The organism is Pantoea eucrina, from assembly GCF_002095385.1.
Classification (GTDB): Bacteria; Pseudomonadota; Gammaproteobacteria; order Enterobacterales; family Enterobacteriaceae; genus Pantoea; species Pantoea eucrina.
This window is the reverse complement of sequence record NZ_MIPP01000012.1, coordinates 1-84,077: the sequence shown is the minus strand read 5'-3', so window position 1 is coordinate 84,077 and position 84,077 is coordinate 1. Positions and strand designations below refer to the sequence as shown.

Genomic DNA, 84,077 nt, shown 5'->3' with positions numbered 1-84,077 from the left:
GCGTCCCCTGCGGTTAAAATTGTTGCCCCTGCATTTATCTACGCTGCTTTGCGACGCTTCATGCCGATCAGCGTCGGGAACAGGAACAGCGACTGACCCAGACCGCGGTTGGTCACTGACCAGACCGCGACTGAACAGAGCGAACAGATCCCGACGATGGCCAGCGGATAGAAACAGGCCCACAGCATGGAGAACCACTCCTGCTCAAACAGGTGATGGCGCTGGGCAAACAGAATCGCCGACATCCCGAAAAACTCAATAAAGATGCGGTGAATAACGTAGATTTGCAGCGTATTGCGCCCTACCCAGTTGAAAAAACGCATACTGAAATGCTGGTTAAGCCAGCGGCAGGCCGCCACGCTCACCAGCACGGCGATGACGCACATAAACAGGCTTTTATCCAGGCCCATAATCACGTGAAGTCCCGTCAGCGCGGCCAGTACCGCCCACGGCAGCAGGTTTTCACGGCGCAGCTCGCTCAGGCGCAGCATCACCGGGCTCCAGAATGCGCCCAGCAGGAAGAACAGGAAATATTGCGCGACGCTCTGCGGCCCCCAGTAGGGAATGATTTTTTCCACCGCCAGATAATTCAGTACCACCGCCACAACCAGCAGCGCGATTTTCTGCTGATGGAAAATTTTTGCACACAGGAAGTAGATCGCCAGACCATACAGATACCAGGAGGTACTCATCGCCATAAACGTCAGCTTGAGAAACTCCAGCAGTGAACCGGCATAGGCCGCATTAAGATTTTGCGAAATGCGTTGCCCGGTGATTTCTGTGGAAATCCCGACAATTGACCACCACTGAATAAAGCCCCACAAAATATAGAGATAGAACAGATTGGTAATACGGCTGGTAAATACCTGTTTCCATGAACGATTCAAAATGCCATTGGTCGCCAGCAGGCCGGAAACAAAAAAGAATGCCGGCATACGTAATGGCGACAGGACCGTATTAAACTGTACCCATATTTCCGCCGGAAACCATCCGGCACTCAAATATTTTATCGTTGTTTCAAATCCCGGTAATACGGTGTGATAGAGCACCACCAGCAAAATACAGGCACCTTTCAGTGTATTTATCCAGCCTATATCATTTTTCCCGTTATCTTTCATCAGGTTGACTCCTAAAGCTGTGTAGGTCTGTAAGAGGTAAACGCATTAATAATCAGTTCGTGAGTTATGGTTATTAAACGATTATTCAACAGCACTGCGGGGAGTGTATCTGGCGAAAGTCCTAAATTGTCTTTGCTGGCCCTGATGTAACAAGACTTTACGTTAATCAAAATGCATTTACATCTGCCTGAAGCGGCACAGAGAGTTATAAACTGTGATTCAGGAAAAATAATCAGTAAGAAAAGCTGCTGTTTAATTAAGAGCAATCTGCAAACAGAGAAGCCAGTTAATAATTTAGCAATAAGACAATTATATGACTATGCACCAAAAGGATAAGAGAAACGCGAAGGAATGTGATAGCAGCGAAATAAATAAGGGCCAGCGAACCGGCCCTGAATATTACTGATTAAGAAATTTATCCAGGAATTGTCGGGTACGAGCCTGCTGCGGATTACTGAACAGGGTTCTGGCCTCCCCCTGCTCCACAATGCGCCCCTGGTCCATGAAGATAGCGCGGTCAGCCACATCACGCGCAAAACTCATCTCATGCGTGACGATCACCATCGTCCGTTTCTCCTGCGCCAGGGCGCGAATGGTGTTCAGCACCTCGCCGACCAGCTCCGGGTCAAGCGCGGACGTCGGCTCATCAAACAGAATCACCTCCGGGCGCATTGCCAGCGCGCGGGCAATTGCCACCCGCTGCTGCTGCCCGCCGGAAAGCCGGCGCGGAAAGCTCGCCTCTTTACCCGTCAGCCCGACCTTCTCCAGCAGCTGACGTGCCCGCGCCTGCGCTTCTGCTTTCGGCTCACCTTTAACGATCACCGGCCCTTCAATAATGTTTTCCAGCACCGAACGATGCGGGAACAGATTGAAGTTCTGAAACACAAACCCGACCTGCTGGCGCAGCTGACGCACCTTCTCTTTCTGTTTGTTAAGACTCAGGCTGGCGTCAATGGTGATGCCGCCTACCGTCACGCTACCCTGATCCGGCACCTCCAGCAGATTGATACTGCGCAGCAGCGTGGTTTTTCCCGAGCCGCTGGGGCCGATAATCGCCACTACCTCTCCGGCAGCCACGTCGAGATCGATGCCGTGCAGCACCGTCTGCCCGTGAAATTTTTTCACCAGCTGGCGGACTTCAATTGCACTCATTTATCCTCCCGATCCTGACGATTAACGTGCGCTTCAAGACGGTTCTGCAGCGCGGAGAGCACGGTCGCCATGATCCAGTAGATCAGCGAGGCGGCCAGATACATGGTAAACACCTCAAGCGTGCGTGAGGTGATTAACTGCGCCTGACGAAACAGCTCCGGCACCTGGATAGTGGCCGCCAGCGAGGTATCCTTGACCAGGCTGATAAAGCTGTTACCGAGCGGCGGCAGCGCAGTCCGCGCCGCCTGCGGCAGGATCACCCGGCGCAGCGTCTGCCACGGGGTCATACCAATGCTGGCCGCCGCTTCCCACTGCCCGCGCTCGATAGAGGCGATAGCACCGCGCAGCGACTCTGACGCATAGGCCGCCGTGTTCAGCGACAGGCCAATCATCGCGGAGGGAATGGGATCGAGTTCAATGCCAAACTGCGGCAGGCCGTAGTAGATCATAAACAGCTGGGCGATCAGCGGCGTGCCGCGGAACACTGAGACATAGATGCGCGCCAGCCAGTTCACCGGCCAGAAGCGCGACAGGCGCATCAGGGCAAGAATAAAGCCCAGCAGCAGGCCAAAGAACATCCCGCCGATGCTGAGCTGCAGCGTAAACAGTGCCCCTTTAAGTAAAAAAGGTGCTGAATCCAGCACCAGATGTACGCTCTCCAGCATTATTTCGTCACGTCCGTGCCAAACCATTTATCGGAGAGTTTTTTCAGCGAGCCATCTTTCTGCATCTCTGCCATCGCCTGATCGATCGCTTTCAGCAGATCGTCGTTACCCTTACGCACCGCCACGCCAGCCTCCAGGCGCGAGAACGCCGGGCCCGCTACGGCCATGGTGTCACCGGTTTTCTTCACCAGATCGAGCGCGGCCAGGCGATCGACCAGAATGGCGTTCAGGCGGCCGGAGCGCAGATCCTGATATTTTGTCGGGTCATCATCATAGGTGCGGATATCGACGCCTTTGACGTTATCACGCAGCCACTGCTCATAGTTGGAGCCGAGGCCCACGCCCACTTTTTTCCCTGCCAGGTCCTCAGGTTTGGTGATGGTGCCGGCGTTTTTCTTCAGCGTCAGCGCCTGCACGCCCGAGATGGTGTACGGCGTGGAGAAGTCATACTTCTTTTTACGCTCATCGGAGATAGTGACCTGATTTATCACCACGTCGATACGTTTTGAATCCAGAGACGCCAGCATACCGTCCCATTTGGTCGGCTTCAGCGCCGCTTTTACGCCGAGATGCTGTGCCAGCTCCTGCGCAAACTCCACCTCAAAGCCGGTCAGTTTGCCGCGCTCATCCTGGAAACTGAACGGCGGATAGGTGCCTTCAAGGCCCACGCGCAGCTCGCCTTTATTTTTAATCTGTGCCAGCAAATCTTCAGCGGCAAAGGATTTTGCGTTGATGCCTGCGAGCAGCGCCACCGCCATCATTCCCATCGCCAGCGGGCGACGAATCAGAGAGAAAGCCATGTTTACCCCGTTATTATCTGTTGTGTGTGTCAGTGCAGGTGCGTCGCGTGACGCACCCTGTAACAGATAGCGTAGTCTTATTATGAACGCCACAGAAATTGCATCTCCGTGGTGACGTTACGCCTGTCTGTGGCAGCGATTATAGAGCGTTTCGTCAGCCTGTCTCATACCGAAGGATGATAAGCAAATAACGCCGGTGCGCCGCCGGTATGTACAAACAGCAGCGGCCCTTCGCGCCGGAAGCGCTTCTGGCTGATACCGTCAATCAGACCGGCCATCGCTTTGCCGGTATAGACCGGATCCAGCATGATACCTTCCAGCCGTGCCAGCAGGCGCACTGCCTCCATGCCCTCTTCACTGGGTTCGCCATAGCGCGGCGCGTAGTACTCATCCCAGAGCGTGATCGCCGCCTGCGGCTTCAGCTCAAGCTGCTCTGCCAGCGCGCTGCGCAGCCGCTCTACCACCGGCAGCTGCGCGGCCACGCTACGTGACACTGTCACGCCAACCAGCTCGCTTTCCGGCAGCAGCTGCTCCAGCCCTACCGCCAGACCGGCATGGGTACCGGCGCTGCCGGATGCCACCACCACCGCCGCGAAATCCACCACGCCCTCGCTCTGATGGGCGATCTCCTGGGCGCACTCTACGTATCCCAGCGCGCCCAGCGCATTCGAGCCGCCGACCGGCACGATATAGGGGCGATATCCCTGCGCTTCGAGACGCTCTGCATAGTCGCTGAGCTGCTGCGGCGGATTATCCAGCGCCGCCACCATCTCCGTCTCCACGTCCATCAGATCAAGCAGCAGGCGGTTGCCGTTGGAGAGATAATTTTCTGCCGTGGTGCCAATCGGGTTTTCCAGCAGCGCCACGCACTTCAGGCCGAGTCGCGCCGCCACTGCGGCCGTCTGGCGTACGTGATTGGACTGGATCGCGCCGGCGGTCAGCAGCACATCCGCGCCCTGGCGGAGCGCGTCCGCGGCCAGAAACTCCAGCTTGCGCAGCTTATTGCCGCCCAGCGCGACCGGCGTAACGTCATCACGTTTAATAAAAATATCGCGGCCAAGGTAATCGGACAGACGCGGCAGATGCTCCAGCGGCGTAGGTGCGCCAAGCAGCTCAAGACGCGGGAACTGGTGCAGAAGATGTAGGGACAATGCAGGCCTCCAGGGCAGTGTGAAGATATCCCTGTAGTGTTGCAGAAGATGCGCTGAGGCGCATCCGGAATTGCGGGGTAGCAGCAGCCCGCTGCGGCACAGATCGCCGCAGCGGACATGGATCATTGATCAGCCGCGCTGCCAGCCGAGGAACTGATCGTATTTACGCAGCGCAATACGGTAGTTGTTATTACCGGCATCGGGCAGATCGTGCTGCAGACACTCATGCCAGCTGTTGCCGGATAGATTTTCTGCCGGGAAATTTCTCGCTTTCAGCATGTCATCAAGTCGACGCAGGCGCACCACATACTCCCGAATCGTACTGTGGTTCATCTCGGTCTGTTCAAACAGATATTGTTTAAACGCCATGATGTCGAAGTAGTTCGGATGGGTATTACAAAAAATATCGCTGCAGAAACGGCATAGCGCGGTCAGTTCGGGCTGCAGCTTCGTCCAGACCTGATCGTCAATCATCTGGTCCATGCGGGCTATCGCCTCTTTATTGATGATCTGGCCACGAAACACCAGCGCCATACGATCTAATACTTTGCCACAGTGTGAACAGTTGCTTTGGCTATGTTTATAGTCTTTAAGATAACGACTTAATGGCCTGACTTTAATTTTGGCTCCCATCGCTGAGTCCCCGGTTTTTTTATTTTTGTTTCCCCAGGACTGAGTCTGTCAGCGCGCTCCCGCTAACCGGGCACGCAGGCGTTTAATCGCCTGACTGTGCAGCTGACTGACGCGGGATTCCCCCACCTCCAGCACCGCGCCAATCTCTTTCAGGTTCAGTTCTTCCTGGTAGTACAGTGTGAGCACGAGCTTTTCGCGTTCGGGCAGCGCCTCGATTGCGTCAATCACGCGTTCACGCAGATTCCCTTCCATCAGCTGATGCAGCGGATTCGCCTCTTCATGGCCCTCTGTCACCAGCTCTGCGCTGTCACCGTGCTCTTCCCGATACTCGTCATAGGAGAAGAGCTGGCTATTGTTGGTATCCAGCAGGATCTGCCGGTACTCCTCCAGCGACACGTTCAGCTGCTGCGCCACCTCCTGCTCCGAGGCTGAGCGGCCGAGCGCCTGCTCCACCTGGTGCATGGCACCGGCTACTTCGCGCGCGTTGCGCCGCACGCTGCGCGGTGCCCAGTCGCGGCTGCGCAGTTCGTCCAGCATGCGCCGCGAATACGCTGCACGGCGTAGGTGGTAAAGGCGGTGCCCTGCAGCGCGTCATAGCGCTCCACGGCATTCAGCAGTCCGATGCCCCCAGCCTGCAGCAGATCGTCAAGCTCCACGCTGGCCGGCAGGCGCACCTGCAGACGCAGCGCTTCATGCCGCACGAGGGGAACGTAGCGCTGCCAGAGCGAATGTTTATCCATCACGCCGCCGGCGGTATAGAGATCGTTCACGTTGACTACCCTGCGTTAATTAAGTTATCGGCATGATTATCCAATTCTGTAGCGGTTTCGATTGGCAGAATAGGCGGGCAAAAGCGAGGTTATTTCAAATTAGTGATGGATGGCGGTGGCGGGCACCGCCGTTGCGGACGCTATCTGTTGCGCTGCTGCAACCGCTGCCTTGTGGCAGGCGGCACCGCGGGCCACAGCGCGCAGATTTTGCCCGCCAGCGGCTGATAAGCGAAACCGTCTGCCGCTTCACTCTCCAGCGCCGCGCTGAGCATCACCTGCCCGGTTTCACCATCAATGCTAATCAGTTTATTGCGGAACAGGCGCTGCAGATCGCTGCGTAAAAACAGGCCGTTATCGACGCTGTTATCCGCCAGCAGCCCCGCATCGCTCTCGTCGGTGTTGATATGGCACGCCTCCACCCACGGCCAGCCGTGTGGTTCAGTGAGCGGCGTGCCGGTGATGACGCAGGCGCCGTAGCGCGCTTTCACCGCCGCCAGAAACGCCGCCTGGCTGGCGTGCTGCAGCACGCGGGTTTTCACCCGCCGCCCGACTTCGGTGCCGGGTATCACGGCGGCGGGTGCCGGCTGCTGCGGCGTGCTCAGCACCACGATAAACTGCACCGCGCGCGACAGCGGGAAACAGGGGTGCGCCTGCGCGTCAAACAGCTGCCAGTACGCCTCCTCCTCCTGCTGACGCATCAGCACCAGCCGGTAGCCCCGGCTGGTGAGCAGGTTCTGCGCCGCCGCCGAGTGCGGATCGAGCATCGCATAGACCCGGCTCTCGCCCATCACTTTCCAGCGCCCGCTGGCTCACGTCATCGCTGCGGCGAAAATAGAGAAACGCCTGCTGCGTTTTCAGGTAGTGCTCAAAGCGGCGCAGATAATTTTTGTGCTCGTTGTCATCGCTGATAAACAGCAGTTCCTCAAGCGGGCTGTTCAGCGCCTGCTGCGCAAACAGCGCGCGGATCGTCAGCTGCCGATAGCTCACCGGGGGACTCAGCAGGCCGCGTGCGGTAAGCGCCTTCTCGCCGGGATGCTGCTGCGCATAACGCAGCGCGATCTCCTCAAACGAGAGCAGCTCACCCGGTAACAGATCGTAGTTGAAGCGCATCGCCCCTCCCTGAGTGGAAAACGTGACCTATAGCGGAATGGTTCTGTAACAGATTATCGGCCGCGCGGCGGCAGGCTGTAGCAGACAGCTGCGGTTTTATACGCAAAAAAAACCCCGCCGGAGCGGGGTTTTGATGCTTACGCGGAGAGCGATTAGCCCTGCAGCAGAGAGAGAACCTGCTGTGGAACCTGGTTCGCTTTCGCCAGCACGGAGTTACCCGCCTGCTGAACGATCTGCGCTTTAGACATGTTTGACACTTCAGTTGCGTAGTCCGCATCCTGGATACGAGACTGAGCAGCCGTCAGGTTAGTGGTGGTGTTGTTCAGGTTAGTCACTGCTGAGTTCAGACTGTTCTGAATAGCACCCAGTGAAGAACGGAACTTATCAATCTGTGAAATAGCATCATCAAGCTTTGCAAGCGGGTCAGCAGTAGTCATAGCTTTAAGTTCAGATGAAGCAATTTCATCACCTTTTGTAGCTGCCGGAGATGCAGTGCCGGAGCCCGTTATATTTGCCTTATATACTTTATCGCCGTCACGGATAACTTGTTGTGCCGTGTTTTTTGAATCCATTGCATATTCAACATTTTTACCGTCAGCAGTTTTGATAACTGATGTATTACCTGTTGCGGTATCAACGTTTACAGCCAAAAAAGTGCCATCAGCATTTTTAGCTGCATACTGACCAGCAACGGCATTGCCATCTTTATCAAGCACCTGTTTTACATCCAGGTTTTTGCCATCGCTGTAAACAGACATTGGTGAATCGTTATAAGCAAGATTTTTGCCTGCTGTACCTGCTTTCAAATCCACTGATTTTGCATTGCCAGAACCATCATTCACGAATGCTGTTACACGGCCACCAAAGTTAGCAACCTGTACATCTTTGCCTTCTACCTGGACTTTCTCATATCCTGTTTCAGTTTGCTTCAATACATTGAATGCATTGCCAGCTGTATCGCCATCTTGAGCAACAAAGTATGTCTGACCTTCAACTTGAAGTTGGAAAACTTTTGTGTCGGCAGTGCCGGTTGCATTGGTTGTATCTTTAGTATCAACTGCACCAGAAAAATATGTTGCTACATCGTCAGTAGCATAAGTAGCACCAAAAGTTTTATCACCAGCAGAAGTTTCACCATCTGCAACTTTTACGTTTGTTAATGCCGGAGTAACTTCGCTTTTTAGCGCAGTAGAAGCTGAAGTTGATACTGTCGCTGGCGCTACACTAAATGTGTCCAGTTTTAATGTGCTTGAGTCAATTTTTTTCAAATCAATAGAAATGGTTTCGCCATCGTTGGCGCCAACCTGAATTTTCATGCTGCCATCTTTTGCCAGCACATTTACGCCGTTAAACGTGGTCTGGCCCGATACGCGGTCAATCTCATCCAGACGTGATTTGATTTCATCCTGGATTGAAGAAAGATCTGAGTCAGAGTTAGTGCCGTTCTGCGACTGTACGGTCAGCTCACGGATACGCTGTAAGTTGTTGTTGATTTCAGACAGCGCGCCTTCAGTGGTCTGCGCGGCTGAGATACCGTCGTTGGCGTTACGGGCTGCCTGAGTCAGGCCTTTGATGTTAGACGTGAAACGGTTAGCGATAGCCTGGCCTGCTGCGTCATCTTTCGCGCTGTTGATACGCAGACCCGATGACAGACGCTCCATTGAAGTAGAGAGAGCAGACTGGTTTTTGTTGATGTTGTTCTGAGTGATCAGCGAGAGGCTGTTAGTGTTAATGACCTGGGCCATGATAAAGTTTCCTGTTTAATCAAGTCTTTCGGTTAAGGTGTGGGCTTCAACCCGTCGGCTTCATCGCCGTCAAAGTTGTTATCGTCTGCCCCGGAACAACCTTTAGATTTTTTTTAGGACCGGGTGAATTTTTATCGCTTCACCCGCCATGCTTCTGGTTATCGCCACCCGCCTGCGCTTCTTTAGCCCCGCTTACCTTTTTTTTAGCGCCCGAATTACCTCCGTTACGCCCCTCTATTCCGTTTATTACTCACTGGTGATTAATTCTAAACTTTGCCGCGTTGACGCCGATAATTGCGCTATTCACTCTTTGCAGCGACAGGAAAAGGAAACTATATGGCCAGCATCTCTTCCCTCGGCGTCGGCTCAGGCCTGCAGCTTGGCGATATTCTCGATAGCTTAACCAATGCCGAAAAAGCGAACCTAAAGCCGATTACTACCCAGCAGAGCGCCTATACCGCGAAACTCAGCGCCTACGGCACGCTCTCAGGCGCGCTGACTGCGTTCCAGACCGCCAACAGCGCGCTCAACAGTGCCGATGTCTTTAGCGCCACCACCGCAACCAGCAGCAGCACGGCGTTCAGCGCCACCACCTCCGGTAATGTTGTGGCGGGGAAGTACAGTATTAACGTGACGCAGCTGGCGCAGGCGCAGACGCTGACCTCAGCGGCGCAGAGCAGCAACAGCAGCGCGCTCGGCGACAGCGCCGCCAGCCGCACCCTGACCATTAAGCTTGCCGACGGCAGCAGCAAAGATATTGCGCTCACCAGCGACCAGACCTCGCTCACCGGCATGCGCGATGCGATCAATAAAGCGAACGCCGGCGTCTCTGCCAGCATTATTAAGAGCAATGAGGGCGAGTACCGTCTGTCGCTGACCGCGACCAAAACCGGTGAGGCAAACGCCGTGTCGGCGGTCAGCGTCAGCGGCGACGACGCGCTGCAGGCAGTGGTCGGCTTTGATGAAAATGATATCGCAGCGAACAACAAACTCAGCGTCAGCGTCGCGGCGCAGAACGCAGAGCTCACCGTAAACAATATTCCGATCGTCAATAGCAGCAACAGCATCAGTGACGCGCTGGAAGGGATTTCATTAAATCTGACCGCGACCACCAGCGGCAACCAGACGCTGACCGTGGCGCAGGACACGTCAAGGGCCACCACTGCGGTGACCAACTTTGTTAACGCCTATAACACGCTGCTCGATCAGTTCAGTACGCTGACCAAATTTACCGCGGTGGAAAAAGGCGCTGACGCCCAGGATGCCAGCAACGGCGCGCTGGTCGGCGACAGCACCCTGCGCAGCATTCAGACGCAGATCAAGGGGCTGCTGACCAACTCCGCCAGCTCCTCCGCCTATAAAACGCTGGCGCAGATTGGTATTACCTCCGATCCCACCTCCGGCGCGCTGACGCTGGACGCAAACAAACTAAAAACCGAGCTGGCGAAAGATCCGGACGGCATCAAAGAGATGGTCGTCGGCGACGGGAAAAAAACCGGTATTACCACGCGCCTGGCGGAAAACCTCACCAGCTGGCTCGCCACCAAAGGTCCGATCCAGACCGCCAAAGATGGCGTCAGCAAAACGCTGAATGAGCTGACGCAGAAGTACAACGATATGAACACGCGCATCAACGACCTGATTGCGCGCTACAAAACCCAGTTTACCCAGCTGGATCTCGCCGTCAGCAAGCTCAACAGCACCAGCGACTACCTGACGCAGCAGTTTGACAGCATGACCAGCAGCTCGAAAAAATAAGGAGTGACCATGTACGGGGCAAATGGCACGCAGGCCTATGCAAAAATTGGCGTTGAGAGCGCCGTAATGAGCGCCACCTCACCGCAGCTGATGACGCTGCTGTTTGATGGCGCCATCAGCGCCGTGGTGCGCGCGCGTCTGTTTATGCAGGATGGCAACATCCCGGGCAAAGGCAACGCCATCTCGAAAGCGATCAATATTATCGAAGCGGGCCTGAAACAGGGCCTGGACGAAGCCTCAGGCGATGAGCTGACGCTGAACCTTATCGGCCTCTACTCCTATATGGTCCGCCGTCTGGTTGAGGCAAACATCCGCAACGACGTGCCAGCGCTGGAAGAGGTTGAAACGCTGCTGCGCAATATCGCTGATGCCTGGAAAGAAGTCGCTTAATCTTAATTCTTAGGACGCTATGTTATGAATACTGCACCGCACCTGATGCTGGCTTATCAGCAGATCCTCACCCTCAGCCACGGCATGCTGCGCCACGCCAGCCGCGGCGAGTGGGACGATTTAATTACTCACGAAATGGATTACGTCAGTGCGGTGGAGCGTCTGGCGCAGAGTACGGAAACCACGCCGCCCTCAGGCCAGCTGCAGGAGCAGCTGCGTCCGGTCCTGCGTCATATTCTGGATAATGAGAGCGAAGTTAAACGCCTGCTGCAGGCGCGCATGGATGAGCTGACGCGGCTGGTCAGCCAGTCCTCAGTACAGAAGTCGGTGATGCGCGCTTACGGTCAGCAGGGTGACGTCTGGCTGCCGCACGGCTGAATGCCTGCCCTCTCCCGCCGGGAGAGGGTCTCTTACTGCATTACTGCGCGGTGTGCGCCGCAACCGGTTTCATCAGCTCTGGCTCAATATCCTGAATCACCGCCTCATCGGGCCGCTTCGCTACCTCTTCCAGCGCCTGCTGGCACTCCACGGTTGGCTGTTCCACTTTACGCAGGCGCAGACCATCATACTGCAACTCACCGTTTTCCAGCACCAGCGGCATCACGCGCGACTGGCGATTGACGTTGACCCAGTTGTCGCTCAGACGGGTCAGCTTGCCCGGTTTGGCAATCACCCGCTGCCACTGGCGGCAATCCAGCGTGTCGCCGTCGGCGGTGATAATCAGGCTGCCCAGCGCCTGGCCGCTGATCAGCTTGCTCTGCGGCCCGGCGGTCTGCCAGTTGCCCTGCAGCGCGGCCGGCGCCGGGGTTTTTACCGCATCACTGTAGCTGTTAATCTGCGCGCACCCACTGAGTGCGACGGCGGCCAGCACGATCCACTTTTTCATTTTGATTCCCTGTCCTCGCGTTAATGGCGGCTACGGTATAATTTTTCTCAGGCGTAAGGCAAGCGATCTGCAGCAAAACCCGGCGCGCCTGACAACGCGGCAGGTTGCAGTTACACTATGCGCCGAGTTAACGACCCGGAACCGAGCATGAAAACCCCTGAAGAGTACTATAGCCTGGCGCGCAGCCTGTTTTTCACCGCCCACCCCACCTTTCAGGCCGCGCTGGATGAGCTGAGCGAAAGCGACGCCCGCGCGGCAAATATGTCACTGCGTGAACTGCGCGACTGGCATGCCGAACGGATTTACGCGGCCTTTATCCGGCAGAAAAAACTGGATGGTATTCTGTTCTCTATTCAGCTCGCCGAGCCGGATAAAGCGGTTGCCGCAGAGGCGATTGAAGCCTATCTGAAGACGCACGCTGAGGCGCTGGGTATGACGTGGGAAGAGTTTTGTATAAAGAACGAGCTTTAGTACTGCACGGCAGCGCGCAAAGTTGTACAACAGAAAAAATATAGTTGTACAAAGGAATATTTTTGTATAAGTTACGCAGCATGACAACCGTCAAGGATTGTCCCTTAACGAATGGTGCGTATGCGCCACCTCTGGAAGTGGTGCTGGTTTTCCACTTCCAGAGGTTCATTTTTTCCCCGGCTTTTTCCAGCGCTTTTCCTCACTCCGCTGATGCGTACACTTTTTTCCGCCTGCACCGCCCGCACCCCTTGCTACTGTTTTTATTTACAGTAATATGATGCCCTGACCTTATTTGATGGATGGTTCTGATGTTTGTAGAGCTGATTTATGACAAGCGTAACGTCGCTGGCCTGCCCGGCGCGCGCGAGATGATTCAGGCTGAGCTCGAAAAGCGGGTACAGCGCGTGTTTCCGGAAGCTGAAGTGCGGGTAAAACCGATGGAGCGCAACGGAATCGATACCGATTTAAGCAAAAACGATAAAGCGACCGTTGCGCGCATTGTCGAAGAGATGTTTGATGAGGCGGATATGTGGCTGGTGGCCGACTAGGCCACCCTGCCGTGTGCGGTTAGCTCTCCTGCTCAATATGGTTAACCGCAATCTCTAAATCCTGAATAGTCTGGTCAATATTCTCCAGCAGTTTACTCTGCTCATTGATCAGCTGCTCAAATCGCCCTGCATACTCTTTATCTTTGTACTCGCCCGCATCAAACGCCAGCCAGTGTGCAGAGAGCGTTTCAGTGTTGGTCTGCGCGTAGTGACGCATCTCTTTAAGCTGTGAGGTAACATCGCGCAGGTACTCAGGTTTGGTTTTAATCGCTTCTGAATCGCTCATGCTATTTTCCTTTTTGCTTGTTTTGCCCGTTAAAATAACGTCTGAGTGATTAAAGATAGTCGATAATAGCGAAGCCGCATTAAGAATAGTCGGAAGTGGGTTTCTGGCCGGGGCTGACATCCCTGTCAGTACAGATAGCTGCGCATCAGAGGTATTTGCGTGCCAGCGTCATCAGTTCCGCTTTGGCTGCCTCCCCCAGCTGGCTCACGCCATGTTCAACAAACGTAAACGCCTGGACAAAATCTTTCACCCCGGCATCCAGTGCCGCCGCGGCCGGTGACGCACTCTCTGTCTGAGCAGGTGCTGCCACCTCTGCCGGCGCAGCATCAGCGCTGACGGATGCCGTCGTCAGGGGATCGTCTGCCACAGGCTGTGCCGTCGCGTCAGCCGGTACGCTCTCCTCTGTTGTCGCGTCAGCCGGTACGCTCTCCTCTGTTGTCGCGTCAGCCGGTACGCTCTCCTCTGTTGTCGCGGCCGCCTCTGCGCTCGTCGCCACCTCTTCCGTTACCGCCGCGCTGGCCGGTGCCGTCTCGTTAGCAAAGTTCTCCAGCGGAGAAACATCGTGTGGATCCGCTGCTGCTGCCGGGTTAATGCTCTGTTGTTCGCTCATGGTACTCTCCTTCTTTTGGGTTAACGATCGCCGCTGCCGTAGCCATACCGCGATCTGACGGGTAATACTCATCACTGCCTCCCTGCCGCTAGCTGCTGCGTTTAGCCGGTCTGACCTTTTCGCGCACCAGTATGCCGTCGAGTTTCAGCTGCAGCTCTGCCAGCTGTTCTGTCAGTTCGGCCACCCGCGCTTCGCGGCGGTCAGAGATTTGCCGGTACTCTTCCCGGATATTTTCGACGCGCTGGTTGGCTTCATTGCTGACGTAGATAAACATCGCGGTCATGGCAATGCATATGAGCGATAACAGCAGCATCATTCCCCCCAGCAGCAGCTGACGCCGGTGATTTCTGATCGTGAATTCACTGTTTATCTGCACCATCACGGTTCTCCTCGAGCGTGGTAATCAGTTGATTGATCTGACTGCGAAATTTATCGCTGTGATCGGTTTCAGTCGTTGCCAGCAAAATGCCCAGCGCATTTTTTATCAGACGCAGATCGGTCTCCAGCGAAGAGATGCGGCGCAAATTGCGATCGTGACGAATGCGCAACTCATCATTCTCCTGTCGCATCAGCGCATGACTCTCCTTCAGTAACATCACCTGCTCTTTGTAACTGGTGATAATCTCCCCGCCTGCACGATTGCTGGTTACGATGGTGGCAATGCCGGCCAGTAATGGTTTCCAGAACACTGCTGCTGCACCACCGCCGAGAAGCAGTGCGCCAACGCTGGTGATGAGACTACTCTCCATGCCTTACCTCTCAGTACTGGCAAGGGCTCCGCCCGGAATACACTGACCTCCCCTTGCCAGTCATACGATCAGTGTATTTTAAGTTTACTTTAATCATTTAATTTAAGTATACTTAAGTAAACCTTTCAGGAGTTGTCAAGATGAAAAATCAGGAAACGCCAGGCCAGCGCATTCGCGAACGCCGTAAAATGCTGAAACTGACCCAGCAGCAGCTGGCGGCAGACGTCGGCGTCTCGCACGTGGCTATTTCACAATGGGAAAAAAATGAGACGCTGCCGCGTGGCGAGCATCTGCTCCGGCTGGCAGAGCTGCTGCAGTGCCCGGCGGCATGGCTGTTTGATGGTGAGGGGGAACCCTTTGCGGTTGTCAGCAGCCACAGCAGCGTGCGGGCTGTGCCGCTGCTGACGCTGCAGCGGGTTACCGGCTGGCTGGATGAAACCCGCCTGCAGCTGCAGCGGGAAGCCGATCGCTTTCTCTACTGTGACAGTGCGGTAAGCGACAGCGCCGTCGCCGTTCAGCTGGACGATCGTTCCATGCAGCCAGCTTTTCTGCCCGGCGATCTGCTGATATTTGAACCACAACGCTCTGCAGCGCCCGGTGAGGTGGTGCTGGCGCTGTATGCCGGGCAGGCGCTGGTCAGAACGCTGCGCGTGCGTTCCCCTTCACAGAATGAAGAGCATTTTTTATTGCGCCCGGTGAATGAAGATTATCCCGTACTCAGTACGGACAAACATGAGGTGCAGATTATCGGTGTACTGGCTGAAATGCGCCGGCACTATCACGCTGGCGGCCAGTAAAACCCCGCACCGGCCCGCTACAGCGTATCGGTCAGGCGATCGATAACGATGCGGCCGGATGCATCCATCTGGGTAATACGGTAGTTCACGTTCCATGAGCGGCGGGTGTTGAATTTGTCGCTCAGCACGACGCTCCCTTTTGCCCTGCCCTGGCTGTCTGTGATCTGCCAGCGGGTAATGGCTTCCCGATCGTTCCGGGCTGTCTGTTTATCCTGCTCAACAAGACGATCTTCTGATTCCAGTTTCAGGTAATCACGTAACATTTTATTCCTCCGGCTAAAGCGGCTTAAGATACGCTTTTTATTAATCAATTCAATCGAAAATATTTATCGTTGATGCAGATTCATTTCGACCGATTGATAAATTGAATTGACCCCTGTTTTGCCGCTACGTTTATCAGATAAATCGGTAAATATTATGCTGATTTATCCTCTGTGCGCTGGACATCCCGGCCCGTTCGACGGTTAATGTAAAAGCTTAAATAACGTTCCGGCAGGACAATTGCATGCTGACCACTATTCTTTACCGCAGCCATCTCGATGAACACGTTCCCGTCAGAGTTCTTGAAGATATCGTGGCCCGCGCAAACACCAAAAATGCGCTGTCGGACATCACCGGCATTCTGTTATTTGACGGCCGGCATTTCTTTCAGCTTCTGGAAGGACCCGATCGCGCTGTCAGGCATATCTACGATCGTATTCGCCAGGATGCCCGTCATCATAATCTGGTCGAGCTGATGCATGATTTCGCGCCGCGCGCCGCTTTGGTAATACCGGTATGGAGCTGTTCGATCTGCGTCAGCATGAGAGAAGCCGCGTGCTGCAGGCCGTACTCGATAAAGGCACCTCGCGTCACCAGCTGACCTACGACGATCGTGCGCTGCAGTTTTTACGCACCTTTGTTGAGGCGCGTGAAAAAGAGAACTATTTTGAAATTCCACCGGCGAACACGTGGGAGTTTGTCGCGGATGAGTCGACGCTGTGTGAGCTGAACGATTTTCAGCACTCGATTCAGGATTGCCGCTTTGCTTTCCAGCCTATTGTTGATCCCTTTTCACGCCGTATTGCTGCCTATGAAGCGCTGATCCGCACGCCTACCGGCGGTGCGCCGGAAGAGTATTTTGCTGCTTTCGGCGGTGATGCTATTTACCGGGCAGATATTCAGTCAAAAAGCCTGGCCTTCAATCTCGCCAGCAAACTTGGCCTGGGGCAGCATACGCTCACCATCAATCTGCTGCCGATGTCGCTGGTCACCGTGCCTGATGCCGTAGATTTTCTGCTCGCAGAGATCCACGCCAGCGGCCTTATTCCTGAACAGATCGTGGTTGAAGTCACGGAGAATGAAATTATTTCGCGCGCTGATGCGTTCACGGCAGAAGTGCGGAAGTTAAAAGCGGCCGGTATCAGTCTGGCGCTGGATGATTTCGGTGCCGGCTTTGCCGGCCTCTCCCTGCTGGCAAAGTTTCAGCCTGATAAAATAAAAATCGATCGTGAAATTATCTGCGACGTCCATAAAAGCGGACCAAAACAGGCAATCGTCCACGCGATTATTAAATGCTGCGCCTCACTGGAAATTGCCGTGGTTGCCGAGGGCGTGGAAAAAGCGGAAGAGTGGATGTGGCTTGAGGCAGCCGGTATTAATCAGTTCCAGGGCTACCTGTTTGCGCGACCGGCGCTGAATGGATTCCCGTCAATTGCGTGGCCTGAAATCAGATAGCCTCAGTCTGAAGTGCATCTCTGGCAACAATTCACTGCGCCTGCAGCTGCTTTGCAGGCGCATCAAGCGGCTCGCTCAGAATGACATATTTCATCATTTCAAAGGTGCGCTGCGTCATCGGCACCGCGCTGCAGGGACGAAACCAGCCAAACTGCCGCTGATAGAACCATACCTCCGGATAGCGCTCGCCATCTTTCACCCAGTAATATCCATCTTTCATAAGCCTGCTCGCCTCTGTTGCAGAACTGACATTCACTGCCGCCGTTCGCGACATCGTTAAGTGTAGCAGCTGTCACTCCGGACGGGATATATTGATACTCTGCTCGTCGTCCTGCCAGCTATCTGCAAAATAGATTTAATTTTAAAGCGCAGAGGATAATCTGCTGCGGTAATAGGCTGTTATAAATTACCTTCAACCCTGCAACGTTTTATTCCTGCAGTTCTTCGTAAATTATTACGCTGTTAATTATTTATCTTCATCGCTTATTTACTGGTTCAGCGCCCTGCTCAGGCTGAGCCCGCACGATAACAAGGCGTCTGAGATAGCGTCACGCCTGACCTTTAACTTATACAGTCATTTTCTATCTGTATAAGTTATATTTTGACATTTCATGTGGTCGGATGAGACCCTGTATTTTTATTTTAAACCCATCTGTTTTCAAAAAGCCCGAATTTGTTCTGCCCGTCATGAGCTTACTCTGCGCAGAGCATTCTCTTTTGTATAAAAATAAGACGAAAGGCAATACATTTTTGCTGAGAGAAGCAGGATGCCAGACGCTTCTATACAGCCAACGCAAACCTGTACAACTTTGAAAAACTGTACAACTTAGCCTGACTTTGTGTAAAGTGTGAAATCGATTTCGGCCGCTAAATTCAGGTCTGCCAGATAACGTTCGCGCTGTTCTGGTGCTGCGTTGCCGTTAATCGGGCAGCCTATGCAGAGTGGCCGTAAAAGCCGGATGACAGGTTTCTGCTGTGCCGTGCCTGATAAATGAAATTCAGATTCATAATGAACAGGAGCCCGGTTTCGATTAATGCAGATACGTATGTTGCGCAGAGGCAGAGGATATTCGGCACCTCAAAAGGTAAGTTGTAAAATAAGCGAAGCGGTAAACAAGATTGATTATCGACTTTACCTGATACATCATTTTGCGGAAATTTAAGAAGGCGTGCCTTCATTCATTTCTGGAGAGCACTAATGGAAACGGGTTTTTACTGGGTGGGTAGCAGAACAACTGAGCCAGAAGTCTGGTTCTGGGATGCGGGGCGCGGCTTTTACCGGCCGATGGAGCCGATACCTCTCTCTCTGGCGCGCTTTAAATCCGCGGGCTTTGTTCTTCTCAGCGAGAAACTGACGCCTCCTGAAGAGCGCTGACGGCACATTTTTCTGTGCAGAACGGCGCGCAATGCTTTTAAGCGCAGCGCAGCTGGACTATATTCCTCGCAGGAGGATAAGACGATGCAGGAAGGCTATTACTGGGTGGAGTCAGCCACAACGGAACCGGAAGTGTGGTATTACGCGGGAGAGCATAAACGGCAATGGTTTGGGCCAGGCAAAAATGAGCCGCTCGATGCTGATGCCTTTGCCAGTTCAGGTTATCGGGTTATCAGTAACCGGCTCTCGCTGACCTGAACGCTCTGAGCATAACCAGACGGCTGCTCAGCGCCATAAAAAAGCCAGCACCCGGTCTGGCTTTTTTATGGCCGCGCAAAAGCAGCCCTATAACGCTTCCCCCTCTGCTGTATACCTTTTGTTCTGCTGCTCTATTAATTTCACTGCGCCCCTGCTCCCTGGCGAAACCTGTGCCAGGCTTAACGGGTCGATTGACTTCAAGGAGAGTGACATGAACAAAACTACATGGGCTGCTGTAATGCTGTGTCTGAGCTTTGGCGCTTACGCTGAAAAAGGGGGATTTGAAGCGGGTGAAACGCCACCGCCGCAGCATAAAGAAGATGCAGGCTATAAAGGATCGGAAGATACCGGTCAGACGCGCGTGTCGCTGATCCGCGATTTCCGTCAGGGCGGGTATGTAACGCTTGAAGGTTACATTATCAAAAAAGTGGGCGATCACAGCTATCAGTTCCGCGACAGCTCAGGCACCGTACGTATCGATGCTCCTGCTGAAACCTTCAAAGGTAAAACCTATGACGCCACGGACAAAATCCGCGTCAGCGGTAAAGTTTATGGCAAAGGCGACAGCGCGCACCTGAAAGTCGCCCGCATTGATGAACCCTGATACCAGGCTGAAAAGTAACTGCCGATCGTCGCGATCGGCAGTGTTTTATCAGGCGCTGATTTGCCGGTAATACTGTACTGCGGTGTTTTTTCTGCTCTTGACCCGGTAACGCGCGTGGTTGATAACCGTGATCCACGAAGGATGAGCCGTATTGCGGCTGCAGCTATCGAGGATCGTCAGCAGCTCACCCCACATTTCGATTTGCACCATTTTATCAACGGCCATCTCCTCTTTCATCGCCTGAATAACTGCATCGACCTGATGTTTTACGTCGCTAAGATCTTCCCCTGTCTGGTGAGCGGCAGCAAGTTTACGGATTGCCAAAGCGTACACGTTGATACTGACCTGTTGTGAGTGCATGCGCACCTCTGTTGATTATTGGTCTGAGCATTAAAAGTAGCCTGACTTGCAGATTTCGCGCTGCGTTTAGCAAAATAAAATGGGCGCATAATCGTTGCCTGCTCCTGCCTGGTGACCAGCTCGTAAAATTTTTCTTTCAGCCCGGCGCGCGTGAAGGCTGCGCGTTTTGCTTCGCCCCCGGCTAACCTGCTGCTTATAAAGGAAATGATCGTTCTAAAAAATAGCGCAACTGTTTTGATGCATATCATCTACACGTACGACCACACAAAAGAGCGGCGAGATAGTTGTACAACTACAGAAACCTTGTATAACTTTATTGCAACGCGGCGGTCATGCATGGCTGCCACTGTCAGACAATAACACAGGCGATTTCCCCTTTTTTGTGAGGCTTAATATGAAACAGCTTGCTACCCCGGAGTCTCAGCTCAGCGACTACTTTAAAACTACCGGTGAGCAGTATCTGAGTGAACGCGTCATCATCTCTGAAATCCGGCTTGAGCTGACCACGCGCAAAATCCGCGTGACTAACAAAGATATCATTCTGGCACTGATCATGCGGCTTGAGGCGGAACAGGATATTGTGAAGCAGGATATCTACCGCAACGCGCTGGAGATTGTGATCCAGCGTACGCCCGAAGATATGGGCAACTGAAAGCCAGCGCAGGATAGATGAACAGGGACGTTATTTCGCGACCGGCAGATCGCCATAGCGCGTCGTGTAAAACGGAGACAGCATTTCCCGCTTCATCGCCCAGGGTTTCGCGATCCCCTGCCCTGCAAACCACAGCTGCCCCCTGCCTTCCTGGTTTACCTTATCCATCACCTGCATCAGGGCTGCGCTATTTGCACGCGGCTGAAACTCATCAAACAGGTTGAGCTGCGCCACGCCCTGACTGAAAAAATCGCCCAGCATCACGCCCGCTTTCATATATCTCCGGCCATCCAGCCAGATACGATCCAGGGCGTCTGTCGCGACACGGATAATATCCCGGCTGTCGCTGGTCGGGATCGCCAGCCTGCCGAGCGCCTGATTGCCGTAAAATATCTCATCGCTGGCGTGCGGACTGGTACGGATAAACACCGCTATTTGCCGGCAGTACTGGCGCTCTGTTCTCAGCTTCTCTGCGGCCCGCACCGCAAAGTTGCAGATAGCCTCGCGCATATCGCGATAATCAGTGATGCGTGAGCCGAAAGAGCGCGAGCACACTATCTGTTGCTTGCCAGGCGCTAACGCTTCCAGCTCCAGACAAGATTCACCGCGCAGCTCCCTGACCGTACGCTCCAGCACCACGCTGAAGTGCCTGCGGATAACCCAGGGACTCTGGTCAGCCAGATCTTTAGCCGTCATCACGCCCATGGCGTTCAGCTTTTTACTGAGCCGGCCGCCTACGCCCCACACCTCCTCTACCGGCACCAGCGCCATAAGCTTGCGCTGTCGCTCTGCATCTGACAGATCCACCACCCCGCCGGTTTTGGTCCACTTTTTGGCCGCATAGTTAGCCAGTTTTGCCAGCGTTTTAGTCTGGGCAATACCCACCCCGGTCAGCAGATGCATTTCCCGGTATATCCGCTGCTGGATCTCTCTGCCATACGCTTCCAGCGGCTTATAACGTCCAAAACCGGTCAGGTCCATGAACGCTTCATCAATTGAGTAGATTTCAACAGCGGTTGCCATCTCCTCAAGCGTGGTCATGACCCGGTCACTCATATCGGCATAGAGCGCATAGTTCGAGCTGAACACCCGCACATTGTGCCGCGTCAGTTCATCTTTCATTTTAAAATAGGGCGCGCCCATTTTGATGCCCAGCTTTCTGGCCTCAGCCGACCGGGCGATCACGCAACCATCGTTGTTACTCAGCACCACAACCGGCTCGCCTTTCAAATCTGGCCGGAATATCTTTTCACACGACGCATAGAACGCGTTAACGTCCACCAACGCAAACATTTACGGGCCTATCGTCTTGATGGCGTGTCTGACCACACCAAAAATCTCAAACTGATCGGCGTCCTCAATCACAATGATCGCGTGCGCCGCATTCATGGGCCTGAGATGCAGGAACGGGCGCAGCATAAGCTGCTTAACCGTAAATTCACCACAGACCGAAGCGACTACCACATCACCGTGTCCGGCTTTGATTGAGCTGTCTACTACCAGCATATCGCCGTCGTTGATGCCCCCTTCAATCATTGAGTCACCGCTGACCTTAATGAAATATGTCGCGCTGGGATGCTGCACCAGCAGCCGGTTCAGGTCGATTCGCTGCTCAACGTAATCCTGAGCCGGTGAAGGAAAACCGCACGGAACGCGGCTGACGTAAAGCGGTAATTCAAGGATGGCGCGGATGTCCGCCGGGTGTAAAAGCTCCATATCCATGGTCTCAAAATGATTACTGTATATAAATACAGTAATAGCAGATCCCGTAAACGATCAAGCAAATACGCCTGATGTTTTTGTAAAGCCTGAGCGGATAAGACAAATTGAGTGAATTACAGGCGTTAATCGATGAATGTTCACGCAGCTGGCTATCTGGCGCGCAGGCAGAATCATAAAATAAGCGTAGTGCTGAAAAAATTATTAATGTATTCACAATTTGCATAATCGAATATTTTTTCCAGGCTTAACAGGTAACCCTGATGACTAAGGAGAAGATATGCCGGATCAATACAAACAGTGCATTGAAGCCTGCTACCTGTGTGCAGCCGCCTGCGATAACTGTGCCGCTTCATGCCTTGAAGAGGAAAATCTGGAGATGATGCGCGAGTGCATCCGCATGGATATGGAGTGCGCGAATATCTGTCGTCTCGCGGCACAATTTATGACGCTGAAGAGCGAATTTGCACCCGCGCTCTGCCAGCTTTGTGCAGAGATCTGCCAGAAATGCGGCGATGAGTGCGGCCAGCATCAGCACGATCACTGCCAGGCATGCGCGAAAGCCTGCCATCACTGTGCAGAACTGTGCCGTCAGATGGCTGCGTAATGGCAAAGCCTGAAAACCCGCTTACCGGCGGGTTTTAATCTACAGTGCATTGTGCTTTCCTGAAGAAACAGCGGTAACGTTAAGCTTTTTATTGTGTAATCAGAAAGAAAGTGTCTCTCAGCTTTAAAATCCATGTCCAGCACAGGCTATTGGCTTTAAGATGTGCAGACATTATTTTTTTAATTGTTCGCTATCCTGCTTTCCACAAAAGTCACATCACGCTGTTCTATATATCGAAAGAATAGACACTGTTTATCTTATATACGTATCATATCCCGCTGATTGTTTTCTCCAGTGCAACGGCCAGATTTAGTGGCGTACTCTCCTTCGCTTTCTGTTGTCAGGCTGCGATGATTCATGCTGCCCGGTTTAAGTAGCTGTTTCACCGTTCTGGATGCGAAGTGTCAGTTAACGCGCTTCAATGCTTCTGTGCAGCAGGCAGTAGCCACGGGGCAGGCCTGATGGTTCGCGCTTAGTGGTGCTGTTGTGATTACCCTGTTACCAAAGCTTTTTTTATGCGATTGTTCCTAAAGGGTTGCAGTCTGTTTCACGATGTATAAGATCGTGCAACTCTTAACTTAAGCTAAACGTTATGCTCAAACTATTTTCGCGCTATCTCAGTATCGGCGTACTGAACACCGCTATCCACTGGGCAGTCTTTTATCTGATCCTCTGCACCTCTGATGCTACTCAGTCGCTTGCTAACTTTGGCGCCTTTTGCGTGGCAGTAACGTTCTCATTTTTTGCGAATGCCCGCTGGACGTTCAACTCTGAGACAACAACCCTCCGCTACATGATTTATGTCGCCTTTATGGGCTCTCTGGCCTCTGCTGTCGGCTGGGCGGCTGATAAGTCGGGATTGTCGCCGCTGGTTACCTTGGTAGTTTTCTCCGCCATAAGCCTGTTCTGTGGCTTCATCTATTCACGATACATCGTTTTCAGGGAAGCAAAATGAAGATATCCCTTGTAGTCCCCGTTTTTAATGAAGAAGACGCGATACCCATTTTCTATCAGGAAGTACGCCGGGAACTCACCGCGCATGAGATAGAAATCGTGTTTATTAATGACGGGAGCAAAGACGGAACTGAGGCAATTATCAATGCCCTGGCGGTGTCAGATCCTCTGGTTAAAGCGCTGTCATTTACGCGTAATTTTGGCAAGGAACCAGCACTGTTCGCTGGCCTTGAGCATGCAACTGGTGATGCAGTTATCCCAATTGATGTTGATCTGCAGGATCCGATCAATGTCATACCACAGCTGATTGAGCGCTGGCAGGCAGGAGCTGATGTGGTACTGGCGAAGCGTGCAGATCGCAGTACAGACGGGCATATGAAGCGGAAAACAGCGGAGTGGTTCTATCGCCTGCATAACAAAATCAGCTCGCCAACGATTGAAGAGAATGTTGGTGACTTCCGCCTCATGTCGCGTGAAACGGTCGAGCACATCAAACTCCTTCCGGAGCGCAACCTGTTTATGAAAGGTATCCTGTCCTGGGTAGGCGGCCGTGTAGATGTGGTTGAATACACCCGGGCTGAGCGCGTGGCCGGCACATCAAAGTTTAATGGCTGGAAGCTGTGGAATCTGGCTCTGGAAGGCATTACAAGCTTTTCAACCTTTCCGCTGCGTATGTGGACTTATATCGGCTTATTTGTGGCAGCTGCATCATTTCTGTATGGCGCATGGATGATATTTGACACAGTAGTTTTTGGTAACCCGGTAAGGGGATATCCATCTATCCTGGTATCCATTCTGTTCCTTGGCGGCGTGCAGCTTATTGGGATAGGAGTTCTCGGTGAATATATCGGGCGAATTTATATAGAGACCAAGGCCAGACCTAAATACATTATGAAGGACAAGGCAATAAAATGAGTAAATTTATGAATGAGCATTTAAATACACGTCACTCATACATTGTTGCGTTAATTATATGCTTGTTATATGCGTCGCCATTTGTATTTTCATCAATCTATTATGTTGATGATACCTTTAGAAGCATGACCGGGAGGAATGGCTGGTCTCAGCTGGGAAGGCCGCTATCAGATTGGATATTCTATACGTTCTCTCAATCAACAAGCATGGTAGTAAATGCAGGAAGGCTTCCATTAATAATTTCTTGCTTATTTATGGCTCACTCAATTTTACATTTAAGTAAAACTACCTTTAAAAAAACAACATATATAACCTTAACAATTTGCTCACTATGTTATGTAACACCTTTTTTCGTGCAAAACATGGCATATACTTACGATAGTCTATCTATGATTATGTCGCTTTATTTTTGCATAATGGGAGCTTGCATTTGTTATCAGTCGCAAAAGAGGTGGTACATTTACTCTTTATTGATGACAATAGCCTCTTTATGTTTATATCAGACTAGCATAATGGCTTTCCCAACTATACTCGCATCTATTTATTTATATAAAAAAATGAAAGAAAATAGTGTTTGCGAATGGGTTCTTCTCAGAGGCTTTGCTATATTTATAGTGTCAATGGCATTATATATAACAATAATTACAAAGTTAACTATAAAAACAAATCGCGGGGAGAGTATTTTTTCAACAGGCGATCCAGCTTCTTCTCTATTAAAAAATCTTAACCTATATTTTGATTTATTTAACAAATCATATGGCAATCTTACTAACTTAATTTTTTTAGGTATACTAGTTGCTACACTGGTTTCATTAGCTACGTATTTCATAACCCATAAAGGGAAAGAAAAAGCATTTTTATTACGAGTCACAATAACTATCCTATTAGTCACAATATTTGTGGTGTCACCATTAATTCCAAACGTTTTATTAGCTGAGTCATTGATTCTCCCTAGAGTTTTGACTGCATTTGGCTGCTCTATTTTTGCACTTTCTTTGATAATATATGCAAGATTTAAAAGCAGTTACATTATGGCTTTTATCATGATAATGATATCTGTAACAACGTCTTTTGTTGTGGCTAGCACAATAAAAATGCAAAACGAAAGGGATGAAAAAATAGCAGACTTGATATATTTAGAGATAAGTAAAGATCCAATACTGCAATTATCCGATACAACATTTATTGGAGCCATGGCTGATAGCAGATCAACTATTGTAAATATCAAATCTTATCCAATTATAAGATACATATCGAATAAAATGTACGACTGGACAACTTCTATGTATTTGGCAAATATTGGCCTTGATAAAGTAAACTTCTCCTTTGCTCGAGCAAGTGATATTAAAATGGCGAAAAAATCAAGTGAAGACAGCAATGCAACCATTATTAAAAGAAAGGAGTTCTGCATAATAAATAGCTCAATGCAAAATTACGTTATACTTCATTCCAATCTATCAATTTGCGATGACTAAGATTTAAAAAACCAAAAACATGGCGTTACTTACGCCATGTTTTTTTAAAATCTACAGGTTGATATTAATAGATAGTCACCTGTTGATAGAGCTAATTGATAACCCTCCAGGCAGAGAATAAAAACCAATGATAGCTGCTTTGTTATAGCGCGATACAATTATAGCAAGCGCCATACCTGCCTATTTAGCACTTGTACTATTAACAGCTGAACGAGTGATGTATCTTTTAAATGAAATGGATTTTTCAAATTGGCACCCACGAAATCAAAAGGGTTATTATCTGGAATTGCAACCATCCTTTAGTTAATAACTATTTTTGACACGATTAGGGAACATATCGTCAAGTCAATAAAAGCACCAATGAAGATAAGAATTTTCTTTGCCGTTTTAATTACTTTTAAGAAATTTCACACCCGCCTTTAAAATTTATTAAAAAATATATTGAACCAGACAATAAATTAAGGGTGCCAGAAATTAAAATATTAGTTACTTCCACTCTTACTATAAAAAAGGCGGCATCCGCTGGGATATCAACCATAGATTGCCAACTACATGGTTTAACTCAATAGCTTCGCAAGCAAAGTAACTTTTGCCAGATGTTCTAGCTTCATAAATGACAGTTATGCTGCTAATGGCTTTTATATTTCCCGATGTATAGAATCTATTTTTGTATTGATCCGGCTAAATCTACACTTTGTTGCTAGATATCAGACGTCTGGATAACAATACCCACCTGAATAATGTCGTCCTCAAATACTTTGGTATTCATTTGGGCGCGGCAGTACATCAGGCACTTTGTCTCACGCAGCGCGCGCTCACGTGCCTAAAACTCATTGCGGAACCCGACAATTTCCATCTTGTTCGGCTTCTCTGACCTCTGCTGTGTGATAGCGCCGTTAGAATGCGGTAATTGATACATGTTTTGTTGTTCGTGGTGGGATGCACATAGGAGACCTGCACACCGTCAATCCGCCAGGAAGCGTTTCTTCATTTACTAAATTGTTGGCTGGTATGAATATTTATTTGCTGCAGCCGACGTGAATGATTACTGTTTAGATGTCCATCCCGTAGTCTGCTCAGATCGGCGCGGTACAGGATTGCCCCGTTGCAGAGCTTTTGCCAAAATTAATTCTTAGTCATGATAGATGCACGGCTGTGTTTCTGGGCTAAGAGACTCATATAACTATCATCCCGTACCTTGCAAGCATGCCGCTCTCACTCAAGCCGCCGGGAAAATATCTTTGCAGCCTTATTGGCTTCTTCATTTAAATCGCTAATTTTTGATCAAAGCACAACGCTATAAGATATGGAGACACAGTCTCTGCGTACGAGCTAAAGGAAAAAAATCAATGTTTGCCACGAAAAGTAGTTTGTACATTGCCTTGTAACCTTGAGGCATCACAGTGCCGGTATAACACACTTAGCCAGCAGTAATGTTTTCACTAAATACTCCTTAGACAGCTATTGCCATATATTTCACTTTGTATAAGATCGGGTAAGTTCATAACTTAAGCTGGACCTTATGCTCAAATTTTTTTCTCGCTCACCTACCCCTGAAGAGAATGCTGTCAGATTTCTGCTAATGTCTCTTGAACAGTTGAGCACATCAAGTTCCTTCTGGAACGAAACCTGTTCATGAAAAACATCCTGTCATTGGTAGACGGTCACGTGGATGTAATTGAATACTCACGTGCTGCGCCCATGGCCGGAACATCAAACTTTAATGACTTGAAGCTGTGTAATCTAGCATCAGAAGGTATTATCAGCTCCTTTACCTCCCCCTTGTGCATGTGGACATGCATTTCCTGTTTGGATAACAATGATGAATGAAATAAAAAATGATCGGTGGCCTATTGTCATAGCGTTAGCAATAGCAATGGCATTTGTTATGCCGTTTTCCATCCACAATATAGATTTTGTAGATGACTGGATTCGGGTTGACACTGGAAACACCGGGTGGGAGGGAAATGGAAGACCCGTCTCATCAATTGTAATGGCCCTTCTTTCCCTGTCTTTAAGCAACTTTTTTGGTGATGGCGTTCTAAAAGATACTTTCCCATTCAACCTATATTTATCGTCAATTTTAATGGTTTCTTCAGGTTACATAATCTGCAAAATGCTTAAAATCAGAAGCAAAGGAATTATGACATTGATGATGATATGTCCTGTTGTAAATCCTTACTGGATAGGAAATATATCTTTCAGGTTCGACTCTCTTGTTATGTCTATGGCATTTATTTTTGCTGTAATGTCAGTAATACTTGTCAATTATAATACCAAACGAATTTTTTTTCTTGCAGTAACCTCAGCTATTATAATGCTGTGCCTATATCAAGCTGCAATTAATGTAATAATTGCATTAGCAACAGTTATTTCTTTGTCTAAAGCTCTTCAAAATGGAACTTTTAGATTAAAAGATACTATCATTTTTCCTTCTATGGCTGTCGTAGTAATCTCCTACGCAATATATAGCATATTAATATACAAATACCTTGAAATATCAGATTACACGAAACTTTCTGGGGAAGTGGTTGGTTTAGGCGCAAATGTATTTAAATCCATATTTTCAAATATATATGAATTATCTAAAGCGATATTCACCATTACTGGTAGCCTTATAGCCTTATCAGTATACGCAATTATTTTTTCATCAATTTATTGTTCGTTTAGACTTCCCACAGAAAATTTCTCAGTGAAAGCTGCATTTTTTATAGGCATTGTACTTGTATTTTTATTTAGCTTTGGCTTTCTATCTTTTTTGAAGCATCCAACCCTATCCTCTAGAGTTTTTCTTTCTTTCTGTTTTGTTCCTTTACTATTATTATTTATATCAGACAGGTGCAACTGCAAGTCGTATTTGATAGTCATACCTTTATTAGTTGCTTCATTTTCTCTTTCCTCAATAGTATCTAACGCAATGGGTGATGTCCAAAGGTACGACAGATTTGTTGCTGAGAGAATAGCAAACAAATTATATGACTATGGCTATAAGAGTGGTGATAACCTGTTCATATCAGGAAAGCCCGGCACTCCACTCATGGTTTCAAGAAACTTTGATTCTCTCCCAATCGTTAGCGAAATGTCGGTTTCTGCTTATGCAAACACAAGGTTTAAGTACAGCTTAATGAGGCAGTACAATATAAATTCGCCTACACCAAACCTTGACATAGCAATAAGAGAAACAAATAATTGCTCAGCTGATAATTTCGTCTTCCATGATAACTTAATATCCATATGCAAGTCATACAAAGGATTTTCTGTTTTGATTGGAGAGATATAACCTATCTGTTTAAAGTAATGAGCGTGTTAATTACAGTTGGAGGGGTATTAATGATACCCTGCCACTTATAGAGCAGAGCTATATAATCAACTGCTTATTACTTCTCAATGTAACAATCGGAATAGATAGCGTCGATGGCTTTGATGGCATAAACACCGCTGAATCAAAAGCTGCTTGTGTGACATGGCAGTTAAATGAAACCCTAGTATTAGTGGTTCCTACCGACACAAAGGCCGTTACCGTTGTCAGTAGATACACCTGATACTGATTGCACAGATATTATTGTATCAGCTATAATACTGCTTTTAACATTATTCCCTGGCACTTAGTCATGAAACGCTATCTCATACACTGGGGAGCTACCAAGTTTTTGTTCCTACCTCAGCATTTTATATTATTTTTTTGATATATCCCCACCCTCAGATATACCTGAGATACGAACATTATAAAAATAATATTTTAACATGCAGCCATATTATTATGCCGATTATTTTTCGTACTTGGTGAGCCTTTGGTATTATACATGCACCCTGTAATATTAACTTTGAATATATTATTTATATCTCCCGTTCCATAAAGCACGGAATGGTAAACACCACGCCTGCCTTTATGCTCCTTTGATGATATTTATATGCCTGCAATAAACTGCAGATTTTTAATTATGCTATCAACCACACCTTGCAGTAAAAACATATCCACCCGCATCCAAAGATGTGTAAAACCACATTTTCTCGGCTTTAATTCTGTTTATAACAGCCCTGTTTTCCCCTGTAAGTTCAATATTATCAGTGTAGCTGCTTAGGGAAACCCCATTTGCCATTAAAATCTTTCGATGTTGGGCTTATCGCAAAAGCTGCTGGCGTATTAGAAAGAACAGAGCCATCAGCAGTTATTTGGCTGACTGTTACGCCCTCAGCAGCCAAGGCCCTGACTGCTGTAATGGGGAAATATGTATTGATCTTGCTCACGGTGATTGTTGCGCCATTGCTGGTAGTTAACGCGCTAACTGGCACAGAGCTATTTATGGTGCCATCGTTTTGAACAATCACGTTCTGGAGCACATTTGCCTTGCAGTAAGCGATTTACCCCTTTCATCCACGTGCTGCACCCATCCTTGCTAATGCCGCCAAACTTGCAGCCAGAGCTGAGTCTGCATTTTTTGTATAGAATTCTTCAGAAATGTGGTAGAAAGAGTTTTCAACACTCCTCTCGCCGTAATCGATAATTCCTGCACCATCAGAGCCTGAAAACATTCCTAGCAGAACATCCGAGTCTTATTTCGGCATGTTATCCAAATAGACTTTAACGCGCCATAGGCATCATAAATCGCCATGCTGAAGTTGCCTTCAGTGGTAGGCTTGAGAATTGGTTGCCCTGCGTAAACGGCATGACCCCCGGCATTTGCCGAGGCTGAATTTGTTTTCTACTCAGGACTCATCTGTCCGTCATAGGCATTTAATAAGGCTCAATTGATAGTTGGCACAGACTGGAGACATTTATGAAAGAAAACCTCATTTCAATAATCAAAGCAGTAATCTTTTGTGCGATGATGCTTCTGCTTGGCCATTTCACGAGCGATGGAACCGATGGTGGTATGAGGGGAATAGTGTTTCTATGCGCAGCGATAATATGCATCATTGTATGGACTGAAATTCTAAAACTGACCAAAAGTTATAAGAAGCCCTGATTTACCCCCTTAGTCCATTTATTGAGATTTTCCCCCGCTTAAGGTTGCTACTACACCGGCAGACATTAGGCGGTTAAAATCCTCAATACCTACTGCGTCCTTGGTTGCTGCCACTGCTTTCCTGTCTGCCAGGAGGCGCCGTTCTGCAGCTTCTCTTGCCGCCTGGCCATATCCGGACCGTGCCGCTTTGGTAGTTTCATTAATTGCCTTTTTGATCGCATACCGCCGCTTCTTATGAAGGATATCTTTGCCACCGCGCTCTTAAGGCCTGCGACAGCAACAGCGCCTGCCATTGTGCCCAAAACCTCGCCACCTGCGCCGTCAACCACTGTGCCTACTGTTGAGTTGGCTACCGCATTTAAAGCGTTTTGCGTTATGCCGGAGGTTCCTGAATCAAAGTCTTTCAGGACGTTTGCTGATCTGCCAGTACGTTCAACATACTGCTGTAGCCTGACGGCAGCATCTATCCAACCATTGAAGCCTGCGAGCAGATAAAGGTCCGGCTGCATGGGCGCCGGCCACTGGTGCAATTAGAGTGCATCAAGATGTACCGGTAAGCGTGCAGGCCTTCGCCACCGTAAGCCATATCAGTCCAGACACACATACGCCTGCTGGTCACTTTATGCAGGGGCAAATCCCAACTTTATCGCTAGTCAGATGGGACACGCTAACGCACAGATGGTTTATCAGGTGTACGGTTCCTGAATAAAAGAAAATGATGAGGCCCAAAGGAGTCTTCTGAACGAAAAACTGAATGGTTTTGTCCCATCACTGTCCCACATTAAAGCCATCTGACCAATAACTATATTTTCATCATATAGTTAACCTGACTAAACCTGCATATTCATAATATCGCTGTACGCACTCACCAGCTTGTTGCGTACCTGGATGCCCATCTGCATAGAGATAGAGGACTTCTGCAGATCGACCATGACGTCGTTGAGCTGCACGCCAGGTTTACCGAGCTCAAAATCCTGCGCCTGCGCGCGGGCGGTGGTCTGGGTTTCACTGATCTTATCGAGTGCCGCTTTCATGGTGGCACCAAAATCGAGCTGGCTGGAGGAGTGAGTATCCTTGCCAGCCGCCTGCAGTGAGGTCATCTGTAGCTGCTGCAGTACGCCATCTATAGCCTGAATTGACATTTTTATACCTCGCAGAGAAAAGGAAGATTTTTTTTCGACTGCAAAGTTAGCACAGTGTCAATAGGACAAAGGCGCTAAATAGCCCCTAAAACCCCGGCTTATTCAGCCATCGAAGTGATGCGATTCATCAATAATGCCTGCCATAAGATTGGAATTTCATTTTTACCCTAAAGTTTTTGCGCCGCGGTCCGAAGGGGAACGCCCGTGCGGGGAGCTCACTCCGTCAGCTACCGCCGGCACTCTGCAGGCCAGCAGCGCAAATACCGGGTAGACGTATCAGGGAGTCTGTTTTGTTACCACAACTTACCCGGTCAATTATGTCAGGCAGGAATCGGTCATGAATGCGAGTGCAGCCGCTACACAGGAATCAGCAAAGAAAGGCATGTCAGACCTTTTCGCCCGCCTGCGCGCTAATCCGCGAATTCCCTTAATCATCGCCGCGGCCGCAGCCATTGCGGTTGTGCTGGCGCTGGTGCTCTGGGCCAAAGCGCCCGACTACCGCGTGCTCTATAACAACCTCTCTGATGAAGATGGTGGCGCCATTGTCACCCAGCTGACGCAGATGAACATCCCCTACCAGTTCGCCGAAAACGGCGGTGCCCTGATGGTGCCGGCTGATAAAGTGCATGAACTGCGCCTGCGCCTCGCGCAGCAGGGTCTGCCGAAAGGCGGCTCGGTAGGTTTTGAGCTGATGGATAAAGAGAAGTTTGGTATCAGCCAGTTCAGCGAGCAGATCAACTACCAGCGTGCGCTGGAAGGTGAGCTGGCACGCACTATCGAAACGCTGGGTCCGGTCAAGGGCGTGCGCGTGCATCTGGCGATGCCGAAACCTACCCTCTTCGTCCGCGAACAGAAAGCGCCGTCGGCTTCAGTGACGCTGACGCTGCAGCCTGGCCGGGCACTGGATGAAGGTCAGATCCAGGCGATTCAGCATATGGTCTCCAGCAGCGTCGCGGGCCTGCCGCCAGGCAACGTCACCGTGGTCGATCAGACCGGTCGCCTGCTGACCCGCTCCGACAGCGAAGGACGCGATCTCAACGACGCCCAGCTGAAATATGCCGCTGAAGTTGAAGCGCGTTATCAGCAGCGTATTGAAGCGATCCTGAACCCGATTGTTGGCCAGGGTAACGTGCATGCACAGGTTACCGCGCAGATTAACTTCGACCGCAGCGAACAGACGGATGAGAAGTATCAGCCAAACGCCAATCCAGACAACTCGGCGGTGCGCTCGCGTCAGACCAGCACCAGCGATCAGAACGGCAGCGCCTATCCGGGTGGCGTGCCTGGTGCACTCTCTAATCAGCCGGCGCCCGCTAACAACGCACCGGTGACGAATCCGCCGCAGCAGAATGCGGCTAATGCCCAGAACAATGCGGCGCAGAATGCCGGTACCACTACCAGCACCGCTGGCCAGAGCAGTGGCCCGAGCAGCTCCAGCCGTAATGATACGGTGAACTATGAGCTCGATCGCTCAATCCGCCACACCAAACTCAACGTTGGCGACGTGCAGCGTCTGTCAGTCGCCGTGGTCGTGAACTACCGCGATGACGGTAAAGGCAAAGCGGTCGCGCTGAACGATCAGCAGATCAAACAGATTGAAGATTTAACCCGTGAAGCGATGGGCTATTCCCAGACGCGCGGCGACAGCATCAATGTGGTGAACTCGGTCTTCAATACCACCGAGCCTGCGGGTGGCGATCTGCCGTTCTGGCAGCAGCAGTCGTTCTTCGATCAGCTAATGAGTGCCGGTCGCTGGCTGCTGGTGGCACTGGTCGCATTCATCCTCTACCGCAAGCTGGTGCGTCCGCAGCTGCTGCGCAAACGCGAAGCGGAACAGGCCGCTGCAGAAGCCGTTGCCGCCCGCGCCGCTGCGCAGGAAGAGCAAGCCGCTTACAGCGTGCAGATTAATAAAGATGAGCTGGATCAGGAGCGGAAGTCTTCTAACCGCATGAGTGCCGAAGTGATGAGCCAGCGCATCCGCGATATGTCTGAAAACGATCCGCGCGTCGTGGCGCTGGTTATCCGTGAATGGATGAGTAACGAACTATGAGTCTGACCGGTACAGAAAAAAGCGCCATCCTGATGATGACTATCGGTGAAGAGCGCGCAGCTGAAGTGTTCAAACACCTGAACCAGCGCGAAGTGCAGCACCTCAGCGCGGCGATGGCCAATATGAAGCAGATATCGCACAAGCAGCTGACGGAAGTCCTGCGCGAATTCGAGGCCGACGCTGAGCAGTTTGCGGCGCTGAGCCTGAACTCCAACGATTACCTGCGCTCGGTACTGGTCAAAGCGCTGGGCGAGGAGCGTGCCTCCAGCCTGCTGGAAGATATTCTGGAAACGCGCGAAACCACCAGCGGTATGGAGACGCTCAACTTTATGGAGCCGCAGGCGGCCGCCGATCTTATCCGCGACGAACATCCGCAGATTATCGCCACTATCCTGGTGCACCTGAAGCGTGGTCAGGCGGCCGATATTCTGGCGCTGTTTGATGAACGCCTGCGTCACGATGTGATGCTGCGTATCGCCACCTTTGGCGGCGTTCAGCCAGCGGCGCTGGCGGAGCTGACCGAAGTGCTGAACAGCCTGCTGGATGGCACCAACCTCAAGCGCGCGAAGATGGGCGGCGTGAGAACCGCGGCCGAGATTATCAACCTGATGAAAACGCAGCAGGAAGAGGCGGTCATCGAAGCCGTACGCGACTTCGACGGCGAGCTGGCGCAGAAAATCATCGACGAGATGTTCCTGTTCGAGAACCTGGTGGAAGTGGACGACCGCAGCATCCAGCGTCTGCTGCAGGAAGTGGAGTCCGAGCAGCTGCTGATTGCGCTGAAAGGTTCCGAGCAGCCGCTGCGCGAGAAGTTCCTCAAGAACATGTCTGCGCGTGCAGCCGATATTCTGCGCGACGACCTGGCCAACCGCGGTCCGGTACGTATGTCTGCGGTAGAGAACGAACAGAAAGCGATTCTGCTGGTCGTGCGCCGTCTGGCAGAAGCGGGCGAAATGGTCATCGGTGCCGGCGAGGAAACCTATGTCTGATGCATTTTCTGCCCGCCCGTGGCAGCGCTGGCTGCCTGACGATCTGGCTGCGCCGCTGAGCGCCGTGCCCGATCTGCCGCCTGCAGAACATGACGCTGACGCCGTGGCGTTCAGCGAAGAGGATGAGCAGCGGCAGCAGCTGGAGCGGATGCAGCAGCAGATGCGCAAAGATGCGCAGACGCAGGGCTACAGCGAAGGCTATCAGAAAGGATTTGCGGAGGCGCAGCAGAATGGCTACGACGCCGGCTTTCAGCAGGGTCTGGCTGACGCACAGCAGCAGCAGGCGCCGCTGCAGGCGCGCATGCAGCAGCTGGTGACGGAGTTCCACCATACGCTGGAAGCGCTGGATAGCGTCATCGCCTCACGGCTGATGCAGCTGGCGCTGGAGGCCGCCCGTACCGTTATCGGTCAGGCGACGCAGGTGGATGGCAGCGCCCTGCTGCGGCAAATCCAGCAGCTGATCCAGCAGGAGCCGATGTTCAGCGGCAAACCGCAGCTGCGCGTGCATCCGGACGATCTGCAGCGCGTGGAGCAGACGCTCGGCCCCACGCTGGATCTGCATGGCTGGCGGCTGCTGGCTGACAGCACGCTGCACCCCGGCGGCTGCAAGCTCAGCGCTGAGGATGGCGATCTCGACGCCAGCGTGGCCACCCGCTGGCAGGAGCTGTGCCGCCTGGCGGCACCGGGAGCACTCTGATGACGTCTCGCCTGTCGCGCTGGCTTGGCGCACTCGACTCTTTTGAACAGCGTATCAGCCAGGTGCAGTCCGTACGGCGCTATGGGCGCCTGACGCGGGCCACCGGCCTGGTGCTGGAAGCGACCGGGCTGCAGCTGCCGCTGGGCGCAACCTGCATTATCGAACGCCATGATAATGGCCATATCACTGAAGTAGAGAGTGAAGTGGTGGGTTTTAACGGACAAAAGCTGTTTCTGATGCCGCTGGAAGAAGTTGACGGCATTTTACCCGGCGCTCGCGTCTATGCGCGAATGAACGGCGATCACAGCGGCAAACAGCTGCTGCTGGGACCGGAGCTGCTGGGTCGCGTGCTGGACGGCAGCGGCAAGCCGCTGGATGGACTGCCCGCACCGGAAACCGGCTATCGCGCACCGCTGATCACCCCGCACTTTAACCCGCTGCAGCGCACGCCTATTCATGACGTGCTCGACACCGGGGTGCGTGCCATTAACGCCCTGCTGACGGTGGGACGCGGTCAGCGTATGGGCCTGTTTGCCGGTTCCGGCGTGGGCAAATCGGTGCTGCTCGGCATGATGGCGCGCTATACCAAAGCTGATGTGATCGTGGTCGGCCTGATTGGCGAGCGCGGTCGCGAAGTTAAAGAGTTTATCGAAAATATTCTGGGGGCCGAAGGCCGCGCCCGCTCGGTGGTGATCGCCGCGCCGGCCGATGTCTCTCCGCTGCTGCGCATGCAGGGTGCCGCCTACGCCACGCGCATTGCGGAGGATTTCCGCGATCGCGGCCAGCACGTGCTGCTGATCATGGACTCGCTGACGCGCTATGCGATGGCGCAGCGTGAAATTGCGCTGGCCATTGGTGAGCCACCGGCAACCAAAGGTTATCCCCCTTCCGTATTCGCCAAGCTGCCGGCGCTGGTGGAACGGGCGGGTAACGGCATCGACGGCGGCGGTTCAATCACGGCGTTTTACACCGTACTGACCGAGGGTGACGACCAGCAGGATCCGATCGCTGACTCCGCGCGCGCCATTCTGGACGGCCACATCGTTCTGTCGCGCCGGCTGGCGGAAGCGGGCCACTACCCGGCAATCGATATCGAAGCGTCAATCAGTCGCGTAATGACGTCGCTGATTGATGAAACGCATTACGCCCGGGTGCGGCAGTTTAAGCAGCTGCTGTCGAGCTATCAGCGTAACCGCGACCTGGTGAGCGTCGGCGCCTATGCCGCCGGCAGCGATCCGATGCTGGATCGGGCCATTACGCTCTATCCGCAGATGGAAGCGTTTCTGCATCAGGGAATTTTTGAACGCAGTGAATACGATGACGCCTGCCTGCACCTGCAGACGCTGTTTGGTTAACGTGGTTATCAGACGAGGCTAGCCAATGAAAACCGCCAGTGCAATTGACACCCTGCGCGACCTGGCAGAACAGGATCTGGATGACGCTGTGCTCCATCTGGGCAACATGCGGCGCGGCCAGCAGCAGGCCAATGAGCAGCTCAGCATGCTGCTGGACTATCTGGATGAGTATCGCAACAAGCTCAATCAGGATATGTCCGGCGGTATTACCAGCATGCGCTGGAGTAACTATCACCAGTTTATCCAGACGCTGGAAAAAGCGATTGACCAGCATCGCCAGCAGCTGAGCCAGTGGGATCAGCGTACTGAACAGGCGCTGGGCAGCTGGCGGGAAAAGCACAAGAAACTCAATGCCTATCAGATGCTGATTACCCGCGCTGAGGAGAGTGCATTGCGTCAGGAAAACCGTCTCGATCAGAAACGAATGGATGAATTTGCCCAACGGGCCGCACTGAGGAAAAGCGAATGACTACGCTGCAAGCCCTGCTTACGCATACTGCAAAAGTCGCTAAAACAGCTGCCGCAACTGATGCAGCGCCAGAGAGCCAGGCAACGGGTGACGGCCTGCCGTCCCACTTTATCACCGAGCTGGGAAATCAGCTGCTGGCGCTGGCTAAACAGCAGGGAAAACTGCAGCCGGGTGAAACCCGTGACGCAGGCGACGTTGCCGGTAATGACGATAAAGCGTCACTGAGTAACCTGCTGCAGGCACTGGACAAACCAGACGCCTTAAATGCACTTTTCCAGCCGGCGGGATCTAAAGCCGGGCTTAAATCCGCCGATGATAGTGATGAGCATGCCGTAACGCCGTTAAGCGCCAGCGACTTACAGAATGTGCAGGCGCTGTTTGCCATGCTGCCGGCGATGGTGGAAAACCGGCCGCTGCTGGCTTCGGGCACGCCGCCACAGGCAGCAACTGATGCAGCCGCAGGCACGCCGCTGAACGCGGCGCTGAGCGGTGCGCTGCTGACGGGCACCGAACCGGCAACTGAGCAGGCGGAGACGGCGACACCACACATCCGCAGTCAGGATACGTCAGCGCTTACCACGCGCGCTGATGGCCTGGCCGCCGGCAGCCACGGCAGCACGGCGCCCGCCAGCAGCGCTGCACTGACGCTGGATGAGAGTTTCCGGCAGATGCTGGGGGGACTCAGTAAAAGCGATGAGCGGCAGGCGCTGTCAGCCGGGCAGGAACAGCCAGCAGCCCATCTCAGCGCTATGTTCAGCAGCAGCGCGCCGGTTAATACCGCCAGCGCCAGCCTGCAGGGCACCCCGTCAACGCCGATGCTGAATGCGCAGCTTGGCAGTCAGGAGTGGCAGCAGGCGCTGGGGCAGCAGATTGTAATGTTCAGCCGCAACGGGCAGCAGAACGCTGAACTGCGGCTGCATCCGGAAGATTTAGGCGCGCTGCAGATCAGCCTCACCATGGATAAGGACCAGGCGCAGCTGACGCTGGTCTCAGGCCACAGCCATGTCAGGGCGGCGCTGGAAGCTGCCCTGCCGCAGCTGCGCAGTGCCCTGGCGGAGAGCGGCATCAACCTGGGCCAGAGCCAGGTGAGCAGCGACGCATTTGCCCAGAGCCAGCAGCAGCACGCCGGACAGCAGGAGAATCAGCGCGATGGTCAGTATGGCCGCTTTACTCAGGCGCTGGAGAGTGACAGTGAGATAACGCCTCTGGCCGTTCCGGCGGCCCTGCAGGCGCGCGCCGCCGGCAGCGGTGGCGTCGATATTTTTGCCTGACAGCAGCTAAACGCTGAAGGTAAGCGTAAAACCCGCGTCTTTTCTTCCCATTGTTTGACTTAAGACGCGGGATAATCTGTTCAGGCAAGCCGAGAGGCTTGCCCATAATTCACAGGAAGTACTGCAAACATGTCTGATAACGCGAAAGCAAAAGGCCGCAAACGTTCATTACTGATTCCGGTGTTACTGATTGTAACGCTGGCCGCTTGCAGCGTAGCAGGCTATGCAGTCTGGCGAATGATGAATAAACACGAGGGTGACAAACCGGAAGCCGCGAAAGTTGAGCCACCGCCCGCCCCCGTCTTTTTTGCAATGGATACGTTTACGGTTAACCTGGTCAATCCTGACAACGATCCCGATCGCGTGCTGTACGTAGGCTTTACCCTGCGTCTGCCGGATGAGGATACCCGTCGCCGGTTGAACGATTACCTGCCGGAAGTGCGCAGCCGTCTGCTGCTGCTGCTGTCGCGTCAGAACGCGGCGCAGCTGGCAACCGAACAGGGCAAACAGGCCCTGGTCGGACAGATTAAACAGGTGATGGCGCCGCCGCTGGTAACCGGACAACCTGCACAGGTGGTCAGTGATGTGCTGTTTACCGCCTTCATTTTGAGGTGATTTAATGGGCGATAGCATTCTCTCCCAGGCTGAAATTGACGCGCTGCTTAACGGCGACAGTGACAGCGCGGAAGTAGAGAAAATTTCCACCGGGAGCGATGGCGACATTCGCCCTTACGACCCCAATACCCAGCGTCGTGTGGTACGTGAGCGGCTGCAGGCGCTGGAGATCATCAATGAACGTTTTGCGCGCCATTTTCGTATGGCGCTGTTTAACCTGCTGCGCCGCAGCCCGGATATCAGCGTAGGGGCGATAAAAATTCAGCCCTACCACGAGTTTGCCCGCAATCTGCCGGTGCCAACCAACCTGAACCTGATCCATCTGCAGCCGCTGCGCGGCACGGCGCTGGTCGTGTTCTCGCCAAGCCTGGTGTTTATCGCCGTGGATAACCTGTTTGGTGGCGACGGGCGCTTTCCGACCAAAGTTGAGGGGCGCGAGTTTACCCATACTGAACAGCGCGTGATCCGCCGCATGCTGAAGCTGGCGCTGGATGGCTACAGCGACGCGTGGAAAGCGATCTACCCGCTGGAAGTGGAGTATGTCCGTTCAGAGATGCAGGTGAAGTTTACCAACATCACCACCTCACCTAACGATATTGTCGTTAACACCCCTTTTCAGGTGGAGATTGGCAACCTGGTCGGTGAGTTTAACATCTGTATTCCGTTTTCCATGATTGAGCCGCTGCGCGAGCTGCTGGTCAATCCACCGCTGGAGAACTCCCGCCAGGAGGATACGCACTGGCGCGACAATCTGGTGAAGCAGGTGCAGCACTCTGAGCTGGAGCTGATTGCACATTTTGCCGAAACCTCAATGCGCCTGTCGCGCATTTTGCAGCTTAAACCCGGCGATGTACTGCCAATTGAAAAGCCGGATCGCATCATTGCCCATGTGGATGGCGTTCCGGTGCTGACCAGCCAGTACGGCATGCTGAATGGCCAGTATGCGCTGCGCGTTGAACATCTGATTAACCCGATTTTGAATTCGCTGAATGAGGAACAGCCCAATGAGTGACAGCAAAAACCCGTCCGACGATATCTCCGCGGACGATCTGTGGGCTGAAGCAATGAACGAGCAGACCAGCAGCGGCAGCGCACCGGCCGCCAGTGAAAACGTGTTTAAAGCGTTTGAGAGTGCTGGCGCCAGCGGTGCCATGCAGGATATCGATCTGATCATGGATATCCCGGTCAAACTCACCGTTGAACTGGGCCGTACCAAAATGACAATCAAAGAGCTGCTGCGTCTGACGCAGGGTTCTGTGGTGTCGCTGGATGGTCTCGCCGGTGAACCGCTGGATATTCTGATCAACGGCTATCTGATTGCGCAGGGTGAAGTCGTGGTCGTGAATGATAAATATGGCGTGCGTATCACCGATATCATTACGCCTTCTGAACGCATGCGTCGTCTGAGCCGCTGATCATGCAAAACAGCGCACAAACCCTGCAGCCAGCGCACGCGCAGCCGGTGGTCTCTACCGGCTCCGTAGTGAGTCAGGTCGGCACTATGCTGGCGGTGATTGTTCTGCTGATCCTGGCCTGCGGCTGGCTGGCGAAGCGCATGGGCTTTGCGCCAAAAACGGTTAATGCACAGGCGCTGAAAGTCAGCGCCAGCGTACAGGTCGGGCGTCAGGAGCGGGTGGTGATCGTTGAAACCGCCGATGCGCGCCTGGTGCTGGGGGTAACAGCGCAGCAGATCACCCATCTGCACTCGCTGCCGCCGCTGCCGCCTGAAGAACACCCGCAGGCTCAGCCTGTACCGCAGGATTTTCGTCAGATCCTCCACAACCTGGTTAAACGTCCCGGAAAACCTTAATGATGCGTCGATTACTCTCTCTGCTGCCGCTGCTGATGCTGCTGGCACCGGCTGCGCACGCGCAGTTGCCTGGTCTGGTCAGCCAGCCGCTGGCTAATGGCGGGCAGAGCTGGTCGCTGCCGGTACAGACGCTGGTGTTTATCACCTCGCTGACCTTTATCCCGGCCGTACTGCTGATGATGACCAGCTTTACACGCATCATTATTGTATTTGGCCTGCTGCGTAACGCGCTGGGTACGCCTTCGGCCCCGCCTAACCAGGTGATGCTCGGCCTGGCGCTGTTCCTGACCTTTTTCATCATGGCGCCCACGTTCGATAAAATCTACGCGGATGCCTACCTGCCCTTCAGTCAGGACAAAATCAGTATGGAAGTGGCGCTGGATAAAGGTGCTCAGCCGCTGCGTGAGTTTATGCTGCGCCAGACGCGCGAAGCCGATCTGGCCCTGTTTGCCCGCCTGGCCAATACCGCGCCTATCGACGGCCCGGAAGCAGTACCGATGCGTATTCTGCTGCCGGCGTACGTGACCAGCGAGCTGAAAACCGCATTCCAGATTGGCTTTACGGTCTTTATCCCTTTTCTGATTATCGACCTGGTGGTCGCCAGTGTACTGATGGCATTAGGTATGATGATGGTACCGCCGGCGACGATTGCGCTGCCGTTTAAGCTGATGCTGTTTGTGCTGGTCGACGGCTGGCAGCTGCTGGTGGGGTCGCTGGCCCAAAGCTTTTATTCCTGACCCTTCATTAATCTTTCCCTGACAGGAGCACAGTATGACCCCGGAATCGGTAATGGTAATGGGCCAGGAGGCGATGCGCGTCGCGCTGATGATGGCGGCTCCGCTACTGCTGGTCGCGATGGTAAGCGGGCTTATCATCAGTATTCTGCAGGCGGCAACGCAGATTAACGAACAGACGCTCTCTTTTATTCCCAAGATTCTGGCGGTGGCGGCTACCGGCGTAATCGCAGGACCCTGGATGCTGAATCTGATGCTGGATTACATTCGCACCCTGTTCAGCAACCTGCCTTATATCATTGGCTGATGGTTACCCTCGACAGCAGTCAGCTTATCCACTGGGTGGCGCAGTTTTTCTGGCCGATGGCGCGCCTGCTGGCGCTGTTTGCCAGCGCGCCGGTGCTGAACGAGCGCAATATACCCAAACGGGTAAAGGTGGCGCTTGCGTTTGTGATCACCTGGATTTTGCTGCCGCTGCTGCCACCGGTCGACGTTACCCTGTTCTCACCTGCCGGTTTCTGGATGCTGATCCAGCAGCTGCTGATTGGTGCCGGTATCGGTCTGACCATGCAACTGGCGTTTTCAGCCGTAAAGCTGGCGGGTGAAATCATTGGTTTACAGATGGGATTATCTTTCGCTACGCTGCTGGACCCGAACACGCGGGTTAACATGCCGCTGCTGGCGCGTTTTCTCGATATGCTGGCGATGCTGCTGTTTCTGACCTTTAACGGACATCTGTGGCTGATCTCGCTGCTGGCAGACAGTTTTCAGACCTTGCCCGTCAGTGCAGAGCCGCTAAGTGCTGATGCCTTTATGGGACTGGTCAAAGGTGCCGGGCTAATTTTCCTTAATGGCATGATGTTAGCGCTGCCCTTAATCATTTTGCTCCTCACGCTAAACCTGGCACTGGGTTTGTTAAACCGTGTTTCACCTCAACTGTCGGTTTTCGCTATCGGCTTTCCTGTGACCTTAACGGTCGGCATCCTCTCTATGGGTATGCTGATGCCGCTTCTTGCCCCATTCTGCGAACATCTGTTCAGCGAAGTCTTTGATTTACTCGCCCGATTTGTCTCAGAACTTTCCCCTGCACGTTAGTTAACGATACTGTTACCATTCTGAAGTGATAGTTAAGCAGTCAAAATCATTCCGTATACTTTTCAAACCATTTTTTTCAGAAATCAACTGAGGAAAATCTGATAAATCGATATTTATCGTGAAAAACATTCTTATTAAACGGTCCGTGGAGTATTTTAGTCAGACGATTCTTAAGGTGGTTTCCCTGACGAATCGGTTGGAAAAATGCTCAAGGGTATGTTTTTAAACAAAAAAAATTTAAAAGCGATTTTTCTTGTCTAATTTCCCTTTTTCCGGCATTGTCAACACTCGCTGAAGCGTCACACTTTCGCGAAACAAATGTTTTTAAGATTTGTCCTATCAGAATTGCCTGTAACATGCGCGATAGTGACACAGCTCTCAAAAACAGGGCGGAAGGTATACTTAAAGCAAATTCCTGGTGATTCCCGCTATCGCCGGGGAAAGAATGACGTGGATGGAACACAAAAAACTTCGCAGAACGGGTCAGGGAAGAGTCATGATGGCGCAGGGATATAATTTGCCAGACTGCAAAGCAGAATAAAAAAGTGTCTTTGAAAATTTCTCTCGTACCGCAAACGCGTATTCATCGTTGATTTAAACGGATAACAAATTGGTGAGGGTCGCTATAATGCCAACGATTATTATGGATTCATGTAACTACACACGCCTGGGACTGTCGGACTATATGTCGGCAAAAGGAGTTAAAAAGAAAAACATTACTGCAGCCACGGATATCGAACAGCTACAACAAAAATGCGAGCAATTAAAACCTGGCGTAGTATTTATTAACGAAGATTGCTTTATTCACGAAGCCGATTCCAGCGATCGCATTCGTGCTATTATCACACAGCACCCGGATACTCTTTTCTTTATCTTTATGGCGATCTCAAATATCCATTTTGAGGAATATCTCTACGTTCGTAAGAACCTGATTATTACATCAAAATCGATCAAGACATCGACTCTGGATTCACTGCTGGGTACTTACCTGCAAAAGAAACTCAATGCGTCACCGCGTATTTCCGCCGGGATGGACATTCATCCACTGACGCTGAGCCAGACCGAATCAAATATGCTGAAAATGTGGATGTCAGGCCATGACACCATTCAGATTTCAGACAAAATGCAGATTAAGGCTAAAACCGTTTCGTCACATAAAGGCAATATTAAGCGTAAAATCAAAACGCATAATAAACAGGTTATCTATCATGTAGTACGTCTGACAGATAATGTAACCTCCGGCATTTATGTTAACGTGCGATAAGCTGTCTGCTACATAATTTATGCTGCCACAGGGCTGGTCTGATGACCAGCCCTGTTGTTTTTTAACGCTTTTGCGATCGCGATCCCATATTCTCACCTAAGCCTTTCCCCTGCCCTGCCGATGTTTGCTTTCAGAACCCTTACCACTATGAGAGCAAGGAAATGAAAACAGCATCGATCGATGTAGATAATAAGCTCAGCCTCTGGCAAAACCTGCGCCTGATGCCGCTATTCAGCGTGATATTCGGCGGCATTCTGCTGCTTTTTGCCCTGTGTATTGGTCTCGCCAGCTATTTTCTCATTCAGAGTAATAATTCGCTGAACGATGCCACCGAAGAGATTCAGGTGCGCATGGGCATTTCCAACAGCTCTAACCATCTGCGCACTGCCCGCCTTAATATACTGCAGGCGGGCGCGGCGACGCGTATTGGCGAGATGGATAGCTATCGCGCCGATCTGGCGCGGACAGAAACGCGCATTAAACAGGCGCGTGAAGGATTTACGCTTTATATGGCGCGCGATGTTAAAACGCCCGCCGATCTGGCCCTGGATGCGCCGCTGACCGCCAGCTTCAATCAATATATCGATAAAGGCGTGAAGCCGATGATTGAGTCAGCGCGTCAGGGTAGCTTCGAAGGCATTGTGGCACAGGAGACCGATGTCACCCGTAAACTGGATGACGCCTATAACGCGCTGCTGCTGAAGGCCATTAAAATCCGTACCGAGCGGGCCGAGGCGATTAACGCCGGGGCAGCGCACCAGGCGCGCCTTGGCTTTATCGCCATGGCAGCGGCGTTTGCGGCTGCATTAGTGCTGGTCGGGCTGACCTTTATTTTTCTGCGGCGGATCATTATTAATCCTCTGCGCCAGTCGGTCGTCCGCATTGAGCGAATTGCCCGGGGTGATTTGACCGCCGCCGATGTGCCGTGCGGGCGTAACGAAATCGGCATGCTGTTGCATAATCTGCAGCTGATGCAGGCCGCGCTGGTACGCACCGTGGGCAGCGTGCGCGAAGGGGCGGAGGCTATTTATCAGGGAACCAGCGAAATCTCCGCCGGGAACACCGACCTCTCTTCCCGCACCGAGCAGCAGGCATCAGCACTGGAACAGACCGCGGCCAGTATGGAACAGCTCACCGCAACGGTGAAGCAGAATGCGGAAAATGCCCATCACGCCAGTCAGCTGGCGGCTGACGCCTCTGACAAAGCGCGCAACGGTGGCGATCTGGTCAGCGGCGTAGTGAAAACCATGAATAACATCTCCGGCAGTTCGAAAAAAATTGCTGAAATCACCAACGTGATTAACAGCATCGCTTTTCAGACAAATATTCTGGCGCTTAACGCTGCGGTAGAAGCTGCCCGGGCAGGTGAACAGGGCCGCGGTTTCGCCGTTGTCGCCAGCGAAGTACGCAGCCTGGCGCAGCGCAGCGCTCAGGCGGCGAAAGAGATCGAAACGCTGATTGCCGAGTCGGTCGCGCTGATTGGTGACGGATCGCATCAGGTGGGCGAAGCGGGAACCACCATGAGTGACATCGTTGAAGCCGTACGGCGCGTTACCGATATTATGGCAGAGATCGCCGCAGCCTCAGATGAGCAGAGCCGCGGTATCCAGCAGGTCAGCCTGGCGGTGACGGAAATGGATAACGTGACGCAGCAAAACGCCTCGCTGGTTGAAGAAGCCTCTTCTGCAGCGGCCTCGCTGGAAGATCAGGCGGGTAAACTGACGCAGGCGGTGGCGGCATTCCGCCTCAGCGACAGCGCTTACGCCACAACGAAAGTTGCGGCGCCGGTCCACGCGGCGCCAGCGGCTCAGCGCACGATGCGTCCGGCACTGGCGGTATCAGGCAGCGATAACTGGGAGACCTTCTGACAGCACGCGCCCCGCTGAAGCGTCAGACGGGGCGCGCGGTTTGGTTTGCTCAGCCGGTGCTTTCAGGCTCAACAAATACGCCTTCGGCGTGGTCGCTTTCGTTAAAAAACCAGATGCCCAGCGGATAGTCCTCCAGCGCCACCAGATACATGGTCCCTTCGTTAAACGGCTCCACCGCCAGCAGTTTACCTGCGCGGCGCGGGCCGCCGTCTGTTTTCACCGTTACGCGTTCACCTGCCTGCATTGCAACCTCTCAGCGACTGTTTTGCGCCAGTGTACCGTAAACAGGCGGCGAAATAGTGATCGCGATCAGCGACGGGCGATAACCCAGACAGCGTGGACGATGCCGGGAATATAGCCACACAGCGTCAGCAGAATGTTCAGCCAGAACGCTCCGCCAAAACCTACCTGCATGAATACGCCCAGCGGTGGCAGCAAAATAGCGATAATAATGCGCAGCAAATCCATACTAACTCCTTGTTATCAATAATAATCAAACAGCGTTAAGCATAGCTGCTTCTGGTAAAAACAGGAGCGACGTCAGGTAAAGAACTGTCAAAAGCCGCTTTTTCACTCTCTTAACGTTTTGCAGCGAGAAGCCTGACGGAGAAAACGCCTATCATCATTTCGCTGCATCAACCCCAAAGAAGCAGCCAACCTAAAAGTAACAAGGATTTTTGCCCGCGCAGCGCGGGCTTTTTTTTTGCCTGTCGCGCTGCGCGCGTATGCGCGTATGCGCGTGCCGCACTATACTCAAGACCCACCCTGGCTTTACGGAGTCCCCGTATGCGTGCAGAAGAAACCCGCCCTCGCTCCCTTCCGGCAGGCAATCCGGAACAGGAAAAAGAGCGCGACCCGGAGTGGTTTGATTCATCGGGTAAAACCGTGGATCAGGCGCGCTGCCTTTCTGAACAGTGCGAAGTGGATATTCACGATTGCAGCTTTTGCGAAGCGAATCGCTGAGAGTGATTTAAAAAAAACCCGGCTCAGGCCGGGTTAAATTTATCAATGGATTCGTTACACCAGGAAACGGTAATGCCGTTTCAGATTACGCTCACTATGTATGAAGGCAACCGGCATTTGTGCATATAAAGTGCAGAAATATGCATATCTTCTGGCGTTAAACCGGCCAGAGAGCCGCGCGGTCTGCGCTTCACCCTGCACACTTCATGCACCGGTAGCTGGCGTCGCGCTGCCTTTTAAGATTATTCCTGGTTGTCGCGTTCGGTACGCCGGAAAAACGTGCAATCGTCATAACGCTATTATACTGATTACTCTCTGCTTTACTCACCTCTGTGGTGTAAGGAGTATGACGATGATTGATCCCGATTCCCCCCTGCTGGTGGTAACCGACCTGGACGGCTCGCTGCTGGATCACCACGATTACAACTGGGAAGCTGCCCGCCCGTGGCTGGACTATTTTGCCGCACGCCAGATCCCGGTAGTGCTCTGCTCCAGTAAAACCGCTGCAGAGATTATCCCGCTGCAGAAGCGCCTGGGTTTAGGCGGAGCGCCGTTTATCGCTGAAAATGGTGCCCGCATCAGCTTTGGCGATGACGTTACGGTTAATGATGAGCCAGGCGCTGACTATCTGGCGCTGTGCGACACGCTGGCCGCGCTGAAAACGGAATTTCGCTTTACCGGTTTTCACGATCTCAGTGATAGCGACGTGGCGAGCTTTACCGGTCTGGCGCTGAGTGACGCCCGGCTAAGCCGCCTGCGTGACGCCTCGGAGGTGATTTTGTGGCGCGACGAGAGCGATAAGCTGGAGGCGTTTCGCGCCGCACTGGCCCGGCATCAGCTTGCTCTGACGCAGGGCGGCCGCTTCTGGCACGTGATGCCGGAAAACTGCGGTAAAGGTATCGCGCTGACGCAGCTGCAGCAGCAGCTGATGCAGCAGGATGGCGTAAGCCGGATAACGCTGGGTCTGGGTGACGGCCCCAATGATATCCCGATGCTGGAGCAGGCGGACTACGCGGTCATTATCAAAGGCTTCAGCAAGTCACCGGTTACACTTAGCCGTACCGATAGCGACCATATCTATCGCACAGCACAAACCGGACCAGAGGGCTGGAGCGAAGGCATAGAACACTTTCTGGCCCCCCATAAGCCGTAATCAGAGGATGAGACGATGAGTGATTTTTATCAGAATGGCGTGATTACGAATTTCCATAACCTCACCCATCGCCGCGTGGAGTCGCTGGAAAAAGAGATGGTGCAGTTTGCCCGCCGGCGCAAGATGGGCCTGATCCTGCCCTCGCTGTTCTCCGAACTGGAGGGCCCGGCGCTGGATAATATTGTTAATGAACTGGCGCAGGTGCCCTATCTGGAAGAGATTGTGATTGGTCTCGATCGCGCCGATCGCGATCAGTTTCTGTTTGCCCGCGACTTCTTCTCACGCCTGCCCCAGCGGCACCGCATTCTGTGGAATGACGGGCCGCGCCTGAAAGCTATTGATGCTGAGCTGGATAAAGAGGGTCTCTCGCCCAGCCAGCCGGGCAAAGGACGCAACGTCTGGTTCTGTACCGGTTACACCCTGGCGTCCGATCGCACCCAGTGCGTGGCGCTGCATGACTGCGATATCGTGACCTATGAGCGCGGCATGCTGGCGCGTCTGCTCTATCCGCTGGCCAACCCGGCGTTTCAGTATGAGTTTTGCAAAGGGTTTTATGCGCGCGTCGCGGATGGCAAGCTCAATGGCCGCGTCGGCCGTCTGCTGGTCGGACCGATGCTGCGTTCGCTGCAGCAGGTATATGGCCACTCCGAATATCTCGACTACCTCAGCAGCTTTCGCTATCCCCTCTCCGGCGAATTCGCCATGCGCACCCATGTGCTTAACGGCATTAAGATCCCTGGCGACTGGGGGCTGGAGATCGGCGTGCTGTCTGAGATCTATCGCAACTATACGACCCGACAGAGCTGTCAGGTCGAGATCGCCGATCACTATGACCACAAGCATCAGCCGCTGGCCGAAGAGGATGGTACCGGGGGGCTGAAGCGCATGAGCAGCGATATTGTCCAGTCGCTGCTGCGCAAGCTGGCGACCATGGGCGTGCCGCTGACCAGCGATTCGTTTCGCGTGCTGAAGGCGACTTATTACCGTAACGCGCTGGATATGATGGAGATCTACCGGCATGAAGCAACCATGAACGGCCTGTCGTTCGATCAGCATAAAGAGGAAGCGGCGGTGGAGATGTTTACCCAGGCCATTCTCGACGCCGGTCAGTCATTTATTGAACGCCCCAACGATAAGCCCTTTATTCCGAGCTGGAGTCGCGTTCAGTCGGCGTTTCCGGATATTCTGCAGCGGATTTACCAGGCGGTGGAAGAAGATAACGAGGGAAAAGTGTAACGGGATTCGGGACGGCGAAACCGTCCCGACCAGATTCAGCTGGCGAGCCGGGATTCCGTAGTCATGTGACTCAGTTCATCACTATGGAATGCCTCACGGCGCACGCTATAGCCATCATACCAACGACACTCAACCATTCCGCTGGCATAGCCGGTTACCACCATCGTGGGTCCGCCCTGTTTGTGCTGAACTTCATCACTCACTGCAAAGGTCATACCGCGCCCTCCCTTTTACCGTTGATTGAACGCTTAAAGGTATAGCAGCCGGACAGACAATTTGCCTATAGGATAATGTTATTAGTGTGATAAAAGAGGAATAAGCAGTGCAAAATCTGGTTCATAAACAAAGCCGGTAATGTTTATTACCGGCTTTGAAATTTTTAGCTGCGATCGTCAGATTTTGCAGCCTTCGCACTCAGCATCATCACTGAGTTCAGCCGGCACTTCGCTGGCTTTTTCCGCCGCTTTCGCTTCAGCCTGTTCCAGCTGGGCATCGATATCAAATTCAAACATATCGTCGTTCATCATCACTCTCCTGAAAATTAGTGTGCCGCGCGTTATATCGCATTGCCAGAGATAAGCGGTAAGCGGCTTGTGCGCCGCTCGCCGCGCTGGCCTGTTATGCCGACTTACCGCGAACTTTAGCGATCAGGTTAACCACCAGCAGCACAATCGCGCCGACAATAAACCCAAGCACCAGATTGGCCCCGTTACTCAGCAGGCCGGAAACCAGACCGTTAAAGCCGCTGCTGTATTCGCTGATAGCGTGATGCAGCGGCGTGATACCATGCACAATAATGCCGCCGCCCACCAGAAACATCGCCAGCGTGCCGACGACGGTAAGAATCTTCATCAGCCACGGCGCCATCGCCAGCAGAAAACCGCCCACTGCCTGCGCCAGTGAAGAGGACTTTTCCCGCAGCCAGTAGCCGAGGTCATCGATTTTCACAATCATCGCCACAATGCCATAGACACCGATGGTCACCAGAATGGCGATACCGGCGAGGATCAGCACCTGATTAAGCAGCGGCGCCTCTGACACGATGCCCAGCGTAATCGCCACGATCTCCGCTGAAAGAATAAAGTCAGTGCGTACCGCACCTTTGACCTTGCTCTTTTCATACGCGCGCGGATCCTGCTGTGCCAGGCTGTCGAGCCGCTGCTGACGCGCTTCCGGGCTCTTTTCCTCTTTATCGTGCTGCAGGCTGTGTAACACCTTTTCCACCCCTTCATAGCAGAGGTAGGCGCCCCCCAGCATCAGCAACGGCGTGATAAGCCAGGGAGCAAACGCCGAAATCACCAGCGCCAGCGGCACCAGGATCAGCTTATTCAGAAATGAGCCTTTCGCAACGCCCCAGACCACCGGCAATTCGCGATTGGCTTTGACGCCCGTGACCTGCTGCGCATTAAGCGACAAATCGTCGCCCAGCACGCCAGCGGTTTTTTTTGCCGCAACTTTGCCCATGACTGAAATGTCATCCAGCAGCGTTGCAATATCATCCAGAAGCGTAAGTAAACTGGTTCCTGCCAAAATGGTAATCCTTATTCCGGTTAGTGTTCCTGACAACAGGGGCAGCGCTCAACCCACGTCACCGACATGTCGGCGATGCCCTCACAATCCCATTCAACGCGTAACGTTTTTCCCTGCGTATCCGCTGCGTGCAGATATTTACTCACCGGACTTTCGGTCATGCCGCTGATCTCCTCTGTGGCAATCAGCCGATCGTCGAGCCAGATGCGTGCCGTGGCCTGTGTCGCCACCAGCCGCTCGTCACGCAGCTGATAGAGCCGCCTGACCGTCAGTTTAATACTGCTCATGGTAGTGCTCCGCGTCCCAGAGAAAAACGTGATCTAAACGATTATTGCCGCGTAAAGCAATCATCGCAGGCTAGAGTGGTTGGTAATGATGCAATCCCTGGTGATCCAGCTCCGCGCTCTGCCCGGCGGCCAGCAGCCACTCCTCAAGGCGCTCAATCAGCTGATTGTCATCCAGCCGCAGCTTACCGCGCAGCGCGCACTCCCAGACAATCAGAACCTTCCAGCCGGTCTCCTGCAGCTGCTGCACATAGCGCCGGTCACGCTCAACGTTACTGTTGATTTTGCCGTTCCAGAAACTGGTGCGCGTGGCGGGCATTTTAAACAGATAGCAGTGATGACGATGCCAGAAACAGCCGTGCACAAAGATAATGGCCTGCTGCTCAGGCAGCACGAAATCGGGCCGCCCCGGCAGCGCTTTATCCTGCACGCGAAAGCTGAAGCCGCGATCTTTCAATATCGCGGCCACGCGCTGTTCAATCGCCGTATCCTGATTTCGGATCGCGCGCATATTTTTACTGCGGATCTCTTGTGAGTGAACGTCAGCCATGCCGTTTCCTTTTCCTGCGGGCCTATTCAACTTTAGCGTTTTACGGCAAAAGCGAAAGCGGCGGCGTAAAAGAGTGCGGCACGGCGCGCAGCGCGACACGACGCGCTAATTTCAACCCTGACAGATGAGTGGTAGCATAGTCGCTCAACTGTTAAGGAAAAACGCATGCTCGTTCCCGATCCCGCCGCACCGGCTACCCCCTCTTCATTAACCGCTGCGCAGGATGATTTAGCGCTGTTACTGCAGGTACTGGATATCTACGCGGCGCGCGATGTGATGCAGACCCTCAACGCCGCCGGCACAGGCCACTGGAGCGTGGCGAAGCTGAACCGTCTGCGCAGTGGCAAAGCCGCGTCGGTAATGCTGCTGCCGTCTGAGATCGCCAGCCTGCGCGCCCTGCTGCCATCGCGACCGGCCCACTATGAGAGGCCCGCCTTTCAGTTTATCGATCTCTTTGCCGGTATCGGCGGCATCCGGCGCGGCTTTGAGCAGGCCGGCGGCGAGTGCGTTTTTACCAGCGAATGGAATAAAGAGGCGGTCCGCACCTATAAAGCGAACCACTACTGCGATCCGCTGCGCCACCGGTTCAATACCGATATTCGTCTCGTCACGCAGCCAGCCGGCCTCACTGAGGAGGCGGCTATCTATCAGCATATCGATCGCGCTATCCCCGATCACCAGGTGCTGCTGGCTGGCTTTCCCTGTCAGCCTTTTTCACTGGCGGGCGTCAGTAAAAAGAACGCGCTCGGCCGGGCGCACGGCTTTGAGTGTGAGGCGCAGGGCACGCTGTTTTTTGACGTGGCGCGCATTCTCGCGGCTAAAAAGCCCGCGTTTTTTGTGCTGGAAAATGTCAAGAATCTGAAGAGCCACGATAAGGGCCGCACCTTCGCCATTATTATGGCAACGCTGGATGAGCTGGGTTATGACGTGGCGGATGCGGATGATAAAGGCACACCGGACGCCAAAGTGATCGACGCGCGCTATTTTCTGCCGCAGCACCGTGAGCGCATTGTGCTGGTGGGCATCCGGCGCGATAGCGGCGTTAAGCAGCCCTTTTCACTGCGCGCGTTGCCGGCGCTCTATCCGCCGCAGGTGCCGCCACTGCAGAGTTTGCTGGACGCAGATCCGGGTGAAAAATATACCCTGTCGCCAACGCTCTGGCACTACCTCTATCGCTATGCGCAAAAGCACAAGGCGAAGGGCAACGGCTTTGGCTTTGGCCTGAACGATCCGCAGAATCCGCACTGCTGCGTGCGCACGCTTTCAGCGCGCTACTACAAAGATGGCTCGGAGATCCTGATCGATCGCGGCTGGGATCGCGCGCTGGGTGAACAGAACTTTACCGCTGCTGAGAACATGGCGCGGCGACCGCGCCGGCTGAGCCCGCGCGAGTGCGCGCGCCTGATGGGGTTTGAAGCGCCGGGTGAAGCGCGGTTCCGCATCCCGGTCTCCGATACCCAGGCCTATCGTCAGTTTGGCAATTCCGTGGTGGTGCCGGTATTTGCTGCGGTAGCGAAATTACTGCTGCCGCTGATTGAATACTACAGGCTGAAAGCGCCAGAGCAGGCTAATAGCTGATCGCGCATAAGAAATAGCTCACCCGCCGGGCGGCGGGTGGCAGAGACTACTTCTTCTTCTTGCTCTTTTTCAGTAGCGCACGGATCTGGCGCAGTTCCGTAGCGCTTAACCGGTCGTCCGGCGTCTCATCGGAGTGCAGATTATCTACCGCCGTCTCCTGCTGCGGGGCACTCTGCAGGCTCGCCTGCAGCCGGTTAACAATCTCCTGACTCATTGAAAGCTGATTGTCAGCGGCAAGCTGCTTAATCTCCTCTTTCAGTGCCGGATCAATTTTTATCGTAATGTTCACGGTTTCAGTCATTTCCACACTCCCTGCTATTTTTTTCACAAACGTAGCGGAAGATGAGGCCAGTTAACAGCCTGTCATAAAAATTTAATATTCCTGTAACGTGCAGCAGAAGTCGCGCAGCACGGATTCATCAACCCCCGCCAGGTTCCCCTGCAGCTCGGCACAGAGTTTGGCCATATAGTGCACCAGAAAATCGGCGTTATATTCAGCCAGACGACGTCCCGCTGCCGTTTGCATGGTTTCAGGCAGGCGCAGCAGCTTTTTCTGAAAGTGATCCAGCGTCCACTTCACATCGTCGAGCTCGCGATCGCGCCCCAGCGGATCGTCACTGTCAAACAGCGGCCGGCCCAGTGCGCCAGCCGTGTAGAATACGCGTGCCAGTCCGATAGCCCCCAGCGACTCCAGACGATCGGCATCCTGCACAATTTTTGCTTCTGCGGTCAGCGGCGTAATGGCAGCACTAAAACTGTGCGCCTGCACCGCGTGCGCCACGCTATCTATAAGTTCAGCGGGAAAATCGGGAAAATCCTGCTGCAGAATACGGCGCGTCTCTTCAGCGGCAAACGTAGAGGCAAGATGACGCTGCGGATGGTTCTTCGGCAGATTCACCACGTCGTGAAAGTAGCTGGCGGTCAGTACCACCATGGCATCGGCAGGCGTCTCCTGCATGATACGCGCCGCGCTCATCCAGACCCGACGCAGATGCCCTGTGTCGTGCGCCTTATCGTCATGCTGCCAGTTCAGCCGCAGCCAGTGTTCATAACGTTGTTGCCAGTGTGTAATGGACATGATGTTTCTCCTGTTATGACATGTGGTGCGCGGCGGGAGCTCTTCAGACTCAGCCCTATCTTAGCGGGCAGGTCATGACACTTTTCTTACAGCATTTTTGGGGTGAGAGGGAAAAATCTGCGATCCTGATCATGTTATAGCGTTGTTAAGCCCGCTTGCCCAGTAGCCTTTTTGTTTTCAGCTTTTCCTTATGACGTTTGACTATCGTCAGATTTAGTTAACATAGTTTATGTGTCGCGCTTAACCGCGATGCCAGTGCGCGGGGAATTTAAGCGGTCACTCTTCGCTGACAGATAGCCAGTTATTAGCGGAGAAAAAGGTGAAATAGTCTGAAAATATTTCTATTTTGGCCGTTATAACGTACTGTATAGGGGAAATTTCCGCATTTCGCCGGTACGTTAAGCGATCTGCACCCCACTTTTTGCCTGGATGTTTTTTTAATACCGGAACAGGAAGGGAACGCCTGATTATCAGGTGACAAATTATTAAGCAAATTTGTTTGAAACCTTTATGCTAAGGGTCTCGTCCTGTACAGGATGTAACGTCAACGCTTTCCGGGTTCGTGATATAACAAGAGGTAAAAAATGAAAGAACGGCCGATTCTTTTTTCCGAACAGCGGGTTCGCGCCCTGCTGGTTGGCCAGCAAACACAGACCCGACGCATTATGAAAACGCAGGCATTTGGTCCAGGACAGGACCACCATGAAGGCGTTCATGCGTTTGATGTCAGTGCGAATCATCTTCACGGCTACAAACTGATGTCGATGTCCGATATCAGCGCGCACTGTCCCTTCGGGCAGGTTGGCGATCGCCTGTGGGTACGCGAAACCTGGCGCGGCCCGATTGTGCCGGAAGCGCAGCTTGCAGAGTACGATCGCGATCCCCAGCTGTTTCGCCATCCCGACTTCTGCCAGTATCGTGCTGACAGCAACGAGTTTGGTCAGCTGGAGGACGATCTGCAGGACGCGGAGCAGTTTGGCTGGCAGACGGCCATTCACATGCCGCGCTGGGCAAGCCGCATCGATCTGACCATCACCGCGATCCGGGCTGAAAAAATCCAGGATATCAGCGAGGATGACATCATGGCAGAGGGCGTTCAGACGGACTCGCACTTCCTGAACAACTTCTTTACCATGAATATGAATTCAGAGTCGCCCAAAGAGGCGTATCGCAAAGCGTGGCAAAAACAGTATGGCGCGACCAGCTGGGAGGTTAACCCCTGGGTCTGGGTCATTGAATTTGAGCGCGTTCTGCGCGAAAGCCGATCGCTCTGAGCATGCGCCCTGCGCCTCTTCTGCCCACCGGAAGAGGCGCTTACGCCCCGCCCCGCTTTTTTTTGCTTTTCACTTTGCAAGCGCAATCACAGACACCGTCCCGGCTAACAGGTTGAATAACGGGTTTGACGTCTGGCACATTCTGTCCCGTCGGCACTCCTTCTCTCCTTTTACAGGCGCTGCGATGTTTAAATGGTCCCGGAACGCGCATAAATCCGATGCTGTCGCTGAACTGCCCTGGACGCAGGCGCTGCGGCAGCCAGTGTTTTCTCTGCTTAATCATGACGAGCACGCCGTTCTGATCGGCATGGCGCAGCGCTTTCTGCAGCAGAAAAAATTTGTCCTGCTGCAGGGCACTGAACTGGATGCGCTGCACAGCGCCCGTCTGGCGCTGCTGTTTTGCCTGCCGGTGCTGAAGCTGGGCGTGGAGTGGCTGGATGGCTTTCACGACGTGCTTATCTATCCTGAACCCTTTGCGGTTGATGATCGCTGGGAAGATGAGAGCGGGCTGGTGCATCAGGCGCCCGCTGTACACGCCGGGCAGAGCTGGACGCAGGGGCCGGTGGTGCTCAACGCGCTGGATATTTCCGACGCGTTCGATCTCTCAGGCTATAACCTGGTGATCCATGAAGTGGCGCATAAGCTGGACGCGCGCGGCAGCGGCTACACCAGCGGCATCCCCGCTATTCCGCTGCGCGAGGTCGCTGGCTGGGAGAAAGATTTGCTGCAGGTGATGCAGGAAATTGACGATGAAGTGGCACTCGCGGGTGAAGAGGCCGCGACCTTTGATCCTTACGCAGCCAGCGATCCGGCCGAATGTTTTGCTGTGCTGTCAGAATATTTCTTCACTGCGCCCGACCTGCTCCTTCAGCGCTTTCCGGCGATGTATCGACACCTGCAGCTGTTTTACCGTCAGGATCCTGCTGCCCGGCTTGCGACACTGGCGGCGGAATCTGCCTGATCCCTGCGCGGGCTGTATCTTTGCTAGCCAGTTGAATGCAATTGTGTTTTAAGCTGTTGACAGGCTCGTGCGGGGCCACTACTATTCGCCTCGTTCACACGATTCCTCTGTAGTTCAGTCGGTAGAACGGCGGACTGTTAATCCGTATGTCACTGGTTCGAGTCCAGTCAGAGGAGCCAGAATTAGAAAAGCCCGCTCAGGGAAACCTGAGCGGGCTTTTTGCTGTCTGCGCCGGCGTTAAATCACCGCTACCCCGCCGGTTACGGCAATGGTTGCCCCTGAGATATAGCTGGCTTCGTCGCTGGCCAGCATGACATAAGAAGAGGCCAGCTCAGCGGGCTGCCCCATACGCTGCAGCGGCACCTGGCTGCCAAAACTTTCGACCTGCTGCGGCGGCATAGTGGCAGGGATCAGCGGCGTCCAGATAGGTCCCGGTGCGACCGCGTTGGCACGAATGCCCTTATCCGCCAGCAGCGCGGCAAGGCTGCCGGAAAAGTTAATGATGGCGGCTTTGGTGGCCGAGTAGGCAATCAGTTTTGGTTTTGGCTGATCGGCGTTGACTGACGCGGTGTTAATAATGGAGCTGCCGGCTGGCATATGCGGTACCGCGGCTTTACAGATGTAGAACATCGCATAGAGATTGGTTTTCATCGTGCGGTCAAACTCATCATCATCAATCTCATCCAGCGAGTCGCGCGTCATCTGGAAAGCGGCGTTGTTGACCACAATATCAATTTTGCCAAAACGGTCCGCCGTCTGCGCCACGATGCTGCGGCAGTGTTCCGCCTGCATAATATCACCCGCGATCAGCAGCGCCTGCTGCCCGGCAGCTTCCACCAGCTGCGCGGTATCTTTTGCATCTTCGTGTTCATCCAGGTAGGAGATGACCACGTCGGCGCCTTCACGGGCGTAAGCGATGGCCACTGCGCGGCCAATACCGGAGTCGCCGCCGGTGATAATCGCGGTTTTGCCTTTCAGCCGGCCGCTGCCCTGATAGCTGGTTTCGCCGTGATCGGGCACCGGCTGCATCTCGCGAAAGCTGCCGGGCCACTGCTGCTGCTGCGCCTGCTGCGGATTTTCTGGACGATCGGTCATAACGCGCTCCTTTTTCAGCGAAGAGGTAATCTGGCTCAGGTGAACAGCATCAAGTGTAGCAGCCATAACCAGAATGCAAGGCGGAGTGATAAGCGTAACGGCTTGAGAGATAAGTCTATTTCTGCAAAAAACGGCCTTTTCGCAGGGTGTCAGGCAGCGGCAGATGCTGACAAAACCAGCAGGTTGCTGCAGGAAGCAGCAAACAACCGGCGGGCACTAAATCACGTTTTGACAGCCGCCGGAGAGTTGATTATTATGCGCGCCGAAACACAATTCCTCTGTAGTTCAGTCGGTAGAACGGCGGACTGTTAATCCGTATGTCACTGGTTCGAGTCCAGTCAGAGGAGCCAGATTAAAAAAGCCAGATGTCAGCTGACATCTGGCTTTTTGCTTTCCGTCGGTGCGCGGCGGGTCAGAATTCCACGACCACATTGCCTTTCGGCACGCTGCAGCAGGAGAGGATATAGCCCTCTTCGGCATCCTCGTCGGTAATGCCGCCGTTGTGGTTCATCTCAACCTCACCTTCCAGGCACTTCACCTTGCAGGTGCCGCAGATCCCCATGCCGCACGCTTTCGGGATATGCAGGCCCAGCTTGGCAGCGGCGGCGTGAACGGTTTCACCCGGCGCAATTTTCACGCTCTTATCACTCTGCGTAAACGCCACGGTCAGCAGCTCGGAACTGCAGAGCGCGTCGGCCAGTTCGGCCGCTTCTTCCGCCTCCTGCACCACCTGCTCCTGTACCACCTCCGGCGTGGCACCAAACGACTCTTCATGGTAGTGCGCCATATCGTAGCCGACGTTTTCCAGAATCGCTTTCACCGCGCGCATATAGGGCGTCGGTCCGCAGCAGAAGATCTCCCGCTCCATAAAATCAGGCGCGATCATCTGCAGCATGGCGTGGTTCAGAAAGCCGCGAAAGCCTGCCCAGTATTGTCCTGATTCATAGCGTTCGCAGATGATGCTCAGTTTGAAGTTAGGAATACGCGCCGTCATATTCTCCAGATCGCGGCGGAAAATAATATCTTCCGGCGTGCGGGCGCTGTGCACAAACACCATGTCTACATCAGCGTTAGTGTCAAAATACCAGCGCACCATCGACATCATCGGCGTAATGCCAACGCCGCCGGAGAGAAACAGCGCCTTATCGCCGGGATAATCGATGCAGTTAAACTGCCCTACCGGGCCGTGTACCGCCAGATCCATGCCTTCGCGCATATTCGCGTGCAGCCAGTTAGATACCACGCCGCCCGGCACCTGTTTTACCGTGATCGAAAAGCTATACGGCACCGAGGGAGAGCTGGAGATGGTGTAGGAGCGAAACACGGTCTGCCCCTCAATCATCAGCTCCAGCGTGACAAACTGCCCCGGCTTAAAGAAGAACATCACCGGCTGCTCCGCCATAAAGCAGAAGGTTTTCACGTCCCAGGTTTCCTGTATGACCTTAACGCACCGCACCGCATGACGGCCATTGGTCCAGGTCTGCGTGGTGACAGGCTCAAAAGCATTGGTATTCAGTACCGTGATATTTCTCTCTGTCATACATTTCATTCCCGTCAGGATTGGAGTGATCAATTGCCTGTATCGACGCATGGATAACCACAGGCTTTTGAGCCAGAAACTGCGATTCTCCGTGTAACCCCGCCACAGCATTTAGTTATGCGCGACACGGAAATGCCTGAAAAAACCACATCCGCAGGAAATTCTGCACGCGCGTCTTTAATAGAGGGGATTTATGTCGCTGGCAGAACATTGACGGGCGCCGGACCGGTGCAGCATGTCTGTAATCCGTAGCGATCTTATGGGCTTCCGGTAAGGCGGAAGTCCGGTTTTGTTGATATCCGGCTGCGCCTGTCGGGCGCGAACCACTCCCTTTTCAACCGCGCGAGAAGAGCAACATTATGAGCCACAACGATCTGCTGAATATCACCTGTACAAGCCTTGTCGATGCGAGCGACCGCATGCAGGATCTGCTCGAAAAACGCCAGCCCAACTATTCGCTGCCGCAGGCGCTCTATAATGACCCGACTCTGTTTCGCATTGATATGGAGGAGGTGTTTCAGAAAGAGTGGCTGTTTGCCGGCATGAGCAGCGAAATCCCGAAAAAGGGTGACTATTTTACGCTTGAGGTCGGACAGAACCCGGTGCTGGTTCTGCGCGATGCAGAGGGCAACATCAACGCGTTTCACAACACCTGTCGCCATCGCGGCTCGCGCCTCTGCTCAAAGGAGCGCGGCAAGGTGGCCAATCTGGTCTGTCCCTACCACCAGTGGACGTACGATTTAAAGGGCAACCTGCTCTTCGCCGGTTCAGAGATGAATCAGTCATTTGACATGAAGCAGCACGGCCTGAAAAAAGCGCACTGTAAAACCGCCGGCGGGTTTATCTTTATCTGCCTCGCAGAGACGCCGCCGGAGTCTGACTTCGATGAGTTTCTGGCCACGCTGGCGGAGTATATGGAACCCTATGATGTGGACAACACCAAGCTGGCGGCAGAGTCCCATATGTATGAAAAAGCCAACTGGAAACTGGTGCTGGAGAATAACCGCGAGTGCTACCACTGCGCCGGCAGCCATCCGGAACTGCTGAACAGCCTGCTGGAGTGGGACGACACCAACGATCCGCGCGCGCCGCAGAGTTTCCATGACTACTACAACAAGCAGGCGGCGCTGTGGGATGAGCAGGGTATTCCGCATCGCCATCAGAGCTTTGGTCTGCGCAACCGGATTGTGCGTATGCCGCTGAAAGAGGGCACCAAAGTCATGACCATTGATGGTCGTGAGGGCTGCACCCGGCTGCTGGGCCGTTTTACCAGCCACTATCAGGGATCGATGCGTATTCTGCACCTGCCCAACTCGTGGAACCATATGCAAAGCGATCACTTTATCGTGTTCCGCGTGCTGCCAATCTCCGCGCAGGAGACGATGGTGACGACAAAATGGTTTGTGCATAAAGACGCGGTGGCCGGTATCGATTACGATCCGGAGCGTCTGCGCACCGTCTGGGACGCCACCAACGAGCAGGATCGCGTTCTGGGCGAAGAGAACCAGCGCGGCATCAACTCGATCGGCTATCAGCCTGGCCCCTATTCAGAAACCTATGAATTTGGCGTGATTAACTTTATCGACTGGTACAGTGAAACCGTGCTTAAAAACGTAAAAGGCTGACCTGATAACAGAAAACCCGGCTGGCGTCGTTAACCGCCAGCCGGGTTTTTTATTGTTCAGGCGCACAGCTAGCGGATCACGCCCTCCTCCAGCAGCAGATCAAAGACCGCCTGCGCCATCTCATTCACCGGTTTATTCTGCAGCACTTTGCCACCTTCGCTCTGTGACTTCGCCGTGGCCGCTTTAAAGCGATCCGCCGCCGTTTTCGCTTTCACTTTTTTCAGCCGCTTCGGCCGCTTACGCGCCGGCGCTATCTCCCAGGCTGCCATCGCTGTATCCGGCACGTCCACGCCCGCAACGGTGGTGATCTCTGCCCGGTTTGCCGGGCCAAACGCGCTCTGGCGCGGCGCGGCGGCGGCCATGTCCACGCTGGCGATAAACGGCAGCGCCACACGCAGCAGACGCCGCTGACCGCGCGGCAGCGCCTGCAGCACTTCAGCATCGGTGCCGTTCAGGCTGACAATCTCCGCCACGCCGACCACTACCGGGATCTCCAGCGCTTCTGCCAGCAGAAAAGGCAGCATACCGGATGACTCGCCGCGCTCCGCCCGGCCGCCGGTGAGGATCACATCCGGGTGATCCTGCTTAAGATAGTGACTCAGCACCGCCACCGCATCGCCCTGCTCTGTCATCGGCAGCACGCGCAGCGTCTCAACGCCCATGCCCGCATAGCTGCGCAGCGCCGCGTTGTGCGGATCGCCGGCGTGAAGAAGCTCCAGATCGCCGGAAGCCAGCGCCAGCCCCATCTCTACCGCACGCGCATCCTGCCCGGCGCGGCGTGCCCTGCCCGACTCGGGATGGAGTCCGATGGATATCAGCGCCGTAATGCGGCAGCCGCTGTGGTGTGCTTTATGCTGCATGGTTAAGCTCCTTATTACGCCAGGCGCGCGCCAGACGCGCCAGTTCAGCCAGGATCGCATCGCTGTCGCCAATCACGCTCAGCGACGCGCGGCTGACCATATCGCAGCCGGGATCGGTATTAATGGCGATAACCCGGTCGCACTGCGCAATCCCCTGCAGATGCTGCACCGCGCCGGAGATGCCCACCGCCAGATAGACCCGCGCCGTCACCCAGGTGCCGGTAGCACCCACCTGCCGGAAACGCGGCATATGGCCATTATCCACGGCCACGCGGCTGGCGCCTTCGGTCGCTCCCAGACTCTCTGCGGTAGCGTGAAACTGCGCCCAGTCGCTGACGCCGTTACCGGCAGACAGAATAAACTCCGCCTCGCCCAGCGGCACCGCTGCCGGATCGACCGGCATCAGTCCGCAGTCGGTAATGCGCGCAGCGCCAATGCTTCGCAGCCCGACGCTCACCGGCAGCGCTTCATGGCGGGTCTCATCCACCGGATCGGCGCACTCTGCGGTCAGCAGCATGACGCGCGCAACCGGATGCGTAATATCGGCGCTGCCGCCCGCCGCCCGGCTGATGCAGCTTTCACCCTCAATGCGCCACACCTGCGTGGCGGGTCGCTCCCCGCAGCGTGCGGCAAAGCGACAGCCCAGCTCAAAGCCTCCGGCAACACTGTCCGGAAACAGCCAGAAGCGCGGTGCCAGTTCGTTTTCTGCCGCCATCAGCGCATGGATGCGCTGCTCCGGGCTGTAACCCTCATAGTGTTCGCCGCTGAAGTGGAGCAGCCGGTCAGCGCCCGCGGTGGCAAAGTTCTCTTCACGATGCTCACCAAATACCACGGCCACGACCACGCCAGCACCGCCAGCATCACGCACCAGCTGATGCGCCTGCCCCAGCACGTCGCGATCGTGGCTGGTCAGGCGGCCGCCGGTCATATCCAGCACCGCCGCCACGCAGTAATCCGGCTGCGCCACGCGGTGCAGCGGCAGCTCAGCGACGTGCGGCGTGCCGGCGCTGCGCCGGCCGGAGAGCTGGGAAAACGCGTTAACGTTCTCGCGATCGATGCGCTTCAGTCCGTTGGGTCCGGTAAAGCCGACGGCGTGCGGATTTTTACGCAGCAGCCCGGACGGGCCGCGGCTCTCCTGCACCGGCTGCATCAGCTCTGCATGCTGCGGATGCAGCCGGTTGCGGGCAATCCACTCAAGACGCGGATCGCGGCGTACAGGGGTTTCCATCAGATCACCTCCACAGCAATTTGGCGCTCGCGCAGCTTCGCCGGCAGCGGTTTTTTCGGTTCGCTGAGGGCTTCCGCCACCAGTTCAGCGATATCTTTGACCTCCGGACGCGGCCCGACGACACCTTCCAGCATCGCGGTACACTGCTGGCAGCCAACGGCAATCAGCTCTGCGCCGGTCTGTTTTGCATCCTCCATCCGCATGTCAGCGATGCGCCGCTCCCCCGGAATATCCGTAATCGGCGCACCGCCACCGCCGCCGCAGCAGCGTGAGCGGAAACCGGAGCGGTCCATTTCGCTGAGTTTGATCCCCAGCTCCGCCAGCAGTTCACGCGGTGATGCATATTCACCGTTGTAGCGGCCGAGGTAGCAGGGATCGTGCCAGGTCACGCTGCCGCCTTTGTAATCTTTCAGATCCAGCAGCTGCGCCTTAACCAGCTCATTAATAAAGGTGGTGTGATGCAGCACCTCATAGTCGGGCTGCGTGTCTGCCGGGTAGAAATCGGGATACTCATTTTTCAGGCAGTGAAAGGCGTGCGGATCGGTGGTTACGATGCGGTTAAAACGATATTTTTGCAGCGTGGCGATATTGCTGCGCGCCAGCCGCTGAAACGTGGCGTCATCACCCAGGCGTCGCGCCACGTCTCCGCTATCGAGCTCCTCATCGCCCAGCACCGCAAAATTCACGCCGGCGGCCCTGAGCACTTTGACAAACGCGCGCAGAATACGCTGGCTGCGCATATCAAACGCTCCGTCGGAGACCCAGAACAGCACGTCGGCCTGCCCGATATCCTGCATCAGCGGCAGGTTCTGATCGGCTGACCAGTGCGTGCGGCTGCGCGGATTAAAGCCGCCAGGATTATCCGTCTGGCTGAGGTTATCCAGCACCTCTGCGCCTTTACCAGGGGTTTGCCCCTTCTCCAGCGTCATAAAGCGGCGCATGTCCACAATCGCGTCAACATGCTCAATCATCATCGGACACTCCTCCACGCAGGCGCGGCAGGTGGTGCAGGACCAGAGCGTCTCTTCTTTGATCAGCCCTCCGACAATCGGCTGATGCGGCGCTCCGCACGCTTCGCCCACCGGCACGCCCGGATAGGGGCTGCCGGCAAAGCGCGCGTCGCTGCCGCCCGCCATCCCGATAACCATATCCTGAATCAGCTTTTTGGGATTGAGCGGCTGACCCGCCGCAAACGCCGGGCACATCGCTTCACACTTGCCGCACTGCACGCAGGCGTCAAAGCCCAGCAGCTGGTTCCATTTGAAATCGGCCGGTTTTTCAACGCCGAGCGTTGGGGCAGCCAGATCCACCGGCTTCAGGCCCACGGATCGGCCGCCGCCAAAGCGGGCGGGACGACGATGAAAGGCAAGATGCAGCGCACCGGCGAATGCGTGTTTCATCGGCCCGCCCCACGCCATGCCAAACACCATCTCGCCCAGACCCCAGCAGATCCCTGCCAGCAGCAGGACCGCCATCACCCAGCGCCCCGCCTCGCCAAACAGATCGGAGACCGGCAGCGTGGTGATAAAGAACGTTGCCGCAAACACCAGCAGGCTCTTTGGCAACCGCATCCACGGCCCGCGTGAAAGACGGGCTGGCGGATTGCGACGGCGATACCAGATAAACAGCGCGCCGCTAAACATCACCAGCAGCGCGCCCGCCAGCACGCCATCCACCAGCGTGCCGCTGACGCCCGCCAGATGGACCACGAGGATCAGCAGCATCGACAGCACAAAGCCGCCGGCGGTGGCCACATGGCTGCGCGACATATATTTATCACGCGCCACCACGTGATGCAGGTCAACCAGATAGCGACGGGGCATCGCCATCAGGCCGCTCAGCAGCGCAACCTGTTCCGGTTGTCCGCGCCGCCAGAGCAGGACGCGCCTGACCATACCCACGATGGCCAGAATTACCGCGCCAAGAAGTAACCAGGGGAGTATCCGATCAAGTACCATGATGTGCCCTTTCCAGACAATTTCTGTTAGATGCGGCGTGCGGTACCGCTTCCGGCTACCGCACGCTTTACGTCAGCGACGGCGAAGCTACAGATCCTTGCAGAGACGCAGCGCGTCGTAGATCGCGGCGTGAACGTTACGCTGCGAGACGCAGTCGCCGAGCCGCCACAGGATCATGCCGCTGCCCGCCTGCGCCAGCACCGGCTGCGGACGGATATCAAACAGCGCTTCCACGTCAATCTGCCCCTTGTTGCGCGATTCCGCTTTCAGCGCGTAGTAAAGCTCCTCATTAGGACGGGTGCCGTTTTCCACCACAATCTGATCCACCACCCGCTCCTCTTTCTGCCCGGTGTATTCATTTTCCAGCACCGCCACCAGCTTCTCGCCTTCGCGATAGACCTTCTCCAGCGCCAGATCGGAGGTCATCACCACCGCTTTTTCATACAGGCTGCGATAGTAGGTCGGGAAGGTGGTGCCGCCAATGCCCACGCCGGGTTTGATATCGCCGGTTACCAGCTCCACCAGCGCACCGCGCGCGGCGAGGAAATCGGAGACGGACATCCCGGAAAATTCACAGATAGAGTCATACACCAGTACGTTTTTGCCGGGCTCCACCACGCCGTTCAGCACATCCCAGCTGGAGACCACCAGCCCTTCCGCCGCTCCCCACTCCGGGTTCTGCTCCAGGAAGGGCTCTCCGCCGGTAGCAAGGATGCAGACGTCGGGGGTGAGATCGCGGATCATCGCCATATCCGCCGTGGTATTAGTCAGCACCTTCACGCCGAGACGCTCAGTTTCCATCGCCAGCCAGCGCGTGATACCGGCCATCTGATCGCGCTGCGGCGCTTTTGCCGCAATCGTAACCTGCCCGCCCAGCTCGCTGGCGCGCTCAATCAGCGTGACCTTATGCCCGCGCTCTGCCGCCACGCGCGCTGCCTCCAGCCCGCCCGGTCCGCCGCCAATCACTACGACGTTGCGCACCGGCCCTTCGGTTTTGGTGATGATATGCGGCAGCCCCATATATTCGCGCGAGGTGGCTGCGTTCTGAATGCACAGCACATCCAGCCCCATATATTGCCGGTCTATGCAGTAGTTCGCGCCGACGCACTGGCGGATCTGATCGACCTGATTCATTTTGATCTTGGCGATCAGGTGCGGATCGGCGATATGCGCCCGCGTCATACCCACAAAGTCAACGTAGCCCGCTTCGAGGATACGCTGCGCCTGATTGGGATCTTTAATATTCTGCGCGTGGATCACTGGCACCGTGACCACCTCTTTAATACCCGCCGCCAGATGCAGAAACGGCTCAGGCGGATAGCTCATATTCGGAATAACATTCGCCAGCGTGTTATGGGTGTCGCAGCCGGAGCCGACCACGCCAAAATAATCGACCATGCCGGTTTTATCGTAGTACGCGGCGATCTGCCGCATATCTTCATGGCTGAGGCCGTCGGGATGAAACTCATCACCGGTAATGCGCATGCCGACGACAAAATCGGGGCCGACCGCGTCACGCACCGCTTTCAGCACCTCGATGCCAAAGCGCATCCGCTTTTCAAAACTGCCGCCCCACTCATCGGTGCGCTTATTGACGCGCGGTGACCAGAACTGGTCGATCATATGCTGATGCACGGCGGAGAGCTCCACGCCGTCGAGACCACCCGCTTTGGCGCGCTGCGCCGCTTTAGCGAAGTCGCCGATAACGCGCCAGATCTCCTCTTCCTCAATGGTTTTGCAGGTGGCGCGGTGCACCGGCTCACGGATGCCGGAGGGTGACATCAGGTTGGGCCAGTTCTCTCCATCCCAGCGCGAGCGCCGCCCCATGTGGGAGATCTGGATCATGATTTTGCCGCCGTGCTGGTGCACGGCATCGGCGAGATTCTGAAAGTGGGGAATAATCCGGTCGGTACTCAGGTTAACCGAACTCCACCAGCTCTGGGGGCTGTCGATCGAGACCACGCTTGAGCCGCCGCAGATACAGAGCCCGCAGCCGCCTTTGGCTTTCTCTTCGTAATAGCGCACATAGCGATCGGTGGTCATCCCGCCGTCAGTGGCATACACCTCGGCGTGGGCGGTGCTGACAATACGGTTGCGGATAGTCAGTTTATTTATCTTCAATGGCTCAAACAGCAGATCAAACTGTGACATAGCTTCACCTTAATTCCGTTCTGATATCCGGCCCGCCAGCCTGCGGTTCAGTTGTTGTGCAGGGTACGCAGCCGGCGCTGCGTACCCGGTTTTATACTGGCGAAACGGTAAAAATGCCGTACTCACATCCCTCTTCGGCCGCGCTCTGCGTCTGCACCGCCCGGGTTTTCACGCTGTAGCCGAGGCTCTGCGCAATCTGATCCATCGCGCCGGCAAACCAGCCGGTAAACATGTAGTCCACCTTGCGGTTGACCTTGCCGTACTGATAGACAAACGCAGAGTGATCGAGTCGTATCCGCGCCGTGCCCTGTTTCAGATCGAGCGCTTCGGTGGAAAAGAAGCCCCAGCCGCGCTGAGAAAGACGTTTCATGTAGTGCTCAAATACGGCGTCACCGGAGAGGCCGTGCAGCGCAGCCTCTTTTTCGCACCAGTGCCAGGCCGATTTATAGCCCGCTTTGTAGAGGATGGCGGCGTAGCGTTCAGCGCCAATCTCCTCTTCAATGCCCATATGGTTGTTCACGAAGAAGTGCCGGGGCACGTACAACATCGGTAACGCATCGGTGGTCCAGACGCCGGTTTCATCATCGACGCTGATTGGCATTTCAGGCGCATGTGCCATGGTTTACCTCGCTTAGTGGTGTGAACAGGCCAGACGATCACTCATGCCAGACATTTGCCAGCAGGTTGAGCCAGTTCTCGCCCATAAATTTGCGCACCTGCTTCTCGGTAAAGCCGTGGCGCAGCAGTGCAGCCGTTAAGTTCGGGAATTCACCCAGCGTGCGAATGCCTTCCGGGTTGATGATTTTGCCGAAGTCGGTGAGCTGGCGGGCGTAGCCCTTGTCGTGCGTCAGCCACTCGAAAAATGCCTGACCGTGGCCCTGCGTGAAGTCGGTGCCGATGCCGATCTGATCTTCACCCACCAGGTTGAAGATGTAGTCGATCGCTTCCACGTAATCTTCAATCGTGGAGTGAATGCCATTTTTCAGGAACGGGGTAAACATGGTGACGCCCACAAATCCGCCGTGGTCCGCAATAAATTTCAGCTCTTCATCAGATTTATTACGCGGGTGATCTTTCAGGCCAGAGGGAAGGCAGTGGGAGTAACAGACCGGTTTTTTCGACGCGAGGATCACCTCTTTTGAGGTCTGCGCGCCCACGTGCGAAAGGTCGCACAGCATGCCGACGCGGTTCATCTCCGCCACGACTTCATGACCATAACCGGAGAGGCCGCCATCACGCTCATAGCAGCCGGTGCCGACCAGATTCTGCGTGTTATAGGCCATCTGCACCACGCCCACGCCCAGCTCTTTGAACACCTGAATGTAGCCCAGCTGATCTTCAAACGCGTGCGCGTTCTGGAAGCCCATCAGGATGCCGGTTTTGCCTTCATCTTTGGCGCGCCGGATATCACGGGTGTTGGTTACTTTGGTGACCAGATCGGCGTTCTGCGCAATCAGGTTATTCATTTCCACGATATTATTAACCGTGCCCTGAAACCCTTCCCAGACGGAGACCGTGCAGTTGGCAGCCGTCAGCCCGCCGCGGCGCATATCCTCAAACAGCTCTCTGTCCCATTTCGCAATTACCAGCCCATCGATGACAATCGCAGAATCGTGCAATTCAGTAGCGTTCATATCTTCCTCTCTGGTTTGATTCATAACCGGGTGCGGCCGAATGAAAACAGAATAGGGTTTACGCTGCGGATGAATTGTTCTGAAAACGTCACTTGCCTGACAGCTGGCGCAGCCCCGGAAAGTGAACGGATGGTTTAAACCGATGAGCGGACATAAAAAAGCTGCCCTGAAGGCAGCGTTTTCAGCCGGCACGCATCACAGGCGGCGGGTGGCGTCAGAGATCCGTTGACAGTGCCACTGAGCCAAAGGTTGGCTCAAAGCGCGCCTCATTCAGGATGCGCAGAGAGGCGGATACCGTGCTCTCCTGCTGCCAGTTTGTCAGGCCGGGCATTTCCGCCATAAAGAACTGCGTCAGCGTCTTGCCGCCTCCCTGACTGTGTACGCCCCGCCGCTCTTCGCGCGGCGGCACGCCAAGATGTTCGCGATAGCATTTGCTGAAGTGCGGCGTAGAGACAAAGCCGCACGCCAGGGCGATTTCAATAATCGACATGGAGGTCTGCTTCAGCAGCTGGCGGGCGCGGAACAGCCGCAGCTTCAGATAGTAACGTGAGGGCGAGCAGCGCAGGTATTTCTGAAACAGCCGCTCCAGCTGACGGCGCGACAGGCCGACGTAACCTGCCAGCTCATCCAGATCGATCGCCTCCTCAATGTTGGCCTCCATCAGCGATACTGCCTCCACCAGGCTTGGCTGCGCCGTGCCGAGCACGTGACGCAGCGGGATACGCTGATAGTCTGATTCATTGCGTACGCGGTCGCAGATAAACATCTCTGAAATGCCGGCGGTGAGCTGGTGGCCAAAGTGGCGCTGGATCATGGTCAGCATCATATCCATCGGCACGGTGCCGCCGCTGCTGGTCATGCGATCGTGCTCAATCACAAACAGCTGGTTGGTACAGATGACTTTGGGGTACGCCTCCTGCATGGACGCAATGCACTCCCAGTGCGCGCTGCAGTGATACCCATCCAGCAGCCCGGCTTCCGCCAGCAGATAGGGTCCGGTACAGATGCCGCCAATCAGGATTTTGCGGCGCGCCATGCTCTGCAGCCAGCTCACCTGACGGCTGGTATAACTGCGGGTAATGTTGACACCCCCGACCACGATCAGCACATCCAGTGCTGCCACGTTAGCCATCGAATGATCGGGCGTAATTGAAATACCATCACTTGCCACAACGGGCGCACCCTCTTCGCTGACGGTACACCAGCTATACAACTCTTTGCCGCTTAGCTGGTTCGCCATGCGTAAAGGTTCAACTGCGGTTGCCAGAGCCATCATGGTGAAATTATTGACCAGTAAAAAGCCTACGCTGCGCTTTTTAATATCAGTAGAGGGACTTTTCAAAATTGCGTCTGTGTCGAACATGTGCGCTGACCTCTATTAGGCTAAACAGAAACATTACCCGGGGGCATCTCCCCCAATCGCTTTCCATCACCTATAGAGTAAGCAACAGACATGCCATTCGTCACCAGGATGGCCCTGCGGAAAATGACACACAGTTAACATAAGCGAAACAAATGTTTGTTCAGCTTCACAGATTTGATCATTGCTGCACGAACTGCTCCCTTTAGCCTCAAAACAGTGCAGACGCTGACCCGTTTTGGTTAAGTCAGCGCATTTTGCACTCTTTTACATCACTGTCAACTGCCTGTCCGTATGGCGATCCGCATAAGCTGTCGTAACCAATTAGTTACACAGAATTAACATTCAATCGCGTTGACTGCCAGACCCCCTTTCGACGTCTCTTTATATTTATCCTGCATATCGCGGCCGGTATCGCGCATGGTACGGATCACTTTATCCAGCGAAATAAAGTGCTGACCATCGCCGCGCAGCGCCATCTGCGCGGCATTAATCGCTTTCATTGCCGCAATCGCGTTGCGTTCAATACAGGGCACCTGCACCAGCCCGCCCACCGGATCGCAGGTCAGGCCAAGATTGTGTTCCAGCGCAATTTCCGCCGCGTTCTCAACCTGTTCCGGCGTGCCGCCCAGCACGTCCGTGAGGCCAGCCGCCGCCATGGCACAGGCGGAGCCGACCTCGCCCTGACAGCCCACCTCAGCGCCGGATATAGACGCATTCTTTTTGCACAGCGCCCCGACCGCGGCCGCCGCCAGCAGAAAGTCCACCACATCCTCTTCGCGCGCGCGGGGTTCAAACTGCATGTAGTACATCAGCACGGCCGGGACAATGCCGGCGGCGCCGTTGGTCGGTGCCGTCACCATCCGCCCGCCCGCGGCGTTCTCTTCGTTGACCGCCAGCGCATAGAGATTGATCCAGTCCATAGCGGAGAGCGTCGAGCTGATGACATTCTCCGCTGAGGCGCGGCGCAGAGACTGATAGAGCGCTGGCGCACGGCGGCGCACCTGCAGGCCACCCGGCAGGATGCCCTCCTGGGCCAGCCCGTTAGCGATGCACTGCTGCATCACCTGCCAGATCTGCGCCAGCCCGCTGCGGATCGCCGCTTCGTCACGCCATACCTTTTCATTTTCCAGCATCAGCGCGCTGATACGCAGCCCCTTTTCCCGACAGTGGGCCAGCAGCTCCGCTCCGCTGTTAAAGTCATAGGGCAGCGTGCACTGCGGCACCAGATGTGCAGTGGCCGTGGCCTCCTCTTCATCCAGCACAAAGCCGCCGCCGATGGAGTAATAGACCACCGAGAGGCTGTCGCCGGTGCGGAAATAGGCGTTCAGCCGCATGGCGTTCGGGTGATAAGCGAGCACGTCATCCACAAACAGCAGATCCTGATGCCAGTCAAATTCAATGTTTTCGCCCCACGGCAGCGTCACTGAACCGGTTTCACAGATCGCCTGTACCGTGGCGTCAATGATGTGCGGATCGATGGTATCCGGTGAGGCCCCCATCAGCCCGAGCAGCACCGCTTTGTCCGTGCTGTGCCCGCGTCCGGTTGCGCTCAGCGAGCCAAACAGTTCAATTTTAATGCGGCAGAGCGCCTGCCGCCTGGCACTCTGGCTCAGCTGCTCAACAAAGCGCTGCGCCGCGCGCATGGGCCCGACGGTGTGCGAACTGGAGGGGCCAATTCCGACCTTAAATAAATCGAAGACGCTAATACTCATTCTGCTCTCCCGGGCTCACGGCCATATAGTGTTTACCTGCCGCATTATCGATGGCGTAAAAAATCGATGGATGCCGGAGAACGACGCATTTCACCGTGAACTCGCCATTTTCCGCCCGGCGTAGCCGCCTTACCCTGCCGCACGGTGGCGGGCAGCGCGCTATGTCGCAAATTGACATAGCCCCGGCGTTACCAAACATCCTGGCCGCAGTGGCGCTGGGTATTATCAACCCACACTCAATTTACCGCTGCCCTGAATGGCTCAGTTCCGGAGCAGGCGCCGCGCGATTATCCGGGCAAGGAGAGAGCATGTTTGCGAAAAGCGACACCATTCAGAGCTTTGACAGTGAACTGTGGCAGGCAATAGAGCAGGAAGCGGTACGTCAGGAAGAGCACATCGAGCTTATCGCCTCAGAGAACTACACCAGCCCGCGCGTTATGCAGGCGCAGGGAACGGTGCTGACCAATAAATATGCGGAGGGCTATCCGGCCAAACGCTACTACGGCGGCTGTGAATATGTCGACATCGTGGAGAAACTGGCCATTGAACGCGCCTGTACGCTGTTCGGGGCCGATTACGCCAACGTGCAGCCGCACTCCGGCTCGCAGGCTAACGCGGCGGTCTATATGGCACTGTGCCAGCCGGGTGACACTGTGCTGGGCATGAGCCTGGCGCACGGCGGCCATCTGACGCACGGCGCACACGTCAATTTCTCCGGCAAGATCTATCACGCCGTGCAGTATGGCCTGAACGAAGCAACCGGCGAGATCGACTACGACCAGGTGGAAGCGCTGGCGCTGGAGCATAAGCCAAAAATGATTGTGGCTGGCTTCTCCGCCTATTCACGCGTGGTTGACTGGGCGCGCTTTCGCGCTATCGCCGATAAAACGGGCGCATGGCTGTTTGTCGATATGGCACACGTCGCGGGCCTCGTCGCCGCCGGTATCTATCCTAATCCGCTGCCGTTCGCTGACGTGGTCACCACCACCACGCATAAAACCCTGCGCGGTCCGCGCGGCGGTCTGATCCTGGCGAAAGCCAATCCGGAGCTGGAGAAGAAACTGAATGCCGCCGTATTCCCCGGCGGCCAGGGCGGTCCGCTGATGCATGTTATCGCCGCCAAAGCGGTAGCCTTTAAAGAGGCGATGCAGCCTGACTACGCAAACTATCAGCGCCAGGTAGTGAAAAATGCGCAGGCGATGGCGGAGGTCTTTATTGCACGTCAGTACGATGTGGTCTCGGGCGGTACCGATAACCACCTGTTTCTGCTGAGCCTGATCAAACAGGGCCTGACCGGCAAAGCGGCGGACGCCGCGCTGGGGCGCGCCAATATCACCGTCAATAAAAATGCTGTACCGGGCGATCCGCAGTCGCCGTTTGTGACCTCCGGCCTGCGCATCGGTGCACCGGTGATCACCACGCGCGGCTTTAGCGAGGAGAACTGCCGCACGCTGGCAGGCTGGATCGCAGACATCCTCGACGTCATGCACAACGAGGAGCAGCTGGAAGTGAAAATTGCGCAGGTGAAGCAGCAGGTGCTGTCGCTGTGTGCAGATTTCCCGGTTTACCGCTAAGCCAGAACGCCCCCGGCCTGCCGCGGGGCGCCGTCTTACCCTCTGTCCATTCGCACACGCGGTATTGTTACGGGAGTAGATAAACATGCAACGCTATTCAGGATTTGGCCTGCTCAGACACAGTCTGAGCTTTCATGAGAACTGGCAGAAGGTCTGGCGCAACCCGACACCGCAGAAACGCTATGACGTGATTATTATCGGCGGCGGCGGTCACGGTCTGGCCACCGCTTACTATCTGGCAAAGGAGCACGGCATTACCAATGTGGCGGTGCTGGAAAAGGGCCACCTCGGCGGTGGCAACATCTGCCGCAACACCACCATTGTCCGCTCTAACTACCTGTGGGATGAATCAGCCGCGCTCTATGAGCACTCCATGAAGCTGTGGGAAGGCCTGTCGCAGGAGCTGAACTACAACCAGATGTTTTCGCAGCGTGGTGTCTATCACACCTGCCATACGCTGCAGGATCTGCGCACCAATGAGCGGCTGGCGAACGCCAACCGCCTGCAGGGCGTCGATAACGAAATGGTCTATGGCGACCAGCTGCAGCGTGAGATCCCGGCGCTCGACTGCAGTAAAGATGCGCGCTATCCGGTGCTGGGCGCCTCGGTGCAGCGGCGCGGCGGCAACGCCCGTCATGATGCGGTGGCCTGGGGGTATGCCCGCGCAGCCGACAGTCTGGGTGTGGATCTGATCCAGAACTGTGAAGTGATCGATATGGAGATCAGCGACGGCAAGATCACCGGCGTGAAAACCCGCAACCATGGCGTAATCAAAGCCGACCGCGTGGGCTGCGTGACCGCCGGCAACTCCGGCGTGATGGCGAAAATGGCGGGCTTTGAACTGCCGGTGGAGTCGCATCCGCTGCAGGCACTGGTCTCCGAGCCGATTAAACCCTTTCTCGATACGGTCGTGATGTCCAACCACGTACACGGCTACATGAGCCAGTCTGATAAAGGCGATCTGGTGATTGGCGCCGGCATCGACGGCTGGGTCGGCTATGGCCAGCGCGGATCCTACAGCGTGATTGAGCACACGATCCAGGCGATTGTTGAGCTTTTCCCCTGCACCAGCCGCGTACGCATGAACCGCCAGTGGGGCGGCATTGTTGATACCTGCCCTGACGCCAGCCCTATCCTTTCCGCGACCCCGGTACGCAACCTGTTTTTCAACTGCGGCTGGGGCACCGGCGGCTTCAAAGGCACCCCCGGCTCCGGCAACCTGTTTGCCCACCAGCTGGCGCACGGCACGCCGCATCCGATAGCTGAACCTTTTGCCCTCTCCCGCTTTTATACCGGGGCTCTGGTTGATGAACATGGCGCTGCGGGCGTGGCCCACTAAGGACTTTTAGCATGCTGCACATTTACTGTCCTCACTGCGGTGAGTATCGCGAAGAAGAAGAGTTTCATCCGCGCGGTCAGGCGCATATCGCCCGGCCCGCCAGTCCGGATGCCTGCAGCGACGAGGAGTGGGGAACCTTTCTCTACTTTCGTAAAAACCCGCGCGGCATGCATAACGAACTCTGGGTGCACAGCGCCGGTTGCCGCAAGTTTTTTAACCTGACGCGCGACACGCAGACGTATGAGATCAAACGGGTATACACCCTCGATGAACAGCCTGAAACCGGCGAGCAAGGGTAAGGAGCGCAGAGCATGAGCCAGAAAAATCGCCTGCCGTCCGGCGGCAGAATCAACCGTTCCACCACGCTGAACTTTACCTGGAACGGCCGTCAGTATCAGGGCTACGAAGGCGATACCGTCGCCTCTGCCCTGCTCGCCAACGGTATCGATATTGTCGGACGCAGTTTTAAATACAGCCGCCCGCGCGGCATCGTTGCCGCGGGCGCGGAAGAGCCTAATGCGGTGCTGCAGCTGGGCGCCTCAGAGGCGACGCAGGTGCCGAACGTGCGCGCCACGCAGCAGACGCTCTATGAGGGCCTGGTCTGCTCCGCCACCAACGGCTGGCCCAGCGTGGAGTCCGATCTGATGGGGCTGGTGGGAAATCTTGGCGGTAAAGTGATGCCGCCCGGCTTTTACTACAAGACCTTTATGTATCCGCAGTCAATGTGGCCCACCTACGAGAAATTTATCCGCAAGGCCGCCGGTCTGGGCCGCGCGCCGCGCGAAAAAGATCCTGATATCTACGACGCCATGAATCAGCACTGCGATGTGATGATCGTCGGTGCCGGTCCGGCGGGCCTGATGGCGGCGCTGACCGCCGGCCGCAGCGGCGCACGCGTGATCCTCGCGGATGAGCAGAGCGAACCGGGCGGGCATCTGCTCGCCAGCCGCGAACTGATTGAGGGCAAGCCTGCCGCTGACTGGGTGGCTGAGGTGGTGGCTGAGCTGGCCACTATGCCGGAAGTGATGCTGCTGATGCGTGCGACGGTGAACGGCTATCACGATCATAATTTCCTCACCATTAATGAGAACCGCACCGATTACCACGGCGACCGCGCGGCGGCCGGACAGGTACGCCAGCGCATGCACCGCGTGCGGGCGCACTGGGTGGTGCTTGCCACCGGCGCGCAGGAGCGCCCGCTGGTCTTCAGCCATAACGATGTGCCCGGCTGCATGATCCCCTCCGCCATCTCCGTCTATATCAACCGCTACGGCGTGGTGCCCGGCAATCAGCTGGTGCTGATGACCACCAACGACAGCGCCTATCAGACCGCGCTGGACTGGGCCGATGCCGGGCGCGAAGTGGTGGCCGTAGTGGATACCCGCGCCGCCACCAAAGGCGAGCTGGCCGCCGCCGTGCGCCGCCGCGGCATTCGGGTAATTAGCGGCAGCGCGGTGATCGACGTGCAGGGTAAAAAGCGCGTCAGCGGCGTCAATATTGCCGCCATCGATAAAAAAGGCGACGCCCTCACCGGTAAGCCTTTTACCCTCTCCTGCGATACCGTTGCCAGCTCCGGTGGCTGGAGCCCGGTGATCCACCTCGCCGGACATACCGGCAGCCGTCCGGTCTGGAACAATGAAGTGATTGGCTTTCTGCCCGGCCCGACCGCGCAGCAGCAGCTGACGGCGGGCGGCATCAATGGCCGCTACGCGCTCGACAATGTGCTGCAGGAAGGGATCAAAGCGGGTCAGGATGCCGTACTGCAACTCGGCCTGACGCCGGTTGAGGTCGCCCTGCCCGAGGTGAAAAAGTGGATTGAGCATCCGCCCGCCGCGCTGTTTCATATTCCGCACACCAAACCGATCAGCCGCGCGCCAAAGCAGTTTGTTGACTATCAGAATGATGTCACAGCGGCCGGCATTGCGCTGGCAACGCGCGAAGGATTTGAGGCGATTGAGCATATCAAGCGCTATACGGCGATGGGGTTTGGTACCGATCAGGGAAAGCTCGGCAACATCAACGGTATGGCGATTGCCGCCAAAGTAACGGGCAAAACCATTCCCGAGACCGGGACCACGGTGTTCCGTCCGAACTATACCCCGATCGCTTTTGGCGCTATCGCGGGGCGTAACTGCGGCGAGCTGTTCGATCCCAAACGCTTTACCGCGATGCATAAGTGGCACGTGCAGCAGGGGGCGAAATTTGAAGATGTTGGCCAGTGGAAGCGCCCATGGTACTACCCGCGTCCGGGTGAAACCATGCAGCAGTCGCTGGATCGCGAATGCCGCGCGGTGCGCAGCGGCGTCGGCATCCTCGATGCCTCTACCCTCGGCAAAATTGATATTCAGGGCAAAGATGCGCGCGAATTCATCAGCCGCGTCTATACCAACGCCTGGGCTAAACTCGGCGTCGGCAAGTGCCGCTACGGCCTGATGTGCGGTGAAAGCGGCATGGTGTTTGATGACGGCGTAACCTCCTGTCTCGCGGAGAACCACTTTCTGATGACCACCACCACCGGCGGCGCGGCGCACGTTATGGAGTGGCTGGAACTCTACCACCAGACCGAGTGGCCGGAGCTGGAGGTGTTCTTCACCAGCGTAACCGATCACTGGGCGACCATGACCATTTCCGGTCCGGAGAGCCGCAACCTGCTGGCGGAACTCTGCAGCGATGTGTCGCTGGATAAAGAGACCTTTAAGTTCATGGACTGGCAGGAAGGCACGGTCGCTGGCGTACCGGCGCGTATCTTCCGCATCTCGTTTACCGGTGAGCTCTCGTTTGAGATCAACGTGCAGGCAAACTACGGCCTTGCGGTCTGGGAGAAGCTGTTTGAGCACGGCGCGAAATATGATCTGACGCCGTACGGCACGGAGACCATGCACATTCTGCGGGCGGAGAAAGGTTTTATTATTGCCGGTCAGGATACGGATGGCTCGGTGACGCCGCACGATCTCAATATGGGCTGGTGCGTCGCCGATTCAAAGCCGTTCAGCTATATCGGCAAGCGCGGTATGGCGCGGGCAGACTGCGTGCGCGAGCAGCGTAAACAGCTGGTCGGCCTGAAAACGCGCGATCCGCTGGTGGTCCTGCCGGAAGGCGCGCAGGCGGTCGCTAATCCGCAGCAGCCGGTGCCGATGGATCTGCTGGGCCACGTCAGCTCCAGCTACTGGAGCGCCAACCTGAACCGCAGTATCGCAATGGGCTTTATCAAAGGCGGACTGCAGCGTATGGGCGAAACCGTGTTTTATCCGCTGGCAGATGGCCGCGTGGTGGAAGCGGAAATCTGCAGCCCGGTCTTTATCGATCCGAAAGGAGAACGTCAACATGTCTGAAACCCTCTTACCTGAAACCAAACCCGCAGAGGCCGTCAGACAGGTCGCGGTAATGAACCAGAGTGCGCCGCAGGTACGCGCTGAATCGCCGCTGCACCATGCCGATCGCGGTAACGTCACTGCCAGCCAGTCGCAGCAGGCGGGCGTTGAACTGCGTGAGCTGGCGCTGCGCGGGCATCTGGTGCTGCGCGGTTCGCAAAACAGCGCGAGCTTTATGCAGGGCTGCCTGACGGTATTAGGCCTGCCGCTGCCCACCGCGCCGCTGACCTCCGCCGAAGATGGCGATATCTCCGTGCGCTGGCTGAGCCCCGATGAGTGGCTGGTGGTACTGCCGATGGATCAGCTGTTCCCGGTGGAGAAAGCGCTGCGCGCTGAAATTACTGGTCACTTTTCGGTGGTGAACGTCAGCGGCGGACAGACCATTCTGGCGCTCTCCGGTAAACACGCGGTCGATGTACTGAAAAAGAGCACGGTGCTTGACCTGCATCCGTCACAGTTTCCCGTCGGCAAAGTTGCCGGATCGGTGTTTGCGAAGAGCAGCGCGCTGATCCGCCGCACCGGTCCGGAAAGCTGGGAGCTGGTGATCCGCCGCAGCTTTGCAGAGTACATCTGGCTCTGGCTGCGGGATGCCAGCCGCGAATATGGGCTGAAGATCACCGCGTAATATCCGGCCGTGCTGGCGCGGCTCTCTGTCCGCCGGCACGCCTTTCCCTTATTATCAGGAGTCGCCCATGAGCGTGCTGCCCGATTCATGGATTTTTACCGCCAGCTGCCCGAGTAAATTAGGCACGGTGGATGTCGTGACCCGGTTTATGGCGGAATCGGGTCACTATATTAATGAGATCCATTCGTTTGACGACCGCGTCAGCCACCACTTTTTTATCCGCGTCGCTTTCTCACCAGCCGCGCACTTCAGTACCGATATATTTCGCGATAATTTTACGCCGCGCGTCACTCCGTTTGAGATGCAGTGGCAGCTTACCCCGCCGCAGCATCGTGAACGCGTGGCTATTCTGGTCTCTAAATTTGATCACTGCCTGAACGATCTGTTATTCCGGCATCGCACCGGACAATTATCTATTGATGTGCCGCTGATTATTTCCAACCATCCCGATCTCTGCTCCCTGGCGGAATGGCACGGCATCCCCTGGTACCACCTGCCGGTAAATAATGCGAATCGCACAGAACAGGAAGCGCAGATTCTCGCTCTGCTGGAACAATATAATATCGACCTGGTGGTTCTGGCACGTTACATGCAAGTTCTTTCACCGCGGATGTGTGAAAAGCTCGACGGTAAAGCCATTAATATTCATCACTCTCTGCTGCCGGGATTTAAAGGCGCGCGTCCTTATCATCAGGCGTGGGAGAAAGGGGTCAAAATGGTCGGTGCCACGGCGCACTACGTTAATAATGATCTGGATGAGGGACCGATTATTACGCAGGGTATTCAGAGCGTGGATCACGCGCTCTATCCCGACGATCTTATCAGCCGCGGACAGGATATTGAACGCGTCACGCTATTTAACGCGGTGCGTTATCACGTCGAGAAACGCGTATTTTTAAGCGGCAAGCGCACGGTGGTATTTAGTTAGCCGGTGCAGTGTTGAATATAAATGTGCAGCCAATGCACCCGCAGGCTGCACGCTTTTATCTTTTTGCGGAAAACAGGGTAATCAGGGATTGATCACGATCTTCAGCGTTAAATAAAACAGAACCTGGCCTGATAGCAGCGCCGGTTTTTAACAACAACACGTAAGTCGCGAGGAAATCACTATGGCGGATTCCAGAGATCCGATGACGCCTGATGGCGAAGTATCGCCCTATGATACTGACTATCAGGTAGGCCAGGATAATATTATCGTGAACGTCGGGCCATTTGGTCTGGATATTCACAACCGGGTATTCGCTATATCCGGCATTGCCGTAATCGTATTCGTTATATTAACGCTGGTGTTTCAGAGTGACGTTGCCCCGCTGTTTAAAGGTATGCTTAACTGGCTTACCAGCAAACTCGACTGGTTCTTTCTTTCTGCCGGTAATGTCTTCGTGATCATCTGCCTGGGTCTGGTTTTCTCCCCGCTGGGCAAGGTGCGTCTCGGCGGCACCCTCGCCCGACCCGATTACAACTATGTCACCTGGTTTTCGATGCTGTTTGCGGCCGGTATGGGCATCGGCCTGATGTTTTACGGCGTCTCGGAGCCGCTGTCACACTTCTCCAGCGCGATGGGCGGCACGGTGGCTGAAAATGGCGTGCGTACCGACTGGGCGCCGCTGGGCGGTGCGAGTGGATCAGCAGAAGAGGCCACGCGGCTGGCCATGGCGGCTACCATTTTCCACTGGGCGCTGCATCCGTGGGCGATCTATGCGGTTCTTGCCCTGGGACTGGCCCTCTTCACCTTTAACAAAGGCCTGCCGCTGACTATCCGGTCACTCTTTTATCCGCTGCTGGGTGACGCCGTATGGGGCTGGCCCGGTCATCTGATCGATATCCTTGCCGTGCTGGCCACGCTGTTTGGCCTCGCTACCTCGCTCGGGCTGGGTGCCTCGCAGGCGGCGTCCGGACTCAATTTCCTGTTTGATGTACCGCTGGGACAAACCACGCAGATTGTACTGGTGATCGCGATTACCGCTATTGCCACCTTTTCTGTGGTCGCCGGGCTGGACGCGGGGTGCGGCGCTTATCAGAAGCGAACATGATCCTCGCCGGTCTGCTGCTGCTGTTTATTATCGTGGTCGGCCCGACCATGCTGCTGTTTAGCGGCTTTTTCTCTAACCTCGTCTCCTATATTGAGTTCCTGCCCGCGCTCTCCAATCCGGTCTCCCGTCCAGACAGCAATTTTGCCGCCGGCTGGACCTCCTTCTACTGGGCGTGGTGGATCTCCTGGTCACCGTTTGTCGGCATGTTTATCGCGCGTATTTCACGTGGTCGCACGGTACGGGAGTTTATCATCTCCGTGCTGCTGGTCCCGTCGCTGGCGTGTGTACTGTGGATGACGGTACTGGGCGGCACCACTATCCATCAATATTTTACTGAGGGATATCAGAGTATTGCTGATGCCATTCTGCCGCTGCAGCTCTTTACCATGCTCGACACGCTACCGCTGGCAAAAATCACCTGCGTGGTCGCCATCATTCTGGTGGTGGTGTTCTTTGTCACCTCAGCTGACTCCGGCACGCTGGTGATCGATATCATCGCCTCCGGCGGTAAAATTGAATCCCCGACTGCGCAACGCGTATTCTGGTGCGTGTTTGAAGCGCTGGTGGCCATTGCGCTGATCCTCGGCGGCGGGCTGGATGCCCTGCAGGCGATGGTGGTCTCGACCGGATTGCCCTTTGCGCTGGTGCTGCTGGTCGCGTCGGTCGCGGTTGTAAAGGGATTGCTCTCTGAGCCGCGCCCGACGCGCCCGGCTCCCGCCGTGCGCAATCAATAGCACGTAAGCAGGCGGATAGCCGACCGGGCTATCCGCCGCTGCAGGTGCAGGAAGGGAGATCGCTATGCAGGCCGGACATCAGGAAATCATCGATTTTATTCAGCGCTACCCGCCGTTTAACACCCTGCCGCTGACGGCGCTGGCGCGGATCGCAGCCACCCTTGAGGTGAGCTATTACAAAGCCGGCACGCCGATCCTCACCTTTGGTCAGCAGGTTGACGCCTGGTATCTCATCCGCAGCGGCGCAGTGGAGATCTATCGCCGCAACGGCGACCTCTATAATCGCCTCAGCGCCGGCGGCTATTTTGGTGAGTTCGGCTTATTGCGCGAGAACAGCGTGCGCTTTCCGGTTACCGCCCTGGAAGATACGCTGACCTATCTGATTCCCGCCCCGATTTTTAATGAGCTGTTCAGCAAATATGAAGAGTTTGCCGACCTGGTAGAGGTGGAAGATCGCACCCGGCTGCGGCAGACCGTGGCGCGTACCGAAGAGGCGAGCGGCCTGATGACGTCGCGCATCGAGGCGCTAATCAGCCGGCCACCGGTGACCATCGACAGCCGCGCCACGGTGTGTGAAGCCGCACAGAAAATGAGTAAAGAGGGCGTCTCATCCCTGCTGATTGTGACCCCGGAGGCGGATGGGGAGCGTTCCCAAACGCTGGCTGGGATCGTCACGGATAAAGATCTGCGCGACCGGGTAATTGCCCGCGGCCTGAGCTTCGATACGCCAGTCGCGACAATTATGACCGGGCAGCTGACCCACGTCAGTCACCACCAGCTGGTGTTTGAAGCGATGCTCATCATGATGCAGCACAACATACATCATCTGCCGGTGCTGAAGCAGGATCTGCCGGTAGGAGTGATTTCCCAGTCAGATATTATCCGCTATGAGTCACAAAACAGCCTGTTTCTCGTCAGCCGCATTTTTCACTGCAACAGCATCAGTGAGCTGAGCACGCTGAAAAATGAGGTACGCGCCTGCTTTAGCCGCATCGTGCGTGAAGACGCCAATTCGCAGATGACGGGCCGCGCCATGGCGGTGATTGGACGCAGTTTTACGCAGCGGCTGCTGGCGCTGGCTGAAGCGGAGCTGGGGCCGCCGCCGGTGCCCTACTGCTTTATCACGCTGGGGTCGATGGCGCGTCAGGAGCAGCTGCTGGTCACCGACCAGGATAACGCACTGATCCTCGACAACCGGTATGATGCATCCCGCCATGAAGCCTATTTTATGGCGCTGGCGCGCCGCGTCTGTGACGGCCTGGCGGCGTGCGGCTATCACTACTGCAGCGGCAACATCATGGCCACTAACGGCCGCTGGCGGCAGCCGCTGGCCGTCTGGGAAGGATACTTTGATGAGTGGATCGACACCCCTTCCCCGCAGACATTGCTCGACAGCGCAATCTTCTTCGATCTTGATGCCGTCTGGGGCCAGCTGGCGTGGGGCGAGCAGCTGAATAAACGCATTACGCATAAAGTCCGGCACAACTCGCGCTTTCTCGCCTGCATGGCGCGCAACGCGCTGCTGCGCAAACCGCCGCTGGGGTTCTTTAAAAATTTTGTCATGGAGCCTTCCGGTCAGCATACGCAGTCTATCGATATGAAACGGCGCGGCACCGCGCCGCTGGCGGATCTGATCCGCGTGCACGCGCTGGCGGCCGGTTCAGCCGCTCGCAACTCGTTTGATCGGCTGCAGGATATTATGCAAACCGACCTGCTGCCGCACGGACGCGGTCAGGATCTGCGCGATGCGCTGGAGTTTATCTCGATGGTGCGTATCCGCCATCAGGCGCAGGACGTGGAGAGCGGTCAGGAGCCGGATAACCGCATTGAACCGCTTAATCTTTCTGAGTTCGAACGCAAAAATCTCAAAGATGCGTTTCAGATCCTGAGCAACGCACAAAAATTTCTCAAATACCGCTATCAGCCAGGCCGGAAAGTGTGAGGTAAACATGCTGCACATCAGTAAACAGCTGCTGCGTTCAGCCCCCGCGCCGGCGCCGCATGCGGAAGTCTCGCCCGCGTGGCCCG

At 54.8% G+C, this 84,077-nt stretch carries 83 protein-coding genes, 2 tRNA genes and 5 pseudogenes; 50 read left to right on the top strand and 40 right to left on the bottom strand.

The features are described 5' to 3' along the window. Nucleotides 1-38 precede the first annotated feature (38 nt). From HA43_RS07710 to HA43_RS07670, 9 genes and pseudogenes are all read right to left on the bottom strand, one after another. Nucleotides 39-1,118, bottom strand: a complete 1,080-nt coding sequence (locus HA43_RS07710; RefSeq protein ID WP_094111349.1) for an acyltransferase family protein — start codon at nt 1,116-1,118, stop codon at nt 39-41. Between the two features lie 399 nt (nt 1,119-1,517). Further along, nucleotides 1,518-2,270: an L-cystine ABC transporter ATP-binding protein TcyN gene (gene tcyN / locus HA43_RS07705; RefSeq protein ID WP_071667940.1), complete on the bottom strand. Its 753-nt coding sequence runs from the start codon at nt 2,268-2,270 to the stop codon at nt 1,518-1,520. Further along, nucleotides 2,267-2,935 carry a cystine ABC transporter permease gene (tcyL, locus tag HA43_RS07700; RefSeq protein ID WP_071667941.1) on the bottom strand — a complete coding sequence of 223 codons (669 nt, stop codon included), beginning with the start codon at nt 2,933-2,935 and terminating at the stop codon, nt 2,267-2,269. Before tcyL ends, tcyN begins: the two co-directional genes overlap by 4 nt. Next, nucleotides 2,935-3,735 (bottom strand): cystine ABC transporter substrate-binding protein, encoded by an 801-nt coding sequence (tcyJ, locus tag HA43_RS07695; RefSeq protein WP_094111348.1) that lies wholly within the window; start codon nt 3,733-3,735, stop codon nt 2,935-2,937. The genes tcyL and tcyJ overlap by 1 nt, the downstream gene beginning before the upstream one ends. A 164-nt stretch (nt 3,736-3,899) precedes the next feature. Further along, on the bottom strand, nt 3,900-4,886 hold the full coding sequence (locus HA43_RS07690; protein ID WP_094111347.1) for a D-cysteine desulfhydrase: 987 nt from the start codon (nt 4,884-4,886) through the stop codon (nt 3,900-3,902). A 129-nt stretch (nt 4,887-5,015) separates the two neighbouring features. After that, on the bottom strand, nt 5,016-5,519 hold the full coding sequence (gene fliZ / locus HA43_RS07685; protein ID WP_039385047.1) for a flagella biosynthesis regulatory protein FliZ: 504 nt from the start codon (nt 5,517-5,519) through the stop codon (nt 5,016-5,018). A gap of 48 nt (nt 5,520-5,567) precedes the next feature. Beyond that, nucleotides 5,568-6,289 (bottom strand): annotated as a pseudogene (locus tag HA43_RS07680) (RNA polymerase sigma factor FliA). Between the two features lie 140 nt (nt 6,290-6,429). After that, nucleotides 6,430-7,399, bottom strand: a pseudogene (locus tag HA43_RS07675) (HNH endonuclease signature motif containing protein). 152 nt (nt 7,400-7,551) lie between these two features. After that, nucleotides 7,552-9,144, bottom strand: coding sequence for a FliC/FljB family flagellin (locus tag HA43_RS07670; protein ID WP_094111346.1), 1,593 nt, complete (start codon nt 9,142-9,144; stop codon nt 7,552-7,554). 336 nt (nt 9,145-9,480) lie between these two features. Between HA43_RS07670 and fliD the strand changes: the two genes are divergently transcribed. Genes fliD through fliT form a run of 3 tightly spaced genes read left to right on the top strand, consistent with a single transcriptional unit; the run spans nt 9,481 to nt 11,670 of the window. Beyond that, the gene (gene fliD, locus HA43_RS07665; protein ID WP_094111345.1) at nt 9,481-10,902 is read left to right on the top strand and encodes a flagellar filament capping protein FliD; all 1,422 of its coding nucleotides are present in this window, start codon (nt 9,481-9,483) and stop codon (nt 10,900-10,902) included. 9 nt (nt 10,903-10,911) lie between these two features. Next, nucleotides 10,912-11,292, top strand: a complete 381-nt coding sequence (gene fliS / locus HA43_RS07660; RefSeq protein WP_094111344.1) for a flagellar export chaperone FliS — start codon at nt 10,912-10,914, stop codon at nt 11,290-11,292. A 24-nt stretch (nt 11,293-11,316) separates the two neighbouring features. Next, nucleotides 11,317-11,670: a flagella biosynthesis regulatory protein FliT gene (gene fliT / locus HA43_RS07655; RefSeq protein WP_094111343.1), complete on the top strand. Its 354-nt coding sequence runs from the start codon at nt 11,317-11,319 to the stop codon at nt 11,668-11,670. 40 nt (nt 11,671-11,710) lie between these two features. On the opposite strand, the gene yedD is transcribed toward fliT, so the two are convergent. Further along, the gene (gene yedD, locus HA43_RS07650; protein WP_065649043.1) at nt 11,711-12,178 is read right to left on the bottom strand and encodes a lipoprotein YedD; all 468 of its coding nucleotides are present in this window, start codon (nt 12,176-12,178) and stop codon (nt 11,711-11,713) included. A 147-nt stretch (nt 12,179-12,325) separates the two neighbouring features. Here yedD and HA43_RS07645 point away from each other — a divergent pair, with 147 nt between their 5' ends. Further along, nucleotides 12,326-12,649, top strand: a complete 324-nt coding sequence (locus HA43_RS07645) for a DUF6388 family protein (protein WP_039385062.1) — start codon at nt 12,326-12,328, stop codon at nt 12,647-12,649. Between the two features lie 308 nt (nt 12,650-12,957). Next, nucleotides 12,958-13,197, top strand: a complete 240-nt coding sequence (locus HA43_RS07640; RefSeq protein ID WP_039385064.1) for a DinI-like family protein — start codon at nt 12,958-12,960, stop codon at nt 13,195-13,197. A gap of 19 nt (nt 13,198-13,216) precedes the next feature. Here HA43_RS07640 and HA43_RS07635 read toward each other — a convergent pair whose 3' ends face one another. The 4 genes from HA43_RS07635 to HA43_RS07620 all read right to left on the bottom strand — a co-directional run bounded on the left by HA43_RS07635 (nt 13,217) and on the right by HA43_RS07620 (nt 14,842). After that, on the bottom strand, nt 13,217-13,483 hold the full coding sequence (locus tag HA43_RS07635) for a hypothetical protein (RefSeq protein WP_039385065.1): 267 nt from the start codon (nt 13,481-13,483) through the stop codon (nt 13,217-13,219). Nucleotides 13,484-13,628: 145 nt separating this feature from the next. Further along, nucleotides 13,629-14,093 carry a hypothetical protein gene (locus HA43_RS07630; protein ID WP_094111342.1) on the bottom strand — a complete coding sequence of 155 codons (465 nt, stop codon included), beginning with the start codon at nt 14,091-14,093 and terminating at the stop codon, nt 13,629-13,631. Between the two features lie 88 nt (nt 14,094-14,181). Beyond that, nucleotides 14,182-14,472, bottom strand: coding sequence for a hypothetical protein (locus HA43_RS07625; protein WP_094111341.1), 291 nt, complete (start codon nt 14,470-14,472; stop codon nt 14,182-14,184). Continuing rightward, nucleotides 14,453-14,842: a hypothetical protein gene (locus tag HA43_RS07620; protein WP_039385067.1), complete on the bottom strand. Its 390-nt coding sequence runs from the start codon at nt 14,840-14,842 to the stop codon at nt 14,453-14,455. The genes HA43_RS07625 and HA43_RS07620 overlap by 20 nt, the downstream gene beginning before the upstream one ends. Before the next feature lie 140 nt (nt 14,843-14,982). Here HA43_RS07620 and HA43_RS07615 point away from each other — a divergent pair, with 140 nt between their 5' ends. Continuing rightward, nucleotides 14,983-15,639, top strand: coding sequence for a helix-turn-helix domain-containing protein (locus HA43_RS07615; RefSeq protein ID WP_094111340.1), 657 nt, complete (start codon nt 14,983-14,985; stop codon nt 15,637-15,639). Nucleotides 15,640-15,656: 17 nt separating this feature from the next. Here HA43_RS07615 and HA43_RS07610 read toward each other — a convergent pair whose 3' ends face one another. Then, the gene (locus tag HA43_RS07610) at nt 15,657-15,902 is read right to left on the bottom strand and encodes a hypothetical protein (protein WP_039385074.1); all 246 of its coding nucleotides are present in this window, start codon (nt 15,900-15,902) and stop codon (nt 15,657-15,659) included. Nucleotides 15,903-16,144: 242 nt separating this feature from the next. On the opposite strand from HA43_RS07610, the pseudogene HA43_RS07605 reads away from it, so the two are divergent. After that, a pseudogene (locus HA43_RS07605) lies at nt 16,145-17,355 on the top strand (diguanylate phosphodiesterase). A 31-nt stretch (nt 17,356-17,386) separates the two neighbouring features. Here HA43_RS07605 and HA43_RS07600 read toward each other — a convergent pair. After that, nucleotides 17,387-17,575, bottom strand: a complete 189-nt coding sequence (locus HA43_RS07600) for a hypothetical protein (protein WP_039385080.1) — start codon at nt 17,573-17,575, stop codon at nt 17,387-17,389. Nucleotides 17,576-18,553: 978 nt separating this feature from the next. On the opposite strand from HA43_RS07600, the gene HA43_RS18845 reads away from it, so the two are divergent. The 3 genes from HA43_RS18845 to HA43_RS07595 all read left to right on the top strand — a co-directional run bounded on the left by HA43_RS18845 (nt 18,554) and on the right by HA43_RS07595 (nt 19,592). Beyond that, nucleotides 18,554-18,730: a hypothetical protein gene (locus HA43_RS18845; protein WP_158086436.1), complete on the top strand. Its 177-nt coding sequence runs from the start codon at nt 18,554-18,556 to the stop codon at nt 18,728-18,730. Nucleotides 18,731-18,814: 84 nt separating this feature from the next. Continuing rightward, complete coding sequence (locus tag HA43_RS18840; protein ID WP_158086435.1) at nt 18,815-18,988, top strand: hypothetical protein; 174 nt, start codon at nt 18,815-18,817, stop codon at nt 18,986-18,988. A 211-nt stretch (nt 18,989-19,199) separates the two neighbouring features. Beyond that, on the top strand, nt 19,200-19,592 hold the full coding sequence (locus HA43_RS07595; protein ID WP_094111339.1) for a YgiW/YdeI family stress tolerance OB fold protein: 393 nt from the start codon (nt 19,200-19,202) through the stop codon (nt 19,590-19,592). A 48-nt stretch (nt 19,593-19,640) separates the two neighbouring features. On the opposite strand, the gene HA43_RS07590 is transcribed toward HA43_RS07595, so the two are convergent. Continuing rightward, nucleotides 19,641-19,952 (bottom strand): hypothetical protein, encoded by a 312-nt coding sequence (locus HA43_RS07590; protein ID WP_039385086.1) that lies wholly within the window; start codon nt 19,950-19,952, stop codon nt 19,641-19,643. Nucleotides 19,953-20,346: 394 nt separating this feature from the next. Between HA43_RS07590 and HA43_RS07585 the strand changes: the two genes are divergently transcribed. Next, nucleotides 20,347-20,604 carry a biofilm development regulator YmgB/AriR family protein gene (locus tag HA43_RS07585; RefSeq protein ID WP_065649031.1) on the top strand — a complete coding sequence of 86 codons (258 nt, stop codon included), beginning with the start codon at nt 20,347-20,349 and terminating at the stop codon, nt 20,602-20,604. Between the two features lie 30 nt (nt 20,605-20,634). Here the strand turns inward: HA43_RS07585 and umuC are convergent, their stop codons facing one another. Continuing rightward, nucleotides 20,635-21,897, bottom strand: a complete 1,263-nt coding sequence (umuC, locus tag HA43_RS07580; protein ID WP_094111338.1) for a translesion error-prone DNA polymerase V subunit UmuC — start codon at nt 21,895-21,897, stop codon at nt 20,635-20,637. Beyond that, the gene (gene umuD / locus HA43_RS07575) at nt 21,898-22,320 is read right to left on the bottom strand and encodes a translesion error-prone DNA polymerase V autoproteolytic subunit (RefSeq protein WP_071668089.1); all 423 of its coding nucleotides are present in this window, start codon (nt 22,318-22,320) and stop codon (nt 21,898-21,900) included. Between the two features lie 283 nt (nt 22,321-22,603). On the opposite strand from umuD, the gene HA43_RS07570 reads away from it, so the two are divergent. The 6 genes from HA43_RS07570 (at nt 22,604) to HA43_RS18665 (ending at nt 30,595) form a co-directional block, all read left to right on the top strand. Further along, the gene (locus tag HA43_RS07570; protein WP_094111337.1) at nt 22,604-22,930 is read left to right on the top strand and encodes a four-helix bundle copper-binding protein; all 327 of its coding nucleotides are present in this window, start codon (nt 22,604-22,606) and stop codon (nt 22,928-22,930) included. Between the two features lie 592 nt (nt 22,931-23,522). Continuing rightward, nucleotides 23,523-23,885, top strand: a complete 363-nt coding sequence (locus HA43_RS07565) for a GtrA family protein (protein WP_094111336.1) — start codon at nt 23,523-23,525, stop codon at nt 23,883-23,885. After that, on the top strand, nt 23,882-24,799 hold the full coding sequence (locus HA43_RS07560) for a glycosyltransferase family 2 protein (protein ID WP_094111335.1): 918 nt from the start codon (nt 23,882-23,884) through the stop codon (nt 24,797-24,799). Before HA43_RS07565 ends, HA43_RS07560 begins: the two co-directional genes overlap by 4 nt. Continuing rightward, entirely contained in the window at nt 24,796-26,274 is a 1,479-nt protein-coding gene (locus tag HA43_RS07555; protein WP_094111334.1) for a glucosyltransferase domain-containing protein, read from the top strand. Before HA43_RS07560 ends, HA43_RS07555 begins: the two co-directional genes overlap by 4 nt. A gap of 1,819 nt (nt 26,275-28,093) precedes the next feature. Beyond that, a complete protein-coding gene (locus HA43_RS07545) occupies nt 28,094-29,554 on the top strand; it encodes a glucosyltransferase domain-containing protein (protein ID WP_094111333.1) in 1,461 nt (486 codons plus the stop codon). Nucleotides 29,555-30,367: 813 nt separating this feature from the next. Next, a complete protein-coding gene (locus HA43_RS18665; protein ID WP_128083788.1) occupies nt 30,368-30,595 on the top strand; it encodes a hypothetical protein in 228 nt (75 codons plus the stop codon). 735 nt (nt 30,596-31,330) lie between these two features. Here the strand turns inward: HA43_RS18665 and HA43_RS18795 are convergent. Further along, entirely contained in the window at nt 31,331-31,750 is a 420-nt protein-coding gene (locus HA43_RS18795; RefSeq protein ID WP_094111331.1) for a hypothetical protein, read from the bottom strand. Between the two features lie 46 nt (nt 31,751-31,796). Between HA43_RS18795 and HA43_RS19190 the strand changes: the two are divergent. Continuing rightward, nucleotides 31,797-32,036 (top strand): annotated as a pseudogene (locus HA43_RS19190) (site-specific integrase); the annotation flags it as partial. A gap of 35 nt (nt 32,037-32,071) precedes the next feature. Here the strand turns inward: HA43_RS19190 and fliE are convergent. Continuing rightward, nucleotides 32,072-32,383, bottom strand: a complete 312-nt coding sequence (fliE, locus tag HA43_RS07525; protein WP_039385118.1) for a flagellar hook-basal body complex protein FliE — start codon at nt 32,381-32,383, stop codon at nt 32,072-32,074. A gap of 337 nt (nt 32,384-32,720) precedes the next feature. Here fliE and fliF point away from each other — a divergent pair, with 337 nt between their 5' ends. From fliF to HA43_RS07450, 15 genes are all read left to right on the top strand, one after another. Next, nucleotides 32,721-34,433, top strand: a complete 1,713-nt coding sequence (gene fliF, locus HA43_RS07520) for a flagellar basal-body MS-ring/collar protein FliF (protein ID WP_094111330.1) — start codon at nt 32,721-32,723, stop codon at nt 34,431-34,433. Further along, nucleotides 34,430-35,422 carry a flagellar motor switch protein FliG gene (gene fliG, locus HA43_RS07515; RefSeq protein ID WP_039385125.1) on the top strand — a complete coding sequence of 331 codons (993 nt, stop codon included), beginning with the start codon at nt 34,430-34,432 and terminating at the stop codon, nt 35,420-35,422. Before fliF ends, fliG begins: the two co-directional genes overlap by 4 nt. After that, complete coding sequence (gene fliH, locus HA43_RS07510) at nt 35,415-36,119, top strand: flagellar assembly protein FliH (RefSeq protein WP_094111329.1); 705 nt, start codon at nt 35,415-35,417, stop codon at nt 36,117-36,119. The genes fliG and fliH overlap by 8 nt, the downstream gene beginning before the upstream one ends. Beyond that, nucleotides 36,119-37,474, top strand: a complete 1,356-nt coding sequence (gene fliI / locus HA43_RS07505; RefSeq protein WP_039385131.1) for a flagellar protein export ATPase FliI — start codon at nt 36,119-36,121, stop codon at nt 37,472-37,474. Before fliH ends, fliI begins: the two co-directional genes overlap by 1 nt. 25 nt (nt 37,475-37,499) lie before the next feature. Beyond that, nucleotides 37,500-37,943: a flagellar export protein FliJ gene (gene fliJ / locus HA43_RS07500; RefSeq protein ID WP_039385135.1), complete on the top strand. Its 444-nt coding sequence runs from the start codon at nt 37,500-37,502 to the stop codon at nt 37,941-37,943. Then, nucleotides 37,940-39,214 (top strand): flagellar hook-length control protein FliK, encoded by a 1,275-nt coding sequence (locus HA43_RS07495; RefSeq protein WP_094111328.1) that lies wholly within the window; start codon nt 37,940-37,942, stop codon nt 39,212-39,214. The genes fliJ and HA43_RS07495 overlap by 4 nt, the downstream gene beginning before the upstream one ends. A gap of 129 nt (nt 39,215-39,343) precedes the next feature. Continuing rightward, on the top strand, nt 39,344-39,829 hold the full coding sequence (fliL, locus tag HA43_RS07490) for a flagellar basal body-associated protein FliL (RefSeq protein ID WP_039385141.1): 486 nt from the start codon (nt 39,344-39,346) through the stop codon (nt 39,827-39,829). A gap of 4 nt (nt 39,830-39,833) precedes the next feature. Beyond that, nucleotides 39,834-40,841: a flagellar motor switch protein FliM gene (fliM, locus tag HA43_RS07485; RefSeq protein ID WP_039385143.1), complete on the top strand. Its 1,008-nt coding sequence runs from the start codon at nt 39,834-39,836 to the stop codon at nt 40,839-40,841. After that, the gene (gene fliN / locus HA43_RS07480) at nt 40,834-41,244 is read left to right on the top strand and encodes a flagellar motor switch protein FliN (RefSeq protein WP_039385146.1); all 411 of its coding nucleotides are present in this window, start codon (nt 40,834-40,836) and stop codon (nt 41,242-41,244) included. Before fliM ends, fliN begins: the two co-directional genes overlap by 8 nt. A gap of 2 nt (nt 41,245-41,246) precedes the next feature. Further along, nucleotides 41,247-41,639 carry a flagellar biosynthetic protein FliO gene (fliO, locus tag HA43_RS07475; protein WP_039385149.1) on the top strand — a complete coding sequence of 131 codons (393 nt, stop codon included), beginning with the start codon at nt 41,247-41,249 and terminating at the stop codon, nt 41,637-41,639. 2 nt (nt 41,640-41,641) lie between these two features. Continuing rightward, a complete protein-coding gene (gene fliP / locus HA43_RS07470; protein WP_039385989.1) occupies nt 41,642-42,376 on the top strand; it encodes a flagellar type III secretion system pore protein FliP in 735 nt (244 codons plus the stop codon). Nucleotides 42,377-42,410: 34 nt separating this feature from the next. Beyond that, nucleotides 42,411-42,680, top strand: coding sequence for a flagellar biosynthesis protein FliQ (gene fliQ, locus HA43_RS07465; protein WP_039385151.1), 270 nt, complete (start codon nt 42,411-42,413; stop codon nt 42,678-42,680). After that, nucleotides 42,680-43,468, top strand: a complete 789-nt coding sequence (gene fliR / locus HA43_RS07460; RefSeq protein ID WP_071667960.1) for a flagellar biosynthetic protein FliR — start codon at nt 42,680-42,682, stop codon at nt 43,466-43,468. The genes fliQ and fliR overlap by 1 nt, the downstream gene beginning before the upstream one ends. Nucleotides 43,469-44,096: 628 nt before the next feature. Continuing rightward, nucleotides 44,097-44,732, top strand: a complete 636-nt coding sequence (rcsA, locus tag HA43_RS07455; RefSeq protein ID WP_039385157.1) for a transcriptional regulator RcsA — start codon at nt 44,097-44,099, stop codon at nt 44,730-44,732. Between the two features lie 161 nt (nt 44,733-44,893). Next, the gene (locus HA43_RS07450) at nt 44,894-46,600 is read left to right on the top strand and encodes a methyl-accepting chemotaxis protein (RefSeq protein ID WP_071667961.1); all 1,707 of its coding nucleotides are present in this window, start codon (nt 44,894-44,896) and stop codon (nt 46,598-46,600) included. A 49-nt stretch (nt 46,601-46,649) separates the two neighbouring features. Here HA43_RS07450 and dsrB read toward each other — a convergent pair whose 3' ends face one another. Then, nucleotides 46,650-46,844, bottom strand: a complete 195-nt coding sequence (gene dsrB / locus HA43_RS07445; RefSeq protein ID WP_039385162.1) for a protein DsrB — start codon at nt 46,842-46,844, stop codon at nt 46,650-46,652. Between the two features lie 65 nt (nt 46,845-46,909). Beyond that, nucleotides 46,910-47,068, bottom strand: a complete 159-nt coding sequence (locus tag HA43_RS07440; protein WP_039385165.1) for a YqaE/Pmp3 family membrane protein — start codon at nt 47,066-47,068, stop codon at nt 46,910-46,912. 318 nt (nt 47,069-47,386) lie between these two features. On the opposite strand from HA43_RS07440, the gene HA43_RS18835 reads away from it, so the two are divergent. The 3 genes from HA43_RS18835 to HA43_RS07430 all read left to right on the top strand — a co-directional run bounded on the left by HA43_RS18835 (nt 47,387) and on the right by HA43_RS07430 (nt 49,952). Then, nucleotides 47,387-47,563 (top strand): hypothetical protein, encoded by a 177-nt coding sequence (locus HA43_RS18835; RefSeq protein WP_158086433.1) that lies wholly within the window; start codon nt 47,387-47,389, stop codon nt 47,561-47,563. Between the two features lie 352 nt (nt 47,564-47,915). Continuing rightward, complete coding sequence (locus tag HA43_RS07435; protein WP_094111327.1) at nt 47,916-48,716, top strand: mannosyl-3-phosphoglycerate phosphatase-related protein; 801 nt, start codon at nt 47,916-47,918, stop codon at nt 48,714-48,716. 15 nt (nt 48,717-48,731) lie between these two features. Continuing rightward, a complete protein-coding gene (locus HA43_RS07430; RefSeq protein WP_039385170.1) occupies nt 48,732-49,952 on the top strand; it encodes a glycosyltransferase family protein in 1,221 nt (406 codons plus the stop codon). Nucleotides 49,953-49,987: 35 nt separating this feature from the next. Here HA43_RS07430 and HA43_RS07425 read toward each other — a convergent pair whose 3' ends face one another. The 5 genes from HA43_RS07425 to HA43_RS07410 all read right to left on the bottom strand — a co-directional run bounded on the left by HA43_RS07425 (nt 49,988) and on the right by HA43_RS07410 (nt 52,316). Next, entirely contained in the window at nt 49,988-50,167 is a 180-nt protein-coding gene (locus HA43_RS07425) for a YodC family protein (RefSeq protein ID WP_039385173.1), read from the bottom strand. 177 nt (nt 50,168-50,344) lie between these two features. Next, entirely contained in the window at nt 50,345-50,479 is a 135-nt protein-coding gene (locus tag HA43_RS19310) for a hypothetical protein (RefSeq protein WP_255402073.1), read from the bottom strand. 91 nt (nt 50,480-50,570) lie between these two features. Beyond that, complete coding sequence (locus tag HA43_RS07420; RefSeq protein ID WP_039385175.1) at nt 50,571-51,482, bottom strand: DUF808 domain-containing protein; 912 nt, start codon at nt 51,480-51,482, stop codon at nt 50,571-50,573. A 20-nt stretch (nt 51,483-51,502) separates the two neighbouring features. Then, complete coding sequence (locus HA43_RS07415) at nt 51,503-51,769, bottom strand: hypothetical protein (RefSeq protein WP_039385177.1); 267 nt, start codon at nt 51,767-51,769, stop codon at nt 51,503-51,505. A gap of 70 nt (nt 51,770-51,839) precedes the next feature. Continuing rightward, nucleotides 51,840-52,316, bottom strand: coding sequence for a very short patch repair endonuclease (locus HA43_RS07410; protein WP_094111326.1), 477 nt, complete (start codon nt 52,314-52,316; stop codon nt 51,840-51,842). 165 nt (nt 52,317-52,481) lie between these two features. Here HA43_RS07410 and dcm point away from each other — a divergent pair, with 165 nt between their 5' ends. Next, entirely contained in the window at nt 52,482-53,894 is a 1,413-nt protein-coding gene (dcm, locus tag HA43_RS07405; RefSeq protein ID WP_094111325.1) for a DNA (cytosine-5-)-methyltransferase, read from the top strand. Between the two features lie 46 nt (nt 53,895-53,940). Here the strand turns inward: dcm and HA43_RS07400 are convergent, their stop codons facing one another. After that, nucleotides 53,941-54,195 carry a hypothetical protein gene (locus HA43_RS07400; RefSeq protein ID WP_094111324.1) on the bottom strand — a complete coding sequence of 85 codons (255 nt, stop codon included), beginning with the start codon at nt 54,193-54,195 and terminating at the stop codon, nt 53,941-53,943. Between the two features lie 72 nt (nt 54,196-54,267). Further along, nucleotides 54,268-54,972, bottom strand: a complete 705-nt coding sequence (locus tag HA43_RS07395) for a phosphohydrolase (RefSeq protein WP_039385186.1) — start codon at nt 54,970-54,972, stop codon at nt 54,268-54,270. Between the two features lie 584 nt (nt 54,973-55,556). Here HA43_RS07395 and HA43_RS07390 point away from each other — a divergent pair. From HA43_RS07390 to HA43_RS07380, 3 genes are all read left to right on the top strand, one after another. Beyond that, on the top strand, nt 55,557-56,246 hold the full coding sequence (locus HA43_RS07390; RefSeq protein ID WP_039385187.1) for an ASCH domain-containing protein: 690 nt from the start codon (nt 55,557-55,559) through the stop codon (nt 56,244-56,246). Between the two features lie 184 nt (nt 56,247-56,430). After that, the gene (gene mtfA, locus HA43_RS07385; protein WP_039385190.1) at nt 56,431-57,207 is read left to right on the top strand and encodes a DgsA anti-repressor MtfA; all 777 of its coding nucleotides are present in this window, start codon (nt 56,431-56,433) and stop codon (nt 57,205-57,207) included. A 103-nt stretch (nt 57,208-57,310) separates the two neighbouring features. Next, nucleotides 57,311-57,386, top strand: a tRNA-Asn gene (locus HA43_RS07380). Between the two features lie 58 nt (nt 57,387-57,444). Here the strand turns inward: HA43_RS07380 and HA43_RS07375 are convergent. Next, complete coding sequence (locus HA43_RS07375; RefSeq protein WP_071667965.1) at nt 57,445-58,302, bottom strand: glucose 1-dehydrogenase; 858 nt, start codon at nt 58,300-58,302, stop codon at nt 57,445-57,447. Nucleotides 58,303-58,576: 274 nt separating this feature from the next. Between HA43_RS07375 and HA43_RS07370 the strand changes: the two genes are divergently transcribed. Continuing rightward, a tRNA-Asn gene (locus HA43_RS07370) sits at nt 58,577-58,652 on the top strand. Nucleotides 58,653-58,714: 62 nt separating this feature from the next. Here the strand turns inward: HA43_RS07370 and HA43_RS07365 are convergent. Then, a complete protein-coding gene (locus HA43_RS07365; RefSeq protein WP_280173562.1) occupies nt 58,715-59,842 on the bottom strand; it encodes an FAD-binding oxidoreductase in 1,128 nt (375 codons plus the stop codon). Between the two features lie 359 nt (nt 59,843-60,201). Here HA43_RS07365 and HA43_RS07360 point away from each other — a divergent pair, with 359 nt between their 5' ends. After that, nucleotides 60,202-61,467, top strand: a complete 1,266-nt coding sequence (locus tag HA43_RS07360; protein WP_094111323.1) for an aromatic ring-hydroxylating oxygenase subunit alpha — start codon at nt 60,202-60,204, stop codon at nt 61,465-61,467. 68 nt (nt 61,468-61,535) lie between these two features. On the opposite strand, the gene etfB is transcribed toward HA43_RS07360, so the two are convergent. From etfB to HA43_RS07320, 8 genes are all read right to left on the bottom strand, one after another. Further along, entirely contained in the window at nt 61,536-62,327 is a 792-nt protein-coding gene (gene etfB / locus HA43_RS07355) for an electron transfer flavoprotein subunit beta (RefSeq protein WP_094111322.1), read from the bottom strand. After that, nucleotides 62,317-63,555, bottom strand: coding sequence for an electron transfer flavoprotein subunit alpha (etfA, locus tag HA43_RS07350; protein WP_094111321.1), 1,239 nt, complete (start codon nt 63,553-63,555; stop codon nt 62,317-62,319). The genes etfB and etfA overlap by 11 nt, the downstream gene beginning before the upstream one ends. Beyond that, a complete protein-coding gene (locus tag HA43_RS07345; protein WP_094111320.1) occupies nt 63,555-65,513 on the bottom strand; it encodes a (Fe-S)-binding protein in 1,959 nt (652 codons plus the stop codon). Before HA43_RS07345 ends, etfA begins: the two co-directional genes overlap by 1 nt. A gap of 87 nt (nt 65,514-65,600) precedes the next feature. Further along, complete coding sequence (dgcA, locus tag HA43_RS07340; RefSeq protein ID WP_094111319.1) at nt 65,601-67,664, bottom strand: dimethylglycine demethylation protein DgcA; 2,064 nt, start codon at nt 67,662-67,664, stop codon at nt 65,601-65,603. Nucleotides 67,665-67,755: 91 nt separating this feature from the next. Further along, on the bottom strand, nt 67,756-68,283 hold the full coding sequence (locus HA43_RS07335; protein WP_039385210.1) for a DUF5943 domain-containing protein: 528 nt from the start codon (nt 68,281-68,283) through the stop codon (nt 67,756-67,758). A gap of 37 nt (nt 68,284-68,320) precedes the next feature. Then, complete coding sequence (locus HA43_RS07330) at nt 68,321-69,298, bottom strand: dipeptidase (protein WP_039385212.1); 978 nt, start codon at nt 69,296-69,298, stop codon at nt 68,321-68,323. Between the two features lie 214 nt (nt 69,299-69,512). Then, the gene (gbdR, locus tag HA43_RS07325) at nt 69,513-70,661 is read right to left on the bottom strand and encodes a choline metabolism transcriptional regulator GbdR (RefSeq protein WP_039385214.1); all 1,149 of its coding nucleotides are present in this window, start codon (nt 70,659-70,661) and stop codon (nt 69,513-69,515) included. 335 nt (nt 70,662-70,996) lie between these two features. Then, complete coding sequence (locus HA43_RS07320) at nt 70,997-72,373, bottom strand: L-serine ammonia-lyase (RefSeq protein WP_039385216.1); 1,377 nt, start codon at nt 72,371-72,373, stop codon at nt 70,997-70,999. 308 nt (nt 72,374-72,681) lie between these two features. Here HA43_RS07320 and glyA point away from each other — a divergent pair, with 308 nt between their 5' ends. The 8 genes and pseudogenes from glyA (at nt 72,682) to HA43_RS07280 (ending at nt 83,991) form a co-directional block, all read left to right on the top strand. Continuing rightward, nucleotides 72,682-73,947, top strand: a complete 1,266-nt coding sequence (gene glyA / locus HA43_RS07315) for a serine hydroxymethyltransferase (RefSeq protein ID WP_039385219.1) — start codon at nt 72,682-72,684, stop codon at nt 73,945-73,947. 85 nt (nt 73,948-74,032) lie between these two features. Continuing rightward, on the top strand, nt 74,033-75,286 hold the full coding sequence (locus HA43_RS07310) for a sarcosine oxidase subunit beta family protein (RefSeq protein ID WP_039385222.1): 1,254 nt from the start codon (nt 74,033-74,035) through the stop codon (nt 75,284-75,286). An 11-nt stretch (nt 75,287-75,297) separates the two neighbouring features. Then, nucleotides 75,298-75,585: a sarcosine oxidase subunit delta gene (locus HA43_RS07305; protein WP_071667969.1), complete on the top strand. Its 288-nt coding sequence runs from the start codon at nt 75,298-75,300 to the stop codon at nt 75,583-75,585. A 12-nt stretch (nt 75,586-75,597) separates the two neighbouring features. Then, complete coding sequence (locus tag HA43_RS07300; RefSeq protein WP_094111318.1) at nt 75,598-78,618, top strand: sarcosine oxidase subunit alpha; 3,021 nt, start codon at nt 75,598-75,600, stop codon at nt 78,616-78,618. Continuing rightward, nucleotides 78,611-79,282: a sarcosine oxidase subunit gamma gene (locus HA43_RS07295; RefSeq protein WP_082032665.1), complete on the top strand. Its 672-nt coding sequence runs from the start codon at nt 78,611-78,613 to the stop codon at nt 79,280-79,282. Before HA43_RS07300 ends, HA43_RS07295 begins: the two co-directional genes overlap by 8 nt. A 67-nt stretch (nt 79,283-79,349) precedes the next feature. Further along, nucleotides 79,350-80,210, top strand: a complete 861-nt coding sequence (gene purU / locus HA43_RS07290) for a formyltetrahydrofolate deformylase (protein ID WP_094111317.1) — start codon at nt 79,350-79,352, stop codon at nt 80,208-80,210. Between the two features lie 181 nt (nt 80,211-80,391). Next, nucleotides 80,392-82,049: pseudogene (locus tag HA43_RS19430) on the top strand (BCCT family transporter). A 64-nt stretch (nt 82,050-82,113) separates the two neighbouring features. Next, nucleotides 82,114-83,991 carry a DUF294 nucleotidyltransferase-like domain-containing protein gene (locus HA43_RS07280; RefSeq protein ID WP_039385232.1) on the top strand — a complete coding sequence of 626 codons (1,878 nt, stop codon included), beginning with the start codon at nt 82,114-82,116 and terminating at the stop codon, nt 83,989-83,991. Nucleotides 83,992-84,077 lie beyond the last annotated feature (86 nt).

What these genes read in the sequence shown, in the direction of transcription:
- HA43_RS07710 (WP_094111349.1), bottom strand. Translation starts at nt 1,118, where the DNA reads ATGAAAGATAACGGGAAAAATGATATAGGCTGGATAAATACACTGAAA.
- tcyN (WP_071667940.1), bottom strand. Translation starts at nt 2,270, where the DNA reads ATGAGTGCAATTGAAGTCCGCCAGCTGGTGAAAAAATTTCACGGGCAG.
- tcyL (WP_071667941.1), bottom strand. Translation starts at nt 2,935, where the DNA reads ATGCTGGAGAGCGTACATCTGGTGCTGGATTCAGCACCTTTTTTACTT.
- tcyJ (WP_094111348.1), bottom strand. Translation starts at nt 3,735, where the DNA reads ATGGCTTTCTCTCTGATTCGTCGCCCGCTGGCGATGGGAATGATGGCG.
- fliZ (WP_039385047.1), bottom strand. Translation starts at nt 5,519, where the DNA reads ATGGGAGCCAAAATTAAAGTCAGGCCATTAAGTCGTTATCTTAAAGAC.
- HA43_RS07670 (WP_094111346.1), bottom strand. Translation starts at nt 9,144, where the DNA reads ATGGCCCAGGTCATTAACACTAACAGCCTCTCGCTGATCACTCAGAAC.
- fliD (WP_094111345.1), top strand. Translation starts at nt 9,481, where the DNA reads ATGGCCAGCATCTCTTCCCTCGGCGTCGGCTCAGGCCTGCAGCTTGGC.
- fliS (WP_094111344.1), top strand. Translation starts at nt 10,912, where the DNA reads ATGTACGGGGCAAATGGCACGCAGGCCTATGCAAAAATTGGCGTTGAG.
- fliT (WP_094111343.1), top strand. Translation starts at nt 11,317, where the DNA reads ATGAATACTGCACCGCACCTGATGCTGGCTTATCAGCAGATCCTCACC.
- yedD (WP_065649043.1), bottom strand. Translation starts at nt 12,178, where the DNA reads ATGAAAAAGTGGATCGTGCTGGCCGCCGTCGCACTCAGTGGGTGCGCG.
- HA43_RS07645 (WP_039385062.1), top strand. Translation starts at nt 12,326, where the DNA reads ATGAAAACCCCTGAAGAGTACTATAGCCTGGCGCGCAGCCTGTTTTTC.
- HA43_RS07640 (WP_039385064.1), top strand. Translation starts at nt 12,958, where the DNA reads ATGTTTGTAGAGCTGATTTATGACAAGCGTAACGTCGCTGGCCTGCCC.
- HA43_RS07635 (WP_039385065.1), bottom strand. Translation starts at nt 13,483, where the DNA reads ATGAGCGATTCAGAAGCGATTAAAACCAAACCTGAGTACCTGCGCGAT.
- HA43_RS07630 (WP_094111342.1), bottom strand. Translation starts at nt 14,093, where the DNA reads ATGAGCGAACAACAGAGCATTAACCCGGCAGCAGCAGCGGATCCACAC.
- HA43_RS07625 (WP_094111341.1), bottom strand. Translation starts at nt 14,472, where the DNA reads ATGGTGCAGATAAACAGTGAATTCACGATCAGAAATCACCGGCGTCAG.
- HA43_RS07620 (WP_039385067.1), bottom strand. Translation starts at nt 14,842, where the DNA reads ATGGAGAGTAGTCTCATCACCAGCGTTGGCGCACTGCTTCTCGGCGGT.
- HA43_RS07615 (WP_094111340.1), top strand. Translation starts at nt 14,983, where the DNA reads ATGAAAAATCAGGAAACGCCAGGCCAGCGCATTCGCGAACGCCGTAAA.
- HA43_RS07610 (WP_039385074.1), bottom strand. Translation starts at nt 15,902, where the DNA reads ATGTTACGTGATTACCTGAAACTGGAATCAGAAGATCGTCTTGTTGAG.
- HA43_RS07600 (WP_039385080.1), bottom strand. Translation starts at nt 17,575, where the DNA reads ATGAAAGATGGATATTACTGGGTGAAAGATGGCGAGCGCTATCCGGAG.
- HA43_RS18845 (WP_158086436.1), top strand. Translation starts at nt 18,554, where the DNA reads ATGGAAACGGGTTTTTACTGGGTGGGTAGCAGAACAACTGAGCCAGAA.
- HA43_RS18840 (WP_158086435.1), top strand. Translation starts at nt 18,815, where the DNA reads ATGCAGGAAGGCTATTACTGGGTGGAGTCAGCCACAACGGAACCGGAA.
- HA43_RS07595 (WP_094111339.1), top strand. Translation starts at nt 19,200, where the DNA reads ATGAACAAAACTACATGGGCTGCTGTAATGCTGTGTCTGAGCTTTGGC.
- HA43_RS07590 (WP_039385086.1), bottom strand. Translation starts at nt 19,952, where the DNA reads ATGCACTCACAACAGGTCAGTATCAACGTGTACGCTTTGGCAATCCGT.
- HA43_RS07585 (WP_065649031.1), top strand. Translation starts at nt 20,347, where the DNA reads ATGAAACAGCTTGCTACCCCGGAGTCTCAGCTCAGCGACTACTTTAAA.
- umuC (WP_094111338.1), bottom strand. Translation starts at nt 21,897, where the DNA reads ATGTTTGCGTTGGTGGACGTTAACGCGTTCTATGCGTCGTGTGAAAAG.
- umuD (WP_071668089.1), bottom strand. Translation starts at nt 22,320, where the DNA reads ATGGAGCTTTTACACCCGGCGGACATCCGCGCCATCCTTGAATTACCG.
- HA43_RS07570 (WP_094111337.1), top strand. Translation starts at nt 22,604, where the DNA reads ATGCCGGATCAATACAAACAGTGCATTGAAGCCTGCTACCTGTGTGCA.
- HA43_RS07565 (WP_094111336.1), top strand. Translation starts at nt 23,523, where the DNA reads ATGCTCAAACTATTTTCGCGCTATCTCAGTATCGGCGTACTGAACACC.
- HA43_RS07560 (WP_094111335.1), top strand. Translation starts at nt 23,882, where the DNA reads ATGAAGATATCCCTTGTAGTCCCCGTTTTTAATGAAGAAGACGCGATA.
- HA43_RS07555 (WP_094111334.1), top strand. Translation starts at nt 24,796, where the DNA reads ATGAGTAAATTTATGAATGAGCATTTAAATACACGTCACTCATACATT.
- HA43_RS07545 (WP_094111333.1), top strand. Translation starts at nt 28,094, where the DNA reads ATGATGAATGAAATAAAAAATGATCGGTGGCCTATTGTCATAGCGTTA.
- HA43_RS18795 (WP_094111331.1), bottom strand. Translation starts at nt 31,750, where the DNA reads ATGCAGCCGGACCTTTATCTGCTCGCAGGCTTCAATGGTTGGATAGAT.
- fliE (WP_039385118.1), bottom strand. Translation starts at nt 32,383, where the DNA reads ATGTCAATTCAGGCTATAGATGGCGTACTGCAGCAGCTACAGATGACC.
- fliF (WP_094111330.1), top strand. Translation starts at nt 32,721, where the DNA reads ATGAATGCGAGTGCAGCCGCTACACAGGAATCAGCAAAGAAAGGCATG.
- fliG (WP_039385125.1), top strand. Translation starts at nt 34,430, where the DNA reads ATGAGTCTGACCGGTACAGAAAAAAGCGCCATCCTGATGATGACTATC.
- fliH (WP_094111329.1), top strand. Translation starts at nt 35,415, where the DNA reads ATGTCTGATGCATTTTCTGCCCGCCCGTGGCAGCGCTGGCTGCCTGAC.
- fliI (WP_039385131.1), top strand. Translation starts at nt 36,119, where the DNA reads ATGACGTCTCGCCTGTCGCGCTGGCTTGGCGCACTCGACTCTTTTGAA.
- fliJ (WP_039385135.1), top strand. Translation starts at nt 37,500, where the DNA reads ATGAAAACCGCCAGTGCAATTGACACCCTGCGCGACCTGGCAGAACAG.
- HA43_RS07495 (WP_094111328.1), top strand. Translation starts at nt 37,940, where the DNA reads ATGACTACGCTGCAAGCCCTGCTTACGCATACTGCAAAAGTCGCTAAA.
- fliL (WP_039385141.1), top strand. Translation starts at nt 39,344, where the DNA reads ATGTCTGATAACGCGAAAGCAAAAGGCCGCAAACGTTCATTACTGATT.
- fliM (WP_039385143.1), top strand. Translation starts at nt 39,834, where the DNA reads ATGGGCGATAGCATTCTCTCCCAGGCTGAAATTGACGCGCTGCTTAAC.
- fliN (WP_039385146.1), top strand. Translation starts at nt 40,834, where the DNA reads ATGAGTGACAGCAAAAACCCGTCCGACGATATCTCCGCGGACGATCTG.
- fliO (WP_039385149.1), top strand. Translation starts at nt 41,247, where the DNA reads ATGCAAAACAGCGCACAAACCCTGCAGCCAGCGCACGCGCAGCCGGTG.
- fliP (WP_039385989.1), top strand. Translation starts at nt 41,642, where the DNA reads ATGCGTCGATTACTCTCTCTGCTGCCGCTGCTGATGCTGCTGGCACCG.
- fliQ (WP_039385151.1), top strand. Translation starts at nt 42,411, where the DNA reads ATGACCCCGGAATCGGTAATGGTAATGGGCCAGGAGGCGATGCGCGTC.
- fliR (WP_071667960.1), top strand. Translation starts at nt 42,680, where the DNA reads ATGGTTACCCTCGACAGCAGTCAGCTTATCCACTGGGTGGCGCAGTTT.
- rcsA (WP_039385157.1), top strand. Translation starts at nt 44,097, where the DNA reads ATGCCAACGATTATTATGGATTCATGTAACTACACACGCCTGGGACTG.
- HA43_RS07450 (WP_071667961.1), top strand. Translation starts at nt 44,894, where the DNA reads ATGAAAACAGCATCGATCGATGTAGATAATAAGCTCAGCCTCTGGCAA.
- dsrB (WP_039385162.1), bottom strand. Translation starts at nt 46,844, where the DNA reads ATGCAGGCAGGTGAACGCGTAACGGTGAAAACAGACGGCGGCCCGCGC.
- HA43_RS07440 (WP_039385165.1), bottom strand. Translation starts at nt 47,068, where the DNA reads ATGGATTTGCTGCGCATTATTATCGCTATTTTGCTGCCACCGCTGGGC.
- HA43_RS18835 (WP_158086433.1), top strand. Translation starts at nt 47,387, where the DNA reads ATGCGTGCAGAAGAAACCCGCCCTCGCTCCCTTCCGGCAGGCAATCCG.
- HA43_RS07435 (WP_094111327.1), top strand. Translation starts at nt 47,916, where the DNA reads ATGATTGATCCCGATTCCCCCCTGCTGGTGGTAACCGACCTGGACGGC.
- HA43_RS07430 (WP_039385170.1), top strand. Translation starts at nt 48,732, where the DNA reads ATGAGTGATTTTTATCAGAATGGCGTGATTACGAATTTCCATAACCTC.
- HA43_RS07425 (WP_039385173.1), bottom strand. Translation starts at nt 50,167, where the DNA reads ATGACCTTTGCAGTGAGTGATGAAGTTCAGCACAAACAGGGCGGACCC.
- HA43_RS19310 (WP_255402073.1), bottom strand. Translation starts at nt 50,479, where the DNA reads ATGATGAACGACGATATGTTTGAATTTGATATCGATGCCCAGCTGGAA.
- HA43_RS07415 (WP_039385177.1), bottom strand. Translation starts at nt 51,769, where the DNA reads ATGAGCAGTATTAAACTGACGGTCAGGCGGCTCTATCAGCTGCGTGAC.
- HA43_RS07410 (WP_094111326.1), bottom strand. Translation starts at nt 52,316, where the DNA reads ATGGCTGACGTTCACTCACAAGAGATCCGCAGTAAAAATATGCGCGCG.
- dcm (WP_094111325.1), top strand. Translation starts at nt 52,482, where the DNA reads ATGCTCGTTCCCGATCCCGCCGCACCGGCTACCCCCTCTTCATTAACC.
- HA43_RS07400 (WP_094111324.1), bottom strand. Translation starts at nt 54,195, where the DNA reads ATGACTGAAACCGTGAACATTACGATAAAAATTGATCCGGCACTGAAA.
- HA43_RS07395 (WP_039385186.1), bottom strand. Translation starts at nt 54,972, where the DNA reads ATGTCCATTACACACTGGCAACAACGTTATGAACACTGGCTGCGGCTG.
- HA43_RS07390 (WP_039385187.1), top strand. Translation starts at nt 55,557, where the DNA reads ATGAAAGAACGGCCGATTCTTTTTTCCGAACAGCGGGTTCGCGCCCTG.
- mtfA (WP_039385190.1), top strand. Translation starts at nt 56,431, where the DNA reads ATGTTTAAATGGTCCCGGAACGCGCATAAATCCGATGCTGTCGCTGAA.
- HA43_RS07375 (WP_071667965.1), bottom strand. Translation starts at nt 58,302, where the DNA reads ATGACCGATCGTCCAGAAAATCCGCAGCAGGCGCAGCAGCAGCAGTGG.
- HA43_RS07365 (WP_280173562.1), bottom strand. Translation starts at nt 59,842, where the DNA reads ATGACAGAGAGAAATATCACGGTACTGAATACCAATGCTTTTGAGCCT.
- HA43_RS07360 (WP_094111323.1), top strand. Translation starts at nt 60,202, where the DNA reads ATGAGCCACAACGATCTGCTGAATATCACCTGTACAAGCCTTGTCGAT.
- etfB (WP_094111322.1), bottom strand. Translation starts at nt 62,327, where the DNA reads ATGCAGCATAAAGCACACCACAGCGGCTGCCGCATTACGGCGCTGATA.
- etfA (WP_094111321.1), bottom strand. Translation starts at nt 63,555, where the DNA reads ATGGAAACCCCTGTACGCCGCGATCCGCGTCTTGAGTGGATTGCCCGC.
- HA43_RS07345 (WP_094111320.1), bottom strand. Translation starts at nt 65,513, where the DNA reads ATGGTACTTGATCGGATACTCCCCTGGTTACTTCTTGGCGCGGTAATT.
- dgcA (WP_094111319.1), bottom strand. Translation starts at nt 67,664, where the DNA reads ATGTCACAGTTTGATCTGCTGTTTGAGCCATTGAAGATAAATAAACTG.
- HA43_RS07335 (WP_039385210.1), bottom strand. Translation starts at nt 68,283, where the DNA reads ATGGCACATGCGCCTGAAATGCCAATCAGCGTCGATGATGAAACCGGC.
- HA43_RS07330 (WP_039385212.1), bottom strand. Translation starts at nt 69,298, where the DNA reads ATGAACGCTACTGAATTGCACGATTCTGCGATTGTCATCGATGGGCTG.
- gbdR (WP_039385214.1), bottom strand. Translation starts at nt 70,661, where the DNA reads ATGTTCGACACAGACGCAATTTTGAAAAGTCCCTCTACTGATATTAAA.
- HA43_RS07320 (WP_039385216.1), bottom strand. Translation starts at nt 72,373, where the DNA reads ATGAGTATTAGCGTCTTCGATTTATTTAAGGTCGGAATTGGCCCCTCC.
- glyA (WP_039385219.1), top strand. Translation starts at nt 72,682, where the DNA reads ATGTTTGCGAAAAGCGACACCATTCAGAGCTTTGACAGTGAACTGTGG.
- HA43_RS07310 (WP_039385222.1), top strand. Translation starts at nt 74,033, where the DNA reads ATGCAACGCTATTCAGGATTTGGCCTGCTCAGACACAGTCTGAGCTTT.
- HA43_RS07305 (WP_071667969.1), top strand. Translation starts at nt 75,298, where the DNA reads ATGCTGCACATTTACTGTCCTCACTGCGGTGAGTATCGCGAAGAAGAA.
- HA43_RS07300 (WP_094111318.1), top strand. Translation starts at nt 75,598, where the DNA reads ATGAGCCAGAAAAATCGCCTGCCGTCCGGCGGCAGAATCAACCGTTCC.
- HA43_RS07295 (WP_082032665.1), top strand. Translation starts at nt 78,611, where the DNA reads ATGTCTGAAACCCTCTTACCTGAAACCAAACCCGCAGAGGCCGTCAGA.
- purU (WP_094111317.1), top strand. Translation starts at nt 79,350, where the DNA reads ATGAGCGTGCTGCCCGATTCATGGATTTTTACCGCCAGCTGCCCGAGT.
- HA43_RS07280 (WP_039385232.1), top strand. Translation starts at nt 82,114, where the DNA reads ATGCAGGCCGGACATCAGGAAATCATCGATTTTATTCAGCGCTACCCG.